Annotated in this window: 87 protein-coding genes, 2 tRNA genes and 1 pseudogene (2 of these 90 only partly in view); 51 read left to right on the top strand and 39 right to left on the bottom strand. The window is 69.4% G+C overall.

Going from position 1 to position 115,343, the window contains the following annotated elements; translation table 11 throughout:
• Positions 1-21, top strand: the final stretch of a protein-coding gene (locus tag ACIRQH_RS14905) for a GNAT family N-acetyltransferase (protein ID WP_358822710.1). The gene continues 456 nt to the left of window position 1, outside the view; 21 of the gene's 477 nt are visible here — the last part of the coding sequence; its start codon lies off the left edge, out of view; its stop codon occupies positions 19-21.
• Between the two features lie 135 nt (positions 22-156).
• Here ACIRQH_RS14905 and ACIRQH_RS14900 read toward each other — a convergent pair.
• The 7 genes from ACIRQH_RS14900 to galU all read right to left on the bottom strand — a co-directional run bounded on the left by ACIRQH_RS14900 (position 157) and on the right by galU (position 5,898).
• A tRNA-Ala gene (locus tag ACIRQH_RS14900) sits at positions 157-230 on the bottom strand.
• Positions 231-327: 97 nt separating this feature from the next.
• On the bottom strand, positions 328-1,605 hold the full coding sequence (gene glpR, locus ACIRQH_RS14895; protein WP_358822711.1) for a gephyrin-like molybdotransferase receptor GlpR: 1,278 nt from the start codon (positions 1,603-1,605) through the stop codon (positions 328-330).
• Between the two features lie 173 nt (positions 1,606-1,778).
• Positions 1,779-2,438, bottom strand: a complete 660-nt coding sequence (locus ACIRQH_RS14890; protein WP_388882841.1) for a GNAT family N-acetyltransferase — start codon at positions 2,436-2,438, stop codon at positions 1,779-1,781.
• Positions 2,439-2,464: 26 nt separating this feature from the next.
• Positions 2,465-2,998, bottom strand: a complete 534-nt coding sequence (locus ACIRQH_RS14885; protein ID WP_358822713.1) for a MogA/MoaB family molybdenum cofactor biosynthesis protein — start codon at positions 2,996-2,998, stop codon at positions 2,465-2,467.
• On the bottom strand, positions 2,995-3,507 hold the full coding sequence (gene moaC / locus ACIRQH_RS14880) for a cyclic pyranopterin monophosphate synthase MoaC (protein ID WP_358822714.1): 513 nt from the start codon (positions 3,505-3,507) through the stop codon (positions 2,995-2,997). Before moaC ends, ACIRQH_RS14885 begins: the two co-directional genes overlap by 4 nt.
• Before the next feature lie 160 nt (positions 3,508-3,667).
• Positions 3,668-4,990, bottom strand: a complete 1,323-nt coding sequence (gene glp, locus ACIRQH_RS14875) for a gephyrin-like molybdotransferase Glp (protein WP_358822715.1) — start codon at positions 4,988-4,990, stop codon at positions 3,668-3,670.
• 5 nt (positions 4,991-4,995) lie between these two features.
• On the bottom strand, positions 4,996-5,898 hold the full coding sequence (gene galU, locus ACIRQH_RS14870) for a UTP--glucose-1-phosphate uridylyltransferase GalU (RefSeq protein WP_404226045.1): 903 nt from the start codon (positions 5,896-5,898) through the stop codon (positions 4,996-4,998).
• 132 nt (positions 5,899-6,030) lie between these two features.
• On the opposite strand from galU, the gene ACIRQH_RS14865 reads away from it, so the two are divergent.
• On the top strand, positions 6,031-6,606 hold the full coding sequence (locus tag ACIRQH_RS14865; protein ID WP_404226043.1) for a 5-formyltetrahydrofolate cyclo-ligase: 576 nt from the start codon (positions 6,031-6,033) through the stop codon (positions 6,604-6,606).
• A 97-nt stretch (positions 6,607-6,703) separates the two neighbouring features.
• On the opposite strand, the gene ACIRQH_RS14860 is transcribed toward ACIRQH_RS14865, so the two are convergent.
• Positions 6,704-9,469, bottom strand: coding sequence for a penicillin acylase family protein (locus ACIRQH_RS14860; protein ID WP_404226041.1), 2,766 nt, complete (start codon positions 9,467-9,469; stop codon positions 6,704-6,706).
• 257 nt (positions 9,470-9,726) lie between these two features.
• On the opposite strand from ACIRQH_RS14860, the gene ACIRQH_RS14855 reads away from it, so the two are divergent.
• From ACIRQH_RS14855 to mscL, 6 genes are all read left to right on the top strand, one after another.
• Entirely contained in the window at positions 9,727-11,265 is a 1,539-nt protein-coding gene (locus ACIRQH_RS14855; RefSeq protein WP_358818048.1) for a potassium/proton antiporter, read from the top strand.
• Between the two features lie 261 nt (positions 11,266-11,526).
• Positions 11,527-12,789 (top strand): MFS transporter, encoded by a 1,263-nt coding sequence (locus ACIRQH_RS14850; RefSeq protein ID WP_404226039.1) that lies wholly within the window; start codon positions 11,527-11,529, stop codon positions 12,787-12,789.
• 68 nt (positions 12,790-12,857) lie between these two features.
• Positions 12,858-13,181, top strand: coding sequence for an FmdB family zinc ribbon protein (locus tag ACIRQH_RS14845; protein WP_358818036.1), 324 nt, complete (start codon positions 12,858-12,860; stop codon positions 13,179-13,181).
• Positions 13,182-13,310: 129 nt separating this feature from the next.
• Positions 13,311-14,189: an S-methyl-5'-thioadenosine phosphorylase gene (locus ACIRQH_RS14840; protein ID WP_388872601.1), complete on the top strand. Its 879-nt coding sequence runs from the start codon at positions 13,311-13,313 to the stop codon at positions 14,187-14,189.
• Between the two features lie 533 nt (positions 14,190-14,722).
• Positions 14,723-15,403: a hypothetical protein gene (locus ACIRQH_RS14835; RefSeq protein ID WP_404226037.1), complete on the top strand. Its 681-nt coding sequence runs from the start codon at positions 14,723-14,725 to the stop codon at positions 15,401-15,403.
• A gap of 114 nt (positions 15,404-15,517) precedes the next feature.
• Positions 15,518-15,988, top strand: a complete 471-nt coding sequence (gene mscL, locus ACIRQH_RS14830; RefSeq protein WP_404226035.1) for a large conductance mechanosensitive channel protein MscL — start codon at positions 15,518-15,520, stop codon at positions 15,986-15,988.
• Between the two features lie 22 nt (positions 15,989-16,010).
• Here mscL and ACIRQH_RS14825 read toward each other — a convergent pair whose 3' ends face one another.
• Complete coding sequence (locus tag ACIRQH_RS14825) at positions 16,011-16,193, bottom strand: hypothetical protein (RefSeq protein ID WP_081217781.1); 183 nt, start codon at positions 16,191-16,193, stop codon at positions 16,011-16,013.
• A gap of 124 nt (positions 16,194-16,317) precedes the next feature.
• Here ACIRQH_RS14825 and ACIRQH_RS14820 point away from each other — a divergent pair, with 124 nt between their 5' ends.
• The 4 genes from ACIRQH_RS14820 (at position 16,318) to ACIRQH_RS14805 (ending at position 20,943) form a co-directional block, all read left to right on the top strand.
• On the top strand, positions 16,318-17,541 hold the full coding sequence (locus ACIRQH_RS14820; RefSeq protein WP_404226033.1) for a low temperature requirement protein A: 1,224 nt from the start codon (positions 16,318-16,320) through the stop codon (positions 17,539-17,541).
• Positions 17,542-17,605: 64 nt separating this feature from the next.
• Complete coding sequence (locus ACIRQH_RS14815) at positions 17,606-18,634, top strand: P1 family peptidase (protein WP_404226031.1); 1,029 nt, start codon at positions 17,606-17,608, stop codon at positions 18,632-18,634.
• Positions 18,635-18,860: 226 nt separating this feature from the next.
• Positions 18,861-20,036 (top strand): Ig-like domain-containing protein, encoded by a 1,176-nt coding sequence (locus ACIRQH_RS14810; protein ID WP_404226162.1) that lies wholly within the window; start codon positions 18,861-18,863, stop codon positions 20,034-20,036.
• A gap of 157 nt (positions 20,037-20,193) precedes the next feature.
• The gene (locus tag ACIRQH_RS14805; RefSeq protein ID WP_388872591.1) at positions 20,194-20,943 is read left to right on the top strand and encodes a DUF6227 family protein; all 750 of its coding nucleotides are present in this window, start codon (positions 20,194-20,196) and stop codon (positions 20,941-20,943) included.
• Between the two features lie 26 nt (positions 20,944-20,969).
• Here the strand turns inward: ACIRQH_RS14805 and ACIRQH_RS14800 are convergent, their stop codons facing one another.
• From ACIRQH_RS14800 to ACIRQH_RS14780, 5 genes are all read right to left on the bottom strand, one after another.
• On the bottom strand, positions 20,970-21,227 hold the full coding sequence (locus ACIRQH_RS14800; RefSeq protein WP_358818028.1) for a hypothetical protein: 258 nt from the start codon (positions 21,225-21,227) through the stop codon (positions 20,970-20,972).
• 109 nt (positions 21,228-21,336) lie between these two features.
• Positions 21,337-23,430: a fructose-specific PTS transporter subunit EIIC gene (locus ACIRQH_RS14795; protein ID WP_404226028.1), complete on the bottom strand. Its 2,094-nt coding sequence runs from the start codon at positions 23,428-23,430 to the stop codon at positions 21,337-21,339.
• Positions 23,431-23,560: 130 nt separating this feature from the next.
• Entirely contained in the window at positions 23,561-24,514 is a 954-nt protein-coding gene (gene pfkB / locus ACIRQH_RS14790; RefSeq protein WP_388930715.1) for a 1-phosphofructokinase, read from the bottom strand.
• 83 nt (positions 24,515-24,597) lie between these two features.
• The gene (locus ACIRQH_RS14785; RefSeq protein WP_388930714.1) at positions 24,598-25,359 is read right to left on the bottom strand and encodes a DeoR/GlpR family DNA-binding transcription regulator; all 762 of its coding nucleotides are present in this window, start codon (positions 25,357-25,359) and stop codon (positions 24,598-24,600) included.
• Between the two features lie 299 nt (positions 25,360-25,658).
• Positions 25,659-27,212, bottom strand: coding sequence for an MFS transporter (locus tag ACIRQH_RS14780; RefSeq protein ID WP_404226025.1), 1,554 nt, complete (start codon positions 27,210-27,212; stop codon positions 25,659-25,661).
• A 62-nt stretch (positions 27,213-27,274) separates the two neighbouring features.
• Between ACIRQH_RS14780 and ACIRQH_RS14775 the strand changes: the two genes are divergently transcribed.
• Positions 27,275-28,249: a YafY family protein gene (locus ACIRQH_RS14775; RefSeq protein ID WP_358818047.1), complete on the top strand. Its 975-nt coding sequence runs from the start codon at positions 27,275-27,277 to the stop codon at positions 28,247-28,249.
• Positions 28,250-28,306: 57 nt separating this feature from the next.
• Here ACIRQH_RS14775 and ACIRQH_RS14770 read toward each other — a convergent pair whose 3' ends face one another.
• Together ACIRQH_RS14770 and ACIRQH_RS14765 are read right to left on the bottom strand one after the other, a co-directional pair.
• Positions 28,307-28,993: a TetR family transcriptional regulator gene (locus ACIRQH_RS14770; protein ID WP_388872642.1), complete on the bottom strand. Its 687-nt coding sequence runs from the start codon at positions 28,991-28,993 to the stop codon at positions 28,307-28,309.
• Positions 28,994-29,619: 626 nt separating this feature from the next.
• On the bottom strand, positions 29,620-30,618 hold the full coding sequence (locus ACIRQH_RS14765) for a sigma-70 family RNA polymerase sigma factor (RefSeq protein ID WP_358818026.1): 999 nt from the start codon (positions 30,616-30,618) through the stop codon (positions 29,620-29,622).
• A 168-nt stretch (positions 30,619-30,786) separates the two neighbouring features.
• On the opposite strand from ACIRQH_RS14765, the gene ACIRQH_RS14760 reads away from it, so the two are divergent.
• Positions 30,787-31,311 carry a GNAT family N-acetyltransferase gene (locus ACIRQH_RS14760; protein ID WP_388872576.1) on the top strand — a complete coding sequence of 175 codons (525 nt, stop codon included), beginning with the start codon at positions 30,787-30,789 and terminating at the stop codon, positions 31,309-31,311.
• A gap of 60 nt (positions 31,312-31,371) precedes the next feature.
• On the opposite strand, the gene ACIRQH_RS14755 is transcribed toward ACIRQH_RS14760, so the two are convergent.
• Positions 31,372-32,178 carry a class III extradiol ring-cleavage dioxygenase gene (locus ACIRQH_RS14755; RefSeq protein ID WP_358818024.1) on the bottom strand — a complete coding sequence of 269 codons (807 nt, stop codon included), beginning with the start codon at positions 32,176-32,178 and terminating at the stop codon, positions 31,372-31,374.
• Positions 32,179-32,320: 142 nt separating this feature from the next.
• On the opposite strand from ACIRQH_RS14755, the gene ACIRQH_RS14750 reads away from it, so the two are divergent.
• Positions 32,321-32,830, top strand: a complete 510-nt coding sequence (locus tag ACIRQH_RS14750; protein ID WP_355882998.1) for a MarR family transcriptional regulator — start codon at positions 32,321-32,323, stop codon at positions 32,828-32,830.
• Positions 32,831-32,965: 135 nt separating this feature from the next.
• On the opposite strand, the gene ACIRQH_RS14745 is transcribed toward ACIRQH_RS14750, so the two are convergent.
• On the bottom strand, positions 32,966-34,510 hold the full coding sequence (locus ACIRQH_RS14745; RefSeq protein WP_358818023.1) for an MFS transporter: 1,545 nt from the start codon (positions 34,508-34,510) through the stop codon (positions 32,966-32,968).
• Positions 34,511-34,778: 268 nt separating this feature from the next.
• Entirely contained in the window at positions 34,779-35,426 is a 648-nt protein-coding gene (locus ACIRQH_RS14740; protein ID WP_358818022.1) for a TetR/AcrR family transcriptional regulator, read from the bottom strand.
• A gap of 545 nt (positions 35,427-35,971) precedes the next feature.
• Between ACIRQH_RS14740 and ACIRQH_RS14735 the strand changes: the two genes are divergently transcribed.
• The 7 genes from ACIRQH_RS14735 to ACIRQH_RS14705 all read left to right on the top strand — a co-directional run bounded on the left by ACIRQH_RS14735 (position 35,972) and on the right by ACIRQH_RS14705 (position 50,292).
• Positions 35,972-37,246 (top strand): M6 family metalloprotease domain-containing protein, encoded by a 1,275-nt coding sequence (locus ACIRQH_RS14735; protein WP_388872572.1) that lies wholly within the window; start codon positions 35,972-35,974, stop codon positions 37,244-37,246.
• A gap of 175 nt (positions 37,247-37,421) precedes the next feature.
• On the top strand, positions 37,422-39,449 hold the full coding sequence (locus tag ACIRQH_RS14730; RefSeq protein WP_404226020.1) for an IclR family transcriptional regulator C-terminal domain-containing protein: 2,028 nt from the start codon (positions 37,422-37,424) through the stop codon (positions 39,447-39,449).
• A gap of 215 nt (positions 39,450-39,664) precedes the next feature.
• Positions 39,665-40,444: a ScbR family autoregulator-binding transcription factor gene (locus tag ACIRQH_RS14725; protein WP_404226018.1), complete on the top strand. Its 780-nt coding sequence runs from the start codon at positions 39,665-39,667 to the stop codon at positions 40,442-40,444.
• A gap of 533 nt (positions 40,445-40,977) precedes the next feature.
• Positions 40,978-44,739 carry an AAA family ATPase gene (locus ACIRQH_RS14720; protein ID WP_404226016.1) on the top strand — a complete coding sequence of 1,254 codons (3,762 nt, stop codon included), beginning with the start codon at positions 40,978-40,980 and terminating at the stop codon, positions 44,737-44,739.
• 589 nt (positions 44,740-45,328) lie between these two features.
• Positions 45,329-48,103 carry an ADP-ribosylglycohydrolase family protein gene (locus ACIRQH_RS14715; RefSeq protein WP_404226014.1) on the top strand — a complete coding sequence of 925 codons (2,775 nt, stop codon included), beginning with the start codon at positions 45,329-45,331 and terminating at the stop codon, positions 48,101-48,103.
• Positions 48,104-48,727: 624 nt separating this feature from the next.
• Positions 48,728-49,783, top strand: a complete 1,056-nt coding sequence (locus ACIRQH_RS14710; protein ID WP_404226012.1) for an EcsC family protein — start codon at positions 48,728-48,730, stop codon at positions 49,781-49,783.
• A 197-nt stretch (positions 49,784-49,980) separates the two neighbouring features.
• Positions 49,981-50,292 (top strand): hypothetical protein, encoded by a 312-nt coding sequence (locus tag ACIRQH_RS14705; RefSeq protein ID WP_404226010.1) that lies wholly within the window; start codon positions 49,981-49,983, stop codon positions 50,290-50,292.
• A 9-nt stretch (positions 50,293-50,301) separates the two neighbouring features.
• On the opposite strand, the gene ACIRQH_RS14700 is transcribed toward ACIRQH_RS14705, so the two are convergent.
• The 9 genes from ACIRQH_RS14700 to ACIRQH_RS14660 all read right to left on the bottom strand — a co-directional run bounded on the left by ACIRQH_RS14700 (position 50,302) and on the right by ACIRQH_RS14660 (position 64,835).
• A complete protein-coding gene (locus tag ACIRQH_RS14700) occupies positions 50,302-50,820 on the bottom strand; it encodes a DUF3293 domain-containing protein (protein ID WP_404226008.1) in 519 nt (172 codons plus the stop codon).
• Positions 50,821-51,448: 628 nt separating this feature from the next.
• Entirely contained in the window at positions 51,449-51,928 is a 480-nt protein-coding gene (gene haaN / locus ACIRQH_RS14695) for a cyclophane-containing RiPP N-acetyltransferase HaaN (RefSeq protein WP_404226006.1), read from the bottom strand.
• A gap of 41 nt (positions 51,929-51,969) precedes the next feature.
• Positions 51,970-53,133: an FxsB family cyclophane-forming radical SAM/SPASM peptide maturase gene (locus ACIRQH_RS14690; protein ID WP_404226004.1), complete on the bottom strand. Its 1,164-nt coding sequence runs from the start codon at positions 53,131-53,133 to the stop codon at positions 51,970-51,972.
• 13 nt (positions 53,134-53,146) lie between these two features.
• A complete protein-coding gene (gene haaA / locus ACIRQH_RS14685) occupies positions 53,147-53,338 on the bottom strand; it encodes a HaaA family cyclophane-containing RiPP peptide (protein ID WP_404226002.1) in 192 nt (63 codons plus the stop codon).
• 160 nt (positions 53,339-53,498) lie between these two features.
• Positions 53,499-56,279: a cyclophane-containing RiPP biosynthesis TPR protein HaaT gene (haaT, locus tag ACIRQH_RS14680; protein ID WP_404226000.1), complete on the bottom strand. Its 2,781-nt coding sequence runs from the start codon at positions 56,277-56,279 to the stop codon at positions 53,499-53,501.
• 369 nt (positions 56,280-56,648) lie between these two features.
• On the bottom strand, positions 56,649-59,924 hold the full coding sequence (locus tag ACIRQH_RS14675; RefSeq protein WP_404225998.1) for a type I restriction endonuclease subunit R: 3,276 nt from the start codon (positions 59,922-59,924) through the stop codon (positions 56,649-56,651).
• Positions 59,921-61,054 (bottom strand): restriction endonuclease subunit S, encoded by a 1,134-nt coding sequence (locus ACIRQH_RS14670; protein WP_404225996.1) that lies wholly within the window; start codon positions 61,052-61,054, stop codon positions 59,921-59,923. Before ACIRQH_RS14670 ends, ACIRQH_RS14675 begins: the two co-directional genes overlap by 4 nt.
• Positions 61,051-62,670: a type I restriction-modification system subunit M gene (locus tag ACIRQH_RS14665; RefSeq protein WP_404225994.1), complete on the bottom strand. Its 1,620-nt coding sequence runs from the start codon at positions 62,668-62,670 to the stop codon at positions 61,051-61,053. The genes ACIRQH_RS14670 and ACIRQH_RS14665 overlap by 4 nt, the downstream gene beginning before the upstream one ends.
• A gap of 17 nt (positions 62,671-62,687) precedes the next feature.
• A complete protein-coding gene (locus ACIRQH_RS14660; RefSeq protein WP_404225992.1) occupies positions 62,688-64,835 on the bottom strand; it encodes a hypothetical protein in 2,148 nt (715 codons plus the stop codon).
• Between the two features lie 234 nt (positions 64,836-65,069).
• On the opposite strand from ACIRQH_RS14660, the gene ACIRQH_RS14655 reads away from it, so the two are divergent.
• From ACIRQH_RS14655 to ACIRQH_RS14610, 10 genes are all read left to right on the top strand, one after another.
• The gene (locus tag ACIRQH_RS14655; RefSeq protein ID WP_404225990.1) at positions 65,070-65,669 is read left to right on the top strand and encodes a hypothetical protein; all 600 of its coding nucleotides are present in this window, start codon (positions 65,070-65,072) and stop codon (positions 65,667-65,669) included.
• A 321-nt stretch (positions 65,670-65,990) separates the two neighbouring features.
• Complete coding sequence (locus ACIRQH_RS14650; protein WP_404225988.1) at positions 65,991-66,422, top strand: hypothetical protein; 432 nt, start codon at positions 65,991-65,993, stop codon at positions 66,420-66,422.
• Between the two features lie 315 nt (positions 66,423-66,737).
• A complete protein-coding gene (locus tag ACIRQH_RS14645; RefSeq protein WP_404225986.1) occupies positions 66,738-69,197 on the top strand; it encodes an AAA family ATPase in 2,460 nt (819 codons plus the stop codon).
• On the top strand, positions 69,197-69,565 hold the full coding sequence (locus ACIRQH_RS14640; RefSeq protein ID WP_404225984.1) for a hypothetical protein: 369 nt from the start codon (positions 69,197-69,199) through the stop codon (positions 69,563-69,565). Before ACIRQH_RS14645 ends, ACIRQH_RS14640 begins: the two co-directional genes overlap by 1 nt.
• 101 nt (positions 69,566-69,666) lie before the next feature.
• Positions 69,667-73,056, top strand: a complete 3,390-nt coding sequence (locus ACIRQH_RS14635; protein ID WP_404225982.1) for an ATP-binding domain-containing protein — start codon at positions 69,667-69,669, stop codon at positions 73,054-73,056.
• A 396-nt stretch (positions 73,057-73,452) separates the two neighbouring features.
• Complete coding sequence (locus ACIRQH_RS14630; RefSeq protein WP_404225980.1) at positions 73,453-73,788, top strand: hypothetical protein; 336 nt, start codon at positions 73,453-73,455, stop codon at positions 73,786-73,788.
• Between the two features lie 495 nt (positions 73,789-74,283).
• Positions 74,284-79,779 carry a DUF4011 domain-containing protein gene (locus ACIRQH_RS14625; protein WP_404225978.1) on the top strand — a complete coding sequence of 1,832 codons (5,496 nt, stop codon included), beginning with the start codon at positions 74,284-74,286 and terminating at the stop codon, positions 79,777-79,779.
• Between the two features lie 176 nt (positions 79,780-79,955).
• Positions 79,956-80,519 (top strand): ISAs1 family transposase, encoded by a 564-nt coding sequence (locus ACIRQH_RS14620; RefSeq protein WP_404225976.1) that lies wholly within the window; start codon positions 79,956-79,958, stop codon positions 80,517-80,519.
• Between the two features lie 9 nt (positions 80,520-80,528).
• Positions 80,529-80,828: a hypothetical protein gene (locus ACIRQH_RS14615; RefSeq protein ID WP_404225974.1), complete on the top strand. Its 300-nt coding sequence runs from the start codon at positions 80,529-80,531 to the stop codon at positions 80,826-80,828.
• A gap of 285 nt (positions 80,829-81,113) precedes the next feature.
• Positions 81,114-81,695 (top strand): hypothetical protein, encoded by a 582-nt coding sequence (locus tag ACIRQH_RS14610; protein WP_404225972.1) that lies wholly within the window; start codon positions 81,114-81,116, stop codon positions 81,693-81,695.
• 236 nt (positions 81,696-81,931) lie between these two features.
• Here ACIRQH_RS14610 and ACIRQH_RS14605 read toward each other — a convergent pair whose 3' ends face one another.
• Positions 81,932-82,279 carry a helix-turn-helix domain-containing protein gene (locus ACIRQH_RS14605; protein ID WP_404225970.1) on the bottom strand — a complete coding sequence of 116 codons (348 nt, stop codon included), beginning with the start codon at positions 82,277-82,279 and terminating at the stop codon, positions 81,932-81,934.
• Positions 82,280-82,424: 145 nt separating this feature from the next.
• On the opposite strand from ACIRQH_RS14605, the gene ACIRQH_RS14600 reads away from it, so the two are divergent.
• The 4 genes from ACIRQH_RS14600 to ACIRQH_RS14585 all read left to right on the top strand — a co-directional run bounded on the left by ACIRQH_RS14600 (position 82,425) and on the right by ACIRQH_RS14585 (position 86,216).
• Complete coding sequence (locus tag ACIRQH_RS14600) at positions 82,425-83,372, top strand: hypothetical protein (RefSeq protein WP_404225968.1); 948 nt, start codon at positions 82,425-82,427, stop codon at positions 83,370-83,372.
• Positions 83,373-83,584: 212 nt separating this feature from the next.
• The gene (locus ACIRQH_RS14595) at positions 83,585-84,499 is read left to right on the top strand and encodes a hypothetical protein (protein ID WP_404225966.1); all 915 of its coding nucleotides are present in this window, start codon (positions 83,585-83,587) and stop codon (positions 84,497-84,499) included.
• On the top strand, positions 84,496-85,983 hold the full coding sequence (locus tag ACIRQH_RS14590; protein ID WP_404225964.1) for a hypothetical protein: 1,488 nt from the start codon (positions 84,496-84,498) through the stop codon (positions 85,981-85,983). The genes ACIRQH_RS14595 and ACIRQH_RS14590 overlap by 4 nt, the downstream gene beginning before the upstream one ends.
• Before the next feature lie 160 nt (positions 85,984-86,143).
• A tRNA-Arg gene (locus ACIRQH_RS14585) sits at positions 86,144-86,216 on the top strand.
• A 58-nt stretch (positions 86,217-86,274) separates the two neighbouring features.
• Here the strand turns inward: ACIRQH_RS14585 and ACIRQH_RS14580 are convergent.
• Positions 86,275-86,388 (bottom strand): annotated as a pseudogene (locus ACIRQH_RS14580) (oxidoreductase); the annotation flags it as partial.
• Between the two features lie 298 nt (positions 86,389-86,686).
• Between ACIRQH_RS14580 and ACIRQH_RS14575 the strand changes: the two are divergent.
• Both ACIRQH_RS14575 and ACIRQH_RS14570 read left to right on the top strand, forming a co-directional pair.
• Positions 86,687-87,061 carry a hypothetical protein gene (locus tag ACIRQH_RS14575; protein ID WP_404225962.1) on the top strand — a complete coding sequence of 125 codons (375 nt, stop codon included), beginning with the start codon at positions 86,687-86,689 and terminating at the stop codon, positions 87,059-87,061.
• 385 nt (positions 87,062-87,446) lie between these two features.
• Positions 87,447-87,719, top strand: coding sequence for a hypothetical protein (locus ACIRQH_RS14570; RefSeq protein WP_388872561.1), 273 nt, complete (start codon positions 87,447-87,449; stop codon positions 87,717-87,719).
• A 1,408-nt stretch (positions 87,720-89,127) separates the two neighbouring features.
• On the opposite strand, the gene ACIRQH_RS14565 is transcribed toward ACIRQH_RS14570, so the two are convergent.
• On the bottom strand, positions 89,128-89,952 hold the full coding sequence (locus ACIRQH_RS14565; RefSeq protein WP_404225960.1) for a hypothetical protein: 825 nt from the start codon (positions 89,950-89,952) through the stop codon (positions 89,128-89,130).
• Positions 89,953-90,414: 462 nt separating this feature from the next.
• Positions 90,415-91,515 (bottom strand): hypothetical protein, encoded by a 1,101-nt coding sequence (locus ACIRQH_RS14560; protein WP_404225958.1) that lies wholly within the window; start codon positions 91,513-91,515, stop codon positions 90,415-90,417.
• 405 nt (positions 91,516-91,920) lie between these two features.
• On the opposite strand from ACIRQH_RS14560, the gene ACIRQH_RS14555 reads away from it, so the two are divergent.
• Positions 91,921-92,118 (top strand): hypothetical protein, encoded by a 198-nt coding sequence (locus tag ACIRQH_RS14555; protein ID WP_404225956.1) that lies wholly within the window; start codon positions 91,921-91,923, stop codon positions 92,116-92,118.
• 136 nt (positions 92,119-92,254) lie between these two features.
• Here ACIRQH_RS14555 and ACIRQH_RS14550 read toward each other — a convergent pair whose 3' ends face one another.
• Positions 92,255-92,941 carry an enoyl-CoA hydratase/isomerase family protein gene (locus tag ACIRQH_RS14550; protein ID WP_404225954.1) on the bottom strand — a complete coding sequence of 229 codons (687 nt, stop codon included), beginning with the start codon at positions 92,939-92,941 and terminating at the stop codon, positions 92,255-92,257.
• Between the two features lie 336 nt (positions 92,942-93,277).
• On the opposite strand from ACIRQH_RS14550, the gene ACIRQH_RS14545 reads away from it, so the two are divergent.
• Positions 93,278-95,311, top strand: a complete 2,034-nt coding sequence (locus tag ACIRQH_RS14545) for a cell wall-binding repeat-containing protein (RefSeq protein ID WP_358818013.1) — start codon at positions 93,278-93,280, stop codon at positions 95,309-95,311.
• A 417-nt stretch (positions 95,312-95,728) separates the two neighbouring features.
• On the opposite strand, the gene ACIRQH_RS14540 is transcribed toward ACIRQH_RS14545, so the two are convergent.
• Both ACIRQH_RS14540 and ACIRQH_RS14535 read right to left on the bottom strand, forming a co-directional pair.
• The gene (locus ACIRQH_RS14540) at positions 95,729-96,604 is read right to left on the bottom strand and encodes a calcium-binding protein (protein ID WP_388930702.1); all 876 of its coding nucleotides are present in this window, start codon (positions 96,602-96,604) and stop codon (positions 95,729-95,731) included.
• 117 nt (positions 96,605-96,721) lie between these two features.
• Positions 96,722-97,954 carry an MFS transporter gene (locus ACIRQH_RS14535; RefSeq protein ID WP_404225951.1) on the bottom strand — a complete coding sequence of 411 codons (1,233 nt, stop codon included), beginning with the start codon at positions 97,952-97,954 and terminating at the stop codon, positions 96,722-96,724.
• A gap of 108 nt (positions 97,955-98,062) precedes the next feature.
• On the opposite strand from ACIRQH_RS14535, the gene ACIRQH_RS14530 reads away from it, so the two are divergent.
• From ACIRQH_RS14530 to ACIRQH_RS14515, 4 genes are all read left to right on the top strand, one after another.
• Complete coding sequence (locus ACIRQH_RS14530; RefSeq protein ID WP_358818007.1) at positions 98,063-99,070, top strand: winged helix-turn-helix domain-containing protein; 1,008 nt, start codon at positions 98,063-98,065, stop codon at positions 99,068-99,070.
• Positions 99,071-99,079: 9 nt separating this feature from the next.
• Positions 99,080-99,583: a glutathione peroxidase gene (locus ACIRQH_RS14525; protein WP_358818006.1), complete on the top strand. Its 504-nt coding sequence runs from the start codon at positions 99,080-99,082 to the stop codon at positions 99,581-99,583.
• A gap of 66 nt (positions 99,584-99,649) precedes the next feature.
• The gene (locus ACIRQH_RS14520) at positions 99,650-100,516 is read left to right on the top strand and encodes a MerR family transcriptional regulator (protein ID WP_358818005.1); all 867 of its coding nucleotides are present in this window, start codon (positions 99,650-99,652) and stop codon (positions 100,514-100,516) included.
• A gap of 265 nt (positions 100,517-100,781) precedes the next feature.
• A complete protein-coding gene (locus ACIRQH_RS14515) occupies positions 100,782-101,717 on the top strand; it encodes an alpha/beta hydrolase (protein WP_358818004.1) in 936 nt (311 codons plus the stop codon).
• 20 nt (positions 101,718-101,737) lie between these two features.
• Here ACIRQH_RS14515 and ACIRQH_RS14510 read toward each other — a convergent pair whose 3' ends face one another.
• Both ACIRQH_RS14510 and ACIRQH_RS14505 read right to left on the bottom strand, forming a co-directional pair.
• Positions 101,738-103,603 (bottom strand): MFS transporter, encoded by a 1,866-nt coding sequence (locus ACIRQH_RS14510; RefSeq protein ID WP_388872526.1) that lies wholly within the window; start codon positions 103,601-103,603, stop codon positions 101,738-101,740.
• Between the two features lie 203 nt (positions 103,604-103,806).
• Positions 103,807-106,407 carry a D-alanyl-D-alanine carboxypeptidase gene (locus tag ACIRQH_RS14505; RefSeq protein WP_404225947.1) on the bottom strand — a complete coding sequence of 867 codons (2,601 nt, stop codon included), beginning with the start codon at positions 106,405-106,407 and terminating at the stop codon, positions 103,807-103,809.
• Between ACIRQH_RS14505 and ACIRQH_RS14500 the strand changes: the two genes are divergently transcribed.
• The 4 genes from ACIRQH_RS14500 (at position 106,406) to ACIRQH_RS14485 (ending at position 109,375) form a co-directional block, all read left to right on the top strand.
• Positions 106,406-106,618: a hypothetical protein gene (locus ACIRQH_RS14500; RefSeq protein ID WP_388930695.1), complete on the top strand. Its 213-nt coding sequence runs from the start codon at positions 106,406-106,408 to the stop codon at positions 106,616-106,618. The two genes, ACIRQH_RS14505 and ACIRQH_RS14500, sit on opposite strands and share 2 nt — an antisense overlap.
• A 217-nt stretch (positions 106,619-106,835) precedes the next feature.
• Positions 106,836-107,591, top strand: a complete 756-nt coding sequence (locus tag ACIRQH_RS14495; RefSeq protein ID WP_358818000.1) for a GPP34 family phosphoprotein — start codon at positions 106,836-106,838, stop codon at positions 107,589-107,591.
• Between the two features lie 413 nt (positions 107,592-108,004).
• Complete coding sequence (locus ACIRQH_RS14490; protein WP_355883467.1) at positions 108,005-108,862, top strand: helix-turn-helix transcriptional regulator; 858 nt, start codon at positions 108,005-108,007, stop codon at positions 108,860-108,862.
• Positions 108,863-109,165: 303 nt separating this feature from the next.
• On the top strand, positions 109,166-109,375 hold the full coding sequence (locus ACIRQH_RS14485) for a DUF397 domain-containing protein (RefSeq protein ID WP_358817999.1): 210 nt from the start codon (positions 109,166-109,168) through the stop codon (positions 109,373-109,375).
• Between the two features lie 125 nt (positions 109,376-109,500).
• On the opposite strand, the gene ACIRQH_RS14480 is transcribed toward ACIRQH_RS14485, so the two are convergent.
• A complete protein-coding gene (locus ACIRQH_RS14480) occupies positions 109,501-110,340 on the bottom strand; it encodes a hypothetical protein (protein ID WP_404225944.1) in 840 nt (279 codons plus the stop codon).
• A 106-nt stretch (positions 110,341-110,446) separates the two neighbouring features.
• Between ACIRQH_RS14480 and ACIRQH_RS14475 the strand changes: the two genes are divergently transcribed.
• On the top strand, positions 110,447-111,232 hold the full coding sequence (locus ACIRQH_RS14475; protein WP_355883460.1) for an SDR family oxidoreductase: 786 nt from the start codon (positions 110,447-110,449) through the stop codon (positions 111,230-111,232).
• Positions 111,233-111,614: 382 nt separating this feature from the next.
• Positions 111,615-113,192, top strand: a complete 1,578-nt coding sequence (locus ACIRQH_RS14470; protein WP_356166997.1) for a sodium:solute symporter family protein — start codon at positions 111,615-111,617, stop codon at positions 113,190-113,192.
• Between the two features lie 16 nt (positions 113,193-113,208).
• Here ACIRQH_RS14470 and ACIRQH_RS14465 read toward each other — a convergent pair whose 3' ends face one another.
• On the bottom strand, positions 113,209-114,324 hold the full coding sequence (locus ACIRQH_RS14465) for an ADP-ribosylglycohydrolase family protein (RefSeq protein WP_404225942.1): 1,116 nt from the start codon (positions 114,322-114,324) through the stop codon (positions 113,209-113,211).
• 261 nt (positions 114,325-114,585) lie between these two features.
• Between ACIRQH_RS14465 and ACIRQH_RS14460 the strand changes: the two genes are divergently transcribed.
• A protein-coding gene (locus tag ACIRQH_RS14460) for a helix-turn-helix transcriptional regulator (protein ID WP_404226159.1) crosses the window boundary here: on the top strand, positions 114,586-115,343 show its 5' portion. 52 nt of this gene lie beyond the right edge of the window; only the first 758 of its 810 coding nucleotides appear in the window; its start codon is at positions 114,586-114,588; its stop codon lies off the right edge, out of view.

The following is a 115,343-nucleotide window of genomic DNA, read 5'->3' as shown; positions in this document are numbered from 1 at the left end:
TGCTACGCCAAGGCCCTCTAGGACCTGGCGTCCGGATCGGACGGCAGCCGCGGCGGGCCTCCAAGGGCCCGCCGCACGGCGGGAGTTGTCCCCGTCACGGTGCGGACATGGCAAGAGCCCCAGCCGGATCTCTCCGGCTGGGGCTCTTGGCTGCGGTGGACCTGTGGGGATTTGAACCCCAGACCCCCTCGATGCGAACGAGGTGCGCTACCAGACTGCGCCACAGGCCCTTGCAACGAGTGAAACTCTAGCATCCCGATCGTGGTGCTCGGAAATCCGTTACTGGCTGGTCAGCCGGGCCCTCCCGGGCACCGGGCGTCCGGCTTCTCACTCGTTGGCCGCGCGCGGCCGTTCGCCGTCCTCGTACTGGTCGAAGAGCGGGGTGCGGCCGCGCTCACGGGCACGTCGCGCGGACGCGGCCCGGCGCGCGTCGCTGCGCCCGTCGTCCGCCGCGTCCGCGCAGTCGTCGTCGCCCCCGGGGTTCTCGTCGGCCGGTTCGGCCTCGTGGACGCTCGGCTCGACGGCACTGGACCGCGCGGAACTCCACGCGTCCGGTGCCCCCAGGTCGACGTCGGAGGTGGCCCGCGGCGCGACCGGCGCGGTCACGTACGTCGGCAGGGGAACCGGCACCGGATCCCAGCTGTCGCCCTGCCGGGGGCCGCGCTGACGCTCGCGCTGCTGGTCGACCCACTCGGCGTGGTCCGTCTGCTCGACGAGGGCGCGGCGGTCCGCGGCGAGCGCGGAGAGCCCGGTGCCGGTGTCGACCGCTGGGCCTTCCTCCGGTTCGTCCACCGCGAGATCGGCGGCCGCCCGGCGGCGCGGCTGACGCTCCCGCAGCCGCTGCGCGGCGACCTCGGCCCGACGGCGGTCCATGGTGTAGGTGAAGCGCCGCCGCTCCTTGGCCCGCAGGTACACGATGTACGAGCTCAGCATCACGGCCGGCACGGCGGGCGCCCAGAGGAGACCGAGGCCGCCGACGGCCGCGACGACCGCGCCGAGCGTGAAGGCGAGGAAGAGCAGGACCGTCGTACGCCGACGGCGCGCGAGGACCTTGACGCGCCGGGCCCGCGCCTCGGCTTCCGCCGAGGGCGCCCGCCGCACGCCGGGTGCGCGGCCCGCCGCGGACGACGTGGCCTGCTGGGGCGCGGACTTGGCCGGGTGTCTGGGCGCGGATGACTGCTGCGGTACGGGCCGGGCCGCGCCCGGTGTCTCGTACGCGCCGCCGTCCCTGCCGGACGTCCGGCCGCCCGGGGTCTGTTCCGCCTGGGCCGGCTCCGGGGACTGCACCCGCTCCTGGACCTGTGGCCGGTGCTGGACCGCCGTCTGGGGCCGGGTCGGAGGCATGGCGAAGGCACGGACGTCCACCGAATCGGTGGCGTCGCCCGGGTCGGCGTCGGACTCCCCCTCGTCGGCGGAGCGCGCCCGCAGGTCCTTGGCGTATCGACGCTCCATGCCCGCCCGTCCGGACAGCAGCCGGATGGCGGTGCTGAAGCGTTCCGTCGGACGAGCTTCGTTCAGCTCGTCCTGCCTACGGAGCCACATCGGCACCAAGTAGGCGGCCCAGGCCCCGACGATGACTGCGTAGATGAGGCCGCTGCTGCTCACGCCTCACACGGTAGAGGGGTTTGTGTGAGGCCATCTGCCAATTGCGCCGGTGTGTCGCACGATCTGGCTGATATTTCGAGCTTTTTTTGTGACCGATGCGATCAGCAGGCCACCGGGAGCGCGAATTTAATGCCCCGAGCTGATCGCTCAGCGATCAATTTCGAACACCCATTTCATTTACCGGCGTTGCCCCGCCTGCTCGGGTTCTGCGAGCCCGACTCATCCGGTCCCAGCTGTTCCGGCCTGGTCTGGACCGATCGGCCGCGCCGCCAGCGCGCGAGCAGCCCTTCGGGCACTTCCTCCGCGGTGAGCGCGAAGACGAGATGGTCCCGCCACGCGCCGTCGATGTGGAGATAGCGCGGCCGGAGCCCTTCCTCGCGGAATCCGAGTTTCTCCACGACCCTTCGGCTGGGCCGGTTCTCGGGGCGAATACAGACTTCGACGCGGTGCAGTCCGACCGTACGGAAGCAGTGGTCCGTCACCAGCGCCACCGCCGTCGGCATCACTCCGCGGCCCGCGACAGACTGGTCCACCCAGTAGCCGACGTGCCCCGAGCACATCGAGCCCCAGGTGATCCCGGCGACGGTCAACTGGCCCACCAGCCGCCCCTGGTACTCGATCACGAAGGGCAGCATCCGGCCCGCGTTGGCCTCGGCCCGCAGGTGCCGGACCATCTGACGGTAGGTCGGCCGGTGCGCGATCGGGCCGCTCGGCGTGGGCGGCGGGATGGTCGCCTCCCACGGCCGCAGCCAGTCACGGTTGCGCCGGTTGACCTCACGCCACGTCCGCTGGTCGCGCAGCCTTATCGGCCGGAGGACGACGTCGCCGTCCACCAGCTCGACGGGCCAGGATGGGCTGTTCAGCTCGCACCCCCAGTGCCGCTCGGTCTGAGGTGGTCCGCGCCGCGGAGCTGGTCGACGGCGTGGACGAGAAGGGGCTCCAGGACGGCCAGGCCGTCCTTCACCCCGCCGGGGGAACCCGGCAGGTTCACGATCAGTGTCCCCCGGGCGACGCCGGCGAGCCCGCGGGAGAGCGCCGCCGTCGGCACCTTCTCCCGGCCGAACGCCCTGATCGCCTCGGGGATGCCCGGGATCTCGTGGTCGAGCACCCGCAGCGTCGCCTCGGGGGTGCGGTCGGTGGGCGAGATCCCGGTGCCGCCGGTGGTGACGATGACGTCGTAGCCCGCCTCGACACCGGCGCGCAGCGCGGCCTCCACGGGGTCCCCGTCCGGCACGACCTGCGGTCCCTCGACCGCGAAGCCGAACGAGGAGAGTCCGGCGGCGATCAACGGGCCGCCCCGGTCCTCGTAGACACCGGCGGAGGCGCGGTTGGAGGCGGTGACCACCAGGGCGCGGTAGGCCCCCGTGGCGGCCGGGCCGCTGCCGGCGCTCATGTCCGGCTCCAGTCGCCGGACTTCCCGCCCGTCTTCTCTTCCACCCGTACGTCCGTGATGACCGCTCCCTTGTCGACGGCCTTCACCATGTCGATCACGGTGAGCGCCGCGACGCTGACCGCCGTGAGGGCTTCCATCTCGACGCCGGTGCGGTCGGTCGTCCTCACGGTGGCCACGATCTCGACGGCGTCGTCCGCGACCGACAGGTCGACCTTGACGCCGGACACGGACAGCGGGTGACAGAGCGGGATCAGGTCCGGGGTGCGCTTGGCTCCCATGATCCCCGCGATGCGGGCGGTGGCGAGGGCGTCACCCTTGGGGACTCCCTCGCCGCGCAGCAGCTCGACGACGCCGGGCGAGACCAGGACACGGCCGCTGGCGCGCGCGGTGCGCGCGGTCACGGCCTTCCCGGACACGTCGACCATGCGGGCGGCGCCCGCCTCGTCGATGTGCGTCAGTCGGTCCTGCACGGGGGGTCCGGAGGTGTCCCCCCGGGACGGAACAGTCATGTGCGTGGGCGCTCCCGGTCAGGGCCCGTCGCGGTGCGGCGCGTGGGCCTGGTGTGCGCGACACGTTACCGCCCGGTCGTCCCCCGCCACGCCTCCGTGATGAGCGTGCGCCCCTCTCGTGACCCGGCGGTGCCCGGCGGGCGGCTCGGCTCCCGGCCGCTCAGCCGAGCAGCACGACCTCGACCTCGGTGCCGGGCTCGACAGAGGTGGCGTTCTCGGGGACGACGATCAGCGCGTCGGCGTGAGCGAGGGCCGCGACCAGGTGTGATCCGGCGCCGCCGACCGGTGTCACCGTGCCGTCCGCGTAGGTGCCGCGCAGGAACTGGCGGCGGCCCTCGGGCGAGGTCAGCGCCTTGTCCGCGGCGAGGGTGGCCCGGGTGGTGGGCCGGTGGACGTCCTTCAGGCCGGCCAGTGTGCGGATGGCGGGGCGCACGAAGAGCTCGAAGGAGACGTATGACGACACGGGGTTGCCCGGGAGCGCGAGCAGCGGGGTGTGGTCGGGGCCGATGGAGCCGAAGCCCTGGGGCTTGCCGGGCTGCATGGCGAGCTTGCGGAAGTCGATGCCGCCGCCGGCCTCGTCCTCGTCGCCCACGGAGGACAGCGCTTCCTTGACGACGTCGTAGGCGCCGACGCTCACGCCGCCGGTGGTGACGACGAGGTCGGCGCGGATGAGCTGGTCCTCGATGGTGGCGCGCAGGGTCTCGGCGTCGTCGGCGACCGCGCCCACGCGGTAGGCGATGGCGCCCGCGTCGCGGGCGGCCGCGTACAGGGCGAAGCTGTTCGAGTCGTAGATCTGGCCAGTGCCCAACTCGTCCCCGGGCTGGGCGAGTTCGCTGCCGGTGGAGAGGACGACCACGCGCGGGCGAGGCCGTACGCGCACGGTGGCGCGGCCGATCGCGGCGAGCAGGCCGATCTGCGGCGGGCCGAGGATCGTGCCCGCTTCGAGGGCGCGGTCGCCCGCCTTCACGTCGCTGCCTGCGGCGCGCACGTGCGCGCGCGCCTCGGCCGCGCGGTGGATGTGCACCTGCCCGAAGGCGCCCTCGGGGGAGGCGCTGTGCGCGCGCATCCCGGTGACCGGGCCCTCTCCCAGGCCTCCGTCCGTCCACTCGACGGGGACGACGGCCTCGGCGCCGGGCGGCAGCGGGGCACCGGTCATGATGCGGACGGCCTGGCCGGGACCCACGTAGGGCGCCTCGGCCTGGCCGGCCGCGACATCGCCGACGACCGTCAGGACCGCCGGGTACTCCTCGCTCGCGCCCGCGACGTCCGCGACCCGCACCGCGTACCCGTCCATCGAGCTGTTGTCGAACGGCGGCAGGGACACCGGCACCGTGACGTCCTCGACCAGGACACAGCCCTGGGCGTCGAGGAGTTGCAGTTCGATGGGTTCGAGGGGGCGGACGGTACCGAGGATGTCCTCCAGGTGGTCGTCCACCGACCAGAGGTGATCCTGGCCGGCGGTGCGGGTCGCGGCGCTGCTCAAAGTCCCTACATCTCCTCGGCTACGTAACTTCGAAGCCAGGTCCGGAAGTCCGGTCCCAGGTCTTCACGTTCGCACGCGAGTCTGACAATGGCACGCAGGTAGTCGCCACGGTCGCCGGTGTCATAGCGGCGGCCCTTGAAGACGACGCCGTGCACGGGGCCGCCGACCTTCTCGTCGGAGGCGAGCTGCTGGAGGGCGTCGGTGAGCTGGATCTCGCCGCCGCGGCCGGGCTCGGTCTTGCGCAGTATGTCGAAGATGTGGGGGTCGAGGACGTAGCGCCCGATGATGGCGTAGTTGCTGGGCGCGTCGGTCGCGTCGGGCTTCTCGACCAGTCCCGTCACCTTCACGAGGTCGCCCTCGCCCGTGGGTTCGACGGCGGCGCATCCGTAGAGGTGGATCTGCTCGGCCGCGACCTCCATGAGGGCGATGACGCTGCCGCCGTGCTGCTCCTGGACCTCGACCATGCGGGCCAGCAGGGGGTCGCGCGGGTCGATCAGGTCGTCGCCGAGGAGGACCGCGAAGGGTTCGTGGCCGACGTGCGGGGCGGCGCACAGTACGGCGTGACCGAGTCCCTTGGGGTCGCCCTGGCGCACGTAGTGCATGGTCGCGAGGTCGCTGGACTCCTGGACCTTGGCGAGCCGGCCCGCGTCGCCCTTCTTCTGGAGCGCCGATTCCAGCTCGTAGTTGCGGTCGAAGTGGTCCTCGAGCGGGCGCTTGTTGCGGCCGGTGATCATCAGGACGTCGTCGAGACCCGCCGACGCGGCCTCTTCGACCACGTACTGGATCGCCGGCTTGTCGACGACCGGCAGCATCTCCTTGGGAGTGGCTTTGGTGGCCGGGAGGAACCGGGTGCCGAGGCCTGCCGCGGGAATGACAGCCTTACTGATCCTGGGGTGCGACTCAGTCATGCCCGAACCATATCCGGTGGCTATGTGCTCAATCTGCGGCTCCGGTTAATTCGCTCTCATATGAGCGCATTGAGAAGACTACGGGAGCGACCTGTGAGCGACCTGGGACCCGAACCGGACCCTACGAAGCGAATGTTGCGCCGAGGGTTCCTGTCGGTGAGAAGCGGGTTGACGGACGATGACGTGCGGAAGTCCGCGGCGGCGCTCGCCGTCCGGGCCCTGGAGCTGCCCGAACTGGCGCACGCGCGCTCGGTGGCGGCGTACGTCTCCGTGGGGAGCGAGCCCGGCACCCTCGCACTCCTCGACGCGCTCCACGCGCGCGGGGTGCGGGTGCTGCTTCCGGTCCTGCTGCCGGACAACGACCTGGACTGGGGCGTCTACGAGGGAGCCGGCTCCCTCGCCCCGGTCCGGCACGGCACGAGAATGGCCCTTCTGGAGCCCACGGGCGAGCGGTTGGGCCCGGAGGCCGTCCGCGACGCGGACGCGGTCCTGCTCCCCGGTCTCGCCGTCGACGGGCGCGGCATGCGGCTGGGCCGCGGCGGAGGCTCCTACGACCGTGTCCTGGCCCGCCTGGAACGGGCGGACGCCGATCCGGCGCTGGTGGTGCTGCTGTACGACGCCGAAGTCGTCGACCGGGTACCGGCGGAGGCCCACGACCGGCCCGTCCACGCGGCGGTGACCCCCTCCGGGGTGCGGCGCTTCCGCTGACCCGCCCGGAACGCGAAGTGGCCCTCCACGCGTGCGTGGAGGGCCACTTCGGCCGGACCGGATACGGGGTGTCACACCCCGCCGCCCCCTGGAGCTGTCACGGTTCGAGGACGAGGGTGTCGCTCGTCCTCTTGTCGACGGCCTTCTTCGAGAAGGCCCAGGGCAGGAGTTCGCCCTTGGCCCAGAGATCCGTCTGGTCCGTGTAGTGCGCGCTGTACGCGTGCCCGCTGGCTCCCGACAGGTTGATCCACTTCGACTGGTCGAGGTCGCCGAGGTTCACGACCATCCGCATCGAGGGGACCCACACCACTCCGTAGCCGCCCGCCGCGTTCCACCCGGTCGCGTTGACCGTCGCCTCGCCGCCGCCGAGCTTCCAGGGGCCGCGGTTGAGCATGTACTGGAGGAAACGGGGGCCTTCGGTACCGAGGGTCTGGTTCTTCAGGAACAGGCGGTGCAGCCTGCCCCAGCTCCAGGTGTCGATGTCCTTGCCGAGCTTGGCTGTCAGCTCCCAGCGGGCGTCCCGCAGAGCACGGCCGAACAGCTCGTCGCGAGTGCCGGTCGCCTTCTGGGTGCGCGTCTTGGGCAGCTTCCACCAGTCGTTCTTCTCATCGTTGATGATCTTGCGGACCACCTCGAACCACCGGTCGCCGCCGTCCGGCTGCGCCTGGTCCGCGTCGCGCTCGCCGCACTCGCGCACCTTCTGGTCCTCGTCCGCGGGACCCGTGGTGTCAACCCGGTCGACGTTCAGGCACTGGCCCTTGACCCGCAGTTCCTTGGGCAGCTTGTTGCCGAAGGCGAGCTTGAGGATGTTGCGCCAGGTGGCGTTGAAGTAGGCGGCCGCCGCGGAGTCGGAGTCCTGGGTGTAGTCCCAGCCCTCCAGGAGCTTCTGCGCCTCGCGGACGTCCTTGTCGGCCACGTCGATCTTGAGCAGCTTCGGCACGATCAGCTTGGCGATCTCGCTGCTGTTGTCGAGCTGCATCTGCCGCATGTCGTCGGTGGAGATCTTGCCTCCGCCGTTGATCTTCGACTCGATCAGGTCGTTGATCCGCTGACTGCGTGTGCCGTAACCCCAGTCCGTGGTGAGCGTGTAGGGGTACTTGTCCTTGTCGACGACCGCCTGGTTCGCGGTGACGATGTAGCCGCGCTTCGGGTTGTACTCGTAGGGCAGCGCGGACTGCTTGATGTAGCCGGTCCAGCGGTACTTGGACTTCCAGCCGGGCGAGGGGAGCGAACCGTCGTCGCCCTCGGCGCGCGTCGGGATCCTGCCCGGCAGCTGGTAGCCGATGTTGCCGCTGGAGCCCTTGGCGTCGGCGTACACGAGGTTCTGCGAGGGCACGTCGAAGGACGTGGAGGCCTTGCGGAACTCGGTCCAGTCCGACGCCTTGTCCATCTCGAAGACGGCGTCCATCGAGTTGCCGGGGTCCAGCGCGGTCCAGCGCAGCGCGATGGCGTAGCCGTCCCCGCGGTCGGGCGCCCCCGAGTCGACGGTGGCCTTCTTGCCGACCTTGACCAGTTCGTCGTCACGGTCGGAGAGCAGCGGCATGCCGTCCTCCGTCGACCGGACCACGATCGTCTTGTCCGAGCCGCCCGCGACCTTGATGGTCTCCTTGCGGGTGGTGAAGGGCAGCACCTTGCCGTCGTACTCGTAGCCCTCGCCGGTGATCTTCTCCAGGTAGAGGTCGGTGACGTCGACCCCGGAGTTGGTCATGCCCCAGGCGATGTCCTGGTTGTGGCCGATGACCACGCCGGGCATCCCCGCGAAGGTGTAGCCGCTGACGTCGTACTGGCACTTGGCGGAGAGCGCCGTGCAGTGCAGGCCCATCTGGTACCAGACCGAGGGCAGCGAGGCCGACAGGTGCGGGTCGTTGGCGAGCAGCGGCCGGCCGGTGATGGTGTGGCTGCCCGAGACGACCCAGGAGTTGGAGCCGATGCCGTTGCCATTGACTCCGACGGCCGTGGGGACGTTGTCGAGCACGTCGTAGAGGCCCGAGAGCTGGCTCTGGAACCCGGAGGGCGCCTCGGTGTTGCCCGCGAGCCCCGTGCCCGACGCGGACGTCGAGTCCGAGGAGGTGCCGGTCGGGGAGTACGCCCCGGTGACGCTGTCGTACGCGCCCTCCTGGACGATCGCCTTGTTCCGGCTGTACGGGTACTCCGGGTACAGGTCGGCGATCTGCTTCGGGCCGAGCCGGCTCGTCATCAGCGAGCGGTCGATCTCGTCCTGCATGTTGCCGCGCAGGTCCCAGGCCATCGCCTTGAGCCAGGCCACGGAGTCGACCGGGGTCCACTGCTTGGGCGTGTAGTCGTTGCTGAAGCCGAGGGCGGCGTACTCCAGGGAGATGTCCTTGCCGTCCTTGCCCTTCAGGTAGGCGTTGACTCCCTTGGCGTACGCCTGGAGGTACTTCTTCGTGGAGGCCGACAGCTTGGTGTCGTACTCCTTCTGCGCCACCCGGTTCCAGCCGAGGGTGCGCAGGAACTCGTCGTTCTTGACCTGCCCCGAGCCGAACATCTCGGACAGCCGGCCCGAGGTCATGTGGCGGCGCACGTCCATCTCGTAGAACCGGTCCTGCGCCTGGACGAAGCCCTGGGCCATGAACAGGTCCTCGTCGGACGAGGCGTAGACCTGGGGGATGCCGTTGCCGTCGCGCTTCACGTTCACCGGGCCCGACAGACCGTCGAGCTTTATGGAGCCCTTGGTCTGCGGGAAGGAGGCGCGCACGGTGCTGACGCTCCAGTACGCGCCGAAGGCGATGCCCCCGATGATGGCAAGAACCAGGACAATCAAGAACAGTCGGGCTTTGCGCCCCTTCTTCCTGCCGGACTTGCCGGGCGTTTGGCCGGAAGAGGCGGTGGTGTTGGGGGGCATCGCTGTCCTTGCTGTCCTAACGCGAGCGGCAGGCGGTCCTGGAGTGCTGGGGCAACCATAGGCGCAGGGCCAACCGCGCCTTGACGCGGAGTGGGGAACCGAGATGCACGAGCGTTCGATCTTGCCTCCCGGAACGTCAAGAAAGCGTCAAGAGTTAGGTAAGGTAACGAAGTACTTGCACTGAAGTACCCGGCTTCCGGTGCTCGGATCCGCGTACTCGTCCCGGCGGGACCGGATCGGCGAGAAAGGAACAGCCCCTGACTGTCCACCACCTCAACCAGCTCCTGCTCGTATGCGCGCTCGTCCTGCTCGTCGCCGTGGCGGCGGTCCGGATCTCCTCACGCAGCGGGCTCCCCACCCTGCTCGTGTACCTGGGGATCGGCGTCGCCATGGGCCAGGACGGCGTCGGCGACGTCCACTTCAACAACGCCGAACTGACCCAGGTCATCGGATACGCGGCTCTGGTCGTGATCCTGGCCGAGGGCGGACTCGGCACGAAGTGGAAGGAGATCAAGCCGGCCCTCCCGGCGGCCTCCTCGCTGGCACTGGTGGGTGTCGCGGTGAGTGTCGGTGTCACCGCGACGGCGGCGCACTACCTGATCGACCTGGACTGGCGGCAGGCGCTCATCGTCGGGGCCGTGGTGTCCTCGACGGACGCCGCGGCGGTCTTCTCCGTCCTGCGGAAGATCCCCCTGCCCGCGCGCGTGACGGGCATCCTGGAGGCCGAGTCCGGCTTCAACGACGCCCCGGTGGTCATCCTCGTCGTCGCGTTCTCCACCGCCGGACCGGTGGAGCACTGGTACGCGCTGGTCGGCGAGATAGCCCTGGAACTCGCGATCGGCGCCGCCATCGGGATCGCGGTCGGCTGGCTCGGCTCCTACGGGCTGCGGCACGTCGCCCTGCCCGCCTCCGGCCTGTACCCGATCGCCGTCATGGCCATCGCCGTCGTCGCCTACGCCGCCGGAGCGCTCGCGCACGGCAGCGGGTTCCTCGCCGTCTACCTGGCCTCCATGCTGCTCGGCAACGCGAAGCTCCCGCACTGGCCCGCCACCCGCGGCTTCGCCGAGGGGCTCGGCTGGATCGCCCAGATCGGCATGTTCGTCCTGCTCGGCCTGCTGGTCACGCCGCACGAGATGGGCGACGACGTCGTGCCCGCGCTCCTCGTCGGCCTGGTGCTGACGATGGTGGCGCGGCCCCTCAGCGTCATCGTCAGCCTGGCGCCCTTCCGCATGCCCTGGCAGGAACAGACCCTGCTCTCCTGGGCGGGCCTGCGCGGCGCCGTGCCCATCATCCTGGCGACCATCCCCATGGTGAACGGCGTCTCGGACAGCCGGCGGATCTTCAACATCGTCTTCGTCCTGGTCGTCGTCTACACCCTCGTCCAGGGCCCCACCCTGCCCTGGCTGGCCCGCAAACTCCGGCTCGGAGCGCCCCCCGGCGCCGCCGACCTGGGCATCGAGTCGGCTCCCCTGGAGCGGCTGCGCGGCCACCTGCTGTCGGTCTCCATCCCCGAGGGGTCCCGGATGCACGGCGTCGAGGTGGGTGAGCTGCGGATGCCCCCGGGCGCCGCGGTCACCCTCGTCGTCCGTGAGGGGAAGTCCTTCGTCCCGATGCCCACGACGGTGCTGCGGCTCGGCGACGAGCTGCTGGTGGTGGCCACCGACCCGGTCCGGGACGCCGCCGAGAAGCGGCTCCGGGCGGTGGGCCAGGGCGGCAAGCTGGCCGGCTGGCTGGGCACCGGCGAGGTCCCCACCGAGGACCAGCGAGGCCACACGGCCCACCAAAAGGGCCTTTAACGGGACACCAGGGGGCGGCGGGCATTCCCAGGCGAACGCCGCCATGGTGCTCGTTTTCACAGGCGAGGGGGTGTCCGCCCCTGTAGGATGAAGGCACACCTAGATCGGACCAACTCTGCCTGACGCAGAGCTGGCGCGACCGTATGGCGGCCGTCACGCCCTCCTGCCGAGGACGCCGGTATCTACCGCAGATCCGCGCAAGAGGACAGCTCTCGGCGCCCCCGCACGGGCGCGCTACCAGGCGGCAGAAAGGCACGGGCCGTGGCATCCACGGTCACCTCCCGTCCTGGATACGGACAGCTGCTGCGCACCCGCGGCGCCTGGACGTTCCTGCTCCCCGGATTCGCCGCACGGCAGCCGTTCGCCATGCTGACGATCTCCATCGTGCTGCTCGTGCAGCACACCACCGGCTCATACGGAGCGGCCGGCGCCGTCGCCGCCGTGACCGGTGTCGCCATGGCCCTGTTCGCGCCCTTCACGGGGCGGCTGGCCGACCGCCACGGGCAGCGGGCCGTCCTGCTGCCCGGCGTCCTCGTGCACGCCGTGGCAGGCCTCTCTCTGACCGCGCTGGCATGGGCGGACGCCCCGCTGTGGGCGCTCTTCGCCGCCGCCGTCCCCACCGGCGCCTCGGTTCCGCAGGTCGGCCCCATGGTGCGGGCCCGCTGGGGCGTGAAGCTCCAGGGCTCCCCCCTGATGACGACCGCGGCGGCCTTCGAGTCCGTCACGGACGAACTGACCTTCGTCTTCGGCCCGCTGCTCGCCACCGCCCTGTGCACGGCCGTCAACCCCGCCGCGGGCCTGCTCACGGAGGCCTCGCTGACCCTCGTCGGCGGCCTGCTGTTCGCCGCCCAGAGGAGCACCCAGCCCTCCGTCTCCGCCGACCGGCACACGCGCGTGGACCACGGTTCCGCGCTGCGCGTCCCCGGCGTGCGCGTCCTCATCGTGACGTTCCTGGGCATCGGCTCCGTCTTCGGAGGCATGCAGGTCTCCCTGGCCGCGTTCAGCGAGTCCATGGGCAAGCCCGGCCTGAACGGCGTCCTGTACGGCGTCTTCGCGGCGGGCAACATGGTCTCCGGCATCGTCTGCGGCGCCGTCGCCTGGAAGGTCGCCCCGCAGCGGCGGCTCCTCGTCGGGTACGCCGCCCTCGCGCTGACCGCGTCCGGACTGTGGGCCGCGCCCTCCGTGGTCGTGCTCTCGGGCATCGGCCTCCTGGTCGGCATGTGCATCGCCCCGGCCCTGATCACCGGCTACACCCTGGTCGAGAGCCTGGTCCCGCAGGGCGCCCGCACCGAGGCCTTCACCTGGCTCACCGGCGCGGTCGCGCTCGGCCAGGCGGCGGCTGTCACGGTCGCCGGCCAGTTGGAGGACCACGCGTGGGACGGTGCCGGCTTCCTGGTGCCGATGGCCGGTACGGTCCTTGCGCTGGCGACACTCCTGACCCTGCGGTCACGTCTCGCCACGAGCGCCCCGAGCAGGACGGTCGCACGTGGCGTCGGTCACCGAGTGCCGGTGACAGTGGACTGATCCCGCGGAATACGTCACTATGGACCGTCGTTAGCACTCACTGAGTGAGAGTGCCAGGAGGAAGACAAGTGCCGACCTACCAGTATCAGTGCACCGAGTGTGGCGAGGGCCTCGAGGCGGTGCAGAAGTTCACCGACGATGCCCTGACCGAGTGCCCCAACTGCAGTGGCCGCCTGAAGAAGGTGTTCTCGGCCGTCGGCATTGTCTTCAAGGGCTCCGGCTTCTACCGCAATGACAGCCGCGGTTCCTCGTCGAGCAGCTCGCCCGCGTCCAAGCCGTCGACGTCCACCGCGGCGTCGTCCGACTCGAAGTCGACGTCAGGCTCGTCGTCCTCGTCGTCCTCGGACTCGAAGTCGTCGGGCTCCGGCTCGGCCGGCAGCTCCGCCGCCTAGGACCTCTCCGGCCGGCCAGGGCGACCGCCCCGGCCCCGCGAGGCCTTTCAAGCCTTGTTCACGCCCGACCCCGTCGCCCTGTGACGACGGGGTCTTCGGCGTTTCCCCGGCCCGGCTAGGGTGCGGTCCATGGCGAATACGGACAACCCACAGAGCCCGGCGACAGAGCAGGTGGCGGCCCGGGCCGAGATCGGTGTCATCGGCGGCTCGGGCTTCTACTCCTTCCTCGACGACGTGACCGAGATCCAGGTCGACACCCCTTACGGGCCGCCCAGCGACTCCCTGTTCCTCGGCGAGATCGCCGGCCGGCGAGTCGCGTTCCTCCCCCGCCACGGCCGCGGCCACCACCTGCCGCCGCACCGCATCAACTACCGGGCCAACCTGTGGGCCCTGCGTTCCGTCGGCGCGCGCCAGATCCTCGGGCCCTGCGCCGTGGGCGGTCTGCGGCAGGAGTACGGGCCCGGCACACTGCTCGTCCCGGACCAGTTCGTGGACCGTACAAAGTCGCGGGCCCAGTCCTACTTCGACGGGCTGCCGCTGCCGGGCGGCTCGGTGCCGAACGTCGTGCACGTTTCCCTCGCCGACCCCTACTGCCCTGTCGGCCGCAAGGTCGCCCTGGAGGCTGCGCGCGGCCGGAACTGGGAGCCGGTGGACGGAGGCACCCTCGTCGTCGTGGAGGGGCCCCGCTTCTCCACCCGCGCCGAGTCCCTCTGGCACCAGGCACAGGGCTGGTCGGTGGTCGGCATGACCGGACATCCGGAGGCGGCGCTCGCCCGCGAACTGGAGCTCTGCTACACGTCGTTGACGCTGGTCACCGACCTGGACGCGGGCGCCGAGAGCGGCGAGGGTGTCTCCCACGACGACGTGCTGAAGGTGTTCGCGGCGAACGTGGACCGGCTGCGGGGCGTGCTCTTCGACGCGGTCGCGGGGCTCCCGGAGAACGGCACACGGGACTGCCTGTGCACGACGGCCCTGGGCGGGATGGACCCGGGGTTCGACCTGCCGTAGGCGTCGCCTTCGGGGCCTTGGGGCCTTCGGGGCCTTCGGGGCCTTCGGGGCCTTCGGGGCCTTCGGGGCCTTCGGGGCGGATCCTGGCGGGGTGCCGTTGTGAGGAGCCAGGTCTCCGGAATTCCAGTCTCCGGAATTCCAGGTCCCCCCGGCTTCCGGGCCTCTGGGCATCCGTCCTCTGAGCCTCTGGGCATCCGGGACGGTGACGTGCGGAGAGGCTCACGGGTTGTGACACCGGTGAGCCTCTTCGCGGTGACACCCGTGAGCCTGCTGGACGGTGGGGCCGGCCCCCGACAGGCAGAACCTTCCGGACGGTGCCCGGCGTCCGACGGCTTCGATCGCTGCACACTGCGGGGCGGGGCGGGCTGGGCTGGTGCGGGACGCGGCGGGGCGGGGCGGGGCGCGGTGGAACCTCCCGTTCGGGTGAGGGAGTTGTCCACAATCCGTCGACGGTCCACCGGCTCCGGCGGGCCGCGCCGCGAGGCCTCATCGTGGGATCGCAAGCCGGTCCCTCGTCACAGGTGGTGGTCTCCATGGCTCAGTACACCCGCGCCGCTCAGCACGTCCCGCAGGCGCAGCTCCCGCGGCAGCCGCAGCAGACGGCATCGCCCCCTCCGCGATCACAGCAACCAGTACCGCCCCGACGCACACGCGCTTCGCACGCGCAGCACACGGGACTCGACCGTCCGCCCGGCGCGGACGCTCCTCCGACGTGCGCCGTGCCGCTCTTCGCGCCGGTCCACGTGCGCGGTGGGCGGTACCGACTGCGGCGCCTCGTGCGGCACCGGAGGCGGGCGATCGCAGCGGGCCTGGCGATGACGGCGGCCGCGCTCGTGGCGGCCGGTCCGCAGGACGCCGAAGGGGCGCGCGGACACCCGGCGCCCGCTCCGCCCACCGGTTCGATCGTCGCCTCCGCCGGATCCGATCCTGCGCGCGCTCGCGGGACGCGCCCGGTCCAGACCGTGACGGCCCCGGTCCGGATCGCCGATGGCGCGACGGTGGGGCTGTTGCACCCCGGTGACCGCGTGGACGTGGTGGCCGCGGACAGCGGCGGCGCGGTGCGGGTGGTGGCGACCGGTGCGCGGGTCACCGAGGTTCCGGACGTCGGCGCCACCGAGACCGGGGCGCTGGTGGTCCTCGCCGTGCCCCGCCCGACGGCCGTGCGGCTGGCCGGCGCGGGCACGACGTCACGACTGGCGGTGACGTTGCGATGAAGGGAGAAACCGTGTCAAGTCCCTCGCCGGAGCGCCCCAATTGGACACGCCCGGCAGGCCCTGCCGTAGGTTTCGGAGCTGCTTGTTCCACGACTTGTGCAGAGAGGCCTCCTGGTGAGCGAGAAGCAGCAACCCGGCGTCTGGGAGGGCTTCAAGGCCTTTCTGATGCGCGGCAACGTCATCGACCTGGCCGTCGCGGTCGTCATCGGTGCAGCCTTCACCAACATCGTCAACTCCGTGGTGAAGGGCATCATCAACCCGGTGGTCGGGGCCATCGGGACGAAGAACCTCGACAATTACAACTCTTGTCTGCAGGCCCCGTGCACCGGCACCGGCGACAACGCCAAGGGCATCCGCATCATGTGGGGTTCGGTGCTGGGGTCCACGCTCAGCTTCCTGATCACGGCTGCCGTCGTGTACTTCCTGATGGTCCTGCCGATGGCCAAGTTCCTGGCCCGGCAGGCCGCCCGTCAGAAGGCGAAGGAGAGCACCCAGGAAGTCATGGACGTGACCGAGCTGGAGGTGCTCAAGGAGATCCGCGACGCGCTGGTCGCCCAGCGGGGCAACGGCCACCGCGAAAGCTGACGACGGGGCCCCCGGGCCGCGCTCAGATGTGGTGGGGCGGCTTCTCGTCGAGGAAGCGCTTCAGGTCGGCGGCACTGTCACCGGTGCTGTCGGCCTGCTCTCCCCATCCGCGGTCCGTGTCGTCCGAGGACTGCTGGCTCAGCGGGTCGTCGAAGACCAGCGCCGGCTTCGGATCGCGCGGTTCGGAGGCGGGGGCGGTACTCATGCCTCCAGAGTACGTCGCGGGCGGCGGCGGCCCGGCCCGAAGCCGTACGGGGGACTTCGGCGCCACGGCCACCGGAGATCGTCTTCACACGAATTCGCGCCGCTTTTCTGCTGTGCTTGACCGCATGACCTCCCGTTCCACTCCCGAGTCCACCGCGGCGGCACGGCCCGCGGGCCGTCGGCCCCTGCGCAGAATGACCGCCCGCGGGCGCGACGAGGCCCACCGGGTGGCGTCGCCGCTGGAGCTCTTCTTCGACCTGTGTTTCGTGGTGGCCATCTCCCAGGCCGGCGCCGAGCTGGTGCACGCCGTGGCGGAGGGGCACGCGGGCAAGGGCATCCTCAACTACGCGATGATCTTCTTCGCCATCTGGTGGGCGTGGATGAACTTCAGCTGGTTCGCGTCGGCGTACGACAACGACGACGTGCTCTACCGGGTCGTCACGCTGGTACAGATCGCGGGCGTGCTGGTACTCGCCGCCGGGGTGTCGAAGGCGTTCGAGAGCCATGACTTCCTGGTCGTCTGGATCGGCTACGTGATCATGCGGCTGGCGATGATCGCGCAGTGGCTGCGGGTGGCACGGTCCACGGAGGGCGCCGAGAGAACGATGGCGCTGCGGTACGCGGGCGGTGTGCTGCTCTGCCAGATCGGCTGGCTCGGCCTGCTGTTCACGCCGGAGGCGGGCCGGCCCTGGGTGTTCCTGGTCGTGGCGATCGCCGAGTTGTGCGTCCCCCTGTTCGCGGAGAAGGACCATCCGACGTCCTGGCACCCGCACCACATCTCCGAGCGGTTCGGGCTGTTCACGATCATCGTGCTGGGCGAGACGATCGCCGCTGCCACGGTCGCGGTGAAGTCGGCGGTGGACGAGCACGACGCGCTGGGCGAGCTGCTGCCGATCGCGGCGGGCGGACTGCTGATCGTGTTCTCCGCCTGGTGGATCTACTTCGTGGTGCCGATCCACGGCCACCTGCGGACCAGCGGTCAGGCGTTCCTGTGGGGGTACGGGCACTATCTGATCTTCGCGTCGGCCGCCGCGATCGGGGCCGGACTGGAGGTCGCGGTCGAGCAGGCGGTCGGCGCGGCACACATCTCGACCCTCGCCGCGTCCGCCGCGGTGACGTTGCCGACCGCGCTGTACTTCCTCGCCGTGTGGGTGCTGCACTCCCGCTACTTCAAGGTGGGCATCGGTCAGCAGCTCGTTCTGCCGACCACCGCCCTGCTGGTCATCCTGTGCACCTTCCTCGGCGACTGGGCGGTGCCCGCCGCGGGGATCGTCGCGGCGCTGGCCGTGGCTCTGGGTGTGGTGCTGACGGCGCGGATGGTGGCGCGGGAGGCGACGGCGAACGCGTAGGCACGCGGGAGTCGAGGTCCTCCGGTGCCGCTGCCCGGGGCCGGGGCCGGGGAACACTGGGCGCATGACAGTTGACGCTCTGACGGATGTGGCCGGTCTTCGGGTGGGACACGCGACGCGTACCGGCGACGGGTGGCTCACGGGGACGACGGTCGTCCTCACCCCCGAGGGCGGTGCGGTCGCCGCCGTGGACGTGCGGGGCGGCGGGCCCGGCACCAAGGAGACCGACGCGCTCGATCCCCGCAACCTCGTGCAGAAGGTCGAGGCGGTGGTGCTGACCGGCGGCAGCGCCTACGGGCTGGACGCGGCGTCGGGCGTGATGGCCTGGCTGGAGGAGCGGGGGCGAGGCGTGCGGGTGGGCCTCGATCCGCTGCACGTCGTGCCGGTCGTTCCCGCGGCCTGTGTCTTCGACCTGGGCCGGGGCGGGGGTTTCCGGTGCCGGCCGGACGCGGCCACCGGACGGGCCGCGGTCGAGGCGGCGGACGCGAGCGAGCCGGGCGCCGAGGTGCCCGAGGGAGGGGTGGGCGCGGGGACGGGGGCGGTGGTCGGAGAGATCAAGGGCGGGGTCGGGACGGCGAGCGTCGTGCTGGAGTCCGGCATCACGGTCGGCGCGCTGGTGGTGGCCAACGCGGCGGGTTCGGTGGTGGAACCGGAGACGGGCGCGTTGTACGGGGAGTTGATGGGGGGACGTGCCGCGTATCCGGCCGCGCCGGTGCACCAGGCCGCTCGGCGGCGGCTCGCGGAGACCGCCGCGAAGAACGCGCCGCCGCCGCTGAACACCACGCTGGCCGTGGTCGCGACCGACGCCGAACTGACGCGCGCGCAGGCGCAGAAGCTCGCGGGCACGGCGCACGACGGGATCGCCCGCGCCGTGCGGCCGGTGCATCTGCTGAACGACGGGGACACGGTGTTCGCGCTGGCCACGGGCGCCCGTCCGCTCGACACGGGGAACCCGCTCGCGTTGAACGAGATCCTGGCGGCGGGCGCGGACGTGGTGACGCGCGCCATCGTGCGGGCCGTGCGCGCCGCCGGTTCGGTGGACGGACCGGGCGGGGCGTGGCCGTCGTACGAGGAGCTCTACGGAAGGGGGTAGGGCCTGAGGCGGACGGCGGGCCCCGGGGGTGTCCGGCCTTCTGGGCTGGGCGATTGTCCTGGTTCTGTCACGTGACGGTCCCCGGCCCGAGTCGACGGGAACCCCTCACGGCGCCGCTCGCTCTTTCACCCCGTACCGCAGCGGACGCCGCAGACGACGACAACGGGGAGCAGCCGTGACAACGCCGAACAGGACAGCACGCGCACTGGGGGCCTGTGCCGCCCTGATGATCGGCGCCCTCACCCTCACCGCCTGCGGAGGCGACGCCAGCGCCGACACCACGGGCGGAAACGACGGCAAGGGCGGCGAGAACTCCGCCCGGACGTCCACGGCGCGGATCGTCATCTCGGCCAAGGACGGCTCGACGAGCGCGTCCATCAACGCGACGGGCGTGAAGGTGAGCCACGGCAGGCTGACCGACGTGAAGATGACGGTCGCCGGGACCGGGACGGCCGTGCCGGGGGCGGTTGCGGCGAACGGCGGCTCATGGAAGCCGAAGCAGCAGCTGGAGCGGGGCACGAAGTACCAGATCTCGGCGACGGCGAAGGACGCCGACGGGCGGACCGCGGCGGCCAACTCGATCTTCACCACGGTCTCTTCGAGCAACAGTTTCATCGGCACGTACGCACCGGACGACGGGGCCACGGTCGGGGTCGGCATGCCGGTGTCGTTCACCTTCGACAAGGCGATCGGCGACAAGAAGACCGTCCAGTCGCACATCGAGGTCACCTCCAGCAGCGGCCAGCGGGTCGTGGGCCACTGGTTCGGGGCGCAGCGCCTCGATTTCCGGCCCGAGGAGTACTGGAAGGCCGGCTCCAAGGTCAGCATGAAGATCGACCTGGACGGGGTCGAGGGCGCCAACGGCGTCTACGGGGTGCAGAAGAAGACCGTCACCTTCACCGTCGGCCGCTCCCAGGTCTCCACGGTCGACGTGAACACCCAGACGATGACGGTCGTACGGGACGGAAAGACCGTCAAGCGCGTGCCGATCTCGGCGGGCAGCCCCGAGCACACCACGTACAACGGGCAGATGGTGATCTCGGAGAAGTTCGCGCGGACGCGGATGAACGGTTCGACGGTCGGGTACGGCGGCGAGTACGACATCCCCGACGTGCCGCACGCGATGCGTCTGACGGCGTCGGGGACGTTCATCCACGGCAACTACTGGTACAGCCGCGGGGACGCGCCCTTCGGCCGGCAGGGCACCAGTCACGGCTGTGTCGGTCTCGCCGACGAGCAGGGCACGCAGGGCGCCACTCCCGCCAAGTGGTTCTTCGACAACTCACTCGTCGGGGACGTCGTGACGGTCAGGAACTCCCCCGACAAGACGGTCGCGCCGGACAACGGGCTCAACGGCTGGAACATGTCGTGGAGTGCCTGGACCACCGGAAGTGCCGTCTGACGAGGGCCTTTTGAGGGACGGGCGGGTCGTGCGGGAACTCCCCGCGCGGTCCGCCCGTTTTCCGTCCGTACGTTTTCTCGGTTCGCGGACATGATGTCCGACCGAGGGGCTACGGTATGCACCCACAAGGTGACATGCAGCAACGCCGGGAGAAACCTTGAGCGTTCCGTACGAGACAGCAGCGTACGAACCACCCGAGTCGCCCGAGTCTCCGGAGGAGCATCTCGAAAGGCTTCTGGGCCGCGCCCTGAACTCGTTCGAGCTGCCCGACGAGACGATACGGCTTCTCGACTGCGCGCTGGCGCACGACAGCTCGTTGCACTCCGCGCACCACAGCGCCGGACTGCACCGGGAGACGTACCGGCACACGTGGCTGCTCTCCGACGGCTCCGCCGTCACGCTGTGGGAGCTCGTGCACAACACGGCGGTCGGCCGCGACGCACAGCACGAGGTGTACATCGACGAGGAAGAGGTGCGCGCGGCCACGGCCCGGCTCGCTCTCCCGCCGGACGCGCCGGACTTCGAACTGCCCGCGTTCGTACAGCTGTCGTCGATTCCGGAGCCCCGGCACACGTACGTGCCCGACGCCTCCGCCGATCACGTGCGTCGGCTCCTGCGGCGCGCGGAGAACGCGGACGGGCCGGACGCCGAGCTCTCGGCGCTGCTGCTGACGGAGGCGTTCGCGCACCAGATCACCCAGGCCTTCGGCCGCCCCGGACGCACCGGACAGGCGGGGCTGTCCTTCTCGCTGTACGAGCACGCGTTCCTGTTGCGGGACGGGCGGGAGATCTCCCTGTGGGAGGTCGAGCACACCGCGACACCGGACCGCCGGCACATGTGCGAGGTGTACGCGACGGAGGACGCGGCGCGGGACGCCATGGAGCGGCGCGCGGCCCGACTCGGCTGACCGTGGGGTGACCCCGCGGGCCCGCCCTACGGACGGCTGTCGCTGAACTGCCGTACCAGGCGCGCGAAGGCGGCACGTTCCTCGGGAGTGAGTTCCACGGATTCCGAGTCGGGGCCGGAGCGGCGCTGACCGGGCAGTGCCCGGAGCGCATCGCCGGGCTGCGGCGCCACGGCGCCGGAAGGACCGCCGCGCAGCAGGCGGGCCAGGCCGACGACCCAGACGACGGTCGCCAGCGCGAGGAACGCCACGCCGGTCAGCTGGAGGATCGACACGTGCTCGGGCATGCGCCCCAGTAGACACCACGGTCCGGGACTTTGGCCCCGGACCGTGACGCATCTCGCAGAAGCGGTGAACGCCTCACAGCTGCCCCAAAGGGGCACTGTGACGGGCGGTTCAGGCCGCGACCGGCTCCTTCGAACCGGCCGGGGGCGCCGCGGTGGTGCCGGCGCTCTCGACGCCCGTACCCGTCGGCGACTGCTTGCGCAGGCCCTTCAGGACGACGACCAGAGCGGTGCTGACGCCGACACCGGCGGCGATGGCGATCAGGTAGAGGAACGGATTGCCGATCAGCGGAACCACGAAGATGCCGCCGTGCGGGGCACGCAGCGTGGCGCCGAACGTCATCGACAGGGCACCGGTGACGGCGCCGCCCGCCATCGCGGAGGGGATGACGCGCAGCGGGTCCGCGGCGGCGAAGGGGATCGCGCCCTCGGTGATGAAGGAGGCGCCCAGCACCCAGGCGGCCTTGCCGTTCTCGCGCTCGGTCGGGGTGAAGAGCCGGGCTCGCACGGTCGTCGCGAGGGCCATCGCCAGCGGCGGGACCATGCCCGCCGCCATCACGGCCGCCATGATCTTCATCGCCGAGTCGCCGGGGTTCGCGACGGCGATCCCGGCGGTGGCGAAGGTGTAGGCGACCTTGTTGACCGGGCCGCCGAGGTCGAAGCACATCATCAGGCCGAGCAGGGCGCCGAGCAGGACGGCGTTCGTGCCGGTGAGGCCGTTCAGCCAGTCGGTCATGCCCTTCTGGGCGGACGCGATGGGCTTGCCGATCACCACGAACATCAGGAACCCGACGACCGCCGAGGAGATGAGCGGGATCACCACCACCGGCATGATGCCGCGCACCGCCGCCGGGATGCGGACCTTCTGGATCGCCATCACCACGCCGCCGGCGATCAGGCCCGCCGCGAGTCCGCCGAGGAAACCCGCGTTGATGGTGAGGGCGATCGAGCCGCCGACGAAGCCGGGGACGAGGCCGGGCCGGTCCGCCATGCCGTAGGCGATGTAGCCGGCCAGGACCGGGATCAGGAAGTTGAAGGCGACGCCGCCGATCTGGAACAGCAGCGCGCCCCAGCTGTCGGCCTGGGTCCACACGAAGTGGTCCATGACGGACGGTGCCTTGTTGACCTGCCAGCCGCCGATCGCGAATCCGAGGGCGATGAGCAGACCGCCCGCGGCGACGAACGGGACCATGTAACTCACCCCGGACATCAGCCAGGTGCGGAGCCGGGTGCCGTAGCCCTCGCCGGCTTCGCCGGTGCGCTCGACGGGCGTGCCGGGGACCGGTCCGGCGGTGACCTCACCGCGGGCGGCCTTCTCCCGTACCTCGGCGACGAGTTCGGCGGCCCGGTTGATGCCCGCCTTCACACCGACGTCGACGGTCGGCTTTCCGGCGAAGCGTTGCTTCTCCCGTACGGGCACGTCGTGCGCGAAAACCACACCGTCCGCCGCCGCGATCACCGCCGGGTCGAGGCGGGTGAAGCCGGCGGATCCCTGCGTCTCCACGACGAGTTCGACCCCGGCCTCGCGGCCGGCGTTCTCCAGTGACTCGGCCGCCATGTAGGTGTGCGCGATGCCGGTGGGGCAGGAGGTGACAGCGACGACACGGAACGGGCGGCTCGCCGGAGCGGCGGTGGCGCCCGGTGCCGGGGCGCCCTCGGCCGAGGCGGCGCCCTCGGCGGAGGCCGCCGCCTCGGCCGAGGGCGCGGAGGCCTTCGGCCGCTCGGCGCTCTCGGCGCGTGCGGGGACGTCCTCGGGCGCCGGGGACCGGTCGCCGCGGATGAGCGCCACCGCGGTCTGCGTGTCGTCCACGGCCCGCAGTGCGGCGGTGAACTCGGCGTTCGTCAACTGCCGGGCGAGCGCCGACAGGATGGTGAGGTGGGCGTCGTCCGCGCCCGCCGGAGCGGCGATCAGGAAGATCAGGTCGGCGGGACCGTCCGGTGCGCCGAAGTCGATCCCGGCGGTCTTGCGTCCGAAGGCGAGCGTCGGTTCCGTGACGTGTTCGCTGCGGCAGTGCGGGATGCCGATGCCGCCGTCCAGGCCGGTCGGCATCTGGGCCTCGCGGGCGGCCACGTCGGCCAGGAAACCGTCCAGGTCGGTGACCCGGCCCAGGGCGGCCATGCGCTCGGCGAGGGCACGTGCCGCCGCCTCCTTGGTGTCGGCGGACAGGTCGAGATCGACCAGGTCCGCGGTGATCATCTCGCTCATCGCGGGCTCCTTCGCACGCGTATCGCCCGGGGGGAGTCATGGGCGGGGACGGACGTGGGGACGGGGACAGACAGGGGGACGGGGATGGGGGTGGGGACAGGGGTGCGCGGTTCGGCGGGGGCGGGGCCGGTCATGACACCGGCTCCGTCAGGGGGCGGGACTCCGGGATCTCCGTCGTGACGGTCACGGTGTCCGGGGCGAGGTCGTCGGGGCCGGGCATCACGCTGCCGGGGAGCTGGACGGCGGCGGCGCCGTGCGCGACCGCGGAGGCGAGGGCGTGCGGCCCGCCGCCCCCGGCGATCAGGAACCCGGCGAGCGAGGAGTCACCGGCGCCCACGTTGCTGCGTACGGTGTCGACGCGGGCGCTGCCGAACCAGGTGCCGGCGCCGTCGACGAGCACCTGCCCGTCGGCGCCCAGGCTCGCGAGCACGGCGCGCGCGCCCATCTCGCGCAGTTCCTCGGCCGCCTTGACCGCGTCGCCGACCGTGGCGAGGGGACGGCCGACCGCCGCGGCGAGTTCCTCGGCGTTGGGCTTCACCACGTCCGGCCGCTCGCGCAGCGCCGCGAGGAACGCGGGGCCGGAGGTGTCGAGGGCGATCCGGGCGCCCGCCGTGTGGGCCCGGGCGACGAGTTCGGCGTACCAGGAGGGGGCGAGTCCGCGGGGCAGGCTGCCGCAGCAGGTGATCCAGCCGGTGTCGGTGGGACGGTAGGCGCGGCGGACGGTCTCCAGCAGGAGTTCGGCCTCGGCGGCGGAGAGGTCGGGGCCGGGCGCGTTGATCTTCGTCAGGGTGCCGTCCGGCTCGGCGACCGAGATGTTCGAGCGGGTGGCCCCGGCGACCGGGACCGGAGCGACCTCGATGCCCTGGGCGGCGAGGAGTTCGGCGACGAGCGCGCCGGGGGCGCCCCCGAGGGGCAGGACGGCGACCGTGTGCCGTCCTGCGGCGGCGACCGCTCGCGAGACGTTCACGCCCTTGCCGCCCGGGTCCACGCGTTCCCCGGTGGCCCGGATGACCTCGCCGCGGTCGAGCGCCGGGACCTCGTACGTGCGGTCCAACGAGGGGTTGGGGGTGACGGTGAGGATCATGCGCTCTCGTTTCTCGGCACGTGGCTCTCGGCTCTCGGCTCTCGGCACGACGTGCCGCACTCCATGGGGTCCGACGACAGGCCCTAGACGCGGAGCACTTCTGTGCCGCCGCTCTCGACGGCGGAGGCGTCCTCGGGGTCGAGCCCGCGGTCGGTGATCAGCAGGTCCACCTCGCCGAGGTCGCCGAAGCGCGCGAAGTGCTCCTGGCCGCTCTTGGAGGAGTCCGCGAGCAGGACGACCCGGCGTGCGGCGTGCAGGGCGGCGCGCTTGACGGCGGCCTCCGCGAGGTCGGGCGTGGTCAGTCCGCCGGTCGGCGAGAAGCCGTTGGCGGCGACGAAGACGACGTCGGCGCGGATCTCGGCGTACGCGCGCAGCGCCCAGGCGTCCACCGCGGCACGCGTCCGGGTGCGCACGCGTCCGCCGACGAGGTGGAGCTGGACGCCGGGGTGGTCGGCGAGACGGGCGGCGATCGGGAGGCTGTGGGTGACGACGGTGAGCGTCGCCTCCAGCGGGAGGGACGCGGCGAGCCGGGCGACCGTGGAGCCGGCGTCCAGGATCACCGTGCCGTCGTGCGGCAGTTCGGCGATCGCGGCCTCGGCGATACGGTCCTTCTGGCCGGCGGCGGTCGACTCGCGCTCGGCAAGGTCCGGCTCGAAGTCCAGGCGGCCCGCGGGGATCGCGCCGCCGTGCACCCGGCGCACCAGTCCGGCCCGGTCCAGCGCCTTCAGGTCCCGCCGGATGGTCTCCGCGGTGACCTGGAACGTGTCGGCCAGCGACAGGACGTCCACTCGGCCGCCGTCACGGGCGAGCCGCAGGATCTCCTGCTGCCGCTCCGGTGCGTACATGTCCGTTCGCCTCCGCCTGATGTCCGAACCTGTGGTTTCGCACGGAGGCTACGCGCGAATGTCCGACAAGTAAACAGGTTCGGGCTGGGTTCGGGCATGAACGGACATCGAGAGGACGCGTGGAGGTCGGGCGGCCGGGCGCACGGGAGGGAGCCGGGGTTCACGGGCGGCCTGGGCTCGCGAGCGGCCGAGGGCCGCGGGCAGCCGGGGCTCGCCGGAGGGAAGCCCGAAGGGGCCCGGCACCTGAGGTGCCGGGCCCCTTCGGCTGGCCGACGCGAGGGTCAGCTCTTTCAGCCCTCTCAGCCGACGAGTTCCGGCTGCTTCGGGTCGGCCTCTCCCGTCACGACCTCGTCCTCCACGCCCTCGACGTGCTGAGCGGGCTTCTTGGGCAGCGCGAACATCACCAGGAAGATGACGACCAGGACCGCGGCGACCCAGCCCAGCGCGTGCTGGAAGGCGTTCGCGAAGGCGGGGCCCACCTGGGCGAGGGTCAGACGGTCGCCGATCTCGCCGAAGAAGACGACCGACACCAGGCCGAGGCCGAGCGCGTTGCCCATCTGCTGCACGGTGTTGATCAGACCCGACGCCGAGCCCGCATGCTCCCGCGGGACCTCCGAGAGCACGGCGTCCGTCAGCGGGGCGACGATGAAGCCCATGCCCGCGCCCATGACCACCAGCGGAAGGGCCATCTGCCAGGAGGCGATGTCCATGCCGTACCGGTCGGACTCCCAGATGTAGAGCAGGACTCCGAGCGCCATGAGCAGGGCGCCCGCCTGGAGCACCTTGCGTCCGAAGCGCGGGACCAGCAGCTGCACGGACATGCCCGCCGCGGCCGAGACCGCGATCGAGAACGGCACTCCGGTGAGCCCCGCCCGCAGCGCGCTCCAGCCGAGGCCCTCCTGCATGTACAGCGTCCAGACCAGGAAGAAGATGCCGAGCGCGATACCGAAGACGGTCTGCACGGCGATGCCCGCCGCGAAGCTCTTCACCTTGAACAGCGACAGCTCGACGAGCGGCGAACCGTCCCGCGCCGCCTTCCGCTTCTCGTACGCCACCAGCGCCGCGAACACGACCGCGGAGCCGGCCATCGACAGGTACCCCCACAGCGGCCAGCCCAGCTCACGGCCGCGGGTCAGCGGGTAGAGCAGCATCAGCAGGCCGAGGGTGACGAGGGCGACGCCGACCAGGTCGAGCTTGAGGGCGCGCGGGGCCTTGGACTCGCTGATGAAGCGGCGTCCGAGGATCAGCGCGACGACGCCGACGGGCAGGTTGATGAGGAAGATCGGCCGCCACTCCAGGCCGAAGAGGTTCCACTCGGTGAGCAGCGCGCCGAGGAGCGGGCCCGAGACGGCGCCGAGGCCGACGATCGCGCCGAACAGGCCGAAGACCTTGCCGCGTTCGTGCGCGGGGAAGGTGGCGTGCACGATCGACAGCACCTGGGGCACCATCATCGCGGCCATGGCGCCCTGCAGGATGCGCGAGGCGACGAGCATCTCCGGGTTCACCGCGAAGCCGCACAGCGCGGACGCGATGGTGAAGCCCGTTATGCCGAGGAGGAAGAGCCGCTTGCGGCCGTGGATGTCACCGAGTCGCCCACCGGTGATGAGTCCCGCCGCGAAGGCCAGCGCGTATCCGGCGGTGATCCACTGGATCTGGCTGAACGTGGCTTGCTCGTTCCGCTGGATCGAGGGGATCGCGATGTTGACGATCGTGACGTCGACCAGGTCCATGAAGGCCGCGGTCATCACGATGGCGAGGGCGAACCAGCGCCGCCGGTCGGCCGCGGTGCCGACGGCCGGGCCGCCGGGAAGATCGGAGGTCTCTGTCGCAGAGGACTCGGTGGAGGAGGTCATGCGGTCAAGCTAGTCCCCCATTAGGTCAGATCGTGTCCTACTTGTACGGCACCCTGGAGGGCATGACGACGGACACCCCGGCGCGGCTCCTCCAACTCCTCTCCCTCCTCCAGACGCCCCGCGAATGGCCCGGCGGCGAGCTGTCCGAGCGGCTGGGGGTGTCCCGGCGCACGGTTCGCCGCGACATCGACCGGCTGCGCGAGCTGGGCTATCCGGTGCAGGCGAGCAAGGGCGCCGACGGCGGATACCGGCTGGTGGCGGGCAAGGCGATGCCGCCGCTCGTCCTCGACGACGAGGAGGCGGTGGCGATCGCGGTGGGCCTGCGGGCCGGTGCCGGTCACGCGGTCGAGGGCGTGGACGAGGCGTCCGTACGGGCACTCGCCAAGTTGGAGCAGGTGCTGCCGTCCCGGCTGCGGCACCGCGTGTCCACGCTCCAGGCCGCGACGACACCGCTGACCAGCGGAGACGGCGCGAGCATCGCCCCCGAGACGCTGACCGTGATGGCGTCGAGCGTGGCGGGTCGGGAGCGGCTGCGGTTCGCCTACCGCTCGGGGGACGGAACCGCGTCGCGGCGGCTGACCGAGCCGTACCGGCTGGTGTCCACCGGCCGCCGCTGGTACCTCGTCGCGTACGACCTCGACCGCGAGGACTGGCGGACGTTCCGCGTCGACCGCGTCTCCGAACCCGTCGCGACCGGCGCCCGGTTCGCGCCGCGCGAGCTGCCGACCGGGAGCGCCGCCGAGTACCTGCGCCAGTCGGTGTACCGGCGCCAGGAGACGTACGCCTTCGACGTCACCTTCGCGGCGCCTGCCGACTTCGTCACCGCACGCCTGCCCGCCTGGCTCGGCGCCCCCGAACCGGTCGACGAGCACACCTGCCGGCTCCGCGCCTCCTCCGGCGACTCCGTGGAGTGGCTGGCGGTACGGATAGCGATGGTCGACTGCGAGTTCACGGTCCATGAGCCCAGGGAACTGGCCGACTACGTAAGGGACTTGGGTGCCCGACTGAGCCGCGCGGCGGGCGGCGCCGGGGACTGACGCCTTACGTGGGGGACGTGAGGGACGTGAGGGCGGCTGACCCGCCCGCCCGGCCGCTCATCGCCCCGTTCGCATGCTCCACGGGAAGTCGTCCAGCGCTTCGAGGTTGCGCAGCGCGAGGGCGACGGGGCCGGCCGGTCCGTCGGAGGTCGCGTCGCCCGCCGCCCAGGCCTCGACGGCCACGCGGACGGCCGCGCTGGCCACGGCGGCCGTGAACCGCAGCCCGGCGTCGAGATCGGCGACGGCCGGAAGCCCGGGCGCCCCGGAGCCCTCGGCCGCCACCCGACCGCGTCCCTCGCCCGGTGTCCCCGCCTCGCTCACCTCGGCCGCTGCCCCCGCCGTCCTTGCCGTCCGCGCCGCCAGCACCGTCGCGAGCGTCCGCTCCGCCGTCTGGCACGCCTCGCCCCAGACCCGCAGCAGGGCCGGGTTCGCCTCGGCCAGCCTCAGCAGGGAACGGACCCAGTCGAGGGACTCGTACCGGACACCGACGCCCGGGGTCAGGGTGGAGACAACAGCGTGCCGGAGCGCCTCGGGAACGGGCAGCGGGGCCGGTGCGTCGCGGACCGCCTCGGCCCAGCGCTGGGCACCGGCGGCGAAGAGCGGGCCGAGCGACTCCTCCTTGGCGGCGAAGTACCGGTAGAAGGTGCGGGGTGCGATTCCGGCCGCGCGGGCGATGTCCTCGGCGCGGGTGGCCCGCAACCCGTTGCGCATGAAAAGACCAGCGGCGGCCCGGGCGATCTCCATCCGGGTGGCCGCCTTGCGCCGCTCGACGAGCGAGGGGCCTTCCAGGGCCGCCCGCTCGGCGGGGTCGGAGGCGGTGCCGGAGCCCGCTCGGCCGGTCGAGGCGCGTGCCTCACGTTCACTACCGCTCACGAACGGCAGGCTATGCCGCTGTGGCAGAATCTGCCATCCGGGTCACCCCGGGGTTCAGGTCCGGGGTGGCCCGTCCCCTCGTGCCCGGAACCCACGCGGCACCCCTCGGACCCCGGCTCGAAGCTCTCGCTCGCCGGACCACCGGACGAAGAAGTGGAGCCGGGCCCCGGCGCCAGGGGGGGGAAGGCGCCGGAGCCCGGCTCTGGGAGAGTCCCGGCGCGGGGGGGGTGTGCGTCGGGACTCGGTTCTTGGGGGGCGTCTCACGTCCGCCCGGACGGAGCCCTGAACTCTGGGCCCTGAAGTCTTGTTCCCTGAGCCCAGCAGGTTGAAGCGGTCTTACATGGCCATGTCTGGTCGACTTGTGGCCAACGTGGCACGCGTGCCCCTGCGCGAACCGGGCGAGCGGGGTCTCGTACCCCGTCCGCGAGTGAACCCGTACGGCGCACTCGCGCAGCTCGCCCCGCTCGTCACGGGCACGTCCCGCACCCTCGCACGGGTCACGCCGCCGCGTCGAATCCGGTGTCGCGCGCCAGCTTCTTCAGTTCGAGCAGAGCGTGCTTCTCGATCTGACGGATGCGCTCGCGGGTCAGTCCGTGCTCCTTGCCGACCTCGGTCAGCGTGCGCTCCCGGCCGTCGTCGATGCCGTACCGCATCTTGATGATGGAAGCCGTGCGCTGGTCGAGGCGGCCGATCAGGTCGTCCAGCTCCTCGCTGCGCAGCAGGGTGAGGACCGACTGCTCGGGGGACACGGCCGAGGTGTCCTCCAGGAGGTCGCCGAACTGGGTCTCGCCCTCGTCGTCCACCGGCATGTTCAGCGAGACCGGGTCGCGCGCCCAGTCCAGGACGTCGCCCACGCGCTCCGGCGTCGAGCCGAGCTCGGCGGCGATCTCCGCGTGCTCCGGCTCCCGGCCGTTCTCACGGTTGAACTCGCGCTGCACGCGACGGATCCGGCCCAGCTCCTCGACCAGGTGGACGGGGAGGCGGATCGTGCGCGACTGGTCGGCTATGGAACGGGTGATGGCCTGCCGGATCCACCAGGTGGCGTACGTGGAGAACTTGAAGCCCTTGCGGTAGTCGAACTTCTCGACCGCGCGCACCAGGCCCGCGTTCCCCTCCTGGATCAGGTCGAGCAGGGGGAGGCCGCTGCGCGGATAACGGCGCGCCACGGCCACGACCAGACGGAGGTTCGAACGGATGAACACGTCCTTCGCGCGCTCGCTGTCGGCGACCAGCGCCTCCAGCTCCTCACGCGAGGCGGCCGCCTCGGCCTCCGCCTCGCCGTCGAGGATCTGCTGCGCGAACACACCCGCCTCGATGACCTGGGACAGCTCGACTTCCTTGGCGGCGTCGAGCAGCGGTGTACGCGCGATCTCGTCGAGGTACATGCCGACCAGGTCGCGATCGGCGATCTCGCCGCCAACGGCGCGAACACTGCGTGCCGCGTCGGTGGTCTCGCCGGTGGCGGACTTACGACGGGCGACGGCACGGGTTGCCATGCGTGCTCCCTTGCGATGGTGGGCTTGCGGGTGGTCCTGGACTTCCGTTCACCATTCCGGGTGCCCGGCATCCGAAGGAAACAACGACTGGAATCAGGACAGAATTCCCAAGGCGCCCCTGGATTTTTCTGATCATGCAGTACCCTGTCGCACCACACGGGAGGGCAGATGCCGTCGGAACGTACAGAGGTGCAGGTCAGGGCAGGAGTCGCCGCTGACCTCGCCGCCCTCACCGACCTCTACAACCACTACGTGCGGGAGACGCCCGTCACCTTCGACACGGTCACCTTCACGCCGGAGGAACGCCGGCCGTGGCTGCTCTCCCACCCTGAAGACGGACGGCACCGCCTGATGGTTGCCACGGACACGGACTCACAGGCGATTCTGGGGTACGCCACATCCAGCGCCTTCCGCGTGAAGCCCGCGTACGAGACCTCGGTCGAGGTCACCGCGTACGTCGCGCCGGACGCCGGGGGCCGCGGCGTCGGCACGCTCCTCTACGAGTCCCTGTTCGCGGCGCTCGCGACCGAGGACGTGCACCGGGCCTACGCCGGGATCGTGCCGCCCAACGAAGCGTCCGTGCGGCTGCACGGACGCTTCGGGTTCCACCACGTGGGCACCTATCGCGAGGTCGGCCGCAAGTTCGACCGCTACTGGGACGTCGCCTGGTACGAGAAGGACCTCACCCCGTGACACCGGGCGGGACCGCGGCTCTCCGACTCCGGCCCGGCCCCCCGCGGGCGCTCCCCGCACTCAGCCGAACTGCACCGACCGCTTCGCCATTCCCAGCCAGAACCCGTCGATCACGGACCGCTGCCCGTCCAGTTCGCCGGCCGCGTCCGCCGCGCCCATGGTCACGAAGAGCGGGGCGAAGTGCTCGGTGCGCGGGTGGGCGAGGCGGCCCGCGGGGGACTTGCGCTCGAAGTCGAGCAGCGCGTCCACGTCGCCGGTCTCCAGCGCGCGGTGCCCCCAGTCGTCGAACTCGCTCGACCAGGTGGGCACTCCCCCGCCGGTGTGCCGCAGCGCCGCGAGGTTGTGGGTGAAGAAGCCGGAGCCGACGATCAGCACGCCCTCGTCGCGCAGCGGCGCCAGCTTGCGTCCGATCTCGAAGAGCCGGACCGGGTCGAGCGTCGGCAGGGAGACCTGCAGCACCGGGATGTCGGCCTCGGGGAACATCTCGACCAGCGGGACGTACGCGCCGTGGTCGAGCCCTCGGTCCGGGATGTCCTGCACGGGCGTGCCGGGCGCGCGCAGCAGTTTCCGTACGGACTCGGCGAGCCGCGGGGCGCCGGGGGCCGCGTAGGTCACCTGGTAGTAGTGCTCGGGGAAGCCCCAGAAGTCGTAGACGAGCGGGACCGTCTCGGTCGCCCCGAGGGCGAGCGGGGCCTCCTCCCAGTGGGCGGAGACCATGAGGATCGCCTTGGGGCGGGGCAGGTCCGCGGACCAGGCGGCGAGCTGACCGGGCCAGACCGGGTCGTCGGCGAGCGGCGGGGCGCCGTGGCTCAGATAGAGGGCGGGCATGCGCTCCGGTGCGGGGCGCTCCTCGGTGGCGGCTGACATGGCGGCTCCCTCCAGCGGGTTCACACTCGATCGTACGGCGCGATGCTTGATATTTGAAGCAGTTGCTTAAACTCTCAAGTTCTTGGCCGAGGCTACGCCCGGTTTGTTTAATTTTCAAGAAGGGGCTCGTACAGTGGAGTACATGAACACGGCATCCGCTCCCGCTGAAGAGCCGCGCTGGCTCACCGACGAGGAACAGCGCATCTGGCGCGCGTACATGCACGCCACGACCCTCCTCGAGGACCATCTCGACCGCCAGCTCCAGCGCGACGCGGGCATGCCGCACATCTACTACGGCCTGCTCGTCCAGCTCGCCGAGGCCCCGCGCCGCCGGCTGCGGATGACCGAGCTGGCCATGAACGCGAAGATCACCCGGTCCCGGCTCTCGCACGCGGTCGCCCGGCTGGAGAAGAGCGGCTGGGTGCGGCGCGAGGACTGCCCGTCCGACAAGCGGGGTCAGTTCGCGGTGCTGACCGACGAGGGCTACGAGGTGCTGCGGCGTACCGCGCCGGGCCATGTGTCCGCCGTACGCCAGGCGTTGTTCGACCGGCTCGGCCCCGACCAGCAGAAGGCCTTCGGCGAGGCCATGAGGATCATCGCCGAGGGGCTGCAGCCGAAGGACGCGGGGGCGGACCTGCCCTGGCTGCGCTAGAGCGCCGCTCCGGACGCGGGACTGCCCCGGCTCCCTGTGCTGGGAGCCGGGGCAGTCCCCGGAGTCGTACGGACGAGGCGTCCCCACCCCGCGTCCGTACGCGAAGTCCCGAAGAACCGGAGTGAGTCGGTGCCGTCAGTGGGCGATGACGGGCACCTTCAGCTCGTCCTCCGCGCCCTCGCCGGCGCCGGAGACCATGTTGGCGTCCGGACGGCCGGTGTTGATGAGGGTGAAGGCGATGCCCGCGGCGAGCACGAGGATGCCGACGGCCAGCCAGATCGCGATGCTGTAGCCGTGGACCGCGCCCTGCGCCTGCACCAGCTTCTGCTGCGCGGGGGACGTGGCGCCGGCGATGTGGTCCGTGATGTACGCGGTCGTCGCCGAGGCGGCGAACGTGTTCAGCAGGGCCGTACCGATCGCGCCGCCGACCTGCTGCGAGGTGTTGACCATCGCGGAGGCGACACCGGCGTCACGCGGCTCGATGCCGTACGTGGCCAGGGACATGGCCGGCATGAACGCCGTACCCATGCCGAGGCCGAGGAGCAGCAGACCCGGCAGCACCACGGTGCTGTACGAGGAGCCGATCTCCAGCTGCGTCAGGAGCAGCATGCCGACCGCGGCGACCAGGAAGCCGGGACCCATCAGCAGACGCGGTGCGACCCGGGTCATCAGGCGGGCACCGATCTGCGTGGAGCCCGTGATCATGCCCGCGACCATCGGCAGGAAGGCGAAGCCGGTGGAGATGGGCGAGAAGCCCTTCACGATCTGCAGGTAGTAGGTCAGGAAGAGGAACGTGCCGAACATCGCGATGATCGCGAGGCCGAGGGAGAGGTACACGCCACCGCGGTTGCGCTCGGTGAGGACACGCAGGGGCAGCAGCGGGGCCTTGACCTTGGACTCGGTGTAGACGAACGCGGCCAGCAGCAGGGCGGCGGCCACGAACAGGCCGAGCGTCACGGAGTCGCTCCAGCCGTCGGACTCGGCGCGGGTGAAGCCGTAGACCAGGGAGACCAGTCCGAGGGTGGACAGGACGACGCCGGGGATGTCGAGCGGCGAACGGTTGCGGCCGCCCTTCGGCTCACGGATGACGAAGTACGCGCCCGCGGCGGCGACGATCGCGAAGGGGATGTTGACGAAGAAGGTCCAGCGCCAGTTCATGTACTCGGTGAGGACACCGCCGAGGATGAAGCCGACGGCGCCACCGCCACCCGCGATCGCACCGTAGATGCCGAACGCCTTGGCGCGCTCCTTGGCGTCGGTGAACATCACGGCGAGCAGCGAGAGGGCGGCGGGCGCGAGCAGCGCGCCGAACACACCCTGCAGGGCACGGGCGCCGAACATCATCGCGCCGCTCTGGGAGGCGCCGCCGAGGGCGGAGGCGAGGGCGAAGCCGACGAGGCCGACGACGAAGGCGCGCTTGCGGCCCCAGATGTCGGCGATCCGGCCGCCGAAGAGCAGGAGACCGCCGAAGGCGAGGGCGTAGGCCGTGACGACCCACTGCCGGTTGCCGTCGGTGATGCCGAGGTCCTGCTGGGCGGAGGGCAGCGCGATGTTCACGATCGTCGCGTCGAGCACCACCATCAGCTGGGCGAGCGCGATGAAGACGAGCGCCTTCCAGCGATTGCTGTGCGCGTCGGACTCCTGGTCCGGGATTGCTTTGGTCGTTGCTGTTTCAGACATGGGGATACCCACTCCGGGACTTCGTAGCGAAAAAATCCAGTGAAAAGGGACGGCTCGTCGACGGTGACGGCCGGGTGCGCGGCACGGCTCGTTACGAGTGCCGATGGCCGGATGCCGAACGCCGGACGCACGTCGCGCGTGATGAGGACGCGGCGGGCGCGGGCTTCGCGCGGTCGGTGGTGTGGTCGAGGGCGATCTTCGGGTTCGGGTTCGGGTCACAAGGGCCGAGGGCGGGTACGGTCGCGGGTCGCGCGCCGGGTCCCGGCGGTCAGCAGCCTCGTCGCAGTTCCTCCACGGTCGCGGCCACTCCGGGCAGTTCGGAGCGGGCCGGAGCCCGCATACCGTCCAGGAACAGCTGCAGATGACGGTGCACGAAACGGTCGATGCCCTGGCACGCGGTGCCCGGCAGCGGCCTGGTGAGCTGACTGACGGCGATCATGAGATCGCCCAGCTCGACGTCGGGGCGCAGCTGTCCGGCCTCGCGGGCGCGGGCCATCAGCCGCTCGATCAGTTCGGTGATCCGGTCACGCGCCGCGACCAGGTCGGGGTGGTGCTGGTCGAAGCCCTCGGCGAGCATCGGGCACAGGGCGCCGATCCGCTCGTCGGCGGCGAAGTGCACGAAGCCGCTCAGCGACTCGAAGGCGTCGCCGCCCCGGGCCAGCGCTTCCTCTACCCACTCCGAGGTGCGGTCCATCACCGAGCAGACGACCTCGCGGGCGAGGGCGTCGCGGTCGGGGAAGTTGCGGTACACCGTGGCGTTGCCGACGCCGGCCCGGCGGGCGATCTCGTCGAAGGGCACCTCGGCCCCGAACTCGACGAACATCTCGCGGGCGGCGGCGACGATCCGCTCCCGGTTGCGCAGGGCGTCGGCACGGGGCCTGGCCACTTTGCGCTGCACGGGGGGTGCGGTCTGCACGGTGTACTCCTCGAAGCATCTCGGTGTCGGATCGCGATCCGGGGATTCGGTCCCCGTTTCGCTCGGACGTAGAGCTAAACGGGGAAACGATCCCCGGTTATTTCCCGACGGACGAAGAAGATTGTGTGACCTGGGTCACATTGCCTGACGAGGTCGCGGCAACCCCGGAGCGGGGGGCTCCCCATCCCGCTTCCGGGCCCTTCGAGCCCCGACCGGCGACGCCTCGGGGAGGCCCCGCGGCCGCCCCGGGTCGGGCCGTCGCCGACCCGCCCCCGGCTCGCTCCCGGCCTACTCCCGGCCCGCTCCCGGCCCGCTCCCGGCCCTCGCGGGGATCCGCCGGGGGGGCCGTCGAGGGTCTCCGGGGATCCGCCCTCCATGCCTGCCGGGAAGGCGCCCCATCGGCTCGCTCCACACCCTTTCGAAGCCCGTCCGGGGATGAACCCGATCGGGCCCACCCAGCGCGCGCCCGGCGCGTCGGCCACTCAGGGTGATCGAAAGGGTGCAGTCGGAGACCGGCGGCTGCCGCGGAGCGAAGGGCCCCCTGCATGCAGCCGTCCAGCCGCCGGATACGCCCGCGCCGTCTGGCCGCGCTCGCCACGGTGACCGTCCTGACGCTGGCCGTCAGCACCTCGGCCGGCAGCGGGCACCTGACGGCGGGCTCGGCGACGGCGGGCTCCGTGCCGCTGGCCCGGTCCACGGCACTGGGCCCCTGCACGATCAACGGTCCGGCGGGCATCCAGATGGGCGAAGGCATCCCGACGGCCCCCGGCTACGCCCGCTCCACCGGTACGGTCCGGGCGCTGACGCTGATGGTCGACTTCTCCGACGCGCCCGGCAAGGGCAGCGCGCTCGACCGGTACGGCGAGTTCTTCCCGAAGACGCAGGAATGGTTCCGCACCGGCTCCTACGGCCGCCTCGACTACCGCCCCGACGCCCCCATCCGGCACTGGCTGCGGATGCCCAAGGCGTTCAAGGACTACGGCATAGAGCGCGGCGCGCCCTTCGACCCCGGGTACCGCGAACTGGTCCAGGACATCGTGGCCGCGGCCGACCCCGAGGTCGACTTCCGCTCGTACGACATCCTGAACGTGCTGGTCACACCCAACGCCGGGCCCTCCGCACTGGACACCGTGCTGTCCGTGACGTTCGCCGGCAACACCGAGGCACCGGTCGCGGACGGCGTCCCGGTCTCCAACGCGTCCTTCGTCTACAGCCGCCAGGACGACGGCTCCGGGTCCTACGCCGACACCGGCTACCGCGTCCTGCCGCACGAGAACGGCCACACCTTCGGCCTGCCCGACCTGTACACGCAGGCGGGCGGCGGGGCCGTCGGGCACTGGGACATCATGAGCGAGGACTGGGGGGCCGACAACGACCTCCTGGGCTGGCACAAGTGGAAGCTCGGCTGGCTCGACGACTCCCAGATCCGCTGCGCGGCTGCGCGCGGGACCACCGAGTACACGCTGACCCCACTGGAGCGGCGGGGCGGCGCCAAGCTCGTCGTCGTCCCCCTCGGCCCGAAGAGCGGTTACGTCCTCGAACTGCGCACCCGCGCCGGCAACGACTCCGCCGTCTGCCGCCCCGGCATCCTCATCTACAAGGTCGACACGGACGTGGACACCGGGAACGGGCCGGTCGCGGTGACCGACGCGCACCGCGACAGCGGCGGCTGCACCCGCTCCCCGAACGTGCACGCCGAACTCTCCGACGCGCCCTTCTCCCCCGGCGAGACGTTCAAGGACGCGAAGGCCGGACTCACCGTCCGGGTCGCGGACGTGGACACCGAGGGGAAGTATCAGGTGTACGTGACGCGCCACTGACGTCACCACCGACGGCCGGACGAGCCGCCGTGCGCCCGTCGGGACGGGCGCGAGCGGCCGACCGGCGGCCGGGCCCGGGAGCGGCCGACCTGCCCCGTCGGCCGGGCACGCACTACCGTGGCTCATCTGAGACCCGCCAGACGGTGACTCTTCCGAGAGCCGCAACGGAGAGCCCATGTCATCGAATGCCACGCCGTCCAACACCACGCCGTCGCGAGCGAAGCCGCCCACCGCGGCCCGGCCGGGAACCACGCCGCCGAACGGCTCGGCGGCAGGCGCCGCGGGTGGCCCCGCGGACGCCTCGCCGGACGTCCCGGAGAGCACCCCCGCTCCCGTGATCCCTTCCGCGAGCGGACCCGGCGCACCCCTGGGAGTCCCCGCGAATGTCCCGGCAGGTGTCCCCGGGGAGGCAGGTGTTCCCGCGGGGGCAGGTGTTCCCGCGGAGGCGGTCACGCCGCTGATCAGGGGGATCGCGGTGCTGCGGCGACTGACCGCGGCGGATGGGTCGTCCAGTCTGAGCGGCCTCGAACGCGCCACCGGCCTCGCCCGGTCCACCGTCGACCGGATCACGGCGACCCTCGCGCGCATGGGGTACGTACGCCTCGACGGCCGCGACGCCGTCCTGACCCCCCGGCTGATGGAGCTCGGCAACGCCTACCTCGCAGCCCTGCGGCTCCCCCGCCTGCTCGGGGCGCTCGCCGACGCGCTCGCCGACGAGCTGGACGAGTCGGTGTCCCTCGCCGTCGGGGACCGCGACGGCGTCCGCTTCATCCACCAGGCGACCCGGCGCCGCGCGATGTCCCTCAGCTTCCGCATCGGCGACCGGCTCCCCGCCGAACGCACCGCTCCGGGGCCGCTGTTCGCCTCCGAGTGGAACGAGGAGGAGTGGACGCACTGGCGGCGGCGCCGGGCGGCCGACCCGGAGGACCGCGGCTTCCCCGCCGTACCGGCCCGCAGCAGGCCGTACGCGGAGGAGAGCGATGGGCCGTACGCGGAGGAGGCGGGAAGGTCGTACCCGGCGGACGACGGGGGGCGGCGCGCGGAGGGTGGCGCGTCCGGCACGGTCCCGCCGAGCCAACTCCCCACGGTCGGCGACGACTTCGAGGAGCGGGTGGCCGAGGCGGGCAGGCTGGGCTGGGCGTCGGACGACCAGCTGATCGAGCCGGGACTGGTCGCCATCTCGATGCCGGTGCGCGCCGGGGGCCGGATCGCCTGCGTGGTGAACGTGGTGAGCCACACCAGCCGGCACAGCGCGGCCGACCTGCGCGAGACCCTGCTTCCCCGTCTGCGGACCGCGGTGGCCGCCATGGAAAGGGAGTTGACGGCGGAACGCGCGACCCCGCTCCCGGACCACGCGGGGCGCGCCGCCCCGGGCAGGCCGGCGCCCTCGGGCCTCGCCGACTGGACCAGCGCCTCCAAGCACGAACTGGGGCGGGAGTTCGTCGAGTCGCTGGCCCGCGGCCTGACCGTGATCACCGCGTTCGGCGAGGGCCGCGCCGAACTCACCCTGACCGCGGTGGCCCAGGCGACGGGACTCGCCCGCGCGACCGCCCGCCGCGCCCTGATCACACTGGAACACCTCGGATACGTCACCACCCGCGACCGCGTCTTCCGGCTCACCCCGCGCGTGCTGGGCCTCGGCTACCCGCCGCTCTCCCGGACGACGCTCCCCGAGATCGCGGCGCCCCACCTGACCGAACTCTCCCAACGGCTCCACGACTCGGTGTCCCTGGCGGTGCTGACCGGCGACGAGATCCAGTACACCGGCCGCGTCTCCACCAGCCGCGTCATGAGCGTCAACATCACCGTCGGCACCCGCCTGCCCGCGTACGCCACCGCGCTGGGCCGCGTGATTCTGGCCGATCTTCCGGAGGGACAGGTTCCGCTGTCACCGGAGTTGAATCCCCTGACCCCGCGGACCATCACCGACCCGGAGCACCTGAGGGCGGAACTCGACCGCGTACGGAAGGCCGGATACGCGCTGGTAGAGGGTGAGTTGGAGCAGGGGTTGCGGTCCATCGCCGTTCCGGTGCGGGACCGCGGCGGACGGGTCGTGGCCGCGGTGAACGTCGCCATGCACAGCACGCGCCGCACCGCGGAGTCATGCGTCCGCGATGTCCTGCCCGACCTGCACGCGACGGCGACACGCATCGAGGAGGACCTGCGCATCGCGGGCTGCTTCCGGCAGGTACCGCTGAACTAGCGCGCCCTCGCGACCCGATGGCGTGAAGATGATCGGTGAGGGACGGCCTCGTTGACAGATCCACATGGGGATTCCTAGCGTCGCCCGCGGCAGACGGAAGCCGCTGGAGGACAGGAGCCCGGGTGATCGCGTCGTGGTGAGGCAGGAACCCGGGTGATCGCGTCGTGGTGAGGCAGGAACCCGGGTGATCGCGTCGTGGTGAGGCAGGAACCGTGGTGAGGCAGGAGAGGTCCGAACGAACCCGGCGCAACCTCGTCGGCGCGGCGTCGACGGTGTTCGACCAGTCCGGCTACGAACGCGCCACCCTGTCGGCGATCAGCGAGCGCGCGCGGGTCACCAAGGGCGCCCTGTCCTTCCACTTCGCCGCAAAGGCCGACCTGGCGCGGGCGGTCCAGGCGGACGCCTGCGCGGTGTCGGGGGCGGCGCTCGCGGAGATCGCGCGGCGCGAGACCCCGGCCTTCGAGATCGCCACCGCGATGACCCACACCGTCGTACGGCTCGTGGAGAGCGACGCCCTCGTCCGCGCGGGCGCCCGTCTCACCCAGGAGATCCGCACCCCGGACGACCCGGCGCTCCACGTCCACCTCAACTGGCTCGGCGCGCTGCACGGGGCCCTGCGCCGGGCGAAGGCCGACGGCTCGCTGCTCCGCGAGGTCGACGTCCCGGCGGCGGCGTCACTGCTCCTGTGCCTGATCACGGGCACGACGACACTCCCGCACATCACCGGCCGCGGCCCGAACCCCGCGTACTGGGGCCACCGGCCCTCCCGCGATCCGGGCGGCCGGCAGCACGGGACGGGAGCCCGACCCCGCGAGACGCGAGACCGGCCGCGGGAGACGGAGGCCCGACTCCGCGAGGCGGGAGCCCGGCCGCACGAAACGGGGGCCTCACCCCGCGAGACGCGAGACCGGCCGCGGGAGACGGGAGACCAGTGGCTGACCCGCGCAATGCACCTGATCCGCCCGGCCCTCTCCCACCCCCGAACCGCCCGCTGACCCGAACGCGCACTCCAGCGATCCAGACCTGCACAGGCCAACGCCCACCTGCCCGACCGACGCCGACCTGCGCAAACGAGAACCTTTCCAGCCCCCAGCCCACATCCGCTAGGCTAGCCACCGGATCGCACACGATCCGCACGCCTTCGTGGGACGTGTCGAAAACCCTTGAGGCCCAGGTCAGCGCCTTAGCGCGCAGAGCCACCAAACGGCCCACCCTGGTTTTCAAAACGCGCCGGCTTGTGCGCACCGACCGGCCGACGGACCGCCCGTCGCGAGCGAAAAACTCCAGGACTCCCCAACCAGATCACCCTCTTGTTCCGAGGCCTGCCCTCGCCCCAAGTAGCTTCAGCTTCCCCCTCAGAGTCGCCAGAGCGCCGACCATCTCGGCCGAGCTAAGGGGTTGCGCTACTCGCCGTGACCGCGCCGAGGATTGCCCCACGGACGGCTCTCTCAGTTGGCGCCCACAGCCTGCCAGCTGATGTCTAGGCTTGGCGGACATGGTCAACACGTGATCCGCGGAGGGACAAGCGATGGCCTACGTGCAGCATCTGTCTGTACGCGTTCCATGGCACGACACGGGCTGGGAGGGCACGATCTGCGCCGACCCAGTTGCCAACCACTCGTGCCTCGCGCTGGGCAACATCGCCAAAGACCGTGATGACCAACACGAGGCGACCCACAAGGGACAGGCGTGGAGCACGCTGGGAGAAAAATTGCCTCCCTGCGCCCTGGAACGTGGCAGCTTCATGAGCGACCGCTCCCACACCGTGCGGCGCACCCACCCCTACGCCTGGTTCCTAAAGGAGCTGCGGCCAGCCAGCCTCCCGGTTCCGGCCCACTCCGTTCACGGCATCCCCTACTTCTGGCTCAACCGCAGCAACATCGAGGAAAGAGTGCTCGCGGAGCAACCCGTCCCCGGGTACCGCTCCGATGCAGAAGATGAAATCGCTCGGAATTTTGACAAAGAAGCGCTGCCATGGGTGATGCATGGCGATAATCAGCAGGCCATTATCAAGACATTCTTCCGATACGTCACACCCCACGATTCGCTGATTTTCTTCTACCTCAAGCACTCCCCCTTCGAAAACCAGCCCCGGCGCATGCTGGTCGGGGCTGCCACGATAACCAGCACAACCGGGCCTGAGCCGTGGCCTGGAGCGCAATCCAGTAAGTTTCCTAGCCACATGTGGGAGACCACGCTGAGACACAGCCTGCGCCCCGACGGCACCGGCGGCATCCTCTTACCCGTCCAGGCATTGGCCAACCTGGCAGCCCGCGGCATGGACGTAGCCTCGACCTTAGCCGTGGCTCCTGAGACCGGCCGGAACTTCTCCTATACCACCGAGCACATTTCACCGGACTGCGCTGTGGCGTCGTTAATGGAGCTCTACCGCGCCACACAGGCCACCATCTCGTTGGGAGAGCCCACCATCGGCGTCCCTGAGGCGTCGCTTCAATGGCTGGATGAGCAATTGGCCCGGGCGTGGGAACGCCGCGGCCCCGCCCCTGGCCTTCCGGCCGTCCTGCAGTACCTCGGCTTTCGCCACTCCACCTTCGCTGCTCACCGACTACTGTCCGCGGTTGACGACGGCGGAGACCCTTGGCCACTGCTGGAGAACCTCCTGGAGGGGCTTGCCGTCCCACCCGACCTCACGGAGCTGGCAACCCAAACGCGTAGTGCCATCTGGAAAGGCACGAGCAAACTCGACCGCCGCGCCCTGAGGACACTCTCCCGCTTCGATCTGACGCCGGAAACAGTTGCACGCGTCATGGGCGGCCAGACCGGCGTACCAATCACGCCCGAGGACTTGCTGGACAACCCTTACGACCTTGTGACCTGCACCGTCGATGATGGCGAGCCGATCGCCTTCGAGACAGTGGACCGTGGCTTGTTTCCCGACCTCCAGCTCGCCGAGCACCACCCATTGCCACTCACTCACCCCTTCGACGACCCAAACGATCAACGCCGCCTCGACGCCGCGATCACAACTGTGGTGGCCCGCGCTCAAGCGGAGGGACACACTCTCCTACCGTTCCAACAGGCAGCCGAGCGCCTCGCGCTTCTCACAGTCACTGCTCCGCTGGCCATTGAGTATTCGATCCTGAGGCCCCTGGGGCTGGTTCCAAGCAACTTGTTGCCTTCGGATAGCGAGGATCTCCCAGAACCTTGGAGCCAATTGCGCCGGGCTGACATCAACGGCGGCGAGCCTGCCTACAAGTTGGCTTCAGCCGCAGCGCGCCGCGACTTCATCCGTGAGCGCCTGAACCAGGTCATCAAAGCCCCTCTCCACAAAGTCCCCTCTAATCTTCCTTCAGCCCTCGATGAGATCCTCGGGGGCCTGGCCGCAGACGCAGATGCGAACACCGAGCAGCGAGCTCAATTCGAGAAGACCGCCGCGTTCGAGGAGATGTATAAGCGGCGCGTGACAATCTTGAACGGTCCAGCCGGCACCGGTAAGACCACATTGATTCAAGCGCTGGCCAAGCGGACGGAAGTGCTGGAGCGAGGCCTCCTACTACTGGCTCCGACCGGCAAGGCGCGCGTTCAGTTGGAGCAGAAGGTAGGCCGACAGGCCTTCACACTCGCCCAGTTTCTGCGCATCCGAAAGCGCTACGACGATCAGTACGCCCGCTACCTCACCGATCCGGACGGGGACCGTATGCGGGTGGGAACGGTGGTAGTCGACGAGGCGTCCATGCTCACCGAGGACATGCTCGCCGCCCTGCTGGACGCTGTAGAGGTCACCGATCGTCTGGTCCTGGTCGGCGACCCGCGCCAACTACCACCCATCGGTGCTGGGCGACCATTCGTCGACCTTGAACGCCAACGCAGGCCCACCACCATGCCATGGCCACGCATTGCCCCAGGGTGGGCAGAGTTGACCGTTCTTCGCCGTCAACAGGGTCGAGATCGGGCGGATCTCGCACTCGCCCATTGGTACAGCGGAGACGGACACCCGGACGACGCGGAGGATGTGTGGCGAAAGCTCCTGGCCGGACACGACATGCAGACCTTGCGGGCCGTTGCATGGAACGGCCGTAGTCCCTCCCGCGTCCTTGAGGACGTGCTGCGAGAGGAGTTCGGGGTCCGCGACGAGCTGACCTTCACCCATTCCTACGGCGCCACTACCTGGACGGACGTGCACGGCAATCAATACCCCAACTACTCCACTGCCTCAGCTTCGTGTGATCAGTGGCAGGCGCTGTCGCCAACTCGCGGCCGGGCGCATGGGACCACCGACCTCAATCGCCACCTCAAGCAGACTTTCCGTCAACGAGCGCTGGCACAGGCACACACTCGTCCCTTTGAACGGCGAGTTCCCGAACCGCTCGGTCCAGAGCAGATCGTCGTCGGCGACAAGGTCGTCAACACCCGTAACCAGTTGCTTCCTACATACAAGCCGCAGAGTCGAACTACGGAGAAGACGTACGTAGCCAACGGCGAGCTTGGGGTGGTCACCGGGCAGCTGCGATCCAAAGGATCGCGCACTCCGCCTTGGCAGACACAGGTCGAATTCTCCTCACAGCCTGGCCTGAGGATTACCGCTGCGCGGGTCGGCTCAGACGACGAACCATCCATGGAGCTGGCCTGGGCACTGACCGTTCACAAGAGCCAAGGAAGTGAATTCGGCACGGTCATTCTTATGCTGCCCGCGAATCTGCAAGGAGTCTCAAGGGAGCTGCTCTACACAGCATTGACCCGCCAGACCGAGAGGGTGATCATCTGCCACGAAGGATCCCTGAACGAGTTGCGAGAAGTGGGTCGCCCTACAGCATCCGACACCGCACGCAGGCTGACCGACCTCACCAGGGCACCAAAGCCAGTCCCGGTGCTTGACGCTGGAGGACAGCGGATCGGCCTCTTCGATGCGAACCTCATCCACATCACCCACTTTGGCCTGCCGGTGCGTAGCAAAAACGAAGTGATCATCGCCGACCTCCTCCAGCGTCACGCACAGGGGCGCTTTTCGTACGAGCAGCCGCTGATTGGACATGACGGCAAGAGGAGGTTCCCCGACTTCACCATCACCACCGACGACCCCGACAGACCCATCTATTGGGAGCACTTGGGCATGCTCGACAACCCGGAGTACGCCCGGAAGTGGGAACAGAAGAAGGCCTGGTACGCAGAACACGGCATTCTCCCGGGTGGCGGGCCGCAAGGAGTGTTGCTGGTCACTGACGACCTGCACGGGGTAAAGGAGGACGAGTGGGAGGCCGAGCTCAAGAAGCTCCTTGGGACCGCAATTAGCATCAAACCGCGGCAAATCACCCGGAGGTCGCGGACGTAATAGCGCGTCCACAGGACGTCGGAAACCGCCCGGCGGACTCTGCAGCCGGTGCGGTGACACGCTGAGGCGTGCCTGGGGCAGCCCTCCGTGGCACCGTTTGTAGACCACTCGTTGACATCTGTCACCGATCCTCGCGCCGGACACCAACGCCCATGCCTGGCTGCACATACTCCGAGCAATGCTCAGCTGCACATAAGGCTCCGCACTTGTTCGAAGGCAGTCGGTCCATCTGTCCGCTTCCGCTCCCTCCCGCACCCGCTCGTCCACAACCGCAGCAGAACCCGAGCGGCTCGCCCTACCGCCGTCCCTCACCGTAGCCACGACTGAACGACCGGCTGCTGCCACCACTCCGCCGACCCAGGCGAGATCGGACGGATCGCGTGGTTCCAGGCGCCGACCTCGGCAGACTTCCAGTATCGTCTCATTGACGATAAGCGAGCTGCCCTGCCAGACTGGCGGAGCATCAATGTGCCGAGGAGTAATCCTTTTTCGGCATTCTGCCGCGCCTGCACCGTCCCGTTTACTCCGCCTGGGATCGAGCCTGTACGCCACCGCCCGACCGCGCGCCACCGCACCTTATGGAGTTCCCATGGCCCATGCCCCGCAGCCCCGCCTGGACACATGGGCCACCGACCGGGCCGCCGGTGTGCTGCTCGGCGCGGCCGTGGGTGACGCGTTGGGCGTGCCCTATGAGTTCAAGGCGACGCTGCGCGACGATCAGCAGCCACGGATGATCGGTGGTGGCCTGGGACCGTACGAGCCGGGCGAGTACTCCGACGACACCCAGATGCAGGTCTGCATCGCCAAGGTCGCGGCCGACGGAGCGGATCTGCGTACGCCGGAGGCCCTTGACGCGATCGCCGCCAACTTCCAGGGCTGGCTGAGCGGCGGTGCCAGTGACGTCGGCTCGCAAACCCGCGCCGTCCTGGGCGCCGCCTCCAGTGCCTCTGGAGCGCCGGGCGCGGCGATGCTGGCCGCGGCCCGCAGTTTCACCGCCGGCAGCAACCACAGTGCGGGGAACGGCTCGTTGATGCGCACCGGGATCGTCGCCCTCGGTCATCTCGGTGACGCCGCCGAGATGGCCGAAGCCGCCGTCGCCGTCAGCGCGCTCACCCACCCGGACCCGGACTGCGCCGATGCCTGCGTGCTGTGGTGCTCCGGCATCCGCACCGCGGTGCTGCACGGAACCTTCGACGGCGTGCGCGCCGGCCTGGACCTGCTCCCCGCCGAGCGCCGCGAGGTGTGGGCGAAGCGGCTGGACGAGGCGGAGGCCAATCCGCCGCACCACTTCACCAACAACGGCTGGGTCGTCCACGCGCTGCAGGCCGCCTGGTCGGCGATCACCCGCACCGCCGTCCCCGAGTTGAGCCCCGCCGAGAACAGTTTCCCCGCGCAGCACTTCGGTCTCGCTCTGGAGGCGGCGGTGCGGGCCGGGACGGACACCGACACCATCGCGGCGATCGCGGGCGCCCTGCTCGGCGCGCGCTGGGGCTGCTCCGGCATCCCGCTGGAGTGGCAGCAGGCCGTGCACGGCTGGCCCGGCCACACCACCGGAGCCGACCTGGTCCGGCTGACAGTGCGCACCGCCCGGGGCGGGAGCGACGACGCCCAGGGCTGGCCCTCGGCACCCGGTATGTCCGTCGGCGGCCACCGCGGCTTCGCCATACCTCACCCGCACGATGACGGGGTGGTGCTGGGCAATCTGGCGCTGGCCCAGGGCGCCGGGCCGGTCGACGTCGAGGCCGTGGTCTCGCTGTGTCGCATGGGCACGGACCCGATCCTGCCCGGCACCGATGTCGAGCACGTCCGCGTGTGGCTGGTGGACAGTCAGGGGGAGAACGCCAACCTCCACTACGTTCTGGACCAGGCCGCCCGCCAGGTACTGCGGCTGCGCCAGGAGGGCAAGCGGGTCCTGCTCCACTGCCTGGCCGGACAGAGCCGCACTCCCGCCGTCGCCGCGATCTACAGCCACCTGGCCACCGGCACCGACTCCAAGACCGCGCTGGACGACCTGCGCCGGGTACTGACCAACGGCTGGCACCTCGAGGCACACCCGCAGATGCACGACGCGGTGCACGAGCTGACCACCGGGCGCGCCGGAAGCGGGCAGCAGGCCGGTCCAGACGTTGCAGCAACCGATCCGGCCGGGGCGGCGTCGGCCCACCGCACCGCGCCGCAGGTACGGGACTGGGCGCAGGCCGAGCAGCGGCAAGAGGAGCTGGACCTGGGGCCTGACGAGGAGCCGGAGCGGCAAAGGGAGTTCCTGAAGGAGAAAGGGGCCGCGTCCCGGGTGCGCGGGATGATGCTGGGCTTGGCGCTGGGCGACACGTTGGGAGCGGCGAAGGGCAAGCTGCCTGCCGAAGGCACGCTGCGGGCCGGAGTCAGCACCCAGTTGGCCTGCTTCACCGCCGAGGGCATGATCCGCGCATGGGTGCGCGGTAACCACAAGGGCATCTGCCATCCGCCGTCGGTGGTGTGGCACGCCTACTGCCGGTGGGCTGCCCTGCAGGGGATCGAGGTCGAGCGGATGCGGCAGCGCTGGGCCCAGGACGACGAGGTGTGGCCGGACGGCTGGCTCGCCCAGGTGCCCGTGCTGGCACAGCGGCGCGGTTCGGCACCGGCGACCGTGACGGCCCTGTCCAAGACCGAGCACGGAAACATGGGGATACCGACGACCAGCCGGGGCTGCCACGCGCTCACCCGTGCCCTTCCCGTCGCTGTTGTCGGCGTCGCACACGGGTCTGATCAGTCAGCCCAGTTGGCCCGGGAGATCGCCGCCCTCACCCACGGCGACCCAGCCGCGCAGTCTGCGGCAGCCCATGCGGCCGTGCTGGTCAACTACTGCCTGACCAGCGGTCCGCAGATTCAGGCAAACCTGTTCGGCGGGCAGTCGCAGGTGCAGCACGCCTTGCTGGAGGGTCTTTATGCCCTTCCTGACGCCGACCGCGGCCTGACCGCTGCTGAACGCGATCGGCTTCACACGGCGCTGCAGCAGGCCGAGGACCAGCCTGCGGACGTGGGACACCTCGCAAAACTCGCACCGGACGCCACCGCGCCCTCGGCCCTGCTCGGCGGCCTGTATGCCGCCGCCTCCTTCCCCGAGCCGGCTCAGGTGCACGATGCGCTGCGCTTCGCCGCCGGGGCGCCGGACGGTGACTCGGTCGCCTGCGTTGCCGGCGCGCTGCTCGGAGCGGCACACGGCGTCGAAGCACTGCCCATCGATCTGATCAGCCGCCACGAACTGGCCTGGGTCCTCGACACCCTGGCGCGCGACCTCATCACCCAGCTCACCGACTCCCCCAGCGGCGGCGATTACAACGGCGGCTGGGACCCGCGTTGGATGGAGCGCTACCCCGGCTGGTGACCCACCGGCCCCGCCTCGACGGCGTCGCTGTGATCAGCTGCGTCAAGGCGGGGCTGGAAGGCGTCTCCCTCCTGGAAACAGAGGCCTCTGCCTGGGCGACAGGGGCGAGTGGAGTCAAGTTACCTATGTCCGTGGTCGGGATAGGTGCTCACATCACGGGAGGACATTCCCTGACCGACGACAGAGGGCAGGGGTGGCTTTCTACGGCATTGGGTCTGCACCGCGGTCCACGGCCAGACGTTGTTCACCCCGTGGGCAGTTCCTTCAGCCCGTCACAGACCACCGTCAAGACGTCACAGGCCCCCGGCTTTTGAGATCGGTCAGGACCTGCTGCCCATACTTGGCGCCTTCACCACCTTCGTCGGCCCCCAGCCCAAGGATGTCCCTCGAACCCTCCACGGCCTCGTCAAAATGCGTATTCTGCTTCATAATGTTCCTCCCCGGGAGACTCGCCAGCACTAACTAGCGTCCTCCGGAGGGGAGTTACACCACTCACCGTACGGACCGGCGAACCTGGCTGAGGCCACGGCGGGAAGCTACAAGGAGTTCCTCCTCCAACGGCGCAGACTCATGGTCGCGATCATGCGGGACTGCTTCCAAGCACTCTGATACTGAGGCGACGACATGACTCTCTCTGCTTACGAACAACAGGAGTGGGACCGACTCCAGGAGCGAAAGGCCGCTTCCCTCAACAAGCAGGCGAGGAAACTTCTTCCGCAGCAGGCCCGAGACCGACTCGCTTCGCTCGGCCAGAAGGCGATGAACACTCCGGGCGCCGACAAAGTGGCTGCCGCCTACGGTGGAGCCGCAAAGGGTCTCGGCATGGCTGTGGGAGGCACCGCAAGTCGGACAGTGAGCAAGAAGCGTGTCGTTGAGCAGTATCGACGTGCCGGACACGACATCGCCGAGTTGGACGAGATCCGTGAACTCGACCTGCGGGTAGTCGATGAGGTCGCGAGGCGCAACTTGGTTCGGTACGGCCACGCGCTCTCGGCAGCGGCAACTGGCCTTGGATCCGCTGCAGCCGTGACAGGCGGAGAGGTGCTCGCCAGCGCCGGAACAATCGCCGGCGCTGGCGCGGGTGCCGCACCCGGATTCGCAACCGTAGCCGGGGCGATGGCCGCCGACACTGCAATAATGCTCGCCCTTGCCACTCGAACGGTCGCCGCCACAGCCCTCCATTACGGCTACTACCCAAGCGATCCCGAAGAGGAACTCTTCGTGATGTCCGTGATTGCTCTCGGAATGTCCACGGGCACATCGGCGAAGACGGCCGCGTACGCCGAACTGTCTCAACTCACCCAGTTGCTAGTAAGGAACGCTCCTTGGGCCAAGTTGAACGAGAAGGTTCTCACCAAGATCGCCCAGAGCTTCGCGGCGAAGTTCGCGCAGCAGCTGCCGAAGAAGAAGCTCGGACAGTTCGTGCCCATCGCCGGCATGGCTGTCGGCGCAGGGCTGAGCTACATGCTCGTGGATCGAATCGCTCTTTCGGCGCGCGACGCATATCGCGAACGCTTCTTGATCGAGAAGTCAGACGGCGACCTGACGGGTGACCCGAGCTACGGCGACGCCGACCCCACGCAGGACGATGACGCGATCGGCGTGATCGAACTGCTCCGGGAGGAGGATGCTCTGCCGACGTCTCCCCCGTCCGACTCCGAGGACCAGCCGGGCAACTGAGCTCGGCGAAGTACGGCAGGAGAACCGCTAGGGGCCCGAATCGGCTGTCGCCGATCAACAGGCGAGAACAGCATTTACGCAGTTCAGGGCGCACTTTCCTGAAATTATCGGTATCAGCCAACTCCGCTTGGGAAGTTCGAGCTCCACTTCGACCTCTAACGAGTTGGTCCGGGAACAGTGACGGAGTAAGACTCGAGGTGAACTCCAGTGCGCTGTTCACACGCTCGTCGGCGATCGTGGATGTGCTTCACGCGATAGGCGAGTCGACTGCTCCACTGTGCGACCTCAACGGGCGTCACCGGAACGTCACACTGCCGCAGCCACCTGACCGGGTCAAAACGCTGACTGGTGACGGTGAGTGCGTCGGCCAGGTCGAGGGCAAGGATGCGCCGGGCACGATCGTCAGCATCACTGTCGGCGATGGCGGCAGCGAGAGTTTCGTAGTTTCCGCGGTTCATGAGTGTGGCTCCCTCGGGGTGCAAGGCTGTCGTCTTGGCATGTACGACTGATCGTTGGGGCTACGCGACAGACAGCTGGGAACCCCGTCGGGATGCCAGCGTGAGGAGGGCAGCGTGCCAGTCGGCGATGACTGTGTCGTGGGCCGCGTCGGTGCAGGCCAGTAGTCGCCATGCCGTCGGTGACCAGGCGAACACGGCGTCCTGGCCAAACCGTCGGCCGAGATCCCGGGCCTGGGCGTCGTCCATTCCGACGATGGCTGCGCTGATTTCTGCGTGAGTGCCGGCCAGATCGCCTCCGACGGCCGGCCACCACTGCAGCCCATTGAGGCCGATGTTGTGCAACAGCTCGTGTTGCGCCCGAAGGTTGGCTCGCACGCTGGTGCTACGTCCGCCGGGGTTGAAGGCGGTGACGATGTGGATCGAGTGCACACCGTTGAACGGGTACGGGAGGCTCGGCACCCCACCGTCCGATGGACCCGCTGTGACACGAATGCTGTGCGCGGGGAAGGCGATGTCCACAACCGCGCGCAGATAATGCGACCACTGCGCGGGCTTGGCGAAATGAGAAACGGCAGGCACAGGAGTCTCCTTCGAAAGGGGACCCCCTTACCTGCCGGCAGGGAGATCTACAGACCCGCTAGCACGGGACGATCACAACTACCAGGTGTTGATCACCTGACGGACGGGATGCTGTCACACGGCCCTGCTCGAAGTCCATAGGCTGCCCCAAGAAAATGGGCGTCGTTGCTACACATTCCTGGCCGCGCTGGCACAGCCGCCAACCGCGACGCCCGCACCGGCATGAAGGTCGACTCTCCGATCAGCTTCGTCATCCCGTCAACGAAGCCTGGCACTCCTCGCACCGCCGAGTCGCCCGCCGGGTGGTGTTGCCGTCCGTGGCCATCGCTGGACAACTACTGCTCAGACGGTCCCAGAGTCCAGGCTCAGGATCGTGAATCCACCCCCACCGCGGCAGCTTCACCAGTTCCTCTGTGAGGTGTGTGCAGAACCCCGGCAGGTGCGCGTATTGCGTGGGTGAGATCAGGATCGTGTCAGCAGGGAACCGCCGCCATTCCTGTCGTGGCTGTGACGCGGAACGCGCCTTCGGCACGGACCCGTCAGGTGGACAGCCGCACCCCAGACCGATGATGCACTCACACCGTTCACAGCGTTCTTCCTTCACAACCCCGCTCGTTCCCATGCCTTCTCATACCTCGCCGACTTCGACCCTGTAGACGATCTTCCCGTCGAACTCCGCGAACCCGAGGGACTTGTAGAAGGCTCGGGCGCCCGGGTTATCGCGGTCGGTCATCCATTCGACGCGGCTGCACCCCGGGCGGGCCGCAGCGATGGCGCGCAGCTCGTTCATGAGGCGTTCTCCGACTCCCTGACGACGGAGCGCATCACGGACGTAGAGCTCCTTAAGGAAGAGAGAGTGAGTCGACCCCGCCGACGGCCACAGAAACGAATAGGCAGCGAGTCCGACAAGGCCCCCCGTCTCGTCCTCGACCAACAGGGCGGAGGCGAGGGGCGGTGAGCCGAACAGGGCTTCCTCGACCTGGTCCTGGCGCTCGTCGAAGGGCTGGATATCGGTGTCGGCCGTACCGTAGAACCGCTCGATCTCCTCGATCAGTTCGGCCAGTCCTCGGACATCGCTCTTCTCGGCTGGCCGGATCGTCACGGTCATCGTCGTGCAACTCCTGTCGTTTGTGCTGTCGTGCATGGTGGCTACGAGGGCCCGGCGGCAGAAGCCCCAAACGCCCAGCCGTGCCGTTGCAGAGAACCCTGGACGTGCCGTATGAGATACGCCAGGTCCGCGCAGTAGACGGACGGGTTCCTGTACCCACGTGCCGCGCTGAAGCGGTGCGGCAGGTAGCCGCCGCCGCACACAGCGACGAGCGGACAGCGTTGGCACTCCTCGGAGAGGGCAGCCGTCCCGCTCTCCTGGCGATGCAGCAGCTTGGGGTGGTGGACGGCCGCATCGAAGGAGTCGCTGAAGACGTCGAGCCCGAGCCAGGACTCGCCCTCCTCCACCGAGCGCAGGGTGTCCACGCCCTCGACGGAACCGTCGGACTCGATCACGACGCTGGCCGGCGGCGCGAGCCCGAGGGTCTCCACCGCACCGCGCGCGCCGGAGCTGAGCGCCACGATGTCCTCCAGCATGCGCACGCTGTGCCGGTACTCGGGCCGGGCAAGCCAGGCATCGTAGACGCGGCTCATCCACACCCCGTACTCCGGGACGGCGGGATCATTCCGCTCCGGCGGCGCATCGTGGGTTGCGTGCGGCAGCCCGAAATCGATCACCGGAGGCTCGAACGACGCGAGGTAGTCGTGCACCTCCACGGGATCGTTCGCCAGGTCCACAACGGCGAGCAGCCCCGCGAACAGCCCAGGCCGGGACCTCAGCAGTTCGATGCCCCGTACTGCCGAGGCCGCGCTCGATCGAGAGGCGTGCGTGAGGCGGTGCCGGTCGTTGGCGGCGGGCGGTCCGTCGAGGCTGACGCCCACCGCCACCGCGTATTGCTCGAAGAGGTCGAGCCACGCCTCCGATACGAGCGTCCCGTTGGTCTGCAACTCCAAGCGGACCTCGATGTCGGACGGGATGGCGTCCTTGAGCACGTCGAGAAGCTCCCCCAGGTGCTGGGGCCCGGCGAGCAGCGGCTCGCCTCCATGCAGCACGACGTGGACGGTCCGCAGCCCGTACACCGTCACATGCTCGGTGATCCTCCGAGCTGCTGCCCGAGCCACCTCCACACTCATCCGGGCCGGCAGGGTCCGCCAGGCCTGGTCCTTGGAGTTGAAGACATAGCAATAGTCGCAATCAATATTGCATCGGTTTGCGACCTTGAGGATGAAGGTGTGGAACGGCGTATGAGGAGACGTCGGTGTCATCGAGCAGCAGCGACTACAGCGGCCACGGCCAGATCAGCGAGGCGGCGTGAGCGCCGTCCCCGATGCTGTTCGAGGCGGCCCGCTCGGCCGCCAGGCGGCGCTGCACGCGAGCGGCAACACGGTCCAGGACTTCGGGACGGGGTGCGGACTCCGAGGTGTCCGATCCGGAGGCCGAAGGGGAGGGAACAGTCGTGCTGGGCGGCATTCAACGCTCCTCGTGATAGGTGTGCCGGGAGACCGGCGCTCTGCGATGGCGGTTGAAGCAACGGGCAGCTGGAGCTGTTGAGGCTATAGATCGGCTCGCAACGTAGCAGCGTCGCCACTCACCTCGGCATACGGAAACTGGTCACGTATTTCGCTCCGGCTCATCCCGCCTGCGACACCAAGAGCCGCTCGACGTCGTCGGCCGACGCGTCCACGCCCAACCGTCGATACACGGTGAGCGCTTCACGCAGCATCCCTTCGGCTCGGGCCGGGCCGTCGATCGTCCAATGGCAGCGGCCGATCCCTTCCAACGCCCTTGCCTCCTCCAGCGGACAGCGGACGTCCCGAGCCAGAACCAGTGCCTGTTCGAAACGCCCGCGCCCGGCAGTCGGGTCACCGGACGTCCGCAGCAGCACTCCCCAGTGGTTGAGCACCTCCGCCTCGCCACAGCGGTCGCCGAGATCGCGCAGGATCTCCAGGCTCTGCCGGAACGCCTCAACGGCACCGGCCTGCTGACCGGCGATCCCGCGGGCGACCCCCAGTTCGCTCAGCGAGGCGGCTTCGCCGCCACGGCCGCCGAGATCGCGATACGTGTCCAGAGCCTCCTCGAGCACACGGATCGCGGTCGGAATGTCACCCGACAACCGGTCCAGCACCCCGAGGTGGCGGATACTGTTCGCTCGGCCGAAGCAATCGCCGAGCTCGGTGTAGTGCTCCAGCGCCCGGGTGTGGGCATCGCGAGCACCCTCGAGATCACCGGTGAGCCGCTGTACCATACCCAACTCGTTGAGGGCGTAAGCCTGGTGGAGTCGGTCGTCCAGCGCCTTGTAGATGTCGAACGCCTCGCGCTGCCGCCGGATGGCGAGGTCGTATTCGCCCATGAGGCAGTGCACGATGCCCAGGTCTCGCAGGGAGTTGGCCTCCCCCTGCCGGTCGCCGAGCTCACGGTAGATCGACAGTGCTTCGGACTGGGCCTCGACGGCCTCATCGAACCTGCTGGTCTGGCGGCGCACCATGCCGAGGTCGGCCAGCGCATTCGCCTGACCGAGCTGGTACCCGAGCTCGCGGTAGAGAGCGAGCGCCTCAGTCTGGGCGCGGGCCGAGGCGTCGTTGTCCGCAGTCAGGTACCAAACGATGCCCACCTGGTTCAAGGCATCCGCCTTGCCACGCCGGTCCCCGACCGCGTCGTACTGCGTCACCGCCTCGTTCAGGGTCTCGGTCGCCTCGGGGTAGGAGGCCATGAAGCGCCGTATGACGCCGAGTTCGGCCAGCGCGCCGGCCAGCGCATGCTGGTCGCCGGTGTGCCTGGCGACCTCGGCTGCGGTTCGGTGGAGTCCGACGGCCTGGTCCCAGGGGCCAGCCTGTCGCAGGAAGGGTGCCATGGCCGCAGCCAGACGGATCACGAGGTCGTGCAGGGCGAGCTCGTTGGCCTGGCGGATGCAGGCAAGGATGTTGGGACGCTCATTTTCCAGCCAGGCCAGGGCCGCTGTACGCGACTCCATGCCCGGAGTCTCAACGTTCTCTGCGCCGTCCGGCGGGGGCGGCACGATGGCGCCGCCGCGGACGATGTGCTCGTTCGCGGCGGCCAGAGCTGCCAGGTGGTAGGTGCCCACACGCTGAACAGCCTGTACGTGGTCCATGCTGTCTCCTTCGTCAGCGAGACCGCGCGCATAGTCGCGTAGGAGATCGTGGAGCCTGTGACGGTTCCCCTGGTGTTCGTCGATCAGGTGGGCGTCGTAGAGCCCATCGAGCAACTGCCGGGCTACCACCACCGAAACCGAGCCGAGGGCGGCCCCGACGTACGCATCGAGTTCCGTCCCCGGGTAGAAACCCAGGCACTGGAAGAAGTGCTGGCCCTGTGGTGAAAGGTCCCGATAGGACAGATCGAACGTCGCCGCGACCGCGCGCTCCCCGGCGCGAAGTTCTCCGAGCCTGTCCCGGGCCGCCACCAACCGCTCGTGCAGATCCTCGACGCTCCAGGATGGATGGTGCCGCAGTCGCGCGGCGAGCAGCGACACCCCTAACGGGAGATAGCCGCACAACCGCACCAGGTCATCAAGTACTTCCCGGTCGAGTGAGTCCGCTGCTCGCCCGCTGAGCCGTATGAACAGGTCCAACGCGTGATCCGGCGGCAGAGCCTCGACTGGCAGCACCACTTCCTCGTGCACAGCCAGCCGCTTCCGGCTGGTCACCAACACGAGACAGTCACTCCCACTAGGAAGCAACGGCTCCAGCTGCCGATAGCTTGCGGCGTTGTCGAGGATGAGCAGTGCCTTCTTGCCTGCGAGCCTGCTCCGCCACATGGCGGCCCGCGCCTGCGTGATCGCGCCGACATCGTCGCCAACAGGTATCTGCTGGGTCGGCACACCGGTGGCCGCCAGAAGTGACGCGAGAGCCTCGGTCGCCTGCACCGGGCTACGCCCCGTTGTGTATCCGTTCAGGTTGACGAAGAGCTGCCCGTCAGGGAACCGCTCGGAGAGCACATGCCCGGCGTGCACCGCGAACGTCGTCTTCCCCACTCCGGGCATCCCGTCGATGACGTGAACCAGCAGAGCCTCACCGCTCTCCTGCGCAGCACGTACGGAGCGCACCAGCGACTCCAGCTCGGCCGAGCGATCGGTGAACGCCGTGGTGTCTCGCGGCAGCGAGCGCAGCACCAGGGCGGCCCCAGGCGGGCCTGAGCCGTCATCCGGGCGTACTGCCGGTTCGGGACTTTGCCCCGGCGCTCGGTTATCGTCCAGCGCGGTAAGCAGCGCTGTCAGCCCGGCCGTGACCACCCCAAGGATGACGAACGACAGCCAGGGGTGCGCCTGTAACCACCCCAGCCATGAAGGCCAATGCGACTGTGCAGAAACGGCGTTCGTCACCAAACCCACGAGCATGGTGGTAATCGCGCCTCCACCGGCGATGACAGCGATCGCCGCGCCCCGCCGCGCTCTCACGAGCGCGTCACCAGGTCGGCTGCTCCATACCCAACAAGCCCCGCTCCCCGGCCATCGGACCGAGGCAGCGCAGGCAGAACCGACCTGAGCACGTAGGCAACCCCCAGAAAGAAATCCAACTTGCCAAGCGGACCAGCCTCAATGCGCTTGGTCAAGGTCACCTATGCGCCATCGGACCTCCGGTCTGTCAGAGGACGGCCGCCAGTCGTGCGGATGGCAGCCCCTTCAACCACTCGAAGGGGCTGCCATCGTCCAATAACCTGCTATTTACCGGAATGGGAAGGTTGTGATCCTTGCATCCCTCGTCAACATGTGAGCCCCTTCAGGCAGGGGTCCGTGAAGCGTGACCACGAAGCCTCCGAGTTGACGTCAGCTCTCCCGGACGCCGGTGGACCACTCATTGGCGAAGTGCTCCATCTGCTTCAGGACCAGGTTGATGGCCTCGACTTCCTGGTCCGGCGGATAGTTGCGGCGGGCCAGGAGGCGCTTGATGGCACTGCGGAGGCGGGCACGGACCGGTTCGCGGGCGATCCAGTCGGGCTTGAGTTTGCTGCGGACTTCCGCGACGAGCTCGCGGGCGATGCTAGCCAGCACCTCGTCGCCCATCACCGAGCGCGCAGTGCCGTGGTCGGCCACCGCGTCGTAGAAGGCGAGCTCTCGCCAGTCCAGCGGCGGCTCGAACTTCTCGCCGCGGCGAGCGTCGTCCATGACCTCCTTCGCCATCTCGACGAGCTTGGCGATGAGCTCCGCGCTGGTGTACTGCTGCTGCATGTACCGGACCATCAAGTCCTGCAGCCGTTCGGAGAACGTGGTACGCCGGACGATGTTGTGCCGCGTCACCTCGCGCATCTTCCGCTCGATGAGCCGCCGCAGTGCTTCCGCCGCCAGGTGCGGGGTCTCACTGTTCTGCAGCTGCGCGACGAGCGCGTCGTTCAGGTGCGTCAGGTCGGCGGTCTCCAGGCCGGCCTCGGCGAATAGATCTGTCACCCCGCCAGTCTCGACGACCGAGGACGTCAGCTGCGCGAGGTACAGCTCGACATCACGGGCGACCGGCAAGCCGCGGGCCTCGCGGTCCATCGCGTCGTACTTCGCCATGTAGGCGCGGACCTCGACGAAGAACTGGACGTCCCGTCGCCAGGCCGGGTGGTCCGGGAAGCGCTCACCGATGTTGTTGGCGCTGGCGGACAGGGCGTAGAAGCGCTCCAAGCGGTGGGAATGCTCGCGAAAGCGCCGACCGAGCGTCTGGCGGGGGTCGTCGAGCTTGTCCGGGTCGTTGCCCGCAGTGCGCGGATCACGCAGGTAGTTGGCGGCCCTGATCGCCGCGTCGATGAACGCCGTCTTGGACGGCATGGCAAGCCGGGTTTGCCAGTCGAAGCCGCGCAGGATGTCCGTGAGGATGTCGTACTCGTTGCGTAGCTCGTCCAGCGCCCGGTCAAGGTCCTGGCCGAGCGTACGGTCCTCCTGGTCAGCCTCGGTGTACTCGGCGATCGCCCGCTGAAGGTTCTCGGTCAGCGGCGCGTACCCGACGAGGAGACCGTCCTCCTTGGCACGGAAACGGCGGTTGACTCGGGCCAGGGCCTGCATCAGATTGGCGCCCTTGAGCGGCCGGTCCAGGTACATCGTGTGGACGGGCGGGGCGTCGAAGCCCGTCAGGAGCATGTTGTTGACGATGAGCAGCTCCAGCTCGTCGTCGGGGTCCTTGGCCCGATTGATGACCGCCTTGCGCCGGCCGTCGCTCAGGGCATGGGCGAGCAAGTGCTCGGGGTCTTTCCGGGAGTTCGAGGAGAAGACGATCTTCATCGCCCCCTTGTCGATCTCCTTGCTGTGCCACTCGGGCCGCAATTCACACAGAGCGTCGTAAACCCGGACGCAGATCTCTCGGGTCGCGCACACCACCATCGCCTTGCCGGCCGCGCCGCCCGTCTCGGAGACGCCGACGAACGGCTTCATCCGATCACGCCGCCCCTCCCAGTGCTCCACCAGGTCCGCGGCGAGGTCCCGTATGCGGGCGGGTGCGCCGTACATCGCGTTCATCGTGGCAACGGCCTGCTCAACGCGGCGCCGCTCGGTGTCGTCGAGGCCGTCGGTGATGCGGTCGGCTTCCTCATCGATCTTCGTCGGGTCGACGTCCTTGTCCAGAATGAGCTGGACGACGCGACTCTCGTGGAAGACCTTGACGGTGGCGCCGTCGTCGGCTGCGCGCTTGAGGTCGTAGACGTCGATGTAGCCGCGGTATTCGCCCTTGTCCCCAAAGACCTCGCGGGTGTTGCGGTCGGCCTGGGAGAGCGGGGTGCCAGTGAAGGCGAGAAGCGTGGCGTGCGGGAGCGCATCGCGCAAGTGGCGAGCGTAGCCGTTGAGAGAGTCGTAGTGACTGCGGTGCGCCTCATCGACGACGACCACGATATTGCGGCGGTCCGACAGCAGCGGGTGGTCCGCTCCGGACTCCTTCTCCTCCTTGGTACGGCCGAACTTCTGGAGGGTGGTGAAGAGGATGCCGCCCGTGCGCTTGGCCGCCAACTCTTCGCGCAGCTCGGCCCGGGTGAGGATCTGCTTCGGCGCCTCCGGGAGGATCTCGCTCTCCAGGAAGGTCGAGTACAGCTGGTCGTCGAGATCCGTGCGGTCCGTAATGACGACGACGGTCGGATTCAGCAGCGCCGGGTCACGGATCACAGCGGTCGTCGTGAGGACCATTTCCTCAGACTTGCCGGACCCCTGAGTGTGCCAAACGACACCTGCCTTACCGTCACTCGCCGCAGCCTCACGCACGGCCTCCGCGGCGCGGGTCACCGCGTAATACTGGTGCGGCTTCGCGATGCGCTTCATCCGCTTCGACGGTACGAAGTTGATGAAGGACCTGATGAGGGAGAGGAAGCGCGGCTGGGTAAACAGGCCGTGCACGGCCAGGTTCTGGCCCGAATCCCATATCCCCTCGGCGTCGAGCGGGTCGACGCGGGCGCCGAACTCGTCCGTGTTCCACGGCGCAAAGTGCTCGTACGGGGTGAAGGGGGTGCCGTACTTCGCCGTGATGCCGTCGGAGAGCAGCACGACCGCGTTGTAGCGGAAGGCGGTCGGGAACTCCTCGACGTAGCGGGTGACCTGCGAGTGCGCCGTCTGGAGCGTGGCGTCCTCGTCGCCGGCCCGCTTCAGCTCAAGTACGGCGAGCGGCAGGCCGTTGACGTACAGGACAACATCGAAGCGGCGGTTCCGCTCACCGTCGATGACGGTGACCTGGTTGAGGGCGCGGTAGACGTTCGCATCCGTATCGTCCAGGTCGACCAGGCGGATGGTGGGGTTGTGCTCGGCGCCGAAGGCGTCGGTGTATGTGACGGAGCGGATGCCAGCCGTGAGGTAGCCGTGCGCGGTTCGGTTCTCCTCGTAGGTGTCCTGCGAGGAGGGAGTCGCCGCGGCGGCGACTCCATCGCGGACAGCGTCCGAGGGGAGGTCGGGGTTGAGCCGCTCGATCGCCTCCCGGAGGTCGGAGTACAGGATCAGGTCATCCCACGACTTGCGGTGGTCGGAGCCGGGTGCGAACTCGTTCCCTGGCCTGGGCAGCCAGGCGAGTTCTGCAAGTTCATCGAGGGCTAGCAGCTCCCAGTCGGACTCGAAGGGGCGGTGGCGCTCTCTGCCGTTTGCAGGGTGCATCATGCGTGGTCCTCGACAATCTTCTCAGCGTCTTTGACACGGAGGCGGCCGAACATGAGTTGGGGAAGGAGAGCGTCGCGGAGAGTGGCGAGGGTAAGATTCTCTTCCTCGCGGCTGCGCTGCAGCCGGAAAAGGTTGCGTGCTTCAACCGTGAATTCCTGCATAGCCTCAGAGGCAGGAATCCGAAGCAGCAGCGACTGCGCTCTCTCTCGATTGAGTCCCGGCACGGCAGAGTCAGAATTCATGTACTCCAATCCCAGCCCCCTCAGAGCGAAGTACATGTACTCCAAGGAAACCTTGTTGCTTTTGCAGGCAATATAGAAAGTGGTGTCGATGGGGAAGAAGTCCACCTCAGACCAGTAGACGGTCCCCACGGTTCCCTTACGGCCGACGGCGATTCCAGGGCCCTTCACCAGGAATTCGTTATGCGAGCCACTGATTCCCCCGCTCCCGAACACGGGGATAAGGCCAGCGATACGCCTTGTCGCAGGCAGAGACTTTCCATACTTAAGTTCGACCACGTCGCCAACAGTCACCTTCTCGTGGGCCGAATTGGAGAGAAGCTGAAACTTCACCCTGCCCAACTCCATGGCTGCGGCCGAGATACGTTCATTGATGGCGATCTTGTCATCCAGCGCTCCAAGTACGGCGCCGATTCGACGCTGTGCCTCTACTTCCGGAACTGGAGGAATTTTTAGCTCACGAACCTGCCCCAGCCTCAAATGGGCCACCGTTGAACCGGATGCCTGCGACTGCAACAGGTCTTGAAGAGTGGGACTCAGGAGGAAATAGTGAAGGAAACGTGAATCGGAATACTGCTTACTTGGACGCAGGAGCATCGTCCGCTGACCAAGGCAGACATTCATCCCCTCTTCAATTCGACCCACCCGCCCTACAGGGGCCTCGCGAGTGAGAATAATATCGCCTTCGCGGGGAGTTGCGCGTGCCGTCCAGATATCGAACGTCCCCTGACTCACAGGTTTGGCTTCCGAGAGTCGGATTCGCCCATTTACGATGTTCGGAGTGCCGATGGCAAATCCCACTGCTTGTTCTCCTGGAGCAGCTTCGGGCGGCGTACGATTCTTGCAGTCCACCACGAGCTCGCAAAGGTCTGCCAACGTCAGCTTGTTCATCCAATGCTCCCCAGCTGCTCCCGAACTTCCTTCTCCAGCTCCGCCGACCTGTTGAACAGCTCATATAGCTCGCCCGTCAAGCTAGCGATCCTCGCTGCCACCGCCTCCGCGTTCTCTACCTCCGCCTCAACAGCTCCCACGTAGAGCCCCGGCGTCAGCACATAACCGTGCTCGCGGACGGTCTCGAGGCCCGCAGAGAAGCAGAATCCGGGCTCGTCTGCATAGGTCAGCCTCTCCTCACGGGCTGAGGTTGTGCCACGCCAAGCGTGGTATGTCCCGGCGATCTTCGCGAGGTCGTCCTCCGTCAGAATGCGCTCAGTCCGATCGACCATCTCGCCCATGCTTCGAGCATCGATGAAGAGAATCTCGCTGCGGCGGTCGTCGAGGCGCTTCGCACCCTGCGGGGTCTTGTCCTTGGACAGAAACCACAGACACGTCGGAATCTGTGCCGTTCGGAACAGCTGAGGCGGCAGCGCAACCATGCACGCCACTAGGTCTGCTTCAATGAGTGCCTGCCGGATCTCCCCTTCACCGCTCTGCTGAGAGGTCATCGAGCCGTTGGCGAGAACGATGCCGGCCGTGCCCCTCTCGCCCAGCTTGGAGATCATGTGCTGGAGCCATGCATAGTTGGCGTTACTCCTCGGTGGAACTCCGTACTTCCACCGAGGGTCGCCCTCATCCCGCGCCCAGTCCTTGATGTTGAACGGCGGGTTGGCCATCACGAAGTCGGCCTTGAGATCGGAGTGCTTGTCCTCGGCGAAGGTGTCGCCCCAACGAGGGGCGAGGTTGCCGTCGATGCCGTGGATGGCAAGGTTCATCTTGGCCAGGCGCCAGGTGCGCTCATTGAGCTCTTGACCGAAGACCGAAATATCGGCTTTGTGGCTGCGCCCTCGGTGGGCTTGGATGAACTTGGCGGCTTGGACGAACATGCCACCCGAGCCGCACGCCGGGTCGTAGACCCGCCCCTGGTATGGCTCCAGAATCTCCACGATCAGGCGGACGACGGATTGGGGCGTATAGAACTCACCAGCCCGCTTTCCCTCGGCTCGGGCGAAGTTGCCCAGGAAGTACTCGTAGACCTCGCCCAACACGTCCTGCGCGGGCTTGTCCTCGGTGCCACCAAAGCGAGCGTCGCTGATGAGGTCGACAAGCTCGGCAAGGCGCTTCTGGTCGATGCGGTCCTGGTTGAAGATTTTCGGGAGGACACCCTTGAGCGAGGCGTTCTCCGTCATCACCGCATCCATCGCCTCGTCAAGGAGCTTGCCCACGCCCTGGCTCTTGGCGTTGGCGGCGATCCACGACCAGCGGGCGGTCTCCGGGACCCAGAAGACATGGGCGCCGGTGTACTCGTCGCGATCCTCCAGGAAGTCGTCGAGGCGGTCCTCAGAGATTCCGTCCTCGGTGAGTTCCTTGGACAGCTCAGCGCGGCGCTCCTCGAAGGCATCGGAGACGTACTTCAGGAAGATCAGGCCAAGAACGAACTCCTTGTACTGCGCAGCATCGATGGATCCGCGCAACTTGTCCGCGGCCTTCCACAGGATCGCCTGGATCTCCTTGGCGGTGGAGGCGCTGAACAACTCCGCCTGGTCAGTGGGCTTCTTTGCAGCGGTAGCCATCAGGCAGACCGTCTCCTTCAGTCGTCGGTTCCGGGAAGGTTCTGAATGGTCAGCGTGCCGTCGGCGATGCCGGCGGCCGTGATGCAGGCAAGGTCATCAAGGGCCGCGGACTGCTCCCTCAGCAGCGCCGCGCGGCTCTCAATCTCGGCGAGCGCTGCGTCGTAACGCTCGGCTTCTGCTCGCCCCAGGTCGGGGATGAGTAGGTCCTCGATGCTCCGGGAGGCCCGTACGGCTCCGCTGGTACGGGCGTACTCGGCGGCAGCCGCCCTCAGCAGCGCCGCCAACGCCCTTGGCCGGACTGGCGGGTCCGCGTCGGGATGGACTCGCAGGATGCGGGCCGGAGCAGCGACGACCGACAGGCCCTCCTCGTCAACGTGGACGCCGAAGCGCGGGTTGGCGGTGACGACAATGTCGCCGGGCTCGGTGAACTGTGCGTGCTCGTACGCAGTGAGGAGTAAACCGCGGTCGATCCGACGGCTGCCCGCCCGCGAGGTTCCGAGGACTTCGCCCGGGGCGAGCACCGGGTAGTGGCCCTCCGCAGTGATGTGTTCGGGCGCAATGCGGTGGCCGGGGCGTCGACGCAGACGGCGCTCCTCGATGAGCCGCCGGACCGTGGTACGCCGTACCGGCTGATCCTCGGGGCGCAGGACAGCCTGGATGCGCAGCGCCGCGCGCAGGTCGGCCTGCTGTCGGCGGGCCTGCTCCTGGAGCTCCGTCAGGCGCTGCTCCAGGTCGCCGATGCGGGCCGGGCGCTCCATGACCGCGCGGGTGTAGCGGGCCTCGACAGGGCGCTGGTGCGGAGTGAAGGCGGTACCCGGCCGGTCGTCAAGGTCCTTCGCAGGGACGATCACGGCGTGTCGCGGCTCGTGTCGACGGTCCCCGCGCCAGCCGGAGGAGCGCCAGATGGCGATGTCCTCGGCGAGGGCGTCGAGGACCGGCTCGGTGAGCGGCTGCGCCGAGAAGTCGGAGAGGAGGACGCGACCAGCTCGCTCTGCCTCCGCCGTACGGGACAGCACCCACACGGCGGTGCGGTAGCCAGGACGGTAGGCGAACGCCCCGTCGGGGAGGCTGATCGCGGCCTTCAGGAGGCCATCGTGAAGGAAGGAGCGGCGTAGCCGGTCGGCCTCGCCGTGCCGGGGAAGCGGGCGTACGAGAACGTCGGCGGGGCCGAGGACGACGGCCACGGAGCCGGTGCCGAGGTAGTCGGTGAGTGCCTGCACCTGCTCCAAGACGAGCTGCGGGCTGCGGGTCTCCGCGCCTTCGTACGGGAGGACGCAGGCCAGCAGGTCCGGGTACCCCCACTCGTCGGCGGAGGACGACAGGTCCTCGCCCTCTATGACGTCGAGATGGAACTCGTACACCCCGCGCACGAGCATCCGTCGACGCACGAGGCGGACCCGGGCCGGGTCGGGGTCAGCGGCAAGGTAGGTGTGACCGGAGCCTTCGGTGGCTCGGTCGTGCAAAGCCGCGAGGAGGTCGCCGGCTCGGGCGTGGGGGGTGGCGATCACGGACTCCTCGCCCAGGACGTCAACACCGGACAGCGCGGCGAGGGCCCGGACAACCGCTGGGGTGGTCTCGTCGGCGGCCAGGTCGTGGGTGCCGAGGCGGCGGCGGGCCTCCAGGACCCAGTCGAAGGCCTCTGCGGGAGAGTAGGCGGCCTCCGTCAGCTCGTCCGCGAGAGCGGCAAGGGTGGGGCCGGTGCGGTCCGGGTCGGGCACGGCGCGCAGCTCAGCGAGCAGAAAAGTGTCTTCGGAGTCGAGGTCGTCGGCCCGGGCCAGTAGCGCTTCCCAGCTCTGGCCCGACACGGCGGTGTCCAGCTGCTGACGCAGACAGATCAGCGCGGTCAGCGCTCCCACCAGAACGGATGCGGGCAGGGTGGAAGTCCGCCAGGCGGAGAGGGTGTGCAGGGCCAGCTCGGCGCGCAGCCGACGGGGGTCAGCATTTCCGCGGCCGGTTGTCGTCAGCCAGTCGACGACCGCACGGGCGTCGAACAGAGGGCGGCCGTCCTCATGGGCGACAGGCGCTGGGAAGTCCGCGTGCCTACGGCTCCAGGTGGTGGGAACGGGCCGCTGCACGTGCGCGAGGGCGGCGATTTCGGCGTATGTGATCCGCCACGCCGGCATCTCGGGCAGGATGTGGGATCCCGCTTCGAGCGCACCGCTCATCGTCTCCACCACCCTTCCCGTACGGGCCTTGTCCTGTCCGCTCCGGGAGGAAATCCCGGCTATGGAGCAAGTGGCAGAACCCTACTGCGAACGGACCCTGCTACGACCAGAGTGCTTGATAACCGGGGTTATCAGATTCATTCACTCATCCTGTCATCCACGAACGTCACCTTGGCCTCCGTTGACACATGGCCCGCGTGGGACTGCCCACGCGACAACCCGGAGGTCCCTGAGATGACTGGCACTCCCTCGATTCTGCCCGCCGCCCAGCCCGACGGGGCAGCCCCGACCACCAGCTGGGCCGCCATGTCGCCCTCGGTGCCGCCGCAGCCGCCGGTCCAGAGGCCGTCTCGCCGGAAGGCCTGGCTCACTCACGGCGCGACGGCCTTCGTCGCGCTGATCTTCGGTGCCGCAATCGGCGGGAACGGAGAGTCGAGCAGTGCGGCGAACTCCGCGCGGCCCGCACCCGCCGTCACCGTCACCAAGACCGCCGGTGCCGCTGCGCCGAAGCCGGCCGCGACTGTCACCAAGACGGCCAAGGAGACAGTCACCGCCAAGCCGAAGCCGACCAAGAAGCCCGGGCCGCCCGACACCATCGAGGGTGACGGCCAGTACCTGGTCGGCGAAGACATCCAGGCCGGCACCTACAAGACCACCGGACCCGAAAACGACAACTTCGGCCTCGGCTGCTACTGGGCCCGGACCAAGAACGCCTCCGGCGAAATGGAGGCGATCATCGCCAACGACAACATCACCGGCCAGTCGCGCGTGACGGTAAACAAGGGCGAGTACTTCGAGACCAAGGGCTGCCTGAAGTGGGAGAGGGTCGGCTGACGCCACCCCTTGCGGTTCTCCCCTCACCAGGGCGGAGGCGGGCTGCCGCGCTCGCGGCCGCCCGCCTCCGCCCTGTTCCAAGTCCTGAGAGGAACCACAGCGATGTCCGAATCCGAGCCGTCTGTTCACGTCCCCGCCCCGGCTCCGGGTCCCGAACCAGTCACACCGAATCCCGCCCCGGCGCCGGCCCCAGTCCCGTCCACGCCAACGTTCTCGCAGGAGGAAGGCCATGCCCCTGCCGGGCCATTGAACCCTTCCCGCTGGGCACGACTGCACCGGGGCACTGTCCTGACCCTCGGCGTCGGAGCAGGAGCCGCAGCGATGGCGGCATGCTGGCTGACCGTGTCTCTCATCGGCGGAGACACAGTCGGGGCGAAGGGTGGCAGTCCTTCGAAAGCCGTCACAGCCGAGGAGACGAAGCCACCGGAACCGTTCGGGACCGATGGCACGATCACGCTCACCGACGTCGGCGCGGACCTCGAAGACGGGGAGCCGTGCTCCGGAACGGGCGGCTACTCCGACATCGACTTCGGCGCCCAGGTCAACATCACCGATGCGGTGGGAACCCTGGTCGCCACCAGTTCTCTCGGCCTCGGGGAGAAGACTGAGGCGGGCTGCGCCTTTGCGTTCACGGTCGACGAGATCTACCCGGGATCGAAGTTCTACACCGTCGAGGTGTCCCACCGCGGGGGGCTCACCCAGACCGAGACCGAACTGCGCGCCGGCGGACTCGAGTTCACACTCGGCGACTGACAGGGGTTCGGCAGGGACAGCACGATAGGCGCGCGTCCAAGCGCCACCTGTCCCGACCTCGGCACCCAGACCGTCTCTGGCCATGAAACCGCCGGAACAGCCAGGGCTGCGAAATCGAGCACGCACTACGGATAGGCAACTGAACTTCTCATAGCAGAAGTTGATAACCCGGGTTATCAATTTCTGGACGATGCACAACACCTGGTTCTCCCTATCGTTCCCGGTGTCGGATGCGGCGCAGGAGTCACACCCTCCACGGTCGCAGCCGGTGTCCCACCCTTCCTCCGCATCAGCACCGGACCCGGGAGACACCCCATGACCGTGACGGAACAGCCCGAACAGAACGCGCTCCACCTCACCCTCCCCGCCCAGCGGACTCAGGTCGAGCAGCCCGTCCCTGTGGCGGATCTGGTGCAGACCCGCCTGGCGGGGGCAGACCTCACCGAGGCCGTGAAGGTGATCCTCAAGGAGGCCCTGGGCGACGGCGAGACCCGGCAGGCCGCCCAGGCCGGACGGATCTACCTCGAGTCCGTCGCCGTCGCCCGGTTCCGCGGCATCGGTCCCCGTGCCTGGCTGAAGCTCAGCCCCCGGCCCGGCGTGAACCTCGTCGTCGGCCGTAACGGCTCCGGCAAGTCCAGCATCGCCGAGAGCATCGAGACGGCCTTCACCGGCACCAACCTGCGGTGGCACGGAAAGGACGCGACGCGCAGCCGTAACTGGCGCAACCTGCACGACACCGGCAAGCCGGAGATCGAGGTGAAGCTCGCGATCGAGGGGGACACCGGTCGCAGCACACTGACCCGGACGTGGAAGGGCGAGGACTTCAACGACTCCGAGGGTGAACTCAAGCGGCCCGGGCACGGTCGTGTGCCCCTCGACCAGGTGGACTGGAGGCAGGCCCTGACGGATTACCGGCCCTTCCTGTCGTACGTCGACCTGGACCGCATGATCAGTGGCAAACCGTCCGAGATGTACGACGCCATCGCCACCATTCTCGGTCTGGGGCAGCTCAACACTGCCGACAGTCGGCTCCGTGCGGAGGCCAAGGCGCTCGAGGACGCGGCGAAGGTGGCGAAGGCGGAGCTGCCGAGCCTCAAGGAGGGCTTGTACGAGCTCGAGGACGACGAGCGCGCGGTAGAGGCACTCGTGGCCATCGACTCGAAGGGGGCTCCCGACTTCGCGACCCTTGAAGCATTGGTCAGTGGTCTGCCCAACGCCGACGAGGGCCTGCTCGCCGAGCTGCGCGCCGAGGCCGACGTAGAGGGACCCGACATGGCAAGGGTCGGCGCGGCTGTGGACCGGCTGCGTAAGGCCCTCGCCAACGTCGAGGACCTGCGCGGTACTGGCGCCGAAGACGCTCTGCAGCGTGCGGAACTCCTCGAGCGGGCGGTGGCACACAACGACCGCCACCCCGACGAGGATTCGTGTCCTGTGTGCCGGACCGACGGGATGCTGGACGCTGCCTGGGCCACGGATGCCACCGCCCAGATCGCCGCACTGCGGCAGGAGGCGACGGCCGCCGCGGACGCGCGCAGCGAACTCCGGTCGGCCGCTCGGGCTGTGCAGGACCTCGTCCACACGCCTGGGCGGATCCCCGTCGCCCTGACCGATCCCTGGGGCGCCTGGACCGCCTGCCGTACGATCAGCGATCCCGCCGAACTCGCCCGGCGTGCCCACGAAACCGCCGCGCCCTTGGCCGATGCCTGCGCCGCGGTCAAGGAAAGGGCCTGCAGGGAGCTGGAGAAGCGGGACGAACGCTGGCGCAGGCTTGTCACCCGCCTGACGGGCTGGGCGGAGAAGGCCCTCGCCGTAGAGACGAACAAGGGCCGGCTGCGTGACCTCAAGAAGGCGAGCACCTGGATCAAGGCCCTGGCCGCCGAGCTGCGGGAGCAGCGTATGGAGGGCTTCGCGGACCACTCGCAGCGGATCTGGGAAAAGCTTCGCCAGGAGAGCAACATCGACCTCACGGCCGTGAGCCTGAAGGGCAGCGAGAAGGCTACCGTCCGCAAGCTCGTCATGGACGTCTCCGTCGACGGTCAGGAAGCCTCAGCGCTCAGCGTCATGAGCCAGGGCGAACAGCACTCCCTCGCGCTGTCCCTGTTCCTGCCCCGGGCCGCCACCGCCGACAGCCCGTTCGGCTTCGTCATCATCGACGACCCCGTGCAGTCCATGGACCCCGCCAAGGTTCACGGACTCGCTCAGGTCCTGTCCGAACTCGGCAAGCACCGGCAGGTCGTTGTGTTCACCCACGACACCCGGCTCCAGCGGGCGTTCGCCGGCCAGGAACTGCCCGTGACCGTGTTCGAGGTCGACCGGGGTACGTCGTCGAGAGTGACGGTCAAGCCTGTGACCGACCCGGTCGCCCAGGCGCTCGCCGACGCCATGGCCATCGTCAGCACCCCGGACCTTCCGTCGGCGGCACGAACTCATGTGCTGCCCAGCCTGTGCCGTATCGCCCTGGAAAACGCCTTCCTCGAAGCCGCATGGGTCCGACACCACCGCTCCGGCGGTTCCGAGCACGCGCTGCAGGCCGCCATCGGCGACGCTGACAAGTTCAGGAAGATCGCGGCACTCGCCCTGTTCGGCGACATCGGGCGGACCGCCGACGTCGACCAGGAAGTGCGCACTCGCTATGGAGCCCAGGCGGCATACCTCATCAAGCAGTGCCAGATGGGTGCCCATTCGGGAGGCGCACAGATCACTGACGCACGCCGTTTCGTGAAGGACGTCGAGGCCCTGGCGCAGACGGTGCGCAAGCCGGAGGTGACCGCGTGATGACCAGTCCTGCCACCTCCGTCGAAGACCTCCTGCTGACGGCCGACCGGCTCCTCATCGGCAACCTCGGCGCCACAGCAGTCGGCTGTCACCGCGGAGCGGCCTTGGCGCTGCGGACCGCCCTGGAGGTCGCTGTCGGCCAAGTGCTGGACGCGGCGGTGCCCGGGTTGTCCAGGACCACCGGGCGGGCCCGGATGCTCTGTCTGCGCTGCTACACCGCGGCGGAAACTGCCCGTCGGGCCAAGGCCGTCTGGTCTCACCTGTGTCTGGGGTGCCACTACCACCAGTACGAGATCGGCCCCACGCGCGACCAGGTTCTTGCCTGGCGGGCGGAGGTCGGCGAGCTGGTCCGAGAATTCGGCCCCTGACCGAGTGGCACCAACCGATCTCTGATAGTTCTTTCGCCGGGGTACGGGCTCAGGCCCGTAGCAACGTCCTTCGTTTGGGACGTCGCAAGGGAGGGATACACATGGGCACCACCACACGTGACGAGATCATCGCCGTCGAGCAGAAGGCGGTGGACCACGCGTACGACTGCTATGCCACGCGCCTGACTGAACTGACCGGGGGTTCGGTCGCCTCGGCCTCCGCCAGTGGCAAAGACAGTGTCGCCAACCGGATCGAAGCCGAGGAGCGCGCCGCGTCGTACGGCGGTCTCGGCAACGAATCCCTGGTCATCAGCCGCATCGATGTACAGGACGAGCCCGATCCCTGGTACGTGGGACGACGTGGCGTCAGCGACCCCGCGACCGGCGACCGTGTGGTCCTTCTCTGGACCAGCCCACTGGCCAAGAAGTGGTTCGAGGTGCGGCCCGACGCCCCGGGCGAGGTGCTCCTGCGGCGGCAGTTGCGCTGCGTCCAGCGTGTCGTCGAGGACTACTTCGACGAGATCGCCCTCGCGGCCCCCGTTCCTCAGCCGCGGCCGGCGGCGGACGACGCGGAACCGGAGGCGCTGCCCGCGGTCCCGGGCACCGACGTCCAGAAGAGTGAAGCACCGCTCCCGCCCGTTCCCACCCCCGTCCTCACCCCCGCCGACATCGCCCGTATCCAGCGCCAGAAGCCGCTGCAGCCTGATGAGTTCCTGCTGCGCGAGCTCCAGCGCTCGCGCAGCGGCAGCATGCGGGACATCGTCGAGACGATCCGCCGCGACCAGATGGATCTGGTCACCGGCTCGCCTTCCGACATCCTCGTCGTGCAGGGCGGTCCGGGTACCGGCAAGTCCGCGGTCGGCCTGCACCGCGTGACCTGGCTGGTCAACAACGAGCACTTCAAGGCCCAGGACATCCTCGTCGTCGGCCCTCACCAGCGGTTCCTCGACTACGTCGGGCAGGTCCTGCCCACCCTCGGCACCCGCGACGTCAACTCGGTACAGCTGACCCGCCTGTGGGACGGCGAGATCCTCGGAATCGACACCGCGCAGGCACGACTGGTGAAGTCCGACGAGCGCATGGCGGCTGTCCTGCGACAGCGCGTCGAGAGCGAATGCCGTCCCGAGGCCCTCGACGACCTGCTCACCGCCGCCTCCTACGAGGGTGACGAACCCGGTTTCACTGTCACCGCCGGCAGTACGACCCTGCGCATACCGCGCTCCGAAGTGCTCGCCCTCCTCGACGAGGCCCGCAGCGGTGACGGCGCGTACCGTGAGCGGCGCGACCGCTTCCGCAGCCTGCTCGTCGACCGCCTCCTGCAGGAGCTCACTGCTATCGCTCCGCGCCGCCGGGTCGACGACACCATCCGTCGCGACCTGGAACGCAACCGCCGGGTCGAACGCCTCATCGAACGCGTCTGGCCGTCATCGGGCGCCAGGGAAGCACTCCGGAGCCTCTACGACTCGCCCGACCTTCTGCGCACCTGCGCCGACGGCATCCTCAACGACGAGGAGCAGGCTTCCCTGCACCGGCCCCGGGCCGCCACGGCCGCCGACGACCCCTGGACCCTCGACGACCGCGTCTGTCTCGAAGAACTCCGGTATCTCATCACCGGTGAGAACCCTCGACGCTACGGACACATCGTCGTCGACGAGGCACAGGACCTGACTCCCATGCAGGCCCGCTCCCTGCGTCGCCGCTGCGCGGTGAACGGCTCCATGACGGTCCTCGGCGACCTCGCCCAGGCCACCGGACCCCACCCCTACGCCGACTGGGACCGCCTCGGCGCTCTCCTTTCCGACCACGGAGACTGGCGCGTCGCCCAGCTGAACACCAGCTACCGCGTGCCCGCCGAGATCATGGAGTTCGTCGCACCCCTGGCCCGTGCGGTCGCCCCGGCACTGCCCTATCCGCAGGCCGTACGCCAGGCAGGCGAGGACGCCGTTCGGACGACGGCGACCGAGCCGTGGCGACTCCTCGACGACACCATCTCCCAGGTCACCCGCCTCGTCGGCACCAGCGACGGGCACACCCCGCGCTCCGTCGCCGTCATCGTCCCCGACGACTCCGGCTGGCTCGACGAGATCAGCCGCCAGCTGGACCGGTCCGAGAGCATCGATGAACAAGGACGTCAGGCGGTATCCGTCCTGGCCGCCGCTCAGGCCAAGGGCATGGAGTACGACCACGTTCTCGTCGTCGAGCCCGCCACCATCGCCGACCGCGGCCCGGCCGGCCTGCGCCAGCTCTACGTGGCGCTCACCCGCAGCACTCAGAGCCTGACCGTCCTGCACACCTCCCCGCTCCCGGAGTCCCTCACGAACACCGACGGCACTATCGACCAAGCACCTATCGAAGCCGAACCACGCATGGCAGGCGGTGACGTGCCCGAGATCGGCGCCGACATCCGGGTCCGGGTAATCGGCCTGGGGCCCGGCGGCCGCTACCAGGTCAAGGCCTTGTCTCCCGTCGTCGGCTCGCCTTTGGTCCTGACCGTCCGCCACGGCTCTGCTCCCCCGCGTCCGGGCGACGAGCTGGACTGCTGGGTGTTCGCCCACGAGACGAGCCACTGTGTGCTCACGACGGACCAGCGCGGCAGGCAGCCCATTTCGTTCAGGATGGCGCAACGCTACGTGGCAGCACTCGGCGTTCTGGACGAGCTGATCAGCGGTGACGGCACGGTTCCAGAGGACGCTCGCGAACGTCTCTCAGAACTCAAGGGCATGGCCAACCGCGTCCTCCGTCGGGACCAGGCGGACTGGGTGGATGTGCGACGTGTGCTCGGATCCCCGGACAGGCACCGTCTGGGCGTGCTGCGCGACCTCGCGACAGGCGCCAACCGCGTGCTCAAGGACAGCACGCTGAATGTCAGCCGACTGCAGGCCGAGCTTACGGAATCCACCTGGGCCCAGGCCCTGACCGAAGCGCAGGAAACGCTCCGGACCCGGCTTGCCGCCCAGGCCGAACCTGACTCTGAGAGCGCCCCCGCCACTCCAGCGCCCCAGCCCGAGCAGAAGGAAACCGCACCCGTGACCACCGCCGACAAAGCACCCGCCGCACCGGCTTCGACCACAGAGAAGGGCTTCCTGGACGCGCTGGAGACTTCGGCAGCCGCCGATCGCACCTGCAAGAAGCACGAGGCGGTGCGCCATGCCTTGAAGTCGGCCTTGCTGTGGTCAGACATCCAGCCGACCGACTCAGAGATCGTCGACGTCAGCTGTGTCACGGACCGCGGCGTACTCCTCTATGAGGTCCTGGGCGCCGGCCGCTGTACCTACCAGGACCTCCGCTCGGGAGCGACCCGCCTTCTCGAGATCAACCACACCCTGACCACCCCAGCAACTGGCCTCTATCTAGTCCTCTGCGAACCGCCTGCAGAGGACTGGTCGGCCGACACTGTCCGCGACGTCTTCAACGTCCACGTCCTCTGGCGGAGCCCAGGTGGATGGGGCGGCCAGGAGACAGAAACGGCGTTGGGCTCCCCCGGGGCGTGACGACGACAGACACCGTGGCGGGTCGTGCACCAGTCTGCTAGCCCTCGAACTTCACTCGATATCGGCAACCGTGGAGCACTGGGTGGGCATCTCTCCACGGCCAAGAGTGATGACCACATCTGCAGTGGCAGGTAGTCGACTCTGGACGCCATCCATCGGCCCAGCCAGGGGCGCACCTCAGCCCGGCCTTCCCAACATGCCCACTCGCTCGTTCGACATCAAGGAGTTGCTACTCAAGTAGCAGATCCTTACGTTTGAGGTGTGTCACCCTCCACTACCCCTTGGGCCCCCTGGCCCCAGTTAGACCGCCGCGTCTACCTCCTCTTGCTGGACGACCAACGTCGCCTCCTGCTTTGCGGCGGATGCTGTGGCGGCTGGACCGTCCCTCAGGTACGCATGACTGCCAGTACCGACTTCCTGGAGTCAGCCACCCGATTCCTAAAGGAGCGATTCAAAGTGGCGAATCCACGCTACGGGTCGGTCTATGGAATCCGGGAGTCACGCATCGGTGAAGACTGGGAGTTCGACCGAGCCACGGCTGCACGGGTCTTCATCGTCCGCATCAGCGATGCCGAAGGATCGGCGATTGAGGAGCAGTCGACGGCACACACTCGATGGAGCATCGAGGAATTGCGCAGACGGAGAAGAGACATCTACCCGGAAGGCATCGTCCTACTGATCACTGGCTACGTAGAAGGCTGGATTCCCGATGGCCCCATCACTCTCTACTGAGAATGACGCCCAGAGCCAGCTGCCGCTCCCTAATCAGCGACCCATCCATCAAGGGAAACCTTCCTTCCGGATGCGACGAGGCGACCATCTCACTTCTCCGCCTCGCTGAACGGATGGACCGGCTGTCGAGGCGGTAAGGGTCCACCGCCATGAGCCAGGCGTCGACAGTCGAGAGACGGCCCGGCCATCGCCGTAGATCACGGCGGGATCGGCCTCGATCTGGACTCGTTCCTGCGCTGCCGCTGCCACCGATACAAGATCGGGCCCGCCCCCGGCCAGGTCGCCAGGCAACGAGCCGAGGCCGACGCTCTCGTCCCGAATCGCACGGTCTGGCGGGACATGGCCGTCAGGACGATTCGATCGAGGACGCCCTGACGGTCAGTGCGAACCTGCCACGCCTCTCATCTCGGCCAGTTGAGCGGACGCACTATGCTTCCGCCACTCATCCTTCACGGTTTCCACACCATCTGATCGGTTTCGAACGGAGTCACGAGCATGGTCCACCGCCGCTCCAGACAGCTCGGAAGCGCCGACCCCTTGAGGCCGCTACTGGAGTCCTGGCAGAAGTCTCTGATCGACCTGGGCTTCCGCAACCGGCTGGTGCACTATCGACGGAGCAGCAGGCAGGCGGGTGCGGACATCACCGCGCCGAGGCCGGCGCAGGTGCTGGATGCTCTGCCCAAGGGCTGCCTGTTCGCTCCGGTGTCGGAGAATGCCTCTGCTGCCGTCCGGCCGGAGCCTGGCCTGCCTTCGTACCCTGGCGATGCGGTCGCATCCTTGAGCGGCAGCCGCCCCATCGACACTCCCGCCTCTCGGACGGGTGTCGGCACCACGCGCCTCGCCTTGCGTACGACCAAGGCGACCCAGGCCGAACAGGACAGGCATCTCAAACGTCTGGCGACCGTCGCGCAGGAGAAGTACAACGACTACGGCCTGTGGGTGTTGTACCTCGGTGTGGGCTTCCTCCAGTGGCGTCCGGCTGCCGACGCCGATCCCGTCGCCTCGCCCTTGTTGCTGGTGCCGGTGCGGCTGCGCAGATGGAAGGGAGACTCCTACCTCCTGGAGCTCAACGGGGACGAGGAATTGAGCTTCAATCCGGCGCTGGCCGTCAAGATGGAGGAGATGGGTGTCGAGTGGCCCGCTCCAGAGCAGATTGAGCTCACCGATGCCTCGGCCCTGCTGGAGCAGGTCCGGGACGCTGTCTCGGCTCGTGCCGGTTGGCAGGTCAGCGAGCGCATGGTGCTGGACGCCTTCAACTCCAGCAAGGAGGTGATGTACCGGGACCTGCGGGACAACATGCAACGGGTTCTGGGCAGCCCGCTGGTGCGCACCCTGGGCCTGGGCTCCGACGCGGCCGGCACCGCGGACTCGCTCGGCTTCGACCCGGTACCGCTGGAGCAGATCGACCAGAAGCAGCCGCCGGAGAAGGCCCCGCTCGTGCTGGACGCCGACTCCTCCCAGCGTCAGTGCGTGGCCGCCGCGCTCGACGGCCGTAGTTTCGTGATGGACGGCCCGCCCGGGACCGGTAAGAGCCAGACGATCACCAACATGATCGCAGGCTTGCTGGAGCAGGGCCGCAGCGTCCTGTTCGTCAGTGAGAAGGCGGCCGCGCTGGACGTGGTGCGCAACCGCCTCGAACAGGTGGGCCTGGATGACTACGTCCTCGCCCTGCACAGCAACACGGCCAACCGCAAGCAGGTCGCTCAGGAGCTTGGTAGGTCGCTCATCGCGCCCCGCCGTTCCTTCCCGGCCGCGCGTCGCGACGAACTTCTGACCGCCAAGGAGTTGCGCCAGGAGCTCTCCAGCTACGCCGCCGCGATGAACGGGCACCACGAGGGGATGAACCGGTCCCTGCACGACGTCCTGGGCCGGGTCTCACTGCTGCACACTCTGCAGCAGCTCGCCCCGGAGCCGGAGTTCGACGCGGCCGGCCTCACCGAGGAGCGTCTGCGTCGCATCCTCGACGGCGCAAGCTGGGTGTCCCGTTCCTGGCGCCCCGCCCTGGAAGGCGAGGCGTTCGCCTGGCGTGGACTGGGTAAAGCCGGTGGCGAACTGGACGCGCTGGCGAGAGCCCTGGAGGACTTTGCCGTCCTGCGCGGTGCCCTGGCGGCACATGCCCCACTGCTGGAGGCCATGGGCTGGGACGGCCTGTACGACGCCGAGTGCCTCGTCGAGGCGCTGCGGCTGGGGGCCGAACGGCCTGTTGTCCCCCTGTCCTGGCTGGGGACCGATCCGACCAGTGTCGCCGAAGGCATCCGGACATTCGAGCAGCGGCTGGACGTGGTCGAGGCTGCCGAACGGGCAGCCCACGGGCTTCTCGGACCGCACTGGGCCGAGCTGGCCGACCCCTCCGTCCCGTTCTCTCCTGAACCTGGATCACAGGAGCAGGCGCTGGCCGAGCTCGTCCCGTCCGGGCTGGAACTCTCCGGTGTCACTGCAGAGCAGGCCACTGCTCTTGCCGACCGGCTGGCGGCCGATGCGCAGAACCTGGAGCGCGCCCTGCAGCTGCTGGCCAACAGCGCCCGCGCATACGGCGTCCCCGCGCCGGAGACCTGCGCGCAGGGCCTGCGGTTGGTCCGCCTGACCGAGCTGTCCTTGACGAAACAGGACGAGAAGCCCCCCGCAGGGTGGCTCACCTCTGCGGGCACGGACCAGGCCCGTGTTGCGCTGCACCGGCTGTCCGATGCGGTCGCCGATCTGGGGGCGGCCCGGGAGAAGGCCCGCCTGCATTTCACCGACCGGGTCCTGGACGAGGCCGCACTGGTGGACGTGGCCCAGCGCTTCGCCACCGTCCACCGCTCGCTTACAGCGCGCTTGTCCTCTTCCTACCGGGCCGACCGCCGTGCCGTGCGCGCCCTGCTGCCCGAGGGCGCCAAGTGCACCAAGCAGGTCCTGGCGGCGCTGCCGGACGCCGTCGCCTGGCAGCAGGCCCAACAGCGGCTGGAACAGGAGGGTCGCCGCGAGGGCGAGCTCCTCGGCCATTTCTGGCAGAGCGAGGAGACCGACTTCGCCGCCGCGGAGAAGGCACTCCGCCACGCCGAGCGGGTCGCCGAACTGGCCCCGCAGCCCGTGGATCCCGAGGCGCTGCGCGCCCAGCTCGCGTACGGCGGGGCGCCCCGCCCGGCGGCCCGCGAGGCAGCCCGGAGTGCCGAAGAACTGCTCACCGCGTGGCGCGACGCACTGGTGCTCCCGCCGCTCCTGGGTGCCCCGTGCGACCTGGAGGACGGCACCCTGGCGGATGCCGCCCGCTGGAGCAGTGCCCACGTGGCACCGCTGCGGGAGGCCGCACGGCTGCTCAAGCACGTCAGCACTGTCTCTGGGCGAGATGGCCGGACCCTGATCGAGGCGCGCGCCGCGATCGTGGCGGCCCGGGCCGCCCGGGCTGCCGACGAGAAGTTCGCCGCCCGTGCCAAGCGCGACGGCGACTTCCTCGGCGTGCTGTACGCCGGCCGCAGCACCGACCGCACCGCGCTGGCCGAGGCCACTACCTGGCTGCAGCGGCTGCGGGAAGGCTGCATGCTCGAAAAGGGCCCGTTCCCTGCCAAGGCGGCCCGGATCCTCCATCAGGCGCTTCCGGACAGCGCGCTGGAGAAGGACAAGGAGTCCTGGGACCGCTCCTGCACCCGGCTGGCCAGGATGTTCGACAAGCAGCGACGGCGTGAACTGCGCGCGGCCCTGTCCGTGACGGCGTCAGCCGAGCGGCTGCTGGCCCTGCTCGACGACGACCGCGGAGGCCCCGATGAGTGGGCGGCCTACCAGCGGGGCCAGCGGGCGCTGGAGGAGGCGGCCTTGGGCGACCTGACCGCCCGTGCCGTCCGGGCCGGGGTCGCACCGGAGGACTTCCCGCAGGTGGTGGAGAAGTCTGTATTGCACTCCTGGGCCGACCGCGCCATCCAGAAGGACCCCCGCCTGGTGTGGAACCGGGCGAAGGACCGGGACGACAAGGTCGCCGCCTTCCGCGACGTCGACCGGGCTCTGGCCGAACATGCTCGGATCCGGGTGGCGAGCGCCTGCGACATGAACCGGCCCGGTGTGCTCAGCAGTGCCGGCACCAAACTGATCCAGCACGAGGGCAAGAAGAAGATGCGGCACAAGCCGGTGCACGTGCTGCTTCGGGAAGCCGGTGAGGCCGCACTGCGCGTCAAGCCCTGCTTCATGATGAGCCCCCTGACGGTCAGCCGGTTCCTGCCGCCGGACTTCACCTTCGACGTAGTGATCTTCGACGAGGCGTCCCAGGTCCTGCCGCAGGACGCGATCAACTGCATCTACCGGGCCAAGGCTCTGATCGTCGCCGGCGATGAGAACCAGCTGCCGCCCACCGCGTTCTTCACCGCCGGCGAGGACGAGGAGGACGATCCGTACGCCGAGGAGGAGATGCCCCGCTACGAGTCCCTGCTCTCCCTGGCCAAGGGCAACGGGATGCTCAAGGAGCTGTCGCTGCGCTGGCACTACCGCAGCCGCCACGAGCACCTGATCGCCTTCAGCAACAAGCAGTTCTACCGGGGCGCCATGACCACCTTCCCCGGTGCGTTCTCCGAGGGGCCCGACGTAGGCGTGGCCTTCTTCAAGGCCGAACACGGCGTCTACCACTCTGGTTCGGCGGCCCGCCATAACACCGGTGAGGCCTTCGAGGTCGCCCAGCGCGTCATCCATCACTTCCGCACCCGCCCCAACCGCTCACTGGGCGTCGTCGCGCTCTCCCAGTCCCAGGCCGAGGTGATCCGGGAGGCTGTCGAGCGTGAGCGCGGGCGAAACCCCGACCTGGACGAGTGCTTCTCCGACGACCGCCTGGACGGCTTCTTCATCAAGAACCTCGAAGCGGTGCAGGGCGATGAACGCGATGTGATCATCACGTCGGTCGGCTACGGCCCGGACGAGAACGGCAAACTCAACCAGAACTTCGGACCGATCAACCGCAAGGACGGCTGGCGGCGGCTCAACGTCGCCGTCACCCGCGCCCGCTACCGGGTCGAGGTCGTGGCCTCCTTCGAGCCCGAGACCCTGCGGCCGTCTGCGAGCGAGAGCTTCGAACACTTCGCCCGCTACCTCAAGTACGCCAAGTACGGGCCGACCGTCCTAGCCCAGGATGCCGAGGACGCCGAGGCCGTGCCCGAGAGCCCCTTCGAGGAGTCGGTGCTGGAGGTGCTGCGCGGCTGGGGCTACACCGTCCAGCCGCAGGTGGGCGTCGCCGGCTACCGCATCGACCTGGGGGTGCGCGATCCACAGCGCCCTGGTCGTTACGCCCTGGGCATCGAGTGCGACGGTGCCATGTACCACTCGTCCAAGGCCGCCCGTGATCGCGACCGGCTTCGCGAATCCATGCTCACAGGCCTCGGCTGGACGTTGCACCGGATCTGGGGAACGGACTGGTACCGCAACCGGGTGAAGGCCGAGGCCCGGCTGAGAACTGCCGTCGAGCGGGCCGCCGCCCGGAGCGTGAGCGTCGCCCCTCAGCGGAGCGCCACGCCGGACACCGCTCCCGCGTCGGTACCACCGCTCGCCCTGGCGGCCGTACCCGCGCCCCGGCGGCCTGCGCAAAGCGGCAAGGTATCGTCCGCGGCTGCCTTGCCGGAGTCCGCGGAGCAGCGGATCCGCCACGAGCTGGACCAGTTGCGAGCCGAGTTGGAGAGGCAGTCCGGCCAGGCAGGGAACGGTTCGCGTCCGCGGGCCCGCACCGACCAGCAGCGAAAGCAGCGCGGACGCATCGAGCAGTTGGAGGAGCGCGCCGCACTGCTCAAGGCCTACCTGACCGGCGACCGCAGGGCGGCGGTGGACGCGGTGTGCCCTGGCCGCCTGGTTCAGGTGGAGATCGGCGGGGAGCAGCAGGAGTACGAGATCACCTCCCAGGAGCCACACTCGACGGGCGTGGAGAAGCTCAGCCCCTTCGCACCGCTCGGGCAAGCCCTGTTCGGTCGGACGGCCGGCAGCCGCGTGGAGTACGAGCACGACGGGCGCCGAGTGGCCGTGCGCCTGCTGACCGTGAGGAGCTGACGGCGCCTTTGCACGCGTGGGCGGGCAGCGCTCCCGGAACGGGAGTGCTGCCCAGCTCCTGGCCGGCAGCCCTTCCATGGAGGTGCTCGCAGATGGCGGCTACCAGGGCATGGGGCACTGGGCATCCTCGGCTTCGCTGCCGATCCGCTTACCGGTCTGCGGACGGTGTCGCATGCGTGCGCTGCCTGCTGCAGCGCGTGGACGGTGACGCGCTGGACGCAGCGATCAGCGCGTATCTGCAGGCCAGAACGCCGCTCCCGTTCGAGCCGGAGACGGAGGAAGGGCCAGTACGACGGGTGATCGCGGTCGACGGCAAGGTGGTCCGCGGATCGCGAACCGCAACAGCCGCGGCGATCCAACTGCTGGCGGCGACGGACCACCATGGCGGGGGCCTGGCCCAGCGGCAGGTCGCTTCCAAGAGCAACGAGATCCCCTCCTTCGCGCCATTACTGGACGGTCTCAAGCTGGTGAACATGGTGGTGACCGCCGACACCCTGCACACCCAACACGACCACGGGGCCTATCTGACCAATCGCGGCGCGCACTACGTGACCGTCGTGAAGAAGAACCATCCGGGCCTGTATGCCCAGGTCATGAAGCTTCCCTGGCAAGACGTCCCGCTCGGGCACTGCACCCGCGACCACGCCCCCCACCGTGATGAGATCCGCCGGCTCAAGGTCACCGCGTTCAGCCACCTCGACTACCCCGGCACCCGCCAGGCGATCCAAGTCGTAGGGTGACGGAGTGACTTGAGCACCGGGAAACTGACCATCGAGCGCGTCTACCTGATCACCGGCCTGAGCGTCTTCGACGCCACCTGGATCAGAGGCCACTGGGGCATCGAGGACCTCCTGCACCACGTCCGGGACCGCACGTTCCGCGAGGACCACTCCAAGGTCCGCACCGGCACCCTGCCCCGCGCCATGGCTACCCTGCGCTATCTCGCCATCAGCCTCTTCCGCCAGGACAGCCAGACCAACATCGCCACCGCCCTCCGCCACACCGGCCGCGACTGCCACCGCCCCCTACGAGCCCTCGGCCTCACGTGACGAAACCGGACAGATCCCGACCATTCAATGCCCCTGATTGCGGCAGTACCGGCATTCTCTGCAGAGCGCACCTGAGAGCAAGTTTTATGTGTCATGACCCAGCGCCCTCACAGAGCGCTCGAAGGGCAGAAATGCCTTCTGAATCAGTCCAGTTGGAGAAGATTTTCGCGCAGGCCAGCGAACAGATTCAATCGCACGTGACCCGCGCCAATCAAGATTAGTCAGCTATGCGCTTGGGGCTCAGAAGGGCAGACGGACGCCTTACGCCTTCCCTAGTGTTGCGCCATGAGCCTGATCGACGGCCGCTCGCCGTCCGCGGACTGGGTCGCCAAGGACATGGAGGCGATGCTCAGGGAGTGCGACGCGCTCATCCTGTCCAAAGATGAGCTCACGCGTCGCCTGCAGGAGTCCATTGAGACCCTCCAGCGCGAGATGGCCAAAACCGCCGAAGAACGCGAACAGGCAGCACTGCAGCGAGAGAAGGCCCGGGAGTGGCTTGACGGCTTCCAGGCCACGGTCCGAAAAGGGGCCACCCTGCGGGCTTCACTGCGACCTCAGGAATCCGTCCAGCTGAGACTCGTACAGCCCTCGCCGGAGCCCCCAGGCGAACCTTCGACACAGGCGGCACCCGTCCGGGTCGAGGGCTCTCGTTCGATCGCAGCCATGCGGGTCATCAGCAGCGACGCGCGACGCGCGTGGAGCGCATCGGACGTGGCCCAACTACTGGAAAGCAACACCCCCCGCGCGGTGCGGCGAACCCGGTGCCTTCTGGAGCATCTGCAGCGTCTGTCCGTACTGCAGAAAGTCCACAGTTCCGACGGAAAGCGGGCGTATTACCGGCTCGCGGCCTCATGGGAGGCCGCTTAGACGAGGCCGACAAAAGGCGACCGCCGCCTCAGGCACGGCCGGGTTCCTAGGCCAACACCGTGCAAGGGGCGGCGGTCTTGAGACGGCTTGGCCGCCACATTCGACGCTAGCTGCCCATTCGGGCATGCGCGGGATGTTCGGCCATTTCCACGACATCGGATGGTCGGTCAGACATGCCATTTTCGCTGTTTCGTTCGGAGCCCGGCGCAGCCGCCGTGGAACTGCTCGACCCCGCGTCACCCTTGGGGCGGCAGCGGCTCTCGTGCGACGCCGTTCTCATCGACGGGCCACTCGAAATGGCGGGGCCAGAGCATCTCCCCAAGGGCTATTTCCAAGCTCGCCACCGTCAAAATGTCGGGCCACGTCTCGCCCCGCAGCACGTACGTGATCACCTGCCGGTTGACGTCGGCGGCGGACGCGAGGGCATTGGCACTCAGCCCCTGCCGCTCCATCGCTTCCGACAGCGCCCGGGCAATCGCCTGGCCGATCTGCGCAGGCCGATGCCCGTCCATCACTGCGTACGGCCAGTTGGCATCGAGCGCGTACTCGCACGGCCTCTTGCTACGTCTCGTTCCTCCAGCCACGCGCCCAGTGTGACGGAGGTGCTGCCAGGATGCGCAATCACATCCCACATGCTACTCAAGTAGCAAGGCTGTGTGTAGCCGATACCCGCGCCCGTTTCTCGGCGGTCCGCCGCCCGGGACTGATCACAACACGTACTGGAGGTGAGTGGTGACGGTGCAGGGGCGCTCACTGCTGGCGCCGAACGAACGGCTGTTGCCGACTTACAGGCTGCGCGCAGACGACCAGCTCAAGGTGATCCGCGTCGCGTGCTCGAGCGCCGACCCGTTCATCAACGCGTTCCGGCTGGCGACCGATACCGGACTGACCGAGAAGAACTGCGGTCTTGTTCCAGCATTCCTGTTCGCCACCGGCCTCCTGGAAAAGGCGGGTGGGCACTTCTCGAGGTACCGGCCGACGAGCAAGGGCCGGAAGGTAGGGGCTGCTTGGCAGAAGGGTGAGCGGGAAGGCCTGCTCGCCCTTCGAGACGCTTGGAAGCAGCAGTGGTTTGCCCGCAGCATGAAGGAACGCCTCGAATCCGGACCGGCAGCCCGCAACGGGCTCCTCGCCCGGCTCCTCACCGCCGCAGGCGCGGATGGCCATCGCATGCGCCAAGCCGAGGCTCTGCTCGACCTGCTGGTCGCCATCGGCATGATCGTCCCTGATGGCGACGGTTTCATGTGCTGGCATGAAGGCGCCCCCGCGGACCAGCTGAAGGAGACCGCCCGGGATGCGGCGGCACAGCAGCCCCCGATGCCTTCGCACCTCTCCGAGGGCGTCGGCCCGACCGAAATGCACGCTGAAACATCACCGGGAGATCGCCGCTCCCCGGCAGAGCCGACAGCAGGCGACCCCCGCCACAGCGACCACGAGGAAGGCTGCTCTCCGGATCCGGGGGCCGCTTCCATTCCGCCGCCCCGACAAGAGACAAAGGAGCCTGCCACGGACTCCGGCCCGACGGTAAACGCCGAGGTGGACCTCCTCGCCCTGCTGTGTCCGCCTGTCCTACTCGCCGACCTGGTCCGCCTGAGTCCGGAGGAGCTGATGCAGCTGCACGGACACCTTCGTGGTCTGGCCGCCCTGACAGCCAAGCTCAGGGGGCAGCCCGCCCTCTGACCCTCACGTACGGTCCGGCAGCGCCTTCATCCCTTGGCCGGGTTGGCGCTGCCGGACCCCTCCTCCACCCATCAACCCCGCGGCAAGACCGCACGGAAGGGGCTTCGGCATGCCCTCACACAAGGAGAGGAGCGCTGCCCACGGTAGCGCGACCTCACGATGCAGCGGGTGGGATTCACCCGCACGGAACACGGTCCCGGCGGGGGGTCGACATGGCTAGGCCGACGATCAAGGAAGCGCTGTTGCAGGTGTCCCGCGTCTGGAAGCAACTCGCGTGGGACGGGGTGATGAGCATCGAGACCGTCGACGAGTACATCGAAGTCACCGAACACCTCATCGACTTCGCCCGGGCTCACCAGATCACTCGGCTGGATTACGTCACCCCAGCGCTGGCCGAAGCGTTCGTCAATGCCCCGGGGCACGACCGCCACCGAGGCATCATTCCCACTCCTGCAGGGAGCACCCGCCGTCAGCGACGCTCCGCCGTGACGTCCCTGTTCGTGCATGCGCGTGCGCTCGGTCTGACGAAGGCCGCACCGACGGTCGACTCCGAGCCCATTGCCCGTAGTCCCCGCCGGCCTGGAGCTGATCTCCAGCCTCATGAAATCGCCCGACTGCAGTTCCACTCCGAGCGGGGCATGCCGGCTACCCGCCACGCAGCCCTGCTCGCCCTCTTCCTCGCAGGATTTTGGAGCGCCGAGGTCGGCGCCGCGTCCAGCGCCGATCTGGATCTCACCGCGGGCGCCGTACACACCAAGGGCTCGACTCGGACACTCGCCCGGACCTGCCCGCTGGACGAGTGGGGCGTCTACGTCCTGGGGCTGCGCGCCACGCATCTCGGCAGGCGAGGAGCGGCCCCGTACCGGCTCGTGGCCAGTGCCACCTCCGCCCCGAACGTGGTGCAGTCCAGCGTCGGGTCGGGCTTCGGGGACATCGCGCGACGCAGCGGACTGTCCACGCGCGCCCGCAAGGTCGAGCCCCGCGACATCACCCGCTACGTCGCCCGCAAGATCCTCAACGAGACCGGCCAGCTCTCCGAGGTCGCCCGCCACCTGGGCCTGTCCTCTCTCGACGTCGCCGCCAGCCTGGCCGATCTGCAGTGGCACACAGGCGGTGATGCCGCATGACCGCTCCCAGGAAGCGAGCCCGGCGCAAGCCGGTGACGAAGCAGCCGGCCTACGTCATGGCCGAAGTCCCCGACGACACGTTCGGCGCAGCCACCGATCCCCTCCCGCCCAAGAGCCCAGAAGCCCCGCCCCTGACCACAGACGAGCGGTTCGAGTACCTCCTGAACAACCCCGACCTCTACGCAGCCGCACGCTCCCTCCCCGGTCCCAGCCGCGTCGGACGCCCTGCCCACCACCCACCTGTCGTCTATCTGATCTTTCTCTGCGCGATCTCCTTGTTCGGCTCAGCGCGAGCTACCGCCTGCCATCTCCAGCGTCCCCTCTGGTGGGACCTCGTCCGCATGAGCGTCCGTACCCACATGGGCGATGCGGTCGCCGACGCCCTTTTGCCGGTCGGCCCGACCCGAGGCCAGTGGAACTACTACTTCCACGCGAAACTGAAGCCCGCCTTCGCCGAGGTACGCGACATCAGCCGGGACCTGTGGATCCAGCAGGCGCTCGACCACGGGATGCTGAGCGAGGCGGGCACTCGGGTCAGCCGGAGCTACCCCGAGCGCCACCAGGTCATTCACGCCGATGCCACCGTCGCCTGCCCGCCCTCCTCACAGAGGCACAGCGAGACTGCCAACGAGGTGACCGGGGAGATCCGCTCGCACCGCGTCGATCCTGACGCTGGCAATACAGTCGAAGGCGGTGGGACCCGCGTGTACGGCAACAAATTCCTCTCCGCGGCCGTCCGTCTCGGCAACATTCCCCACAGCCGAGTCATCCTGGGCATCGAGTCCATCCGCCACAAGTCGGCCAAGCTCGACCCCCACCGCGACGACGAAGGCACCGCCTTCGTCAAGCTCGCCCGGTACGTCCTCGGCCGAGCCCCTGGCCTGCGCGCCATCACCTACGACACCGCCCTCCGCGGATCCCACCGTGCACCCCTCATCGCGGACGGCCTCGTCGTCTTCACCACCCAGCACGGAGGACTCGCACCCGAGTCCCTCCAACGCTTCGAGGACGGTCCCTGCCACCACGACCTCTACGTCGCCGAGGGCCGCGTCTGCAAACGTCTGATCGCCGACGACGGCACCACTCACTACACGCCGCTTCCCGTGGAAGAACTCGAGCGCCGCGATTCGAAGCGGACCCGCTTCTACCACCGGCTGACCATCCCCTGTCAGGTGAAGAACCACACCCTGCGCATCCGAGTCGACGAAACCCCGGAGGACCGGGAGATCGACCCCTCGACCAAGCGGCAGCGCTTCAACCGCACCGAGCACCTGAGGCAGATACCGCCGGACACCCATGCCGGCCGCCGCCTCAAGGGCTTCCGCCAGGACAGCGAGTCCCAGCACTCCCGCTTCGACCAGAGCTACCCCCACAAGAGAGTCCCTGCCTACGGGGCCGACGCGGCCCTGCTGATCTACATCGGCTACGCCTGGCTGAGCAACTCCGTCGCCCGAGCCAAGATCACCCACGCGCTCGCCGCCTGAGCCAGTGCGCACATCTCTCCGCCCTTGGATCAGGTACCACCCGCTACACTGACCGCGGTGGCTACGCTCTCACGGGCTGCCACCACGACCTGTCGCCAAGCAAGCCTGAGCGGTCCGTCAATCTCGGCAGACTTTCAGACACGTTTTCCGACAGATCCCCGCCTTCGTAGCTCAGGGGATAGAGCACCGCTCTCCTAAAGCGGGTGTCGCAGGTTCGAATCCTGCCGGGGGCACATGGGAAAAGGCCACCTACCAATCTTGGTAGGTGGCCTTTGACATCTACGTCTGACATCAACGGGGGCGGTCACTGACGCCGGGGCACTTCCTGAGCAGCCGGTCCATGTGGCTCATGGCCTCGCGCCGGGTGTCCTGCACGACGTGCGTGTAGACGTCCATGGTGATGCTCTCGAGGAAGCCTGGGATTGGCTGTACGAGGGCCGCGTCGAGACGAGAAGAGCACTGCTGCGGTCGGAGCCGTGCACGGTCTCGGTGGAGCGAGCCTGCACACGGTCACGTGGACAGCGCGGTCAGCGCTCTTCTTGGCCCTTGCCGAACGACAGGGACAGGAACTCCCAGTCTGTGTAGTTGAGTTCAAGCCCTATGACGACCGATCCTTGTAACGGCAGGTCATCACCAGGGTGGCGGCATGACAGAGACGGGAAGAGCCAGGAGACGGCCTAGGCCACTGAGCGCACTGACCGATGTGTATGACTTCCTGGAGGAGGTGCGGCTGCGTCCCGGCATGTGGGTTCGTCGCAGCTCGGTGCAACACCTGGACTCCATCCTGACCGGGTACCGCGTTGCCCTGGAGATCCACGGGGTTGGGGAAGGGTTCGACTTCCTGAACGGCGGCCCGTTCGCCGAGTGGCTGTGGAAGCGGTTGGGCATGGCGTATCCCAGCGCCTTGGGCTGGGCGGTCGAGATCGAGCGGGCAGCGGAAGCAACCGACGTGCCCGCGATGGAGTTGTTCTTCGACCTGTTGGACGAGTTCCGCAGCGCACACCACGATGCCCAACCATCAGCCGGACGAGCGCCTCAAGCGTCACCCGAGACCGAACAGCCCCACGCCACTGCGTGAGTTACAGCTTTCTCTACTGTTCAACCTGGCTGCGCTCCGCTCCGCCGCGCGCGTTTCCCGGCTCCGCTCCGCGCGACGCTCCTGCCTTCGGCCCGCTCCGCGCGGGCTGCGCAGACGCGCGCCCTGGAGGATTGGCCAGCGACATGAGGCCAGAACACAGCGTGGCCGGGGCGGTCGGCTCCGCGACTTTAGGCAGCCACCATGGGGCGAGCCTCGAAGATCGTGGCCCTAGTGTCGTGCTTTACCGGGCAGCTCAGGAGACTGCCCGACTCGCGATCAGTCTACGGGGCCATGATCACTCGCCGCATGGCAGCGCCAGCCCAAAGCCGTTCCGCCGGCCTCACGTAGTGTCCGGCGCAGCTCTCTCGACCGGCTGGAGGAAACCATGACGGACCCATTGCTGATCACGCTCGCCGATGCCCTGGCGAACCTCATGATCTCCATCGACATGACGGATGACGAAGACGTTGATCCGGATGCCTGCGTGCCGTGGTTCGAAGACGTCGCGCACAAGCTCAGCCGGCTCACCGCCGATGACCGGCACAGACTTGCCAAGGTGATCCGAGAGGTGGCCGGCCGGGAGCCCGACGCCCAGAGACAGGCGGCACTCCTCGAAACGCCGGACCACCTCGGCCTCGAAGATCCGGATGATGAATGAGTAGTCCGTGCCCCTCCCGTGCCCGTTCGGCCGGGAAATAGCGGGAAGCACGGTTGCTGGCGGACAACTCACGTAGACGGCCCCTGACCGAGTCACCTGGTCAGGGGCCGTTCACCTGCGGTGGGTGTGAGATCTGGACCCGCGGTCACATCGCTGCGACGACGGTTTTCAAGACCGTTTGAGGGTTGTTGGGCTCACTACGATTCCGCCGGCTTGATCCGGTGGCTGCGGTTGCCCACGCAGAAGCCCCGCTATTTGCCAGTCCGGTAGACCTTGATGTTCTTGTTGACGAAGAGTTGGACATACCCACACTTCCAGCAGATAAGGCCCGTTGCGCTCTCGTCGGCCCAAGCCAACTTGAGGAACTCCATGCTGGAACTGTTCAGCATGACATTCCGCACCCGAAAGAGATCTCCCTCGCAAATCTGGCAAGTGATCCACATTTCGCCCAGTGCCGCACGTACCGGCTTCGCCATCTTGCGAACGCCCCCAGTCGTTGCCATTCAAACGGAGCGAGACTACCGGGCAGCATGAACCGCTCACAGCCCGTTAGAACACGCAGTAGCCCCATGCAGGGGGCACGCCATCCGATGGCTGAGAACTGACGCGCCCCCTGCACGTCCGGGTCCCGTGGCCACGCGAGGAACGCCGCTGACATCAGCGTCTGACACTGACGAGCGCGTCCTGTGATCGACCCGATAAGGACGAAGCCAGACCTCAAAGTTGGACACGGCACGGGCTGTGGTCACCGTTTGGTGGCTCCCCGCCCTACGACGCCACCTACCAGGCCAGCGCAAGTCTCGTCTCCGACCGCACTATTGACGCCTGAGAATCGGCCGCAACCAGGGGAACCACGCCTCACCCGCTATCACGCACCAGCTCGTTATTACAGTCTGACGTCGCAATCCACACCGAACCCGGAAGGCCCTCACTCGTTCAAGGTCCCCAGACGGTGACCACTGTCACCGCACCCAACCTCCGTGGGCAGAACAGGTATCGGGTTCCACGGGGTTCGAGTTCACCGAAGGGTCAGGAACGGGCGACGTGCCTGCGTCGCTTCAGGATCCACCGGTGTACGGGCGGTGTAATGCCGGCACCCACGATAAATCCGACGGCGACGCTCTGGCTCGCGTACGCGATTACTCCGATAACTGCGCACAGAGCTACGCCGATCACCACTAGGCCCACGACCTTAGTGCGAGAGGCCAGCCGGTTCAGCCATCTCACAGCCGAGAAAGTCGTGAGATACACGGTGGAGCCGAAAGCGGCCGACGCCAGAACGGTTAGAGCATCCATTCCGCAACCTTTCAAAATTGGAAGCCGAGATGTGTCTATCCGGCCACCACGGTCAGCCGTACTCCCTCTTCGGGATCGATCGGCTGGCGGTCTGTTTACTTGCAGTATCCGATTACTTGCAGTATCCGTCGCCGCTCTTACCGCTGTAATAGCCACTTCCGGCAACCGCTGCCGCCGGCGAAAGGACTGTCAGCCCGGGGTTGACCTTTATCTTGACGCATTTATCGGCCGCAACCGCGCCCCCCGCGATTGCCGCGAGGCTTCGGCCCCCGACGACCGCAGCCGGGTGCGGTATCCAGGACACGACAGTTCCACCGAGGGCGAGGAGCTTGGTTTCCTTCTTGTTGAAGTACACGGTGCCGGTGATGATGCCCCAGGTGTAGTGGGGGTCGGCGACCACGGGGTAGGCGGTGTCGGGGCCGGTCTCGATGGTCTGGACGAGGGTGTTGCCGTCAAGGCTGTAGCTCGTGGGGACGGAGTTGCCGTTCACGTCCTTTGCCCAGGGGGCGTCTACGTGACCGCGGGTGACAGCGCCTGCGCCGTTCGCCGAAGCGACGATGTCGTAGCCGCCGGCTCCATCGGCGACCAGGGTGGCGCCGTCGGGCAGGCCGAGGCCGAAGCGCCGAGTGGTGGGAGCGGCGGCGTTCTTGAGGGTGACCAGGGCGCGGGCGCCGCCATCGACGGTGGCCTGTGTGGCGAGGTCGGTGTGCGCGGCCGCGTTGGGATAGACGGTCGTGCCAGCCGCTGAGGTGGTACCTGCGGCGTCGATGGCTGCGGGCAGGGACATCGTCACTCTGGAGCCGTCGGAAGCCGCCACGATCACCCGCCCCTCGGCGCTGGTGGGGGTGGTCACGGTGACGAGCCCGCGATCCGTTGACATGACCGCGCCCGTGGTGCTGCCGGAGGCAACGTCCGTGGTGCCGGTGGCGTTCTGCACTGTGGCCACGGCCTGGGCCGCAATATTGGCGGCGGGCCCGCCATCGGCGGCGAAGGCCGGTACCGCAGTTCCGGCTATCAGCGCTGTGGTCAGCAGCGCGGCATGGGCCGAATTCTTGAGCTTAATGTGATTTCCCCCATGTGCATTGCTTGCAATGCAGCGTCATGTTCGGTGTAGCGAAATGAACACTATCGATCTTGACGGAGTGATCAACATATTTGAGCAATCGCAGAGGTTCACTTGCTCAATCCACCGGACGAACGCTAAAAGATAGACGATTTCAAGTCACCGTGGCGCAAAACGGCCGGCGCCCCCGTCGCGACCCGGCGGGCTATCACAACGGCTAAGACATGAGGTGGATCGGTCCTGGTGACCGTGTCCGCGTCGGGGCGCAGCGTTGTCCGGGCATGGGGGCTTTCGCCGTGGATCGTGGCGGATGGCCTATGGGAGCGGATCGGATCGTCAGCGACGCATCCAGATCTTGCCAGTGGTGTCCTCGTCGTCGGCGTCGCAGCAGACGCCCACGGCCAGGACGTGGGATGTGCCGGGGATGACAGCGAGACCGTTGATCGTGTCTTCGGAGGCGACGTGTTCGCTCGTCCAGTTCCGGCCGTCGTAGTGGAGGACCCGCGCGGTGGATGCGGCGGCAAAGATCCCGCCATGCCCGTCGACGGCGGGATGGGTGAACTCCTCGCCGACGCCGGAGCCGGCCACACTCACCCACCTGTGCCCGTCCCAGCGCACCGCGACAGGCCCGGCCACGCCCCCTGTTCGACCCGCGCGGCCGACCGCCCAGACCTGCGTCGGTGACTGTGCGGCGAGCCCGTCCAGCTCTCCGCCCGACCCCGCGACCGCGGGCGGCAGCGGCACCGTGCGCCAACTCCCGCCGTCCCAGTGCAGGGTTACCGGTTTGCCCCGATCCTCGCCGACGGCCCAGACGTCCCGAGGCGACAGCGCATGGAGGGCACGCACGCACACCGTCGATGGCAGGGCGACGGCCGACCAGCCCGCGGCGGCACGGTGCCGGAGGAACGAACGGCATGTGCCGTTACCGCCCAGCCGCCGCCCCGCCACCCACACGTCACCCGGCCCCGCGACGGTTGCCGCGTCCACCACGGAGTTGGGCTCGCGCCAGGCGAGTGTCCACCGACTGCCGTTCCACCGCGCCGCATGGGCCTCCTGGGCCCGGCCGTCACCGGTCGGCTGCGCGGTTCCGAAGACCCACACGTCGTCCGGCCCCGAGGCTCTCACGACGCGCAGGCTTTCCAGGCCGAGCCGCTCGGGTACCTCGACCTTGGCCCACGTCCCGCCACTCCACCGCATGACGACCGGCGCGGTGCCCTCGTCTCCCACCGCCCAGGCGTCGTGCGCTCCGGTGGCCACCACGCTCTTCAGGGTCCCGGGGTTGCCGGTGCGGCCCACCAGCCGCCACGGCCCGGAGCCGGCCGTCCCGCTCGGACGCGGGCTCCTACCTGTCGCGTGCGTCCCGCCGTCGGGCGTCGCACAACCGCCGACGGTCAGCGCCAGGACCGTGCCGAGCACAGCAACCGCAAAGCGGCGCACTGGCCACACCCCCATCTTGACCCCCGCCTGAAGCGGGATCGTACGAGACGGGGACGAGGACCGCCAGGCCCGGCATCCCGTCGACCCCGCCCCGGCGCCCATCGGAGAAATACTCAACACCAGTGGATCGGCCCGGGGTTGGAGCGGAGGGTATCCGTGCCACAACCGTGCCGGAACGAGCGGGGAGTCACCGTGAACGGCAGGCACCGGCAGGGCAGGGCGCACCATCACATCCGGCAGGGTGTGGGCCGGGTGGGCCGCCGACGGTACGCACCGGCCCGGCGTGATCGAGCTGGCCCGAGGACGCACTCCACCCGGACGTCCGGCGCGGCGCCCCCTTCCGGATGACGGAACTGATCGCTCCCCGTCTGCGTCATGGCGTTCATGACACAGGGCGGGAGCACGATGGTTGAGGAACCGACGTGGGGGGAGCTGCTGCTCGACTTCTTCCTCATGGCGGCCATCCCCATTGCCGTCGGCGGGACACTCATCTTGTTGCTTGTCGGACTCACCGTGTGGATGACAGCACCACTGCGGCGGCGCAGACGGAACGGAGTCGCCGAGCGCTCCGGGCAGACTGTCGAGACCTCAGCTCCGCGCTGACGGTGCTCACACCGGCAAACGCGAACACCCCAGGTCACGTCGCCAGGTCGCGAGTTCGCCCGTTGGCCTGTCGGACCCCCCACCCTCGCTCCTCCATGCGGTGTCGCAGCTTCACCGGCGACACGACGATGCGTCGTCAGTCCACCACCCTCAGCCGCCCCAGCGCGTCGCCCAAGTCGAGTTCGGTGCCCCCGCGGGTCTGGAAGCCCTCGTCGAACAGCTCGGCCGTGCGCTGTTGCGCTTTCCCGCTTCGGACGAGTTGCCGGAACAGCGCCGCGTCGGCGCGTACTTCGGCGGGTGCCGGAAGGCTGATGTCGTTGATGGCCGCCTTGGCGGCGATCAACGCGTCGCGGGGGAATCCGCCCATGCGTGCCGCGACACCCGCCACGAACTCGTCCAGCTCGTCGTCCGGGACGGCACGGTTGACCCATCCGTAGCGTTCGGCGAGGTCGGCGTCGAAGTCCGATGACGTCAGGACGACTTCGAGTGCACGGCCCCTGCCCAGCAGACGGGTGAGGTGCTGGATCGCGCCCGCCCCGGGCGGTGCTCCGACCCCCACTTCGATCTGTCCCAGAACGGCCTTCTCCCGTGAGGCGAAGCGCAGGTCGCAAGCGAGGAGGAACTCGCTGCCCGCTCCCCGCGCACGGCCGCGCAGCTTGGCGATGGTGACGACCGGGAGCAGGCTCAGCTTGCGGAACAGCATGCCCAGGGAGGCGTCACCGGGGCCTCCCGCCTTCGCCGCCTCGGCGGTGTACTCGGGAACTTTCGTCATGTCGACGTGCGGGAGGAAGAAGTCGGCGTCCGCGCTGTCGAAGACCACCACGCGTGGTGCGGTCGGGTACGACAGTTCCTCGAATCAGGGCGACCAGGTCCCGCACCAGCTCGGGGCCGATGAGGTTCATCGGCGGCGCGTCGAAGGTGGCGTACAGGACGTTGCCGGTCGCAGGGCCGATGCGCCGCCGGTGGTCCGGCAGGAGGGCGGAAGCCGGTGCTCTCCCGGCGCCGTCCCGGTTGTACCTGCCATGTTTCCTGTGGGAACTCTGTTCCCCTAGGGCCGCCTCCACCGCTACGGTGATCCAACTGTCGTCAAGGAACGTGAGGTTTCCGTTCCGCGTCGGGGAGACGAACGACAGACCTTTGATCACTCTTGTGGGGGCACATGAAGATTCACAGACGCCGCGTGCTCGCGGCGCTGGGCACCGCGGTGGCCGTGGCGGCGGGTATGGCCGTCGCTCCGGGCGCGGCGGCCTCCGGTCCGGTGACATGGACCGCGAAGGACGGGATGCTCGCGTTCCGCAACGGGGCCGAGCAGAGCCTGCAGGTCGTGAAGCCGGGCAGCAGCACGTACACCACCATCGCCGACCAGGCCTCGCAGCCTGCCTGGTCGCCCGACGGCAGCCGGATCGCGTACGTCCGCGACGGCCGCGTCGAGACCCGCCGGTACACCGGCTCCACCCTGGTGAAGATCCAGGAGAAGAGCAGCTCCGTGGGCAGCGTGAGCGACCCCACGTTCGTCGGCGGCGGCGGGATCATCGTCTACTCGGCGAGCGGCCGGCTCCGCTGGGCCGACTCCGACGGTTCCCGCTACGCCCAGCCGCTGTTCTCCACGGCGGAGGACGGCTGCGACCGTCAGCCGAGCGGGTCGGTCAACATGCTGATCGCCTTCGTCCGTACGGGAGACACCTGCGGGAGCCCGACCGGCTCGGCGATCTGGCTGTTCGACGCCGACACCCAGGGCTTCACCAAGCTGGCGGACAACGGCTCGCACCCGGCGATCTCGCCCGACGGCACGCGCGTCGCCTTCGTCCGCACGGTGGACTCGGTCGGCGAACTGTTCGTGATCAACGTGGACGGCACGGGAGAGCAGCAGCTCACCACCGGGGCGCACGCCACCACTCCGGAGTGGGCGCCGACCGGCACGAAGATCGCGTTCAACACCGGTGACGACGACGTCTCGTCGACCCGTGTCCTGAACCTCGCGGACAGCTCGGTCTCCACGCTGCCGCTGCCGCCCCACACCTCGTCGACCGTCGACGTCGCCTGGCAGCCGCTGCGCAACCAGAACACCGGCCGAATCTGGGGCGCCGACTCGGCGGGCACCAACATGGCCGCGTCGCGCTGGACCTGGAACACGCTCGGCCAGAGCGAGCCGGGTCTGGTCGACGCCAAGTCGGCCGTCCTCATCAACCAGGACAGCCCGTCCTACGCGCTGACCGCGCAGTCGCTCGGCGGTCAGAAGCAGGGCCCGGTGCTGGTCACGTCGAAGTCCTCGCTGTCGTCGGCGGCGCAGGCGGAGCTGAAGCGGACGCTGAAGCGGGGTGCCACCGTCTATCTCGTCGGCGGCACCGACATCCTCTCCAGCGCGGTCTCCAGCAAGGTCAGCTCGCTCGGCTTCACCCCGAAGCGGCTGGCGGGCACCTCCCGCTACTCGACGTCCGTGGCCGTCGCCAAGGCCGTGACCGGTTCGCCGGACTACGTGTTCGTGGCCACCGGGACGGACTACCACTCGGCGCTCGCGGCCTCCGCCGCCGCCGGGTCGCTCGGCTACGGGGGCAAGGGCACGGTCGTCCTCAACGACGGCAACACGCTGACTTCGTCCGTGAAGTCGTACCTGAACTCGCTCGACCCCGACGAGACGATGGTCGTCCCCGTCGGCGCCTCGGCGAGCTACGCGCTCACGCACACCTACTTCTCCAACTGGCCCGACACCTGGACGTACTACCCGGTCAGCGGCAGCGGGCACGACGGCACCTCGGTCGCCCTCGCCCGGTTCTGGTGGTCGGCGCCGTCCCAGGTGGGCCTGGCGTGGACGGACAGCTGGCGCGGTGGCGTCTCCGCGGGCGCGGGCATGCTCTGGTACGGCCCGATCCTGTGGTCCGACGACACGACCCTGACGGAGACGGACGCGACCTACCTGCGCCAGCAGGCCTCGGGCGTGGGCGCCGTCTTCGCGTTCGGCGGGACGACGTCCATCTCGTCGTCCGAGCTGACGGCGGCGGGCTCGGCGATCAGCGCGGGCACCTCGAACGTGTCGTACTACCCGTACTACAAGGGAGTCGAGGCCGCGTCGCAGAAGGCGGCGCTCTCCGCGCCGCTCGCCGGGGACGCCGGCGGCGTGACCGGTCCGGCGCGGGACGTGCCGGCGGCACCGCGGCCGGACCTGGCGTCGGTGCGGACCACGCACAGCAAGTAGCGCGAACGCCGGTCGGCCCCGGGTGCACCGTGCACCCGGGGCCGACCGTTTCGTACGGAGGGACACGAGCGACACCGGGCAGGCAGCCGTGCTGATCGCTCGGCTCGTGGCGGCCGGGGGTCTTCGGATCCTCTCGCCTCCGTACGCCCGCTACTTCGTCACCTCCGCCGACTTGTACGTCGTGGACGCCGGGGCCACGCACGCGAACCAGTTCGCGGTGGGGTAGCCGTCGACCGAGCGGATCACCGCCTGGACGTTGTGCTGGGCCGAGTTGTCGGGGGCGCGGTCGGCGAGGTTCGTGCTGCCGTCCTTCCAGTGGCAGGCGACCTGCTTGTGGATCCTACGGCCCAGGTCAGGCGGGGGGCAGCCCCCAGAAACAGGGGCTGTCCACCGCCCGTCCGGGACCGGTGCGGACCCTCAGTCCTGGTACACCCGGTTCACCCCCGCGCCTCCCGACAGCCTGTCCGCTCCCGGGCCGCCGTGGAGGAGGTCGTCGCCGGTGTTGCCGTGGATCGTGTCGGCGCCGGGGCCGCCGTAGAGGCGGTCGTTGCCGCGGCCTCCCTCGATGGTGTCGTCGCCCTCGTTGCCGTAGACGATGTCGTTGCCGTCGTCGCCGTAGAGGGCGTTGCCGTAGTCGGGGTACTCCTCGTCCGAGGCGCTGAGGCCGCCGATGAGGAGGTCGTCGCCGGGGCCGCCGTGGCAGGTGTAGCCGCAGGCGGTGAGGGTGTCGTCACCGGCGCCGCCGAGCGCGCCGTCGCTGTAGACGCCGCCGCCTCCGGACAGGTGGTCGTCGCCGTCGTCGCCGTAGAGGACGTCGCTGCCGTGGCCGGTGAGGGTGTCGTCGCCCGGGCCGCCGTGGACGCGGGAGTAGCCGCTGTTGTCGGGGTCGACGCGCGCGGTGTCGTCGCCGTCGCCGAGATCGACGATCAGGGTGTCGAGGTCGGACGCCGAGGTGTTGGGTTCGGTGACCGTGCAGACGACCTTCGTGGTGTCCCGCGCGTCCGGGCGGACGCAGCCGGCGCCGGGTGCGATCGCCACGGTGTCGTCGAACGTGTAGATGTAGTCGGCCAGTTGGGAGTCCGGGTCGGTCGGGCCGAGCGCCCAGTCGATCGTGAGGTGGTTCGTCTGCCCGGCGGCCGCCGTGTAGAAGAGCTTCTGGCCGGTGGAGACCGCGGTGGCGCCCTGCGCGGTCGCGGCGCCGGCCGGGGGGACCGCGACCGCCGCGGACACGGCGACGGTCGCCGCGGCGAGCGCGAGCGCCCTCGGCAGGGCGGCGGTGGGACGACTGAACATGGTTCTCCCTCGGTGAGGCCCCGGATCGCTTGCGCTCGGATACGCGCGTCCCGGCACCCCGTTCGACCGGGGGAAGGGCGGGGCGGTTGTGACGCGGACCCCCCGAAACCGGCCTCTTCAGGGAGAGTTCACCTGCGATTGGCTTCCGTTTGGCGCGGACTCCTCCCGGTGTTGGCGGTCCGGGGACGCCTCCCTCCCCCGGCGCAGCGACGGTGCCAGGGTCAGCGTCACCGCGATCGACGCCGCCGCCATGACGGTCATCGCCGTTGCGGGCGAGGCGAGTTGGGCCACGCCTCCGGCGAGCGCCGCGCTCACGCCCTGCAGGGTGAGCATGCCCGCCGTGTGGAGGCCCAGGGCGTGACCGCTGAGGTCGTCGGGGATCAGGGCGACCAGTCGTTCCTGCTGGATCAGGCTCGACCCGAAGCCGACCGAGGCGACGGTCACGCAGGCGGCGGCCACCCCGATTCCCGGCCGGAGCACGAAGAGCAGGTACGGCGCGGCGAGGAGCAGCAGGAACGGGATGCCCAGGCGGGCCCGCACCCGGGGTGTCAGGAGGCGGCCGGTCGTCACGTCCCCGAGGAACATGCCGAACGCCGCGAAGGCGAACAGCACGCCGGCCCGGTTCGGCGCGTACGACACGTACAGCGACTCGCAGCCGACGACCAGGCCGTTGGGCACCCAGAGGAGGAGATAGAGGGTGCGGCGTTCCGGTGAGGAGAAGAGGCGGGCGTTCGTCCGCCAGGTCCGGGCGATCGACGGGCGGCCCGCGGCGCGAGGGGCCCGGGGTGTCAGGCCGAGGCGGGCGGTCAGGGCCGATGCCAGATAGAGCCCGGCGGCCAGGAGGAGCGTGACGCGCGGGGAGAGCAGCGCCACCAGGACGCCGCCGGTCGCGTATCCGGTGATCTGTGCGAGGCCGCTCATCATGTTGAAGACCGAACGCCCCAGCAGATAGCCCTCCTTGGCGAGGATCTCGTTCAGCAGCCCCCACTGGACGCCGCCGCCGAAGGACTGGATGAGGCCGAGGAGCAGCAGGAGGGCGAAGATCACCCGGACCGGGAGGCCGGGGATCGCCATGACGACCGTGCCGAGCCCGAAGAGGAACGCGATACCGGACACCGTCGCCCGGGGCGGCAGCCGGTCGGCGGCCGACAGCATGGTCGTCGCGCCGACCACCTGGGCCAGCGCGGGACCGAACATGCTGAGCGCGGTGAGCAGCGGGGACCGTGTGGCCCGGTACACCAGGGTGGCGAGGGCGAGGCCGCTCACGGTCGAGGCGGCGGTTCTGAGGCAGGCGGACAGGAACAGCGGGGTGAACTCCCGCGTGCGGAAGAGCTCGGAGTAGCTGCGCATGCGGGGAGTCTCCGGCCCGGACGGGACGCCCGATATTGTTTCGCGCACCCGCGAAACGTGCCGCCCGTCCCGGGTGGAGGAGCGGAGCACCGAGGAAGGGGCATCCGTATGGGCTGGTGGCAGGTCAACGCCGACACCCTCGCCGGAAGCCGCTTCGTGCTGTCGCCGCTCGCCGAGACGTTCGCCTGTCTGAAGCTGCTGCACGCGGGCGTCGCCACGCACCCCGGTGAACAGGCCTGGCTGGACGTCCACCTGCCCTCGTACCGCAGGCGGCTGGCCGCCGACCCCGTCACCGGGCGGCTCGTGCGCTCAGGGCTCGGGCGCGGCTGGATCGCCGACTTCCTCACCCCGACGCCCTACGGCGACGAGACCTTCGAGACCGAGATCGCCCGGGTGCGGGAGGCACCGGCCGAGGCGGCCCGCGCCCACCTCGTCCGCTCCACGGGCGGCCCGCTGCCCCCCGTACTCGCGGACCGCGACGACCTGCCCGAGCGCGCCGCCGCACTGCTCACCGCCCTCTGGGAGGAGTCCGTACGCCCCGACTGGGAGCGGCGGCGGCGCGTCCTGGAGGCCGATGTGGTCGCGCGGACCGCGCAGTTGGGCCAGGGCGGCTGGGCTGCGGCCCTGGACGGGCTGCGGCCGGGGACCCGCTGGCTCGGCGACAACCGCCTCCAGGTCAACCTGCAGGAGTACCCGCCGCGCGAGATCTCCGGCGCCCAGCTGGTCTTCGTGCCGGTCACACCGACGGCCGGGTGGGTGTCCTGGGAGGACACCCGGCGCTACGCCGTGGTCTACCCGTGCACCGGGGCCCTGGCCGACGTACGGACGGCGGCGGTTCCGGAGAGTCTCGGGGCCCTGCTGGGGAGCGCCCGCGCCCATGTCCTCGTCCTGCTCGACTCACCGCTCTCCACCAGCCAGCTCGTCGCCGTGACCGGGCAGCGGCTCGGATCGGTGGGCCGGCATCTGCGGGTGCTGCTGGACGCCCGGCTCGTACAGCGCCGGCGGGCGGGCCGGTCGGTGCTGTACTCGCGGACTGCCGCCGGCGAGGTGCTCGTCACGGCCCAGCGCGAGGGGCGGGAGGACGGGGCCGACGGTCCGGTCGTCCACCGGAGTTAGCATCCGCTTATGACTACTGACCACTCTGACTCTGTGCTCGACATCGAGATCGGCGCCCTCCAGGGGGGTTCCGCCGACCTGTCCCAGTACGCGGGCAAGGCCGTCCTCGTCGTGAACGTGGCCTCCAAGTGCGGGCTGACCCCGCAGTACGCGGGTCTGGAGCAGCTGCACGCGCGCTACGCCGAGCAGGGCTTCACCGTCCTCGGCGTGCCCTGCAACCAGTTCATGGGCCAGGAGCCCGGCAGCTCCGAGGAGATCGCCGAGTTCTGCTCCGCCACCTACGGTGTGACCTTCCCGATGACCGAGAAGGTCGAGGTGAACGGCGACGAGCGGCACGGCCTGTACGAGCGTCTGGTGGGCACGGCCGACGCCGAGGGGCACACCGGCGACATCCGCTGGAACTTCGAGAAGTTCCTGATCGGGCGGGACGGCACCGTCGTCGGCCGCTTCTCCCCGCAGACCGAGCCCGAGTCCGCCGAGCTGGTCTCCGCGGTCGAGAAGGCCATCGGCTGAACCCTTTCGTTGACCTTGCCCCTGGGGCAAGGGGCAGCGTCCTCGTCACCGGGCGGCCCTCGCCCGGTGACGGAGGATGACCGGGTGGACAAGGACCTGCTCACCATCGGCGCGTTCGCCTCGCGGGCGCGGCTGTCGGCCAAGGCGCTGCGCCTCTACGACCGCCTCGGGCTGCTGCCCCCGGCGTACGTCGACGAGGTCAGCGGCTACCGCTACTACCGCGCCGGGCAGACCGAACGGGCCCGGCTCGTCGCGCTGCTGCGCCAGCTGGACATGCCGCTGGCGCGCGTCGCGGAGGTGGTGGAGGCACGGGAGTCCGACGCGGCCGCGCTGCTCGCCGCGTACTGGGACGGCGCCGAGGCACGGTTCGCCTCGCAGCGGGCCCTCGCCGGGTACCTCCGTGGACGTCTTTCCGGGAGGAGTTCCGAGATGTACGAGAAGTTCGTCGTCGAGACCGCAGAGGTGCCCGAGCAGGTCGTGCTGAGCGAGACGCGGCACGTTCTCGCGCCCGAGCTGCCGGTGTGGATCCCCGGCTCGCTGGGCCGGCTGGAGCAGGGGGCCGGGGAGGCCGGCGGGATCACCGGGCCGCCCTTCGTCGTGTACCACGCGGAGGTGAGCGTGGAGAGCGACGGGCCCGCCGAGTCCTGCGTGCCCGTCGCCGACGAGACCGCCGCACGGGCCTGGGCGGAGCGGCACGGCCGGGCGACCGGGGCGCGGGTCCGGGTGGAGCCCGCGCGGCGCGTCGCCTTCGTCCGGATCACCAAGGCCCAGGTCGCCCACCCGCAGATCCTCGCCGCCTTCGAGGCCGTCGAGCACTGGGTCGCCGGGCAGGGGCTGTCCGTCGACGGCCCGTGCCGGGAGATCTACTTCGCCGACTGGGACGCGGCCGGCCCCGGGGACCCGGTGTGCGACGTGGCGTTCCCGGTGAGGTGACCGGCCGCCGGGTCGCCGGTCGGTGAGGCCGGGGACGGGCGAGGCAGGGGTCCGTGGAGCCGGGGCCCCTGCCGGAGACCCGTGGCGTCAGGGGCCGGCGGCGCTGCCCGGGCGGCGCGACGGGACGGAGGGGGCGCGCGGCCGGTGCGCCGCGCCCACCTTCGGGTGAAGCTGGGTCCACCATCGTGTGACGGAGCGGGCACGGCTCCCGGGAGCCGTGTACCAGTGGGAGTTTCGGTGATCTCGTCCCTCCCGGGAGTTCCTTGTGCCTTCTGTCGCTTCCTCGGTCCACGTCCCCTCCCAGGCACCGGGAGGCGGGGCGACCACGGAAGTCGAGGAGCGCCCGCTCTCGTGGGAGGGGTACGCGTACACCGCCCGGATCGCCCGGCGCGGCGCCCCGGTCACGGAGCCGCTCCTCGTGCTCGGCGGCTCGGACCAGACGCGCTACTCGTGGGTGCGTCACGAGCGGTGGCTCGGTGGGCTGGGGACCGTCGTCACGGTGGACCTGCCCGGCTTCGGGGACGCGGACTTCCTGCCCGCCGAGCACGGCATCGACTTCCTCGCCGAGTGCGCGGCACACATGCTGCGCGAGCTGCGGCTCGGCCCGGTGAACCTGTACGCCGGCTGCTACGGCGGGGCGGTCGGCCTGCGGCTGGCCCAGCGCCACCCGGAACACCTGCGGCGGATCGCCGTGCAGGGCATGTCCGACCACGTCCCGGGCTGGTTCGCGAGGGCGCTCGTGGGCTGGGTGCGGATGCTGGAGGAGGGGCGCGTCGAGGAGACCGCGGAGGAGTTCGTCCGGTGCTTCGTGCCGCCGCCGGGCGACCTCACCGTGCGCAAGCACACGGCGCTGGCGCGCCTGATGTACCAGCAGTTCGCGGCGCAGACCCCGCGCGACGTGGCGGTGACGGTCGAGCGGAACCGGCGGCTGCTGGCCCACGAGTGGTACCGGCGGGCGCCCGTGCCCGCCGTGCCGTACCTCGCGTTCACCGGCGAGCACGACACGCTCACGACGCCCGACATGGTCCGCGCGGTGGCGGCGGACCTGCCGGGCGCACGCTTCACGACGATCGCGGAGTGCGGGCACCTGGCCCACCTCCAGCGGCCGCAGGACTTCTGCGACCTGCTCGTCCGGTTCTTCCGCGACGAGCCGCTGGAGGACGCGGGCCTGACGTACTGCGGCCCCTTCGAGCGGAACTGACGGCCGGCCCTCCGGCGGATCTAGCGCAGCTCCTCCGGGCACGGGGTGCCCCGGGGGAGCTGGTACGGCGCCGCGAGCCGGTAGGTGCCGGGCTTCGGGGCCAGCAGCTCCGTCCACTTGTCGCCCGCCGCGGTCTCCTCCGTCGGCATCAGACAGCCGTTGAGGTTGTCGTACGTCTTCGCGGTGCCCTCCGCGCGCTCCTTCGACGCCTTCGTCTCCTGCGGCGGCTTCAGGCTCTTGCCGTCCGCGTCGACGATGCTCAGCCACGGCGAGTACGGGATGCGGATGAGGATGCGGCCCGCCTTCTTCACCTCGATGGTCAGCTCGCCCTGCTCGGCCCGGTCGACGACGGCGTGCGGCTCGGCGAGCGGGGCCGGGTCGGTGACGGTGAACAGCTGCCAGTTGGCGTCGCCCCACACCTGACGGAGGTAGGGCATGCCGCGCTGCACCAGCTGGCGCTCGCGTTCGCCGCCGTCGCCGTCCGGTTCGCCCTTGGGCAGCACGACGTAGTGGACGGCCCAGCGCTGCAGCCACTCGTGGTAGTTCGCCGAGTTGAGCGTGTCGTCGTAGAAGAGCGGGTTGCGCTCCATGTCGGCCTGACGGTTCCAGCCGCGGGCCAGGTTCACGTACGGGGCGAGGGCGGACGCCTCGCGGTGCGAGCGGGCCGGGACCACCTCGACGCGGCCCTTCTCGGCGTTCACCACCTGGAGCTGGTTGACCAGCGGAGCCAGCTCACGCGCCCAGGAGGCCGCCGGGGTGGTGTGCACGACGTCGTCCACCGACTTGATGCCGACCCACGCGTTGAAGCCGACGAACGCGATGACGATGGCGTACCACTTGCGCGACTTCGGGACGGCGAAGGGCAGCGCCGCGATCAGCGCGACACCGCCGAACAGCATCGACAGACGCGTGATGTTCGACCCGATCTGCGAGCTGATCAGCCAGACGAGGAGCACCGCGAGGCCGGACACCGCCGACGTGATCCGGACCGTCTTCCACTCCTTGGGGACCAGGAAGAAGACCAGGACCGCGTACAGGAACGGCAGGATGACCGACCAGACGGCCATCGGCTGGGTGCCGGAGAAGGGGAACAGCCACGCCGAGACGGCGACGACGATCGCGGGGGCGATCCCGAGGGCGTAGGCGCCCGGGCGGCGCTTCTGGAGGAACAGGGCGACCGCGATCAGGCCCACGAACAGTCCGGCCACCGGCGAGGCGGCCGTCGCGAGCGCGGCGAGCGGCGCCGCGCACAGCGCCTTCGCCCAGCGCTTGTAGCGCCAGCGATAGGGCCAGCAGAAGACGACGGCGACGGCGGCGAGCGCGAAGACCGTGCCGAGGCCGTACGTCACCCGGCCCGAAGCGGCGTTGCAGAGCAGCGCGAAGACACCGGCGAGCGCCGGGACCGTCGGGTTCCGGACCACGCGGCTGCGGATCAGGATCATCGTCAGCAGCCCGGCCGAGAGGGTCCCGGCGATCATCATCGTCGTCCGGACGCCGAGCACCGACATCAGGTACGGCGACACCACGCTGTACGACACCGGGTGCATCCCGCCGTACCAGGCGAGGTTGTACGCCGAGTCCGGGTGCCGGCCGACGAACTCCGCCCACGCGTCCTGTGCCGCCAGGTCACCGCCACTGTTCGCGAACGTGAAGAACCACACGACGTGCAGCACGCCGGCGAGGACCGTGGAGAGCAGGACGGGATGGCGGCGGAAGAGGTTGGGCCGAGCGGTGCCGGACGGCGCTACCCCTGCGGCGGCGCCGGGCTGCGCGGGGTCGTCCGCGCCGTCGAGCGGCTCGGGGGCACGGCCGCGCAGAGGTATTCGCGGGTCCGTTCCAGGGCCCGGATCGGCGTCGTCGGCGTGGGTCGGCTCCGCTGTCGCCACTGCAAGGTTCTCCCCGTGTCCCGTTGTCCGTTCTGGGCCGGGACCCGCGGCTCGCGAGCAGCCCCGATTGTCGCGACGCTAGCACGCACTCCGTCGGACAGCGCCCGGGTGGGGCGCTGTCCGAGGGACCGCGGCGCGGGTGCCGCTCCCCGGCGTATGTCACCGATACGTCCGTGGATACGTCGTCGGCGACCCTTGTCCGCTCAGCCCACGCGGGTCAGCTTCGCACCGAGACCGGGCTCGGCGAGGTCCGACCCCAGCGCGACGGGAATCTTGACGGAGCGGCTCGATCCGTCGCCGACCGTCAGCTGACCGACGATCGTGCCGGCCTTGCCGGTGTGCGGGACCGCGGTGTCGCCCGCGCCGATCGACAGGTGGGTCTTGAGACCGGGCCAGCCGACCGCCGTCATGTTCTTCGTGGCGACGACCGGGGTCCGGCCGTCGAGCTGGTCGTCCACGTAGCCGACGACCTGGCCCTTCTTCACCACGGTGGCGGTGGTCAGGCTCTTCTGGACCTTGTCGATCAGCTTCTGGCTGTTGGCGAGCGCCAGGTGCAGGCTGTCCCAGACCTTGCCGGTGCCGGCGTTCTGGTTCATCACCGCGCCGTAGATCGTCTGCGTCTTGCCGTTGATGTTCTTCGTCGCGGCCCACACCAGGTTGCCGCCGGCCGGCGTCGAGGAGCCGGTCTTCAGGCCGATCACGCCGACCTGCTGCACCAGCAGGTCGTTGTTGTTGTAGATCGTGTTGTCCAGCCCGGGGATGTCCGCCTTGGCCATCCCGACGACGCTGCGGAACACGTCGTTCTGCATGACCTTCCTGGCCAGCTTGATCTGGTCGACGGCCGTGCTGACCGTGGTCTTCTGCAGGCCGCTCGGGTCCGTGTACGTCGAGTTCTTCATGCCGAGGTCCTCGGCCGCGGCGTTCATCTTGGCGACGAAGCTCTTGCTGTCGGAGTCCCAGCGGGCCAGCAGCCGCGCCACGTTGTTGCCGGAGGGGATCATCAGCATCTGGAGCATCTGGCGCTCGGTGAACTGCTGGCCCTTCGACATCGCGGCCGTCGACTCGTCGGGCAGCTTCGACTCGTCCTCCGCCTGCTGGTCGACGGTGATCTTCTCGCCGTCCTCGTTCCCCTTCAGCGGGTGCTCCTGGAGGATCACGTACGCCGTCATGATCTTGGCGACGCTCGCCACGGGAGCGGGGGTCTGCTTGCCGTCGGTGCCGAGGCTGCCGACGCCGTCGACCTCGATCGCGGACTGGCCCTGGCCGGGCCAGGGCAGGTCGAGGGTGCCGCCGTCGAAGGTGTACGTCTCGTCGGCGGTGAGCGCGAGGCCCGGCGTCGGCAGCGGACGGAAGGCCTGTGCGACCGCAAAGATCACCACGAGCAGCAGGACCAGTGGCGTCCAGATCTTGACCCGCCGCACGATCGTGCGGACCGGCGTCTGCGGGGGCGGCGGGGTGTTGGTCAGCTCGGCGAGCAGGTCCAGCGGGGGCTTCGGCGGAAGCGGCTGCTGGGTGGTGCGCTCGGGGCCGACCTGCGGGACGACCGCGGTGGCCGAGGCCGGCTTGTCGGCACCCGCCGGGGCGGCCGGCGGCTTCGGGCGCGCCGGGGCGGCGGCCTCATCGAGCGACTTGAGGGCGACGAACCGGCTGGTGCGCTCGGCGGCGCCGACGGGCTTGGCCGCCGGTTCCTCTGCGGGCTTGTCGGCGGCGGCCTTCTCGTCGGCCTTCCTGGCGGCCGGGCGCCGGGCGGCGTCGCCCAGCTTGAGCATCGTCGTGGGCTGGTCCACGGCCGGCCGCGGCGCCTTGAAGACGGCGGTCGGCTGGTCGACGCGTGACTCGTCGGCGGGGGCCGCGTCGACGGGGGGCTGCGGGGCGGTGTCGCCGTCGTGGGTGGCGTCACCGGCCGCGTCCGTGCCCGGGGCCGCGTCGGCGGTGCCGGGGGCGGCCACAGGGGCGTCCTCGGGCGTGTCCTCGGGCGCGGGGGCCGCATCCCGTACGGACGCGGCCCCGGAGCCGTCCTCGGGCTCGGCGTCCACGGATGCGGGCTTCGCGTCCTCGGCGTCCGCGGATGCGGGCTTCGCGTCCTCGGGTTCGGCGTCGGAGACGGCGGACCCGGGTTCGGCGTCCGCGGGCTCGGACGGTGCGGAGGCGGGTGCCGTGTCCGGGGTGGCGGCCTTCACGCGCTCGGCGTCGGTGCCGGGCTCGGGCTCGTCCGTGCCGGACGTCTCGCCGGTGGCGGTGTCCGGCTCCGGGTCCGTGCGCTGCTCGTCGGGGGCGGGTACGGCGTCGGCCGTCGTGTCGGTCGTGGCGTCCGGCTCGGACACCGCGCCGGACGCGCCGGACGGGCCGGAGACCTTCCCGGAGCCGGCCTCGGCCGCGGTCTCGGCGCTGTCGGCGCCCTCCGCGGCCGCGGAGTCCTCGGCGTCGGCCTCGGGCTCGTCGGCCGCCGTGGCGGCGTCGGAGCGGTCCGTACGGTCCGCCACGGCGGTGCCGCCCGCGCCACCGTCACCGGCCCCGGACGCGCCCGGGGAAGCCGGGGCGTCGCCCGACCCCGAGACCCACGCGGCGACCGCGGCACGCAGCCGGGTGTCGCCCTCGGCGGCGTCCGTACCCGTCGCGGACTCCGCGACCGGCTCGGACCCGGCGGTGCGCGAGGCATCCATGGCGGTGGCCGCGGACTCCACCGTGGCCGATGCCGTCGGCTCCGTCGCACGGACGGTGTCCGCCGACAGGGCCTTCGTGGAGAAGACCGCGGTCGCCTGATCCACCCGGACCGTGGCGGCCCGTTCGCGGGCCATCGCCATGCGCGGATCGGCCGGAGCCGCGCCCTGTGCCGACGACGATGCCGTGGCCCCCGGCGACGCCGGGGACGCCGTCGACGACGGACCGCCCGACCGCCCCGGACCCGGAACCGGCGCCGGGGTCACCGGCGTCGCTTCTGCCGACGACGCCGACGACTCGTTCTGCTTCGACCTGTCGGGGGACTCGCCCGCCACCGATGCCTCCTCCATGTGACGCACGCCCTCCGCGCGCCGAACCGAACCGTCAAACCCTTTACCCGCGGCCCGGACATCGCTGTCCGAACCATGTACCAGTGTCCTGTGTGAGGGATTGACCCCTGCGGTAGACGAGAACGACATACTTACTGGTTCCACTACATTCCGGTCACGCACCCTCGACAGACCAATGTGAGAGGGGTCACCCTGTCATTCATCCACGCGGGGAGGCATGGATGGGCAGGAGCCGCAGAACAATTCCGGAGGAGCTTCTGTTGCTGGCGTTGGACCCGACCACGGGTACCACCGCGCAGCCGCAGTCGCTCGACCTCGGTCTGGCCGGAGCGCAGCTAGTGGAGCTGGCGCTGGCCGGACGGATAGCCCCAGACGGGGATCGTATCGCCGTGGTCGTGCCACGGCCGACTGGAGATCCAACACTGGACTGTGCGTTGGAACTGCTTCGCCGACGCGGAGCACCCGTACGCGCGGTCAACTGGATTGGCGGGCCCCGGCTGGGGTTGCGCCAGACCTATCTCTCGCATCTGGAGAGGTGCGGCATGGTCCATGCCGTGGCCGGCCAGATGTGCGGGGTGCTTCCGACGACTCGCTATCAAGCGACGGACACGGAAATCAGCCGGGAGATCAGGGGCCGGCTGGACAACGCGATCCGCACCGGCGTCCCGCCGGACCCGCGGACCGCGGCGCTCGCCGCGCTGGCCCATGCGGTCGGACTCGGCAAGCACCTGTATCCGGGTAACGAGGGACGTTCGTCCCGCTCCCGGCTGCGGGACCTGATCAGGCACGACCCCATGGGCGGACTCGTGGCACACGCCGTGATGGACGTTCAGAACGGTGTGGCCGCACAGCCACGCCGCAGCCCGGCACCGGCAGGCCGTCCGGCCACCGCCGGAGTCAGGTCCGCACCGGAGACCGCGCGCGGTGTTCCGATGCAACCGCGTCACGGGTCGATGGCGCGCGCCGTGGTCCACTGAGCCGCAGTCCCACGGCAGACCGCACGACTCGCACCACCCGCAGTACCAGCACCGCCGCAGGACATCAGCGCCGCACCGCAGTCCCCATGATCCGGTTCGGGAGCCGCTGGCTCGCGCGGGGCGACAGGACCGTACGTCCGGACGACGACACGGTTCCGCCGCCCCGCGCGGCCGCATTCCACGGCGGGTCCGGCGGTCGGCTCCGGGGTCCGTGACCGGCCACCGGACCGGGGCGTCGCCACCGGCGGTCACGTCCAAGGGCCCGCGCGTGGACGCGGATACCCGCCGAAACCCCGAATGTGCGCGTACCCAGCGCATATCCGCTGTTTCCCAGCGGTAGAAAGCACCTTGGTGGCAATCTGCTCAACAGCAGATACGCAAAGTAGAGCCCCGCAGCCGGAGGTGCACGTCCCGTGGCGTCAAGTGTCAATCCCACCGTCCGGCGACGCCGGCTGGGCCAGGAGCTGCGCCGGCTCCGCGAGCTCAAGGGCATGACGGCCGAAGAGGTCGCCGAGCGACTGCTGGTCTCGCAGTCGAAGATCAGCCGCCTGGAGAACGGGCGACGCAGCATCAGCCAGCGGGACGTCCGCGATCTGTGCGGGGTCTACGAGGTCGAGGACCACCGGATCGTCGACTCGCTGATGCAGATGGCCAAGGACTCGCGCCAGCAGGGCTGGTGGCACTCCTTCGGCGACATCCCGTACAGCGTCTACATCGGTCTGGAGACCGACGCGGCGAGTCTGCGCGTGTACGACCCCCAGGTCGTCCCGGGTCTGCTCCAGACCCGGCCCTACGCCGAGGCCCTGATCGCGGGAGCCCTGCCGGAGACCGCGGCCGCCGACATCGACAAGCGCGTCCAGGTCCGCCTCAAGAGGCAGGAACGAATCTCCGCCCCGGACAACCCGCTGCGCCTGTGGACCGTGCTGGACGAGGCCGCCCTGCGCCGTGCCGTCGGCAACCGCTCCCTCATGCGCGAGCAGCTGGAGTACCTCGTCGAGCAGTCCCAACTGCCGCACGTCACCGTGCAGGTGATCCCCTTCGAGATGGGTGCCCACCCGGGCCTCAACGGCCAGTACGCGATCCTGGAGTTCCCCGACGCGGCGGACTCCAGCGTCGTCTACATCGAGGGCGTGACGAGCGACCTGTACCTGGAGAAGGCGAACGACGTCCAGAAGTACAGCGTGATGTACGAGCACCTGCGGGCCCAGGCCCTGAACGTGGAGCAGTCGCGTCAGTTCATCGCGGACCTCGCGAAGGACTACGCGCGCTGAGGCGTGCCGGGACGAACCGGGGCGGGCCGAAGGGGACGTGTGAAGGCCCTTCGCGGAAAAGGTGCCGGACCCTACACCTTCGGCACCTCAACATGGAAGACCCCACTGGAATATGCCATCCAGTCGAGTGAATAGTCGCTTCGCCAGCCGATGTTGGCGAGTAGCGTCGATCACGCCACCGAATGAACAACGTTGGCGCAAACCGAGCTGCGGATTCCGTAGCGGATCCGCAGCCCGGTGACAGCGCGTCGATGGCGTCGAAGGCGGCAACTCACCGAAGAACGACTGCTTTCTGGAGCGATCATGGCAATTCAGCAGGGTGCCACCGACATGTGGACCAAGTCTTCCTACTCCACCGGCAACGGCGCCTGCGTCGAGGTCAAGTCCCCGGTTCTCACGGCGATGGCCGTGCGCGACTCCAAGGTTCCCGCCGGCCCCACGCTGGCCTTTCCCGCGGACGCGTGGAACACCTTCGTGGCCGAGGTCGGCCGAGGAGCTTCCGACCTCGTCTGACCCCACATGACCCGACACAACTTCATACGTTCCACCGACAGAGCCCTCTCGACCGGCCCGCCGTCCTGGCCGAGGGGGCCCTTCTCTTTCCTTTTCGGCTCGGTTCGCCCCAGGGCGCCGTCTGTTCAGCGGAGCTCGTTCACAAAGCGGTCCGTTCCTGGGACCGTGGGAATGAACGGGGCGAGCAACTCGACCCTTCCCAGGCCGGATTCGGCCACCGCCTCGTCCAGGCCGGTGAAGTGCTCCTCCCAGCAGTCCCGGGGGTCCGCCTCCAGGAACCACAGCAGGGTGAGCCGGGTGTCCACGCCCTCCACCTGCTTCACGTACGTCATCCGGTCGCCGGGGAGCGGGGTCGGCCGGAAGACGGTCACCAGGGCGGCGGGCGAGCCGGCCAGTCGCTTCGGCAGGTGCCGGGAGCGCAGCCACTCCAGCATTTCGGCGCGCTGTTCGGCGGACTCGGCGTCGACGACCTCCAGCACGAGCCCCGCGTAGGGGTGGTCGAGGGCGTGGAAGTCCCGGGGGCCCGCGGCTCCGTCCCGGTAGACGGTGGCCTCGTGGTCCTGGAAGGCCGTGAAGACGTGCGTACGGTCCTGGTAGACGCGGCCGTCCCGGTTCAGCCGCCGGTTGATGCCGACGGTCCACTTCATGTGGTCGTCGTAGCGGCCGTCGGTGACCCAGTACGTGGACAGGTAGCAGCCGGCGGTGACCGGCTGCGCGACCGCCGACTTCTCGGGGCCGCGCAGCAGTTGGAGCTCACGGGTCGCCACCCAGCGGCGGCCGGCGTACATCCAGGGCATGGCCATCGCACCCGCGTAGTAGTGGTCGTCCTCGTACCAGCGGTTGTAGGCGTACTCGTGGCCCGGGTGCGGTTCGACCAGGGTGATCAGGGCGTGGCCCGGGCGGACGCCGTACGGGCCGAGGGCGGCCAGTTCCGCGTAGGTGTCACTGCGGGTCTCCTCCGACATGACGGTCCCCTTCCTCGGCGGAGCGTGCGCGGGGCTTCCTTCCTCCGCCGGACGCCCATACTCTGACGCTCCGTCAGACAATTTGCCAGAGTCGGGGAGGCCCCGGATGTCACTGCTGACCGGCAGGACCGTCGTGGTGTCGGGCGTCGGAGCGGGACTCGGCCACCAGGTCGCGGCGGCCGTGGTGCGCGACGGCGGGAACGCGGTGCTCGGCGCGCGCACGGAGGCGAACCTGGCGAAGTCCGCGGCCGAACTCGACCCGGAGGGCGCGCACACGGCGTACCGGGCGACGGACATCACCGACGAGGGGCAGTGCGAGGCGCTGGCCGCACTCGCGGTGGAGCGGTTCGGCAGGATCGACGCGGTCGTCCATGTCGCGGCCTGGGACAGCTACTTCGGCGGCCTGGAGGACGCGGACTTCGCGACCTGGCAGTCGGTCATCGACGTGAACCTGCTCGGCACGCTGCGGATGACCCGCGCCTGCCTGCCCGCGCTGAAGGAGCGCGGCGGTTCGGTGGTCGTCATCGGCACGCAGTCGTCCGTCGCCGCGCCCAGCCAGGTGCGGCAGGCGGCGTACGCGGCCTCCAAGGGCGCGCTGACGAGTGCGATGTACTCCATGGCCCGGGAGCTCGGCCCGCACCGGATCCGGGTCAACACCGTGCTGCCCGGCTGGATGTGGGGCCCGCCCGTCGAGGCGTACGTACAGTTCACGGCCTACACGGAGCAGGTCCCCGAGGCGGACGTGCTGCGCCGCCTCACCGAACGAATGGCGCTGCCGGAGCTGGCCACGGACGGGGACGTCGCGGACGCCGCGGTGTTCCTGGCGTGCGACCGGGCGCGGGCGATCACGGGGCAGTCGCTGCTCGTGAACGCCGGCGAACTGATGCGGTAGGCAGTACGGCCCGAGTGGCCCCCTCTCCCAGGCGCGCACGGGACCCGCATCCCGTACGGCTGTCGACGCGTCGTTGCTCTGTGGGTCTGGCGAAGTGCCCGCTCATCGTGTGTTCCACGTCACGAGCACGACAACAGCCAGACGGGTAAAGTAGAGGCAAAATCGTTCTGCTTTCTGATCTGCGTTCATATCTGTGACCGCGCGAGGTCTTGACCGGCCGGTCGGACCAGCGGTTCAATCCCCCAAGTCCCCGCTCCCGCACGGGGCCCCGCCCCTCCGTCGAACGCCCGGCTCCGCCCGGGCGTGGAGGGACCTCCATGTGTACTGGCGAAGTGCCGTCCGGTATCTGCAGGTTCACAAGGCGGACCCCTGGAGGGGGCACATGAACGGTCTCGACTGGGCCGTCCTGGTCGCGTATTTCGGTGTCATGACCGCGATCGGCATCTGGTCCCACAAGCGCGTGGACGACGTCAGCGACTTCTTCACCGCGGGCGGCAAGATGCCGTGGTGGCTGTCCGGCATCTCGCACCACATGTCGGGCTACAGCGCGGTGATGTTCACCGGGTACGCCGGCATCGCGTACACCTACGGCATCACCTCGTACGTCACCTGGGCACTGCCCATCGCCATCGGTGTCGCCATCGGCGCCAAGGCCTTCGCGCCCCGGCTCAACCGGCTGCGCTCACGCCTGCACGTCGCCTCACCGCTCGAGTACCTCAAGGACCGCTACAACGTGCAGACCCAGCAGGCGCTGGCGTGGTCCGGCATCCTGCTCAAGATCGTGGACGTCGGCGCGAAGTGGGCGGCCATCGCCACCCTGCTCAGCGTCTTCACCGGCGTCACGCTCACCCAGGGCATCCTCATCACCGGCGGCATCACGGCGGTGTACTGCACCATCGGCGGTCTCTGGGCCGACGCGCTGACCGAACTCGGCCAGTTCATCATCCAGTTGATGGCCGGTATCGCGATGCTGATCATCGCGCTGAACAAGATCTCCGACCAGGGCGGCCTGTCCAAGGCGCTGGACTCGCCGAAGCTGCACGGTCACGCGGACGGGTTCGCGGGCCCGTACATGACGGTGTTCTTCATCGCGTACCTGTTCATCAAGCTGTTCGAGTACAACGGCGGCATGTGGAACCAGGCGCAGCGCTACATGGCCACCGGCAGCGCCAAGCAGGCCACGCGGTCCGCGTTCCTGTCCGCCGGACTGTGGTTCGTGTGGCCGGTCATCCTGTTCATCCCGATGTGGCTGTCGCCGCTCCTGGTGACGGCGCAGAAGCCGGACGGCTCGGACGCGTACGGCCTGATGGCCGACCAGTTGCTGCCGCACGGGCTGTTGGGCCTGGTCGTCGTCGGGTTCTTCTCGCACACGATGGCCATGTGCTCCTCGGACGCGAACGCCATCGCGGCCGTCTTCACGCGGGACGTGGTGCCGGCGTTCTCGCGTGCGGCACGCGCCTGGGACACCCGCACGGGGCTGATCGCGGGCCGTGTCACCACGGTCGCCTTCCTCGGCTTCTCCATGGCGGTGGCCACCCAGGTCAACTCCCCGACGTTCAAGGACATCATCACCGTCGTCATCAAGTGGGTGGCGGGTCTGATGGGGCCGATCGCGATCCCGTTCATCCTGGGGCTGCTCCGGCCGTTCCGTAAGTCGGGCCCGACAGCGGCGCTGACGAGCTGGGCGTGCGGTCTGCTCGCCTTCTTCTTCGTCAACTACAACCTGGACTTCTCCCAGCGCACCGACGTGAAGCTGGAGTACCAGGTCGCCCTCCCGATGGTCATCTCCCTCGTCCTCTACATCGTCATCGGCTTCGTGAAGCCCGAGGACACCCCGGAGCGGGACGCGATCATCGAGTTGATCAACACGGACCCCGACGGGACCTCGTCCGCCGAGGCGACGGTTCCGGCTCCGGCCGGGGCGGCCGACGACGTGGTGGGGGCGCCGGTGAAGGACTAGGACCGGCGCGGCCCGCTCAGCCCCGCGGGTACCGGGCGAGCCAGCCCGGGGACGAGCCCGCGGGGCCGTGCAGGGCGGGGCCCTGCGTCATCTCCATGGCGAAGTCGTCCGCGAGGACCAGCAGCGAGGGGCGGCCCTCCAGTTCGGCCAGCCAGGCCGGCGGGAGGGCCGTCTCGCCGTGCAGGGCGCCCAGCAGGCCGCCGGTGAGGGCGGCGGTGGCCGCGGAGGGCCCGCCGTGGTTCACGGCGAGGCACAGCCCGTGCCGGACGTCGTCGCCGACGAGCACGCAGTACACGGCGGCGGCGAGCAGCCCCTCCGCGGTTCCGTCCCCGGCGAGTTCCTCGACCCGGCCCGGCGAGGGCATGCCCTGTCGTACGGCCCCCAGGGCGTGCTGGAGGGCGTCGGAGACCTGTTGCTGCCCCGGGCGGCCCGCGAGCAGCGCGAGGGCCTGCTGCACGGCCGCGTCGAGGCTCTCCCCGCGGGCCAGCGCGTGCACGACGACGGCGTACGCGCCCGCCGACAGGTACGCCGTGGGGTGCCCGTGGGTCTGCGCGGCGCACTCGACGGCGAGCTGCATGACGAGCTGCGGCTCCCAGCCGACGAGCAGACCGAACGGCGCGGAGCGGGCGGTGGCCTCGGGGCCGGCCTCGCCGGGGTTCTTGGGCGCGTCCAGCGTGCCCATGATCTCGTCGCCGAGGCCCAGCAGGCAGGACCTGGCCGGATCGCGGCGGGCGTAGAGCCACTCCTCGCGGGCCAGCCAGCCGTCCTCCTTGCGCCGCTCGTCGGGCCCCCAGTCGCTCTGGGTGGCCGCCCAGCGGCGGTAGGCGCGGTGCACGTCGGTCGGCGGGTGCCAGGCGCCGGTGTCCCGGCGGACCTGCGCGCGGATCAGACCGTCGACGCTGAACAGGGTGAGCTGGGTGAGGTGGGTGACGGCCCCGCGTCTGCCGTACGCCGAGGTCAGGTCGAGGAGTCCCTCCGCGCCGTGCGCCTCCCGGATCTCCTCCAGGGAGAGCGCGTCGACCGGGGCGCCCAGCGCGTCACCGACGGCCGCGCCGAGCAGCGTCCCGCGAACGCGGCTGCGGAAGTCCTGCTGTTCCGCCCGTCCCCAGACGGCACCGGCTGTCGCACCCACCGAGACCTCCCAGGCACCGTCCCTACGTCCGACAGCTCAGCACTGTAATCGAACGGGAACGGTCGGTTGTGGTTGCGGATCCAGATGCGGGATGCGATACGAGTGGTAGCAAGCGGTCACGTATGGACGGCGCGGGAGACATCCTCACTCTCGTCACTCTGCGTGGCCACTTCTGGCTAGCCTGAACGGTGTTGAGGCCGGTATGGGCGATACAGCCGAAACGGCCGGGGCGATGCGGCTGAAGGGCGCGGGATGGGCGAGGTGGAGGACGAGGAGGCCGCGGCCGTACTCAGGGCCGTCGGCCGGCAGATCAAGTCCTGGCGGGAGGCGGCCGGTCTGCGCCAGGCCGAGTTCGGCTCGGCCATCGGATACGGCGAGGAGATGATCTCGTCGGTGGAGCGGGGGCGCCGGGCGCCGAAGCCCGAGTTCCTGGACAAGGCCGACGACGTGCTCGGCGCCGCCGGGAAGATCTCCGCGATGCGCAGGGACGTGGAGGAGGCGCGCTATCCGAAGAAGGTCCGGGACCTGGCCAAACTGGAGGAGGAGTCGGTCGAGTTGGGGGCGTATGCCAACCACTACCTTCACGGGCTGCTCCAGACTCCTGACTACGCGAGGGCCTTGTTCACCATGCGGCGGCCGTCCTACACGGAGGACGAAATCGACCGCCACGTCAGCGCCCGCATCTCGCGCCAAGGCATCTTCGAACGCCTGCCTCGGCCCACGCTCACCTTTGTCCAGGAAGAGGTGACATTGCGGCGGCCCATCGGAGGGAGGATGGTGCTCCGTCAGCAGCTCGAACACCTGCTGGAAGTCGGCCGGTTACGACACGTCGAGATCCAGGTGATGCCGACGGACCGTGACGACCACGCGGGCATGGGAGGCCCGATCCGTCTGCTGAAGCTCCACGACGGCAACACGGTGGCTCATGAGGAGGGACAGACCTACAACCGCCTGATCAGCGACCCGAAGGAAGTGCAGCCCCTCGACATGCGCTATGGGATCATCCGAGCCCAGGCTCT

It is taken from the genome of Streptomyces sp. NPDC102279, assembly GCF_044766365.1.
Classification (GTDB): domain Bacteria; phylum Actinomycetota; class Actinomycetes; order Streptomycetales; family Streptomycetaceae; genus Streptomyces.
Note: the sequence above shows the minus strand (reverse complement) of the source record. Positions and strands in the feature narration are given on the sequence as shown.

Excerpts from the sequence above, each read along its gene's own strand:
- ACIRQH_RS14885 (WP_358822713.1), bottom strand. The coding sequence starts at position 2,998 with ATGAGCGCCGGCAGCGGCCCGGCCGCCACGGGGGCCTACCGCGCCCTG.
- moaC (WP_358822714.1), bottom strand. The coding sequence starts at position 3,507 with ATGACTGTTCCGTCCCGGGGGGACACCTCCGGACCCCCCGTGCAGGAC.
- galU (WP_404226045.1), bottom strand. The coding sequence starts at position 5,898 with ATGACTGAGTCGCACCCCAGGATCAGTAAGGCTGTCATTCCCGCGGCA.
- ACIRQH_RS14865 (WP_404226043.1), top strand. The coding sequence starts at position 6,031 with ATGTTGCGCCGAGGGTTCCTGTCGGTGAGAAGCGGGTTGACGGACGAT.
- ACIRQH_RS14860 (WP_404226041.1), bottom strand. The coding sequence starts at position 9,469 with ATGCCCCCCAACACCACCGCCTCTTCCGGCCAAACGCCCGGCAAGTCC.
- ACIRQH_RS14840 (WP_388872601.1), top strand. The coding sequence starts at position 13,311 with ATGGCGAATACGGACAACCCACAGAGCCCGGCGACAGAGCAGGTGGCG.
- ACIRQH_RS14835 (WP_404226037.1), top strand. The coding sequence starts at position 14,723 with ATGGCTCAGTACACCCGCGCCGCTCAGCACGTCCCGCAGGCGCAGCTC.
- ACIRQH_RS14825 (WP_081217781.1), bottom strand. The coding sequence starts at position 16,193 with ATGAGTACCGCCCCCGCCTCCGAACCGCGCGATCCGAAGCCGGCGCTG.
- ACIRQH_RS14820 (WP_404226033.1), top strand. The coding sequence starts at position 16,318 with ATGACCTCCCGTTCCACTCCCGAGTCCACCGCGGCGGCACGGCCCGCG.
- ACIRQH_RS14815 (WP_404226031.1), top strand. The coding sequence starts at position 17,606 with ATGACAGTTGACGCTCTGACGGATGTGGCCGGTCTTCGGGTGGGACAC.
- ACIRQH_RS14810 (WP_404226162.1), top strand. The coding sequence starts at position 18,861 with ATGATCGGCGCCCTCACCCTCACCGCCTGCGGAGGCGACGCCAGCGCC.
- ACIRQH_RS14800 (WP_358818028.1), bottom strand. The coding sequence starts at position 21,227 with ATGCCCGAGCACGTGTCGATCCTCCAGCTGACCGGCGTGGCGTTCCTC.
- ACIRQH_RS14795 (WP_404226028.1), bottom strand. The coding sequence starts at position 23,430 with ATGAGCGAGATGATCACCGCGGACCTGGTCGATCTCGACCTGTCCGCC.
- pfkB (WP_388930715.1), bottom strand. The coding sequence starts at position 24,514 with ATGATCCTCACCGTCACCCCCAACCCCTCGTTGGACCGCACGTACGAG.
- ACIRQH_RS14785 (WP_388930714.1), bottom strand. The coding sequence starts at position 25,359 with ATGTACGCACCGGAGCGGCAGCAGGAGATCCTGCGGCTCGCCCGTGAC.
- ACIRQH_RS14780 (WP_404226025.1), bottom strand. The coding sequence starts at position 27,212 with ATGACCTCCTCCACCGAGTCCTCTGCGACAGAGACCTCCGATCTTCCC.
- ACIRQH_RS14775 (WP_358818047.1), top strand. The coding sequence starts at position 27,275 with ATGACGACGGACACCCCGGCGCGGCTCCTCCAACTCCTCTCCCTCCTC.
- ACIRQH_RS14770 (WP_388872642.1), bottom strand. The coding sequence starts at position 28,993 with ATGGAGATCGCCCGGGCCGCCGCTGGTCTTTTCATGCGCAACGGGTTG.
- ACIRQH_RS14765 (WP_358818026.1), bottom strand. The coding sequence starts at position 30,618 with ATGGCAACCCGTGCCGTCGCCCGTCGTAAGTCCGCCACCGGCGAGACC.
- ACIRQH_RS14760 (WP_388872576.1), top strand. The coding sequence starts at position 30,787 with ATGCCGTCGGAACGTACAGAGGTGCAGGTCAGGGCAGGAGTCGCCGCT.
- ACIRQH_RS14755 (WP_358818024.1), bottom strand. The coding sequence starts at position 32,178 with ATGTCAGCCGCCACCGAGGAGCGCCCCGCACCGGAGCGCATGCCCGCC.
- ACIRQH_RS14750 (WP_355882998.1), top strand. The coding sequence starts at position 32,321 with ATGAACACGGCATCCGCTCCCGCTGAAGAGCCGCGCTGGCTCACCGAC.
- ACIRQH_RS14745 (WP_358818023.1), bottom strand. The coding sequence starts at position 34,510 with ATGTCTGAAACAGCAACGACCAAAGCAATCCCGGACCAGGAGTCCGAC.
- ACIRQH_RS14735 (WP_388872572.1), top strand. The coding sequence starts at position 35,972 with ATGCAGCCGTCCAGCCGCCGGATACGCCCGCGCCGTCTGGCCGCGCTC.
- ACIRQH_RS14730 (WP_404226020.1), top strand. The coding sequence starts at position 37,422 with ATGTCATCGAATGCCACGCCGTCCAACACCACGCCGTCGCGAGCGAAG.
- ACIRQH_RS14720 (WP_404226016.1), top strand. The coding sequence starts at position 40,978 with ATGGCCTACGTGCAGCATCTGTCTGTACGCGTTCCATGGCACGACACG.
- ACIRQH_RS14715 (WP_404226014.1), top strand. The coding sequence starts at position 45,329 with ATGGCCCATGCCCCGCAGCCCCGCCTGGACACATGGGCCACCGACCGG.
- ACIRQH_RS14710 (WP_404226012.1), top strand. The coding sequence starts at position 48,728 with ATGACTCTCTCTGCTTACGAACAACAGGAGTGGGACCGACTCCAGGAG.
- haaN (WP_404226006.1), bottom strand. The coding sequence starts at position 51,928 with ATGACCGTGACGATCCGGCCAGCCGAGAAGAGCGATGTCCGAGGACTG.
- ACIRQH_RS14690 (WP_404226004.1), bottom strand. The coding sequence starts at position 53,133 with ATGACACCGACGTCTCCTCATACGCCGTTCCACACCTTCATCCTCAAG.
- haaA (WP_404226002.1), bottom strand. The coding sequence starts at position 53,338 with ATGCCGCCCAGCACGACTGTTCCCTCCCCTTCGGCCTCCGGATCGGAC.
- ACIRQH_RS14675 (WP_404225998.1), bottom strand. The coding sequence starts at position 59,924 with ATGATGCACCCTGCAAACGGCAGAGAGCGCCACCGCCCCTTCGAGTCC.
- ACIRQH_RS14670 (WP_404225996.1), bottom strand. The coding sequence starts at position 61,054 with ATGAACAAGCTGACGTTGGCAGACCTTTGCGAGCTCGTGGTGGACTGC.
- ACIRQH_RS14665 (WP_404225994.1), bottom strand. The coding sequence starts at position 62,670 with ATGGCTACCGCTGCAAAGAAGCCCACTGACCAGGCGGAGTTGTTCAGC.
- ACIRQH_RS14660 (WP_404225992.1), bottom strand. The coding sequence starts at position 64,835 with ATGAGCGGTGCGCTCGAAGCGGGATCCCACATCCTGCCCGAGATGCCG.
- ACIRQH_RS14655 (WP_404225990.1), top strand. The coding sequence starts at position 65,070 with ATGACTGGCACTCCCTCGATTCTGCCCGCCGCCCAGCCCGACGGGGCA.
- ACIRQH_RS14650 (WP_404225988.1), top strand. The coding sequence starts at position 65,991 with ATGGCGGCATGCTGGCTGACCGTGTCTCTCATCGGCGGAGACACAGTC.
- ACIRQH_RS14645 (WP_404225986.1), top strand. The coding sequence starts at position 66,738 with ATGACCGTGACGGAACAGCCCGAACAGAACGCGCTCCACCTCACCCTC.
- ACIRQH_RS14640 (WP_404225984.1), top strand. The coding sequence starts at position 69,197 with ATGACCAGTCCTGCCACCTCCGTCGAAGACCTCCTGCTGACGGCCGAC.
- ACIRQH_RS14635 (WP_404225982.1), top strand. The coding sequence starts at position 69,667 with ATGGGCACCACCACACGTGACGAGATCATCGCCGTCGAGCAGAAGGCG.
- ACIRQH_RS14630 (WP_404225980.1), top strand. The coding sequence starts at position 73,453 with ATGACTGCCAGTACCGACTTCCTGGAGTCAGCCACCCGATTCCTAAAG.
- ACIRQH_RS14625 (WP_404225978.1), top strand. The coding sequence starts at position 74,284 with ATGGTCCACCGCCGCTCCAGACAGCTCGGAAGCGCCGACCCCTTGAGG.
- ACIRQH_RS14610 (WP_404225972.1), top strand. The coding sequence starts at position 81,114 with ATGAGCCTGATCGACGGCCGCTCGCCGTCCGCGGACTGGGTCGCCAAG.
- ACIRQH_RS14595 (WP_404225966.1), top strand. The coding sequence starts at position 83,585 with ATGGCTAGGCCGACGATCAAGGAAGCGCTGTTGCAGGTGTCCCGCGTC.
- ACIRQH_RS14590 (WP_404225964.1), top strand. The coding sequence starts at position 84,496 with ATGACCGCTCCCAGGAAGCGAGCCCGGCGCAAGCCGGTGACGAAGCAG.
- ACIRQH_RS14570 (WP_388872561.1), top strand. The coding sequence starts at position 87,447 with ATGACGGACCCATTGCTGATCACGCTCGCCGATGCCCTGGCGAACCTC.
- ACIRQH_RS14555 (WP_404225956.1), top strand. The coding sequence starts at position 91,921 with ATGGTTGAGGAACCGACGTGGGGGGAGCTGCTGCTCGACTTCTTCCTC.
- ACIRQH_RS14545 (WP_358818013.1), top strand. The coding sequence starts at position 93,278 with ATGAAGATTCACAGACGCCGCGTGCTCGCGGCGCTGGGCACCGCGGTG.
- ACIRQH_RS14540 (WP_388930702.1), bottom strand. The coding sequence starts at position 96,604 with ATGTTCAGTCGTCCCACCGCCGCCCTGCCGAGGGCGCTCGCGCTCGCC.
- ACIRQH_RS14535 (WP_404225951.1), bottom strand. The coding sequence starts at position 97,954 with ATGCGCAGCTACTCCGAGCTCTTCCGCACGCGGGAGTTCACCCCGCTG.
- ACIRQH_RS14530 (WP_358818007.1), top strand. The coding sequence starts at position 98,063 with ATGGGCTGGTGGCAGGTCAACGCCGACACCCTCGCCGGAAGCCGCTTC.
- ACIRQH_RS14525 (WP_358818006.1), top strand. The coding sequence starts at position 99,080 with ATGACTACTGACCACTCTGACTCTGTGCTCGACATCGAGATCGGCGCC.
- ACIRQH_RS14500 (WP_388930695.1), top strand. The coding sequence starts at position 106,406 with ATGCGCGGATCGGCCGGAGCCGCGCCCTGTGCCGACGACGATGCCGTG.
- ACIRQH_RS14505 (WP_404225947.1), bottom strand. The coding sequence starts at position 106,407 with ATGGCGATGGCCCGCGAACGGGCCGCCACGGTCCGGGTGGATCAGGCG.
- ACIRQH_RS14495 (WP_358818000.1), top strand. The coding sequence starts at position 106,836 with ATGGGCAGGAGCCGCAGAACAATTCCGGAGGAGCTTCTGTTGCTGGCG.
- ACIRQH_RS14485 (WP_358817999.1), top strand. The coding sequence starts at position 109,166 with ATGGCAATTCAGCAGGGTGCCACCGACATGTGGACCAAGTCTTCCTAC.
- ACIRQH_RS14480 (WP_404225944.1), bottom strand. The coding sequence starts at position 110,340 with ATGTCGGAGGAGACCCGCAGTGACACCTACGCGGAACTGGCCGCCCTC.
- ACIRQH_RS14475 (WP_355883460.1), top strand. The coding sequence starts at position 110,447 with ATGTCACTGCTGACCGGCAGGACCGTCGTGGTGTCGGGCGTCGGAGCG.
- ACIRQH_RS14470 (WP_356166997.1), top strand. The coding sequence starts at position 111,615 with ATGAACGGTCTCGACTGGGCCGTCCTGGTCGCGTATTTCGGTGTCATG.